Raw genomic sequence first — 115,343 nt, 5'->3', positions numbered from 1 at the left:
TAATTAAAAATGCAGGGAAACCTTCTGTTAAGTCCTGTAAATTGATGTTTTTGATATTTTGAATCATCAATGCTCCAATAACAATAAGAATAGGTGCAATAGCACTATCTGGAACCAGCTTGATAAATGGAATAAACAGAAGTGAACTTAAAAATAAAACTCCTGTAATCAGCGATGTTAAACCCGTTCGCCCTCCGGCTGCAATACCAGATGCTCCTTCTACAGAAGACACCGTTGGACTTGTTCCAAACACGCCGCTTAGCAAAGCTGAGGCAGCTGTTGCTTGAAAGGCCCGCGGAAATTTGCTATCTTGATTCATCATACCTAGCTGACCATGCAACAAACCGATATTTTCAAAAATCAATACCATTGTTAATGAAAAGACAGCTGCCCAAAACGCAACGTCTCCAATGGCTCCAAAAGACAAGGTGCCAAAGCTGCTAAAGAAGTCATTGACGCTCCCAGCGGACTGTCCTTTTTCTGCACTGCTTCTTACACCAAGCAAGAAGGCAAGGACTGATCCAGCAATCATGCTTAACAAAAAGTTACCTTTCACATTTCGGATAAACAGTACGATTGTGATAATTAACGTCAACAGCGTACTGATTACAAACGGATCTGACAAGTCTCCAAGTGCTACAAAAGTGTTCTCGCTTGGAACTACAAGCTTCCCTTTTTGCAAACCGATAAATGTTAAAAATAAGCCAACACCGACTGTTATCGCTTCTTTTAGCGAATGCGGAATCGAAGAGACAATTTTGGCAGACAGTCGTGAAAAAGCTAATGCTATAAAAAGAAAGCCGGATATCACTACTGCTAATAACCCTTCTTGCCAAGATAACCCCATTGATTGAACCATCGTATACGTAAACAACGCATTAATTCCCATACCTGGCACCAGAATAAGAGGCGCATTTGCCCAAAAAGCCATAATAACACAGCCTACAAAAGCCGAAGCTACTGTTGCGAATATTCCTGCTTCAAGCGGAATACCGGCATCAGACAAAATGGTGGAGTTAACAGCAATAATATACACGATGGAAAGAAATGAAATGACCCCAGCTAAGCTTTCTTTTCCAACAGTTGTTTGGTGGTCGTTTAAACGAAACAACTTTTCAAATAATGCGTTCAATCTAATTTCCTTCTTTTCATCTATCCCTCGCCCACCCAGTGACCAAAAATGCCACCGAAGTTATTATAGCAAAATCAACAATTGTTGCAAGGAAAACTTGTCTCCTTTAGCTTAAGCGTTCATTCCTTATTTAAAACTGTTATCATTTTCTAAACGTAACGTCTTGCATTCATTCTATATATACCTTGGATTGGACATAATAAAAGAGCGCTTTATCAGCGCTCACTGTTTTAATAATAATAAGGATAATATGGTGGGTACGGCGGATAATATGGGGCTGGATAACCGTAATAACCTGGACCTCCTAGTGCACTTCCAAGAACTAATCCTCCAAGAAATGGAGCTCCAAAGCCCCAACCCCAAGGGCGACCAAAGCCAAAGCCGAACCCCGGACGGCCAAAGCCAAAACCAGGACGACCGAAACCAAAACCTGGGCGACCGAAACCGAATCCTGGACGACCAAAGCCTCCAAATCCTCCAAAACCACCGAATGGTCTTCTTATGTCATTAATATCAAATTCTTGCATGATACATGCCTCCTCAAATTATATTTCATTCTCTTTATTACATATGTTATTCACCTACTTCTTGCATAGGCAATCGCCTCTTTTTTTGTTATTTCTTAAAAAATATTCCTTTTCTACCACCTCATTAGGATTAAACAAGCGTACAAACATATATTTTTTAAGGATTTGAAACATACTACATGTAGCTTATGTAAAATAAGAGAGATGAAACGAGGAATGCACCTTTATAATTTTCAGCAGCTGCTGCAATGAGAAATAAACATAATATGAAAGCATAAAAAGAACGCTCAACAAAAATGTTGACCGTTCTTCTTATGAAAATACATAGCGATTTTTTATTAATTTATCTGACCCTTTGCTTGACCGTATATGCCCTAAAGCTATATAATCCCCTTTTTATACAATGCGCTTTGAACATAAAATCATAGGAGCGTCTCCCCAAACGCTGCTATGTATGTATATCTGTAATCGCTTACAAACCTTTAATAAAAAACCGATATGATTTTCTATCTATTTACATTAAACAATATTTTAGGCTAAATTTCAACACATTTTTTGTTTTTCTTTGTACTCAGCAAAAAAACAGGTGATATAGCACAGTGATTTTCCTTTTTTCCTCTCCCTTTTACTTATAGCCATAATCGTTTATAGTTTATAACGAAAGGAAGTGACGCAATGTCTGATCAACTAGAAGAATACTTAGAACGAGGAATGTACGGAGCAAAGGAAACAAAAAGAGACGAAAGAAGATATTTCTTAACTGCTCTACGTGAGAATATTGAAATTGCGCTAAAAAAGGGGCAAGTCATGAAAAAGGATGCAGCAAAAATAAAGCCTCTTTTAAAAAAAGTGAAAGACGGTCATTTGTTTTTAAATGGCTCCTTGTCTTATTCATACCTCTCCCCCTATATTCAAGCGGCTAACCAACATAAAGTGCCTTTTACAATCGTTCAGAACTTAGAAGCTGATACCGATATTGGTCTAGTTTTAACGGGTTCTGAAGGCAGTTTGGAACGAGATATCTTTTTAGACTAAAAAAGAGCCCAGCCGGCTCTTTTTTATTTAGCAAATACATGATGATCAATTGTTTTAATTACAGCACGTGAACGAATCCAGTTATCGGTAGCTGTTTTTGGATTATAAAAGTAAATGGAATCATCTAAACGATCTTTTCTAGTCAATGCTTGCTCTACTGCTTTTTTCGAATCTTCTGAAGCAGGTTTGTTAATTGATCCGTTTTGGACCGGTGAAAAAGCGTATGCTTTTCCGACAACTTGTTTAATAACTCCTGTTACCGTATCTGGAAACTTCGGAGAATCTACACGGTTTAACACCACTGTTGCTACCCCTACTTTTCCTTCATACGATTCGCCTTTTGCTTCAGCTTCTACTAAGCGAGCTAATAAATCTTTTTCACTTGCAGAGATCGAAACTGCAGGTGTTTCCTGCTCTGCAGGTTGGACTTCTGGTTTTGGTTCTGGCTTAGCCGTATGAGCCGGTGCTGCCGTTGAAGGTTCCGTTGTTTCAGCAGCCAGCACTTTTGTCTTACTCGGAATAGCTAATGTTTCACCAATATAAATCATATCTCCTTGACGATTGTTTAATTTTTTAATATCGTCAATTGTTACACTATATCTTTTACCTAACTTCCAAAGACTATCGCCTTTGACTACTTTATAATTAGTTGCAGCCGTAGCTGTTGCATTAAAACCTATAAATGAAAGAGTAGCTAAACATGCTACTACCATTGATTTCATATAACTATGTTTCATAGGTAATACCTCCTGAAATTTCGTATGGTATTACTCTATCATAGCTATATAGGGGTTTCACCGAACGATTCAATTACATTTCTTTAAGTTTAATGAACAAAATTACGTTCGGAACACAAATATGACATTGTACCTTATTTTTTGTCATAATCACGGTAATTTTTCTAAAATACAGGTATATTTTCCCGCTTTATTTCAGTTTAATCAGAAATTTCTCCAATTGTATTTCCCTTTTTCTTCTCATAGTAAACATCTAAATTCATCTGCTTTTACATGAAAAGAGCTGAATGTTGTAATCAACATTCAGCTCTTTTTAATCTTCAATCTCAATTTCTACAACGTCATAGAAATCAATCACTAGCTTAGCACCCGTATCATCCATAAACGTAAAGACGTCTTGATCATCTGCTAAATGTATCACGTATCCGGTCAACTGCTGTTCACTGTTGTCGTAAACAGTAGTAATTAGAATTTTTTTATGATCTACATATGCTTCTTCTAATAACGAATGGAGGTCATAGTCCCCGTCATCTTCGGGCCGGTTCGTTAACAGCATCCCATAAGTCGTCATTCCATTTTTATCTTTCCATATATGATCTGCAAAATAAAAAGGTGCTGTACTTTTTCGAAACTCATCCATAATATCCCTCCTATAACTAAACACGTTTATTCGCTCTTACCGTACGCTACTAAATAAACGCACAAGCACTTGTAACAGTATATTCTCTACTGTACAGGCTCATACATCCATTATATAAGGCATAATCAAATAATGCCATCATTTCGTTTAGCTCCTAGGAATTTCTAGATACGTATAGGTGAAATCTCCACCGCGTCCGGCTATTCCACGAAAATGTTTGAAATCAGGGCGATTTACTAAAAAAGGACGAAAAGCAAGAAAGTCTTCTTTTTTAACTTTAATTTCGGTTACTTTTCCTTCACTTAACTCATTCAACATGTTTATTGCTGTTTGTTCATCCATTCAGTTTCACCTCGCTTTTAATTGTTCAGCCAATTTTGCAGAGATGCAAATTGAGCTTCAGCTTCTTTATATCCTTGGTTGTAAAGTGCGTCGAGACGCTCACGATTCTTCTCAATTCGCCCTACTACAAGAGGGGTTTGCGGACGAATCACAAAGATATTCCCCTGTCTTTCCTGTTCTTCAATATATGACAATGTTTCATTATACAATTTATAGCGGTTCTCAAGCGCACGAGTCAACCCATCATAATGACGATATTTGCGTTTCAATAACCAAAGCATATTTGATTTCTTTTTTCGATATCCTTCGTTTCGCGTTAGCACAACAATATTTTTTCGATATCCATCCTGCACTGCTTTTTTGATTGGAATCGGATCACTGATTCCTCCGTCTAACAGCTCTTTTCCTTTATATGTAACGACAGGTGCTAAAAATGGAAGGGAACTAGAAGCGCGAACCGCTGTCAAAATGTCCCGGTCATACTCATCAAAATAAACGGGTTCTCCCGTCACGCAGTCCGTTGCTCCTACTACAAGCTTCTCTGTACGCTCAGCAAATGCCTCAAAGTCAAATGGAAGAAGCTGATTAGGAATTTCATCAAAAACGAAATCCATTCCAAATATCTCTTTTGTTTTAAAATAATTTTTCCACGACAAGTAGCGAGGATCCTCTAAAAAATCTAAATTAGCTTTGCGGCTTCTTCCTATTTGTCTAGATAAATAAGAAGTGGCATGACAAGCGCCGGCTGAAACGCCAATTACATACGGAAGGTACAGATTTCTTTCCATAAAGTAATCTAAAACTCCAGTTGTATAAAGGCCTCTCATACCGCCTCCTTCGAGCACAAGTCCAGTATCTTTCAATTTCTACACCTTCTAATTCTTATAATTTATGACAAGATTATACCTCGTTTATTATAACGAAAGATGAACAAAGATGGAACTGTCCTGCTTCTCTCTTTCGTTAAAGCTACCAATTCCTTTTATTTCTCAGCACATTTTACTTATTTTTTCAATTTTATTTTATATTTTTTCAAAAAACCCTTTACTAATTCCCAGTTTTAAGGCAAAATTGTAAAAAAGAAAACGCTAACTAGTTTTACTATTTTTAAAATTAAAATTATTGCAAAAATTAATAATGAACTAATTTAAAACAAAGGAGCGATGAATCATGAAAATAGCAGAGGTAGGAAACTTGATAGAATTTAAAAATGGCCTACAGGGCATTGTCGAAAAAGTAAATGAAAACTCCGTGATTGTGGATTTGACTTACATGACGAACTACCGCGATTTAGACTTAGAACAGCGAACTGTTGTCAACCACAAAAACTACACCATTATTAATCCAGCTATGTAAAGGAAAAAAGCAGCCGGAAAGCAAAAGCGGTTGCTTTTTTATTGGTTTTGAAAGAATTGATTCTTTTGTTCTTCTGTAATAATCCCCAGTTTATACATGAGGTAAATATACTGTTGCACCTTAACATCCTTTGAACTTTTTTTCACTGTACTCCCTCTTTTCTAAAATGTTTCTTTATACAATAATATATGGCTGAGACAAAAAAAGTTTCCTTAAAGAAACAAAAACAGGCCCCATTTTTTCTTGAAAGGGGCTTATTTTCGTGTGACAATAAGAACAAGTTACTACTATCTTCTTACCGAAAGGAATTACTAGCATGTTTGATACTGTATTGTTTATCGTTGCTCTTATCGTCATTCTTTTTTTCATCGTGCAGTTCGTTTTTAAACGCAAACAAACTTCAAATAAAAAAACATCCGTTGAACCCATGAATTATGCCGAAGAAGATTCTAACTCTTACACAAGCTGGAGTGAATCTGCTTCTAGCCACAATCATGATGGCGATGGAGAGAGCGGTGGAGATGGAGATGCGGATGGTGACGGTAGATAGAAAAAAAGCCCCTTCTTATGAAGAGGCTTTTCTTTATTTTGATAATACTCGCTTGCCGTTGGTAAACGAATAATAGCATTCACCTGTATAAATGTCTTGGCTTTCATGTACATGAACGCCACATTTATCTTCAAGAGCAGCTTTCATCATCGATTTGGCTACGTTATACGCTTTAATTGGACGATACTTTCTCCACTTTCCTACAAGGCAAAATGAACACGACTTCAACGTGTATCCCCCAATTTTTTCAAATAGGCGAAACTCTTGGCGCTTGCCTAATAATAACGATGGGCGGAAAAAGTGAGTAGAACGGATATACAAGCTTGCGATATCTTCTTCTACTTGCCCCTTTACTTTACTGTAAAAGAATGGCGAACGAAGATCAGCACCAATTGCTGTAATCGTTAAAAAGTTTTTGCAGCGATATTTTTCTGCACATTTAGCCGCTTTTAAAGGAAATTCGTAGTCCACTTTAATGAATTTCGCTTTTGTTTTTGCTTTTTTCATTGTCGTGCCTAAACAGCAATATACATCATCAACTGCAAAGCATTCTTCGTGCTTATCAAGCTCTGAAAAATCAATTTCAAGCTGACGTAGCTTTGTGTGTTCGATTGGTAGCTTTTTTCGAACAAACACTGTCACATGGTTATATAAGCTGTTGCTTAATAACATTTTTAAAAGTTCTTGACCAACAAGTCCGCTTGCACCTAATACTAATGCTGATCTCTGTGACATTCTTTCACCTTCTCACCTGTTGTTTTTGCAATGGAAAACAGGTTGCATACACAACCTGTTTGTTCGAATTAACGATTATCAATTGTTTCTGGGTATAAATCATGATTCATTAGGCGATAATTAGCCATTTCTTCATACTTCGTACCGGGACGGCCATAGTTTGTATATGGATCAATTGAAATCCCGCCGCGTGGTGTGAATTTTCCCCATACTTCAATATATCTTGGATTCATCAGTTTAATTAAGTCATTCATAATAATGTTCATACAGTCTTCATGGAAATCTCCATGGTTACGGAAGCTGAACAAATAAAGCTTTAACGACTTGCTTTCCACCATTTTTTCATCTGGAATGTAACTAATATAAATGGTTGCGAAATCCGGCTGACCTGTTTTTGGACATAAGCTCGTAAATTCCGGACAGTTGAATTTCACAAAATAATCACGATTTGGATGTTTGTTATCAAATGCTTCTAGAATCTCTGGTGAATATTCAAACAAATAGTTTGTTCCTTGATTTCCAAGGAGTGATACACCTTCTAATTCTTCATCTTTTCGACCGCTCATTTGCATTTCCTCTCTTTCTACGATTGTCATTCTAACAGCGTTTTTTTATTTTGTATATATCTGTTTTTATTTTTCTTTGTAAATTTTTTGCTATGCGCTTACACGCCTCGTTTATTTCCCCAAACAAGGGCGTGAACCTGCGGCAGAACTCTTACATCGTTCATGTTTTTAGCTGCCACTGCCTTATCGATTAACCACTCATATTTTTTAAGCAATTCTTGTGTTAACGACGCATTATCGATTGTCGTTAAGTCCTCGTTTCCTACTTGAACAAAAAATGGAACCTTAGGATAACGTTCATGAACAGACGCTGCATACTCAAAGTCCTCATCATTAAATACAACGACTTTTATGCTTATATGCGCCATGCGTTTTTCCTTTATTAATGTCTCTATAATATCGTCTAATACGGAGAAATCTGTTTTCATCAATGAACTTGGAGGCTTAGGAGAAATCGTTAAATCGTCGATCTTTAGGAACCAATCCTGATAACGGCTTCCCTGTGTTTCAAGAGCTACTTTTACCCCATGACTGTGCAAAAGCTCTACAAGTGAACCAATCGCCTTGATAAGCGCAGGGTTTCCTCCAGAAATGGTGACGTGATCAAAGCACTCTCCTCCAATTTCTTTTAGCTCCGTCCAAATTTGTTCTGCTGTTAGCTGACGAATATCGTTTTTAGCTGATCCATCCCATGTAAAAGCTGAATCACACCAGCTGCAGGAATAATCACAGCCTGCGGTACGAACAAACATCGTCTTACGCCCTACAACCATCCCTTCTCCTTGAATCGTTGGTCCGAATATTTCAAGTACTGGAATTGTATTAGCCACGTTTTTTCACCTTCTTTGGGCGGTAAACTACGTAACTTGTCGGCGTTTCCCGCACGAATACTTGTACGCAAGAAGGCTTATTTGGTAGTGTGTCTAGATATTCTTGAACCAACTCATAAATTTTACGAGCAACAACTTCAGTTGTAGGAAAATCATTTGGATTTTCTTCGTTAAAGATAGAATGATCGTTCAATAATGTATGATCAAATTGACCAGAAACAATTTTTTTCAATAGCGCAAAGTTTACTAAAAAGCCCGCTTCGTCTAATGTATCTCCGGCAACAGTTAGATTTACAAAGTACGTATGTCCATGAACTTGACGGCATTTTCCTGCTTCTGTGTGAGGAACAAAATGTGCCGCAGCAAACTGCATATCTTTGTTCAGTTCATATTCATAGTCATGGAATACTTGAGGATACATTTGTTGCAGCATTATTTCTCTCCTCCTTCTTTTGTTTGCAGATATTGATCTAACCCACGCTTTCGTAATTGACATGCGGGACATTCACCGCATCCGTCAGCAACAATACCGTTGTAGCACGTTAATGTTTTTTTACGCACATATTCAAGCGCTCCTAGCTCATCCGCTAACGCCCACGTTTCTGCTTTATCAATCCACATAAGCGGCGTGTGAATCACAAACTCGAAGTCCATTGATAAATTAAGCGTGACGTTTAACGATTTCACAAATACATCTCGACAGTCTGGATATCCCGAAAAATCAGTTTCACAAACGCCTGTTACGATATGACGGCCTCCGCTGTTTTTAGCCAGTACGGCTGCAAATGATAAAAATAACAGATTGCGGCCATCCACAAACGTTGTAGGCAACTCTCCTTCTTTTTGCTCGATCTCAATATCATCTCGCGTTAAGGCATTTGGTGCTAATTGATTTAAAAGTGACATATCTAGGACGGTATGCTTCACACCTAAATCAGCTGCGATAGCTTTTGCTACCTCTATCTCTTGACTATGACGCTGACCGTATTGGAAAGTAACCGTTTCTACTTCTTTAAAGTTTTTCAAAGCCCAAAATAGACATGTTGTACTATCTTGACCTCCGCTAAATACAACAATCGCTTTTTCATTTTTCATCATTATTGTTCGTCTCCTTTTTGATTGAAATCAAAAGAAGAAGAAACTTTATTGAACCGTTCGTTCCCTTTGTGACTAATTTTATAACACAAAAAAGAGACTGCTCTTTTCCAGCAATCTCCCTAAAAAGCAACTAAGATACACGTCCTTACCAAACACGTCAAAAAGACGTGTTAATAGAAAAGCACGTGAAAGAAGACACGCTAAAACCGTGTCTTTTGTCATCAACGATGATCTTAGTTTTTTATAGAGGGAGTTTTCGAACCTCTCCCGTACATATACAAACGTGTACGGCGTTTCTTCTTGAATTGTCATCGTATACTATACCACATGCGTATAAATAATGCTATGTTTGTTGGCTTCTATCGCCTTTAGCTACCTTATTTTTCTTTATATAAGAAAGCGCAATAAATAACAACGGAAAACAGACGCTTAGTACAAGTAAATAAAACGGCCAGTAATATTTTTCAAAATAATTGAAGTATGCTGTATTTGGAATAATGTAATACGCCACGCCTGTAATGATTAGACCTAAAGGAAAGCTTAAAAAATTGCGCACCCGTAAATTACATAATTGGACGATACTTAACTGAATAGCATAGAACACAATGACAACTTTAAAAAAGATAGATAACATCCAAATAATAGCTACTAATACTTCAACGTGCTGAATCGTTGCACCTAACGAAATCATTTTTCCTAATAAATAAACTGGGTAGCTGTGCATTGATGCAATATTCGCGCCAAGAGCTAATATACAAGCCGCAACTGCAATCGTAATCGTCAAACCCGATGCCACAGTACCAATTACAATCATTCTTTTTACCTTTTTTCCATCTTTTATATGAGGCGTAATCATTAGCACAAAAATCAATTCCATAAACGGATTTCCTAAGAAATACGTGGTCCCTAACACTAAATCATCCATGCGGAATTCAAACAAAGGGTAAAGACGATCCAGTTTCATCTGAGGAATATTTAACGAAATTAACAATAAAAAAGGTACGACGATCCACGGTAAAAAGATTTCCGCGGTTCTCGCTATCACTTCAATACCTAGATACCCTCCGTATATAACAGCTAAAAGAACAAGAGCATGAATCCACGTAGGCAGCGTTTCAGGGACAATTTGCGTCGTCATAAATGTACTGATATCTCGAAGGGAAAACGTAGATTGAATGAACATAAAAAAAATGTAAATAAGAGAAATACACGCTCCGGCGTAAGGACCTAGCGCCTTTTTAGCTATTTCAATGAACGTTTGCTGAGGGTAACGGTGCATCAGCCATAACAACACCGCAACAATTAAAAGGGCTAAGCCAATAGCAAGTACGCTACATACCCAGGCATTTTGTCTATTCGTTTCTAATAACGTAGCTGGAACTGCCAAAATAGCGCTTCCGATACAAAAAAAATAAATGAGAAAAAGAAGTTGTTTCGGAGTAATAAATTCTTTTATCTGCATCATACACCCCTTCTCTCCTACATGCTCACGTGAATAACAGATGATGAACGGTTCTAGTAAGAGGCTTAATTAGTGCCTCTAAAAAGTACAGAGGCGTAGGAACTTCTTTACGGAGTGTAATCGCTCCCCAAAAGAATAGACCCAAACCTATGAGACAAAGGTAGACGACTATTTCACGGTAATACTTTTCCTTTCGGAAGTTGATCATGATTTTTTTAGTCAAATAAGCAAGCAGTACGAGTAAGGCGATAAATCCCTCCATTTTCTTTCTCCTTAATGCTTCATTTGCTTCATGTATGAGTTATTTAACGTGCCTAAGCGACGGATTTGAACTTTTGCATCTAAATCGACGGTTAAATCCTCTGCGTAAATTCTGTTCCAGTCTCTTTTCATTTTGTACCATCTCTTTACATCTTGTCTGTAAAACGCTTCGCCAAAACCGAAGATATCGCTTTTATAGTTTTTTTGAGCTTTTTCTACTGCATCATTCATTTTTTCTTTTACGTCGGCTGCTGTTTTTCTTTCGAGCATATTGATTACAGCTGGGTCCTGTAAATTCACTTGACACTCTACATCAGCCACGTTCGCTTCTCCTTTTAAATCAACGTGAATATGAGGTTTATGATTTTTCATAGAAGCGGTTACCTTCACATTCGTTCGAAGCATTTCTACTCCGATGATATCATGCTGTTTTTCTTTTTTTTCGCATGGAATAACAATTAACGTACTTTTTACATTTCCTGTAATATAGTTATATCCTTTACTTTCGTCTTCATTGAACCAGCCGATAAGCTTATCATTTTGAAAGACACCCAATCCTTTGAAATTGAGCAGAGTGGAAAGATTGGTGCGAGAAATGCTAGACATATCTCCTGCATTTTTCACATTGCCTTTTAACAATACTCCTGATAACACCGCCTGCTTTCCTTCGCTGGTTAAATTACTGATCAGTTCATTTAACTTTACTCCTCTAGTAGGTGCCCAAATACGCTGTGACACGTCTAATGAAGCAAACATATGGTTAGCTGGTATTTTTTCGATTGTTGTTAATACGTTCAGCACGCTCGATGCTTTCGTGTTTTTAGCAATAACAACAAAATAATCGGTACGCACTTCATGATCCCGAGCAAAGAAATCAAGCACTTCAGCAATACCGTCTTCCGCCATACTTTCGCTAATGACGAGCATTCGTAAATGAGAAAGATAAATTTTCCGCGGGGATTTTGTCGTTATTTTTCTTAACCCTTCCATTACAGACGAAGCCTTAATAGAAAATGTCGTAACAGAAGGCCCGTTTGTAGGGGTTTTGGCCTGAATATCACCAGGGTTAATCAGCTGAACTGTAACAATGATGCCATCTTCTGCTTTATCAATTCCGACAGCAACCGTAATGGCTAGTTCATTCAACTCTCGACTGCTCCAGCAGCCGCTTAATAGCAATGAACAGATACATAACATTAGAAATGCTTTCATAGTAAACGGCCACCTTTACACAGTTTAGTTTTTTTGCGTCTTTTGACGTGAAATATTCTTCTCGTTAATAAGCTTTGGCCTTGTTTTCATTTTTTTGATCGAACGTCTAATTAGAACATCCTTTTGATCACGCTTCACAAATGGAGCCATAGGTGTCATATAAGGGACTCCAAATGACCTTAAGCTGCATAAATGTAAAATCATTAAAATTAGACCAAGGATAATACCGAATAGGCCAAAAGTAGCTGCTAAAACCATTAAAATAAAGCGCAGCATCCTTACTGCAATAGCCATATCATACACAGGTGACACAAAGTTACTAATAGCTGTGATGGATACAACGATAACCATTGCAGGTGAAACTAATCCCGCTTGTACGGCGGCTTCTCCTAAAACGAGTGCTCCCACAATCGAAATAGCTGAACCTACTGCTCGAGGCAATCGGACTCCTGCTTCTCGTAAAATTTCAAACGTGATTTCCATAATAAACGCTTCAATAATAGCAGGAAAAGGAACACCTTCCCTTTGAGCTGCAATACTAATTAACAAAGCAAAAGGAAGCATCTCTTGATGAAAAGTAGTTAAAGCAATATAAGCAGAAGGTGTTAAAAGGGCTAAGAAAAATGCCATGTAGCGCATTAAGCGAATCAATGTACTAATATCTGCGCGCTGGTAATAATCTTCGGCCGCTTGAAAAAATTGAATAAATAGGGCAGGAACCATTAATACAAAAGGTGTACCGTCTACTAGAATCGCTATTCGCCCCTCTAAAAGACCTGCTGCCACGGAGTCTGGACGCTCCGTGTTATGCATAGTAGGAAAAGGTGTATAATCTTCATCTTGAATCAACTCTTCGATATATCCGCTCTCCAAAATACCGTCTATATCAATTTTAGAAAGACGCTCCTTTACCTCTTGAATAACCTGTTCATCCGCAATGCCGTCTATATAAACGAGCGCAATATCCGTTTTTGTAAACTCTCCTATTTGCTGAGATTCAATCCAAAGTTTTGGAGATTTTATTCGGCGCCGAATCAATGCGGTATTCGTTCGCAGTGTTTCTGTGAAGCTGTCTCGAGGCCCTCTTACAACGGTCTGAGATTGTGGTTCAGAAACAGCCCTGTCTCTCCACCCTCTTGTACTTGCCACAATACACGTTTGATACCCTTCTAAAAACAGCACGGTATCTCCTGATAACACATGAAGAAGAGCATCATCCAATGTCTTTGCTTCCATGATTTCCCCCGCTGCCAAACTATAGCTTTTAATCAATTCGTACATATTAACGATGCCATCATCATGTGTTAAATGTTCATCGTGATAGTGCATAATGGAGTCCAGCGCATAGTGTTCAACTTCGTCTTTATTTACTAATCCGTCGATGTAAGCAAGGCCTAAAGTGAATTTTTCTTCAATCGAAATTCGAAACTCTCGCACAACTAAGTCCGTGCTCTGTCCCAGTGCTTTTTTCATGCGGGATAAATTATCTCCCACCCTCTCCGATAATTTCTGCTCTTCCTGTGTAGAAGAAGCACTCGTTTTCTTAGAGTCCTTCGATTCATCAGCTTTTTCTTTCCGCTGTTTGGATTTATTCGTTAACTCAGATAGTTTTTTTATACGCATTGCTCATCCTCCACTACATTGAACGAAAAGAAACGGAATTTCTTCTTTTTAGTCTCTATAGTTTTTGTATGAAAAGGAAATTTATACTTGAAGCCATTTTAATAATCTTTATTTTTGACATCATTTGTGCATTTCTATAGGATAGTAATGAATAATTCTTTGTTATTATGAAGAATGTTTATGCGGAACATTGAAAGGAGTCTATACATGGCACAATCACTTAAAGGCAAAGTAGCTCTTATTACAGGAGCAGGAAAAGGCATCGGTCGTTCAACTGCGATTGAATTAGCAAAAGAAGGCGTAAATATCGGTTTAATTGCTCGTACAGAGGCAGATTTAAAGGCTGTTGCTTCTGAACTAGAAGCATTTGATGTACAAGTTGCTTATGCAACAGCAGATGTTTCTTCTATGGAAGAAGTAAACGCAGCAGTTGAGCATCTACATACAAAATTAGGGGCAACGGATATCTTAATCAACAATGCGGGAATCGGTAAATTCGGAAGCTTTTTAGAGCTAGACCCAGCTGAGTGGAAACAAATCATTGAGGTGAATTTAATGGGCGTTTACTACGTAACGCGCGCTGTTCTACCTCAATTAATCGAAAAAAATGGTGGAGACATCATCAATATTTCATCTACTGCTGGTCAAAAAGGCGCTCCCGTTACAAGTGCTTACAGCGCTTCAAAATTTGGCGTGCTCGGCTTAACCGAATCTCTAGCGCTAGAAGTGCGCAAACATAATATTCGTGTAACAGCGCTAACACCAAGTACAGTAGCAACGGAATTAGCATATAAAGAAAACTTAACGGATGGCAATCCTGATAAAGTGATGCAGCCTGAAGACCTAGCTGAAATTATGGTAGCACAATTAAAACTGCATCCGCGTATTTTTATCAAATCTGCGGGCATGTGGTCCACAAATCCATAAAAAACATAGAAAAAGGAGAGCTTCAGCTCTCCTTTTTTGTGTCTTCCTTTATATGATGGTTACCTTATTTACGTTTAGGCGTGATTTCTTCCGATAGCTCTTCAAAAGATTTTACTTTTCCATGCGATGGGTTTTGTGATTGTTTTCGTACGTTCCACTGACGCTCTTTTTGACTTTTAGACTGAGTCATTTTGCTTCATCCCCTTTTTATATGCTTACATGTAGTAGGATAAAACAAGCTGCTCTTTTCCATTCATCAAAACTGCTTCCAATTTCTTTACTGCTTAGCTAAATGTATTTTAAACCATTTATCAATTTCCGCGTTATATTGATCATAATAAGCAGTTAGCGGATGGTCTCCGTTTTTATACAGTACATATTTGTATTCTTTTCCCTGCTCATCTAGTTGTTTCACAAGCTTTTCAGCCTGAGTGTGATGAACTTTACGATCATGATCACCCTGTAAAATCAAAAGAGGTGAATTTACTTTATCGCTCCAATAGACAACAGAACGACTTTTATACCTCTCTGGATACTGCGCCGGATCTCCTACAATTGTCCGCAGCACTTGTTTCATTTCAGGCCCTCTTTGATCATAGAATTGAAACATGTCTGTAATACCTGATTGTACGACAACTGCATCAAATTTAACGCCGTTTTTCATCGTTAAATACGTCATCATACCGCCGCGTGAATATCCTAGCGCTACCTTTTGCTGGTGATTTACATAAGGAAGCTGTTCTCCCCATTTAATAAGGTTTAATACGTCGTCAATATCTTTACCGCCGTACGTCTCTGTTCCTTCACTTCCGCCATTTCCCCTGTATTGAGTCGCAACAACGACGTAGCCTTTACTTGCCCAGTATGACAAATACTGAAGTGTTTTTGCGCGAATCATGCCATGTTCGCGATTTCCTCCGCGATTATATACTAAAAGCGGATAGTGTTTGTCTGCAATGTCTTTAGGCTGTACTAAAAACCCTTTTATCTTTAAATTATCACTAGGATACGTAATGCTATATACATCTACTTTATTTGAATAAGGCGATAATAAATTCAATTTTTCTTTATTTACATCATCACTTTCAGCTCGGTTGAAAACCGCTGTCACACCGAGCACAGCTACAGTGATTAATGCAATGATGCCCCATTTTTTCAACAGAAACCCTCTCCTCGATAAATATCTTTTCTCTTTTATAATGAGTGTTTTTATGTGGCTTTACCCTTCTTAAATGTTTGCTAAAAAGGGCATTCATCCCATCGCCAACACAGCTTATTTATCATAACGCAAAACCAAAATTTCTTCATCTATAAAGAAATAAGAATTCATACAAACACATGAACAAGAAAGACGTATAGTAAATTGTATTATTAAATTATAGATTTGAAAAGTGGAATCATACTTTTTTTGTCGTTTTTTACCTGTCCTTTTTCAAAAAGAAAAAAGCCCAGTTAAGACTGAGCTTTTTTCTTGGCAATACCAATGCCCGTATATGCTAAAATAACCGAAAAGATCGGACATAAAATACTAAAGAATGTAAATGGAACGTAGTCAGCTGCTGGAATATTTAATGCTGTTGAAATAAAAGCGCCGCTGACACCCCACGGAATGATAGCATTAATAACCGTTCCGCCGTCTTCAAGCGTTCGTGATAAGTTTTTTGGGTCTAAGTTCCACTTTTCATACAGCGGCTTAAACGTTTGCCCAGGCAGAAGAATTGATAAATACTGTTCTCCTGTAATAACGTTCACTCCAATTGAAGATAGAAGCGTAGCAAAAATAACGTCTCCGCTGCGGCGGATTTGTTTTGCTAATCCTTCTAATAAAGCATCAATAATTCCAACTGCTCTCATCAATCCCCCTAGCGATAAGGCAATCATGATAAGAGAAATAGAAAACATCATGGACTGTAATCCGCCTTTGTTTACAATCGCATCGACTACTTTATTTCCTGACTCGATTGCCGGCCCGCTTTGAAGAACCCCTAACAATTGACTCAGCGTAAATTCATGCTGTGTAATCATTCCTGTAATAATGGCCGTTACAATCCCTAAAACTAACGTTGGCAATACATCGACTCTTCTCATCGAAAAAATAAGAACTAAGAGTGGAGAAAGCAACGTTAACACGTGTAAATTAAACGTATGCTTTAATGCTTCTTGAATTCCTTGAATTTCTCCGTAATTGACGCTTTCATGATTTCCGTTCATCCCAATGACCAATGCAATGATTGCGGTAATGACAATACTTGGAACCGTCGTCCACGTAATATGCTGAATATGTTTAGGGAGCGGCACTTCAACGATACCAGAGGCAAAATTTGTTGTATCAGACAATGGAGACATCTTATCTCCAAACACAGCTCCTGAAACAATCATTCCCGCTGCTAGACCTGGATGTACACCAATAGCAGTTCCTACGCCAAATAAAGCGACCCCTACCGTACTGACGGTTGTTAATGAACTTCCTGTAAATGTTGAAACTAATACGGTAATAACCAAAGCACTAATTAAAAAGTACTGCGGTGAAATCCAGTGGAAGCCGTAGGATAAAATCGTCGGTATCGTTCCTCCTACCATCCAAATCGCAATGAGCATCCCGATCAGCATTAAAATAAGGATAGGCTTAATGCCAAGTCTAACACCGTCCAAAATTCCTTTCTCCATTTCTGGCCACTTATATTTCAACAAAAAGCCAATCACACTAATAAATGCTACACCAAATATTAGCGGAATATGAGGCGGCAGCTTTAACATAAATAATGAAACAAAAATAATAGCTAATAGCACCAAAACCACCGCTATTGATTGTATAAATGAAATTTCTTTTTTCATGAGGTATTCCCTTTCTATCTTTCTTTTTCACTTAAACGCTTTTATGCTTTTACGCAGTTAAGTGCAAACCTTCTTGAGTATAATTTTTATCCTTCTTGCTGTCAATAACTTATTTTATCCAACGGTAAGCTCTGCACTCATGTTTCCACTTTTCTTCTTATTAATATTAATTCCCTCTCCAAGCAGATCATTGTACAAAATGCCTCTTATGTTTTTACATGTATAGAACGGGTACACATAAAACACATCTTTTTTTAATGTACTACCTCTTGTACATAAGCGAGGAACTTCCCTCAAAATTTTTTTAAGCAAAAGACTTGAAAGTCAAAAAAGGTCAAAGTATAATGAAATTACGAAAGGTCAAGAAAGGTCAAACACCTACTGATCTTCGATTAAAATCATTTAGGGAGGCTAATTAAATGATTTGTCAAAACTGTAATAAACGTGAAGCGTCTATTCAATTAAACGTACAAACAAATAATCAAAAATCTCAATATCGTTTATGTCATACATGTTACCAAGCGCTAATGAAAGAACATAAAATCCCATCAGGTTTTGGAGGTGGCGGCTTTATGAACATCGATGATTTATTCAAGCAAATGTCACAAGAACAAGCTGCACCGGAACAGCCGCAGCAAGGAAATGGCGGCAGCGGATTTTTAGACCAGTTCGGTCGAAACTTAACTCAAATTGCGAAAACGGGATTAATTGACCCTGTTATTGGCCGCGAAGAAGAAGTAGAGCGTGTCATTGAAATTTTAAATAGAAGAAACAAAAACAACCCGGTACTAATTGGAGAACCTGGCGTTGGTAAAACAGCTGTTGTTGAAGGGTTAGCTTTAAAAATCGCAGAAGGAAAAGTTCCTGCCAAGCTGTTAAATAAAGATGTATATCTGTTAGACGTAGCATCTCTCGTAGCTAATACGGGCGTTCGCGGTCAATTTGAAGAGCGCATGAAGCAGTTGATTTCTGAGCTTCAACAGCGAAAAAACGTGATTTTATTTATCGATGAAATTCACCTTCTTGTAGGAGCTGGTTCAGCGGAAGGTTCAATGGACGCAAGCAATATTTTAAAACCAGCTCTTGCACGAGGCGAACTTCAAGTAGTCGGAGCTACAACTTTAAAAGAGTATCGTTCCATTGAAAAAGATGCGGCTCTTGAACGACGCTTCCAGCCGGTTATGGTTCACGAACCGTCTGTAGAAGAAGCCGTTGAAATTCTAAAAGGAATTCAAAGTAAATATGAAGATTATCACGGCGTTAGCTATACAGATGAAGCGATCCGCGCTTGTGTAAATTTATCACACCGCTACATTCAAGATCGCTTCTTGCCTGATAAAGCAATTGACTTGCTAGATGAAGCAGGTTCAAAAATGAACTTACAGGCAGGCATTACAAATAAAGACGACGCGGCCGCTCGCTTAAAAGAAATTACAAAAGAAAAAGAGCAGGCGTTAAAGAATGAAAAATATGAAGTAGCGGCAAAACTGCGCGATGAAGAAGCTGCTCTTGAAAAACAATTGAACGAAGAACAGAAAAAAATGAATGTGGATATTGCTGACATTCAAGCAATTATTGAAAAGAAAACGGGTATCCCTGTTGGTAAACTTCAAGAAAATGAATCAGCAAAAATGAAACATTTAGCAGAGCACTTAGCTCAAAAAGTAATCGGACAGCAGGAAGCTGTAGAAAAAGTAGCAAAAGCGATTCGACGTTCTCGCGCTGGATTAAAAGCGAAGCATCGCCCAATTGGTTCATTCTTATTTGTCGGTCCAACAGGTGTCGGTAAAACAGAGTTAACCAAAACATTAGCTGAAGAACTATTCGGCTCAAAAGATGCTATGGTTCGTCTAGATATGAGTGAATATATGGAAAAACACGCGGTGTCTAAATTAATCGGTTCCCCTCCTGGCTACGTAGGTCACGAAGAGGCAGGACAATTAACAGAGAAAGTACGCCGCAACCCTTATTCCATCATCTTACTAGATGAAATTGAAAAAGCTCATCCAGACGTTCAGCATATGTTTCTGCAAATTCTAGAAGACGGACGTCTAACAGATAGTCAAGGTCGCACAGTAAGCTTTAAAGACACAGTTATCATTATGACAAGTAACGCTGGTGTAGGTGAAAAGAAAATTACGGTTGGGTTTGACGCAGAAAATGACGCTCTTAAACAGGCATCCGTTTTAGATTCACTTTCATCTTATTTCAAACCAGAGTTTTTAAATCGATTTGATACAATCATTGAGTTTAATCACCTTGAAAAAGATAACTTGATTAAAATCGTTGACCTTATGCTTGCTGAATTAAAAGAAACATTACAAGAACAAAACATCACGCTGAGCGTAGCGGATGAGGTAAAAGAAAAACTGGCTGAACTTGGCTATCACCCTGCATTCGGTGCTAGACCGCTCCGCCGAGCAATTCAAGAACAGCTTGAAGATCGAATTACAGATTTACTGTTAGATGACGGAGACGTATCTACAGTGAACGTAACGTTAAATGAAGCAAGCGAAATCACCGTACAAAACTAATAGAAAAAGCGACTCTACTTGAGTCGCTTTTTTTTATAGAAATACTTACGTTTATTTACTTTCGTCTGTTTTTCCGTCAGCACTATCCGTTGATTCTTCTTGATCATCAGCTGCTTCATCCCCAGATGAATCATCTGCTTCGTCTTGCTTCATTGTTTCCTGTGAATCATCTGTAGTTGTATCCTCCGCTTGAGTATCACCCGACTGTTCTGTTTGCGGTTCTGTGGCATCTTTTTCATCCGTTTGTGAGTTGCATGCTGTGATTAACATAATTGCTAGAAGTGATCCAAATAACTTGACTAATAAACTTTTGTTCATTTTACCGTCTCCTTTCGAATCATCTGAGCCTCTATGTAGTCACTATTCATATGGCTCTACTGGCAGTATAGCCTATCCGATTGGAAAAAAGTTCGCTTTTACAAGGTTATCACAAAAGCTTTACATCCCCTTCATTTCGTTCATATTCCCCTCATATTTCCTTAATAATTTATGAACAGCCACATTCTAGATCTATCTTCCTTGGTCTAAGTGCTCAATTCGGCTATTCACACAGTTGTAACTATGCTAATATGAGTGATATATTACTATATCGTGCGACTAGCTGACTATAAAGTTATTCTCCTATAAAATTATTCACCATTTAAGAAAGGGATTTTTTATGGAATCACACAACCTCATAAAAAAACGGAATTTTATTCTTTTACTTATTTTTTGGCTGCTGTATTTTGTCCACATCGTGTTATACCACTTTATTGCAGCTGATCCTCATCTGATTGTTTTTATAAGCGGAGGAATTTTATTACTGGCAGTGACAGTTATGTACTACTTTCGTTTTCATCCTGCTATCATTATGTATTCTTTTTTTATATGCTATTATGCCTATATTGCGTACATGACATCTATTGAACCTGCTGTTATTAATTATTTGTTTTTGTTTCTTGGAATAATTGTTAGCTTTATTTATTATAGCTATATCGCTATTGTAATTTCTACATTAATGTCCATAATAATTGTTTTGTACTTTTATGTAAGCAACACTCTTTTTACATCTGTGACTTTCGTGAAATTAGATATCGTTTATTTCATTTTGTTTACGCTGATCACAATGATTATTTTGTTATACTGTGCTCATTTCTCTAAAAAACTGATTGCTATTACGACGGTCAAAATGAACAAAACCGAAGATGAACTGTACTCAGCTCAAGAGTATTTACAATCTTTTTTTACATATAACCGCGACGCCATTGCCGTGTTCAGTCTAGACGGCAAAGTGATTAAAGTAAACGATGCTTTTGAGCAAATATACGGATGGAAAGCGGAAGAAATTGTCGGAAAAGCCATTCCATTTATTCCTGCTGGCTTAAAAGGCGACGCTGAAAGCCGATTAGAAAGGGTTAAAAAAGGAGAAAAGCTGGTTGCCTTTGAAACTCAAGACAAGCGAAAAGACGGAAAAATAATTGACGTAGAAATTACGGTTTCACCTATTTTTAATCGTCATCAACAGGTCGTTGCTCTTTTTGGTATTTCACGTGACCTTACCGAAGAGAAAGAAACTGAAAAATTTCTTCGCCAAAAGGATAAGCTATCTTTAGCTGGGGAAATGGCTGCGGGTATTGCTCATGAAATTCGAAATCCACTTACTTCTCTAAATGGATTTATTCAGCTGATTCATGAAGACAGCAGCCGCTATCATTCTTATACAACCATTATGCTGAGCGAACTGAATCGAATTAACTCAATTGTTGGAGAATTTTTATTGCTCGCTAAACCTCATGATACGATTATGCAAAAGCATGCTTTCTCTACTATTTTAAATGACGTTATTCTTTTGTTTGAATCAGAATGTGTATTAAAAAATGTTGTCGTTAAAACGCAGACGGAAGCCCGGCATACATACATCTGCTGTGATGCAAATCAAATTAAGCAAGTACTCATTAATTTATTAAAAAATGCGCTTGAAGCTATGCCTAGCGGTGGAGAAATTCATTTAAACGTTACTCAGCATACTAAAGACCTTACTATATTCATTCAAGATACAGGAGTCGGCATTCCCTCAAATTTACTTACGCATATTCAAAAGCCCTTCTTTACCACAAAGCCATCAGGTACTGGTCTTGGGCTTGTTGTGATTAAAAACATTTTGTATCAGCATAAAGGAACATTTGAAATTAAAAGCACTGTGGGCGAAGGAACTAGCGTTACCCTTACGATTCCTTTATGGGAACAAGGAATGAACCATTAAAAAAAGAGACTCGAACAAAAGTATGTTAGTTGAAGGAAGATCCGAACGAGTTTGTTTTTTGAATAAGAATCAAACTCATTCGGATTTTTTATTATGAGGGTGAGCGTAGGTTTAATCTAGGTGCTTCTAGCTGTTGATTGGAGGGCAAGGCGAAGACTCCTGCGGGAAAAGCGGAATAGGTGAGACCCCGCAGGAGCATAAGCGCCGAGGAGGCTCACCGGCCGCCCGCGGAAAGCGAAGCCTTGCACGGAAATCAACGGCGGTGTAACAAGCGATTCATATTAGATTGTTTATTCCATTTGTTCGTCTTTAGATTCGATTGATTTTGTTATGTCTCAATCTCTTTTTTTATAGCTTTTTATCATCAATACTATTTAAATAGTTTTCAATTTCATCTACTACAGACTGCACGCAGCCCTCTTCGAATGGAGAGATCAAATTCGCTTCCTCTACTAATTCTAAAAACGGCTTACTTCCGCCAAGCTTACACAAATGAACGTAATCTTGCCATGCTTGTTCATGATTTTCTCGATCCTTTTTCCAAAATTGAAATGCACAAATTTGAGCGAGCGTATAATCAATATAATAAAACGGAGACGTGTAAATATGAAGCTGGCGCTGCCAGAAACCCCCGCTTTCTAGATAATGATGGCCATCATAGTTTTTAGAAGGCATATATTTTTTTTCAATTTCTCGCCACGTTTGTTTTCGTTCCGAAGGCGTCATCTCAGGGCGTTCGTATACAGCATGCTGAAATTCATCTACTGCTACCCCGTAAGGCAAGAAAGTTAAGCCTGAGCTTAAATGAGAAAACTGGTATTTATCTTTGTCTTCTTTAAAGAACAACTCCATCCAAGGCCATGTAAAATACTCCATGCTCATCGAATGAATTTCAGCTCCTTCATGCGTAGGCCAGTGATACTCATTGGTTTCCATATCTCGGCTGGAATACACTTGAAAAGCATGCCCTGCTTCATGCGTTAACACATCGATATCGCCTGATGTTCCATTAAAATTTGAAAAAATAAACGGCGCTTTGTATTCTTCAATAAACGTACAGTAGCCTCCGCCTGCTTTGCCCTTTTTAGCTACTAAATCCATTAAATTATTTTCAAGCATAAATGAAAAGAATTCATCTGTCTCTTTAGAAAGCTCCTTATACATAACCCGTCCATTTTCAATAATCCACTTTTCATCACCTTTTGGCACTGCGTTTCCTGTTTCAAACTGAAACGGTTCATCATAATAAGTTAAGCTCTCTACTTGAATTCTTTCCTGCTGACGCTTTTTTAGTTTTTCAGTAAGGGGAACTATATACTCTTTTACTTGTTTGCGAAAAGCAGCAACCATTTCAGCATCATAGCCTATTCTAGACATACGAGCATAGCCCACTTCTACGAAATTTTTATAGCCTAATTTTTCAGCAAGCTTGGTCCTTACTTTTACAAGTTTGTCGTAAATATCATCAAATTCCTCTTCGTGATCGGTGAAAAATTGAAACTTCGCTTCTGCTGCTTTTTTTCTCATTTCTCGATCAGGTGACTCCATAAACGGATCGAGCTGAGCTAGCGTTCTTTCTTCTCCTTCAAATACAATTTTAGCTGATGCCACTAGTTTCGTATATTGAGATGATAGCTTATTTTCTTCCTGCAGCTCTTTTACTATTTCAGGAGAGAACGTTTTTAACTGCATTTCAGCAAGAGAAAACAGCTGCTTTCCCCACTTTTCTTCTAGTTGCTGTTTAAAAGGCGAAGAGATTAAGGCTTTGTAAAATTTCTCTACATATCCTTCTAAAAGCGGCTGTGTTTCATCAAAATAGTCTTGTTCTTCTTTATAAAATTCATTCGCTGTGTCGATAGAATGACGAATATAGCAGATGTTCCCCATTGTACTGTACTGAGAATACGCATCGTTTGCTAGACGAATTGCCTCATTTTGCTGACTGACTGACGCTGCTTCCGTAAAATGTGTAATGGCCTTTTCAAACTGCTTTTCAATTTCATTCATATCAGGTCGCGTATATGTATAATTCTCAAATTTCATCATTTGTTCCCCTTCCTCTATTGTCTGTATGTAACCTAATTCGTTTTTATCCAGCTGTATTCCTGTTAATTTCAATTTTTTGTCACTTTTTATTTTTGATGTCGATTGGCCATGAAAGAAGTCATAGAAAAAACTCGTTTGTTCAACAGAAACAAACGAGCTTTCCTTAATTAATTAGTCGATTCCGGCAAAAATTCATCTGCATAGCGCCCTAGTTTCTTAAGCATCGAAATGGCAACTTCCTTTTCTTCGCTAGATAAAACGGATAAAATATCATGAATTCTTTTTTCGTGACTCGGAAACATGCTTTCAATCATTTCCTTGCCTTGCTTGGTGATAGCTGCATAGGTTACGCGACGATCGCTCGGACAAGCAACGCGCTCCAAGAAGCCTTTTTTCTCAAGCTTGTCTACTACATACGTAATACTGCCGCTTGCCAACAGAATTTTTCCGCCAATTTGCTGAAGGGGCTGCTGGCCTTTGTGGTACAATAACTCTAGGACAGCAAATTCGGTTGGATTCATTCCATGCTGTTGAATAAATTTATGCACATGATCATTGATTGAACGATTGGCACGAGATAGTACAATAAATAATTTAAGAGATTGGTCTAACTCTTCTCTAGTTACATCATTCGTCATTTTAATCAGTTCCTTTAATATTATCTTGATATCAAGATAATACTAAAATTTCCCTTCAAAGTCAATCAAAGCAGGCTTATTTCATCGGTTATTCTCTCCGCTTGTACAATTTTTTTGATAAAAAATGTATATAAGTGGATTTATACATATGCTTTTAATACAATAAACATATGACCATTACATAAAAAGGTGAATGATTATGAAACCAACCCATTTATTATTTAATTCCGCGATTGGTTCGCAAAAGCCTGAAACAATCGTTAACCGGCAAAATCCTTGTCCATTTTGTGACGTTGAATCTCTCACAGGCATCATTGAAAAACAAGGACCTATCATTTGGCTAAAGAATAAATTTCCTGTTCTGCAAGATGCTTATCAGACGGTTATTATTGAGACCGATGAATGTTCTTCAGAACTGTCTATTTATCCAAAAGAACATTTGTACACCTTGCTGAGCTTCGCTACTGAACGATGGATATCTATGATGAACAGCGGTGAATATGCTTCTGTTCTTTTCTTCAAAAACCATGGACCTATGTCCGGAGGATCGTTACGACATCCTCATATGCAAATTATTGGTTTAAATGAGATGGATGTAAATGAAAACGTGAAGCTAGAGCAGTTTGAAGGAGTCACAATTGCTCAAAATGAACACGTCACATTTAATTTATCTGCAAAACCTAGAATGGGCTTTTTTGAATTTAACGTGATAACGGATCAGCTTGACAAAGAGCTGCACGCGTTTGCAGATTATCTTCAAACGGCTGCTCACTATTTATTAAATCATTTTCATCGTAGCTGCACGAGCTACAACTTATTTTTTTATAATCTTAAGAACGGCAAAATTGCAGCGAAAATCATTCCTCGCTTTGCCACATCTCCTTTGTATGTAGGATATGGCATTCCTCAAGTTTCCAATAAACTTGAGCACATTGCTAATCAGGTTCAGGAGCTGTACTTCACCTAAAAAGTTGAACCTTCACTGGTTCAACTTTTTTGTAAGGTTATTGCATAAAGCTATTCACTTTTAAAATAGTCATGCTCATATAAAACAAAAAAACATACACTAAAAGAACGATGTGAATTGAGGATAAAAAGAAGAATACGTAAAAGGAGACGGTTTATGACTGAGGTACTAATTGGAAGCATTCTTTCTGCGCTATCGACTGGAGTAGGTGCTTTGCCTATTCTGTTTTTGAATCAAGAACTCACTCATCGGTGGAAAGATGTTCTTCTTGCGCTCACTGCAGGTATTATGACAGCAGCTTCTACTATGAGCTTGATTCCAGAATCTCTTCAAAGCGGCGGTTTTTTTTCCTTAGCGATTGGCTTACTGCTTGGCGTGGTAACATTAACACTCTTGGAGCAGAATATTCCTCACATTGATCTTGAGCATTCTAAAACCGGCATACAATTTGATGAAAAAGCACTTTTAATTGTTTCCGCTATTACGTTGCACAACCTTCCTGAAGGCCTGTCTGTTGGTGTTAGCTACGCTTCAAATGTTGAAAATACAGGGAACTTAATTGCCCTTGCAATCGGTCTTCAAAATGCACCTGAAGGACTGTTGGTCGCGCTATTTTTAGCTCAGCAAAATATTAGTAAAATAAAAGCATTTTTAATTGCTACCCTTACAGGCTCCGTTGAGATTGTAACGTCTTTACTCGGTTTTTATTTAACTAATTTTGTTGATTCTCTCGTTTCATATGGATTAGCTTTTGCTGCTGGAGCCATGCTTTTTATTATTTATAAAGAGTTGATTCCGGAAAGTCACGGCGATGGAAACGAAAGGTTTGCTACTTATTCGTTTATTTTTGGTATGCTGTTTATGATTTTTTTAATTAACATTTTTTAAAGCTGAAGAGAGGCCACGGGCAGCGTAATTGTTTTACTGCCCGATTCCGAATGCTTGTCCTGCATTACAGCTTTGAAAAAGATAAAAAGCGGCTAATCAGTGTGGCAAACGATGTCTTTTCTTCCTCTTCTTTTAAACGCTGCTTTTGATAAACGAGTAAGAGCTGATCAAGCTCTTGACTACAGGTAACGGTTTCTTCATTAGTCAGACCTTTTTCTTCTCCGAGCTGCACCATTTTTTGTCTTTTTTGGACGATTTCCACTAATAATCTCTCTGATTTCGTTCTATTTCTCACTCCAAACACAAAATCCTCTCCTATGACAAAGAAATTAGCTTATAACGCATTATTACAAATTCTACTAAATATGTAAATAGAGTCGCAATAATAGACATTTTTTTCGCGAAAAAATTATTTTGTCGGAATTTACAAACGCTTACATTACTATAGGAATACCGTTTATCTTTTTTTGACAAGTTGTTTTTCGACAAAAGATGCTGCTTGTCGAATAAAAAAGTCACCGTCTTTTGTAAGACGGTGACTTTTTTATTCGGCTTTCTGAGCAGCAATTTGTACAGCATCCCATACCGTAGCAAAAGGAGGAGCATACGAAAGATCTAACATGGTTATTTCATCTGTTGTGAGGCGACAAGTAATAGCTGTCGCAAGTACATCGATTCGTTTTGCTACTCCTTCTTTACCAATCATTTGAACCCCCAAAATCTCTTTTGTTTCAGGATGATAAACAAGTTTTATTACAATCTTTTCAGCTCCTGGATAGTAAGACGCATGACTCGGAGCTTCGGCCGTGATGGCTTTGTATAAAAGAGAATTTTCTCTTGCTTCTCTTTCTGAAATGCCGGTTTTCCCAATTTCATAATCCATCACTTTGACAATACTTGTACCTACAACACCCGGAAATTCTCTATTTTCTCCCCCTAATCGGTAACCAAGAACCCTTCCCTGCTTATTGGCAATGGTTCCAAGAGCAATATGAACATCTTTTTTTAATACGCGGTGATAGCTTGTTGCACAATCTCCTGCTGCGTAGATATGAGGCACGTTGGTTTCCAACTTCTCGTTTACTAAAATAGCTCCATTTTCAAGCATCCTTAGTCCGTTTCTTTCTAAGAATTGCGTATTCGGACGAACTCCTACATTTACAATCACTAAATCTGTTTGATACGTTTGACGGTTTGTTTGAACGTGAGTGACGGAACCATCTGAATGCAGCAATGCTTCCACTTCTTCTTCGAAATGAAATAAAATATCGTCATCTAACTGCTTTTGTAAATGCTTTGCCATTTCTTGATCTAAAATAGATAGAATCTGCTTTCCCTGTTCAATAACCCGTACTTCTTTTCCCAAAGCCTTCATTGCTTCAGCTACTTCCATTCCGACATATCCTCCGCCGATAATGGTGACTTTCTCTACGGAGTGAGCCTGTAGATATGTATAGATTCTTTCGCTGTCTTCTAATGACTTTAATGTGCATACATTCGGCATATTATCACTCATAAAATTGGGTTTAACAGCCGCTGTTCCAGTTGCAATGATGAGTTCATCATATGTTATCTCTTTTTCCGCTTGCGTCTTTACATTTTGCACTACTATGTATTTTTTTGTATGATTTACTTCTTTAACTTCGTGAAAAAGATGGACAGAGATATTTCGCTCTTCAAACTCTTGTTTCGTACGAGCAATCAAATCGTCTTTTTCTTTTACAACACCTGACAGATAGTAAGGCATGCCACATGCGCTGTAAGAGATATCTCCACCTTTTTCAAGTACAAGGATTTCTACTTCTTCTTTTTCTTTCATCCGGCGAAGCTGTGAAGCTGCGCTCATTCCGGCGGCTACTCCTCCTATAATGACGACACGTTTCATTTATACTCCCTCTTTCTACATAAATAATAGATTATACTATTGTTTTTCCTTATTCTTCCCGATTTCAAACGAAAAAAAACGGCTGTTTACACAGCCGTAGATGTTTGTTTCGAGCGGTAATACGTTAAAGCCAAGGCTCCTGCTAATACAGCTCCTTTAATAATGTCTTGCATATAATACGGAACATTCAGCATCGTTAATCCATTTAACAGCACACCGATTAAAATAGAGCCAATCAGCGTCCCGAATACATTCGGTTTCCCTGCTCCAAATACGGAAAAACCAATGTATGTAGCAGCTACGGCATCCATTAAAAATGGTGAGCCCGCGTTCACTTCTCCTACTCCAATACGGGCAGCTAAAACGACTCCTCCAATTCCAGCAAGCAAACCTGAAAACATATAGGCATACATGCGGTAACGATTAACCGGTACACCCGAAAGTCTTGCTGCTTCTATGTTACCTCCTGTTACGTAGAAAAAACGCCCAAACTTCGTATAGGAAAAAACGATATGAACAAGCAGCACAGTCAGCAGCATAATGATCACAGGAACAGGAATACCTAGAAAGTGACCTTGCCCCAGCGCAAGGAAAGAAGGAATAAAAATTCCCGGAGCTCTGTCTCCGCTTGGTAAAGGCATATTGGTATAAATAGCTGAGCCTTTTGTATACGTTAATAAAATCCCCTGTACGATGAACATCATTGAAAGAGTAGCTAAAATATCAGGAATCTTTACTTTCACTACTAAAAAAGCATTTACTAACCCGATAAGAAGCGATGCAATAATCGGAACAATGATAGCGACTGCAATTTCTTGTCTGTGTAAAACAAGCATAGAGGCTGATAAAATAGTGGCTAATCCAGCCGTAGACCCTACAGATAAATCGAGTCCGTTGACGGTTAACGATATCGTTACACCAAGCGCGATTAAGGTAACAATGGAAATAGAGCGCAGGATATCACTAATGTTTTCTCCTGTTAAAAAGTTAGGTGTGGCAATGGAAAAAATAATCATAATAACAAAAATCATTAAGACTGTCCCATATTTATAAAAAAAGTCGAAAACGCTTATTTTTCTCTTTGGTTTCGCTACAGGTTCTGTTACATACTCCGCACTCATCCTTTTACTCCTCCTGCTGTATAATAAAATAATTTTTCACTAGTTGCTTCTTTTTTGGATAATTCTTTCACGATTTTTCCGTTGTACATAACATAAATTCGATCCGCTACCCCTAGCAGCTCCTCGAATTCACAGGTTGCATAAACAACTCCTTTTTGCTGTGACACAAGATTTGTAATTAAATCAAATATCTCTCGCTTGGAGCCTACATCGACCCCTTTAGTTGGCTCATCGAACAACAGTACGTCAGAGTCCGTAACAAGCCATTTTCCGATTGCTACTTTCTGCTGATTTCCACCGCTTAACGTTCCAACTGACTGCTCGATAGAATGAGACTTTACGCCAACTTGCCCAGTCGTTTTCTGCGCTTTTTCTTTGATCTTTCCTCGCTTTAGAAACGAATAATTTGTAAAGCGGGACAGACTTGGCAAAACTAAGTTATCCGCAATCGATTCTTGAACAAAAATCCCTTCTTTTCTTCGTTCTTCAGGAACAAGAGAAAGACCTTGTGCAATATAATAATACGGCTGCTTATTCAACTTTAATTTCTTGCCTTTTAACCGAACGCTGCCGCTCACATATTGCTCTAAACCAAATAGACTTCGGCAAAGCTCCGTTTTTCCTGCTCCCACAAGCCCTGCAATACCGACTACCTCTCCTTCTTTTACATGAAAAGAGATATTCGAAAGACGCCCTGGAAGAGATAATGCTTCTACGTGTAAAAGTTCGTTTCCAACTTCTATTGATTTTTTGACCCACTGCTTTACAGAAGACGTTCCTAGCATAAGCGTAATCACGTTTTCAATTGATGTATGTGAAGTTTCTTTTGTAGCTACATAGCGTCCGTCCTTTAAAACCGTTAAGCGGTCGCAAATATCAACCACTTCTTGAAGGCGATGTGAAATATAAATAATGCCTACTCCGCTTTTCTTCAGCTCTCTCATCACAGAAAACAATTGTTTCGTCTCTTCCACACTAAGAGGTGCGGTTGGTTCATCCAAAATTAAATAATCAACATTCTGTACAATTGCACGTGCAATAAGCACCTGCTGTTTTTCTGATAGAGTTAGATCAACGACATTTTTTTTAACGGATAAAGAAGAACCAAGTAAAGAAAGAGCTTCTTCCGCTTTCTTATAAATAGATTTCCAGTTTACAAATGCCTTACTTTTATTAGAAGCCTGTACGTCTAACACAATGTTTTCAGCTACTGACAGCGAAGGAATCAGCGCTACATCGACTTCTTGGTGTACAATGCCGATGCCGTGACTCTTCGCTTCTTTAGGAGAAGAAATAGAGATTTCTCCTCCGTCTTTGTAGATCTTTCCCTCGTACTCGTCGTAAGCTCCGCACAATATTTTCATCAACGTACTTTTACCGGCACCATTGGCTCCCAATAAAGCATGAATTTCCCCTTTTTGAACAGTAAAATCAACTTTGTTCAGCGCTTGAAAAGAACCAAAGTTTTTTGTAATGTTCTTCATTGAAAGCTCGTTCGTCATGTCTGTCCCTCCACTTCTACTCTTTTTTGCCCCATTCTTCTACGTACTGACTAAGCTGATCCATATTAATCGTTTGATTAGGCAAGTCAGTTTGTTTGACTAAAACCGGATCAAAGGAATAATAACGAGGAATCTCTTGACCGGAAATCTTTTTAAGAAGCAGATCAACTTGCTTTTCTCCTACTGAAGCTGGATTTACGGCAGCAGACGCTTTCCACGGGCTGTTTTTTGCCTGCATCATTTGCAGATCTTCATCAGATAAGTCTACTCCGTATACTTTAATCTCGTCTCGTCCTGCTTCTTTAATCGCTCTTGTGACTCCTTTTGCAAATTCGTCCCATGGCGCCCAAACGGCCGCAATGTCTCCTTTATTTGGATACTGCTTCAATACGGCTGCCATTTTATTTTGGGTGTCTAGAGAGGTGTTGTCCGTTGCGCTTCCGAACGTGGCAATTTGTTTTACATCTGGATAGCGATTCATCATAATTTTATAAATGCTGTCGCGCTTTTCCATCGGTGCAAAGCCTCCAACAAATGCATATACAATATTTCCTTTTCCATTAATGTCCTGCATCATTTGTTTCAGACCCTGCAGCGCAAGCATATAATCGTCTTGATCGATGGTTGTAACGCCTTCTACTTTTAATTCTACGTCTGTTGCAATAACGGGAATTCCTTTTGCAATCGCGCGCTTCACGCCAGGTTCAAGGGTTTCAGCCCGGCCGTGGTCAATCATAATGCCGTCAACATTTTGGTTAATAGCCGTGTCTAAATAAGCCGCCATTTTAGATTGATCATTGTTCGAATCAGAAACGGATAGCTGTACTCCTGCTTTTTTAGCCGCTTTTGTCACACCTGTTATGTACTGAGCAGCGTGAGTGCCTGATGTAAATTCAGAAATAAGCGCAATTTTTGTATCTTTCGTAACCTTTTTTCCTTCTTGCTGTACAGGCTTAGCAGAAGCCGCTTGCTGCTCTGGAGCTGCCTGTGCTTTCTCGTTTAGACTTGGCTGTTCTTTCGTGCAGGCAGCCAGCGCAAAAACTAGAAGCACGAGCAAAGTAAGTGGCCACAGCATTTTTTTACTCTTTTTCATGGTGTTCCTCCCATTAAACTTATTATTCATATAAAAATAGTTAGTTTTATAATAATCCAAAGAATACCCCGCTTTTAGATGTAAAAGCGGGGTGATCATGACCTATGCTTTACAAGTAGTTGTTATGCGTAAATAGGTACCCATCCTTCAGTTGTCACGAAAATTCGGACAGCGACTACTTTACGATCTTCCATTAATGTAAAGTAATGAAGAATGTTTTCTGGTACTGAAATTAAATCGCCCGGCTCTAATTCAACATCAAAAAATTCGCCGTCTTTTCCTTGAATCACAAAGATTCCATGACCGCTTACAATAAAGCGAACTTCGTCATCTGTATGAATATGCTTGCGCTGAAAGTTTTTTAACAATTCATCAATATTTGGTGTAGATTCCGATAGCGAGATAACATCTTGCGCTTTATAGCCGCGGCGTTCAGAAATATCTTTAATATCCTCACCAAAAGCGTTTAAAATTTCTGTTTTTTCTTCATCAGTTAAATCATATTTTTCACGAAGATTTTCTGGAAGTTTTGTAATGTCCCAATTTTCATAAATAACTTCATTGTTTGCCAGAAAAGCTGATACTTCCTCTTGAGTTTCAATTCTTTTATTGTTTACATGTAAGCGAATTTGCGCCATTGTTGTTTCCTCCTTTTATAAATGCACCTTTGGCTTAATGCCTTTAAGTGATAGTAATTTCACATGGTAGCTAAATAGAAATTCGTAGGCTTCTAGCGCTTTTTTTGTTTCAAACGCATTTTTCCCCCATACCGTAATCCCGTGGTTACGAATTAAAATCGCGCCTTGATCGCCTTTTATATGGTGAGAAAACTCTTCTGCTAGTGTCGGAATATCCGAGTAATTCGGAATAATCGGAACAGTAATTTCCGCATCTTCCTCCCAAATACCCAGTGCCTTAATAATTTCTTGGCCTTTGAATGAAATAAGCCCTTCATCTCCGTACAGTTCAGAGATCACGTTGTTGTCGATTGTATGTACATGAAGACTGCACCCAGCATTCGTTAACTCGTAAATCTTAACGTGTAAAAGCGTTTCAGCAGAAGGCTTTAAATGCGTTTCTTCTGCAGGTTTTCCATGTTGATCAACTAATAAAAAATCTTCATTTGTACGTTTTCTTTTGTCTTTTCCACTTGCTGATACAAAGAAAGTTGTCGGATTTTGGTCCACTTTAATTGCTAAGTTTCCGCTTGTACCGAAGAACCAATCGCGTTCTGCCAACTCATCTTTTATATCCGCAAGCTCATGCAACCTTTGCTGAGCCATGATACTCATGCTTTCACCTCTTCTGTTAATTCTTGTAAATGATGAATGACATCATAAAAAGTAGAAAAAGGACGATACGGTAGAGATAGCTCTTCGCATTTTTCAATTAAAAAGTCACGTGCAATGACAGTGTCAGCTAATTTGGCAGCCTGCAAATCCGTAATTGAATCGCCAATAACAACCGTATGATCTCTTTCATCTGCAAAATTGCGAATAATCGTTGGCTTACAGCAGCCGCAGTCATTTGTACACTGTTTATCACATGTATGAGGCCACGTAATGGAAATATGCTCACCAGAAAAATCAGATCCGTTGCAGTAGAGCATTTCCTCTGCAACTCGATTTCCCAAAAGCGGTTTTACAAAAAAGTCAATTCCTCCGCTTACAATATAAAGCGGAATATGATGCTCTTTTGTATAGGCAATAAAATCATCAAATCCATCTCGAATAGCAGACGTCTTTAAAATATAAGAAATAATATCTTCCTTTAATTCCACGGGGAGTAAGGCAAACATTTGCCCTACTCCTTCTTGAATAGAAACGCGCTGTGCTAGCACGTCATCTTTAATACTTTCCCACTCCGGAGGAGCAAATTGTTTCATAATAGCAATAATGTTATCGCTATTTGTGATTGTTCCATCAAAGTCACAAAAGATTTTTAACGATGTCATGCTTTCACCTCTACTGTTCCCCATAGTTGCAAAGCTTTTTGCAACTCTTTTGATTCTTCCGCTTTTTCGGCTAGTGTTTGATGAGAGAGTACTGCATCTATCGCCGCACGGAATGCTTTTCCTCCTCCGATAGCGCCGTCTGGATGACCGTGAACTCCGCCTCCTGCATTAATAATGCTGTCGATTCCAAAGTCCTTCACAAGCTGCGGTACCATTCCAGGATGAATTCCTGCTGAAGGAACCGGGAAAGTCTGCTTATATTTGTACACAGGACGCGTTAATTCGTAGGCAATGCCTGTCGTATCTTCAAGAGAAAGCGCTACGCTTCCGTATGGTGATGGAAACAGTGAGAAATCCGCTCCGGCTAAGCGCAATAGTTTTCCAAGCAGTAATGAATTTGAAAAACCGTAAAACTCTGATGGCGTAAGCGCTCCGCTAACAGCTGGGTGTGCCATAATCGGCAGGTTAATTTCATCATCTTCTCGAAGTGCCTGCAGTACGTCTAACCCGTAAGCAAATACGTTGAATAAAAGAGCATCGGCTCCTAGCTCAGCTGCTTTTCTCGCTTTTTCTTTTAATTCAAACGTTCGTCCCGTTAAATTAACAGCATACAGCGTGCGGTGTCCCGTTTTTTCGTATACTTCATTCAGTACTTTTTTCCCTTCTGTAACGCGAGCTTCAAAAGGTGTTCGTTCACTATCAAACAAAATCTCGTCGTCTTTAACCAAATCCACTCCGCCAAGCGCTTGCTCACGCAGCTGAGTTGTTAAGTACGTCATATCTCTTCCAATCACGCCTTTAAAAATACTCATCACAAGCGGACGGTCATAAACGCCTAGTTTCTCTCGGATACCTTCTATTCCAAAGCGCGGTCCTGGGAATTCAGCTAATAATTCATCAGGAAAATCCAAGTCTAATAATTTCACTTTTCCATCAAGTGATAGTTTTCCGAAAACCGTAACTAAAATAGCCGGTAAATCTCTTGAAAAATTGGCAGTTGGATAAGCAATTTTGACAATAGCCTGCTTAACCTCTCCGCCTAAATATCCGTTAACACGTTCGCAATCTTGAAGCTCAGTTACGGATACGACGCGCCCTTTATGCTTTTGAAGCTGCTGCTGATCTAAAAGCGGCAGATCTGTCCATGAGCCGACGGTTAGTCCTAAAGCGATACCTTCCGCTTTTTTATGAAAATTTCCTTTATTGTCATGTAGTAAGTAGCTTGCAACGATTTCACTCATTATGCTAAAAACTCCCTTGCTGTTTAATATCGTTAATAAAAAAAACCTCTTCTGTGATTAAGAAGAGGCTTTCGTTGCTCTTCTTATCTCTCAGCTGCTGCTGCAAGAATTAGCACCGTGCTTAACATGCGTTAAGTCGGTTGCCGGGCTTCATCGGGCTAGTCCCTCCACCTACTCTTAATAAGAAAGTTGCTATTTATTTAAATTTAATTCGTAGATTATATACTAAATAAAAAATACCGCTAGGATTTATCGGTTATTAATCTCGTTAACTTCTTACATATTAAGCCAACTCAAAAAGGATTGTCAATGCGTTTTTAAAATAAATTTAATTTTTTTATTCGAGATACAGCTTCTCTCATGCGCTCTTCATCCGTCAGCAGTCCTACGCGCACATAGCCTTCACCATATGTTCCGAATCCTACTCCAGGTGCCACTACAACGTGGGCTTTTTCAAGAAGTAAATCTGAAAATTGTTCAGAAGTATATCCTCCAGGAACTTTTAGCCATGCAAAAAAGGAGCCCGCTGGAGATGTAACGTTCCAACCAATTTCTTGAAGCCCTTGAATAAATGTATTGCGTCTAGATTCATAGCGCTTAACTAAATCATTCACACATTGTTGAGATTCTAACAGAGCTACGGCGGCTGCCTCTTGAATCGCCCCAAAGAGACTGACATACATATGATCTTGAAGAAGATTAATAGCTTCTACTACACTTTCATTTCCTACAGCAAATCCAACTCGCCATCCCGCCATGTTATACGTTTTAGAAAGAGTATAAATTTCAATTCCCGTCTCTTTTGCACCAGGAGTCTGTAAAAAGCTGATTGGCTTTTTACCATCAAATCCAATTGCTCCGTAGGCAAAGTCGTGTACCACACAAATATCGTGCTTGGCAGCAAACGCCACGGTGTTTTCAAAAAATTCTGCCGTTGCCACTGCACCAGTAGGATTATTCGGATAGTTTAAAAACATGAGCTTTGCCTGTTCTTTAGCACTTTCACTTATCTCTTCGTATACGGGTAGAAAATGATTTTCAGCCGTGAGCGGCATCACTTCCATCTTGGCTTTTGCAAGCTCTACTCCAGACCAGTAATCAGGATATCCAGGATCCGGAACCAGCACTGTATCTCCAGGGTTTAATAAGCACTGCGGGATTTCAACAAGTCCACCCTTCCCGCCAAACAAAATAGCTACTTCTTTTTCGGGATCCACATCAACCCCGTATTCTCGCTTATAAAAAGTCGCAACGGCCTCTTTCAAAAACTGATGCCCCCGAAATGGAGAATATTTATGATGCATAGGATTAGCACTTGCTTTTTGCAGTGTTTCTACAATATGTGAAGGAGTAGGCTGATCAGGATTTCCCTGCCCTAAGTTAATAACGTCGTGCCCTTGGGCCATTACTTTTCCTACCTTGCCTACAAGTGATGCAAAAAATTGTTTTGGTAAACTTTTCAATAGTTCCGATTGCTCAAATTGTTTCATCATCGCACACCTTCTCAAAAAATTCTTGAAATTCTAGTCACAAATAATATATTGTAATACTCAACTTGTAAAGTCATTTTTTTCAACTACTAAAAAAGGACGGATGATAAAGTGAGTGTAAAAATTACGTGTTTGCAACTTGATATTGCGTTTGGAAACCCAACTAAAAACCGAAAATATATTCAACAAAAAATGACAGAAGCGCTGCAAGAAAAACCTGATATCCTGGTGCTTCCTGAGCTATGGGATACAGCTTATGATTTGACGCGACTAGACGAAATTGCAGATGATGAAGGACAGCAGGCCAAGCAATTAATCTCTCAGTTTGCCAAAACGAACGAAGTAAATATTGTGGCAGGTTCGATCGCGAAAAAAACAGAGCAAGGCGTCACGAATACAATGTATATTTTTGACCGAAAAGGTCGTGAAGTATCACAATACAGTAAACTGCACTTGTTTAAATTAATGGATGAGCACCTCTATCTAGAAGCAGGAACGGCAAAAAATCTTTTTACACTTGAACAGTCTTTATGCGCAGGAGTTATTTGTTACGATATTCGTTTTCCAGAATGGATTCGGGTTCATACTAGCAGCGGAGCAGAAGTCTTGTTTGTTGTCGCTCAGTGGCCGGCTCCAAGACTTGCCCACTGGAAAGCACTGCTCATTAGCCGCGCAATCGAAAATCAATGCTATGTAGTCGCGTGTAATCGTGTAGGCCAAGATCCTAATAATACATTTGCCGGACATTCCTTAGTCATCGATCCTTGGGGAGAAATAATCGCTGAAGCTGGCGATAGCGAAGAACTTTTAAGTGCTGACGTTAACCTGGAACTTGTAAAAGAAATTCGCAAACAAATTCCTGTCTTTACAGATCGCCGCACAGAATTTTATTAATTATGTATTGACAGCCGTTTTTTTGCATGATACGATTTTCACCAGATATCATAAAATATTCAAACAAATCAAAATTGAATAAGTAATCGTACTCTTATCAAGAGTTGGCTGAGGGATTTGGCCCTGTGAAGCCCAGCAACCGACCGTCATTCCATCCTAAGGTGGATCACACCCGTAAAACATGTTTTACAAAGGCACGGTGCTAATTCCAACAGAAAGTAATTCTTTCTGGCAGATAAGAGGTTTGAACACTACAATCAAGCCTCTTTCCAACGAAAGAGGCTTTTATATTTTCTAAAATTATAAAAGCCTCCATATATTCTTAAACCTATTAACTTAGTAAACAAATCAGTTTAATAAACTATGGAGGGATTCCGATGTCAACAATAAAAACAGAGAAATATCAGCCATTAACAGAAATTTCAGCAATCAAACTTGTGAAAAAGCTAGGTCTTTTTGATGCCACAGAAGCACTGACTGCCCGTGAAATCGGTGACGGCAACTTAAATCTCGTCTTTCACATCATAAATGATCAAACGAATAAATCCATTATCGTCAAACAAGCACTTCCTTATGCAAAAGTTGTAGGCGAGAGCTGGCCTCTATCCTTGAACCGTGCCACAATTGAAAGCAATGCGCTCAAGCAATTCGGTGCATTTACGCCAGAACTTGTGCCCGCTGTTCATTACCACGATGAAACGCTTGCTGTTACGGTCATGGAAGATCTGTCTCATTTAACGATTTCTCGCGCCGGACTTATTCAAGGTGAAAGTTACCCTCTGCTCTCACAGCATATCGGTTCTTTTTTGGGACATATTGCGTTCAAAACGTCTGATTTTGCCTTAAAGCCTCAGGATAAAAAAGAAGAAGTTGTCAAGTATAGCAACCCAGACTTATGCAATATTACGGAAGATTTAGTTTTTACAGATCCTTTTTTTGATATTGATACAAATGAATTTGAAAAAGCGCTGCGTCCTGATGTAGAAGAATTGTGGAATGATAGTGATGTAAAATTACAAGCAGCGAAATTAAAATATAAATTTTTAACAAATGCCCAAACGCTCATTCACGGTGATTTACATACAGGCAGCATCTTTGCTAGCAGTCAAGAAACGAAAGTGATTGATCCAGAGTTTGCTTTTTACGGTCCGTTTGGATTCGATTTAGGGCAATTTGTTGCGAATTTATTTTTAAATGCTCTTTCTCGAGAAACAAATCGCGAACCGCTATTCGCACACATTACAAACACATGGAACGTATTCAAAGATACCTTTACTGCGCTTTGGCATTCTGAAAACACTGAACCTTTTGCTAAAGATGAGCGCTTATTACATGAAATTTTAACGCAAACGTGGCAGGATGCTGTTGGATATGCAGGATGTGAAATCATTCGACGTACGATTGGCTTAGCTCACGTGGCGGACTTAGACGAAATTTCTTCTGAAGAAAGAAAAATTAACGCTAAACGTACTGCGTTAAAAATTGGACGCTATTTGCTTCTGCACCAACAAGACGTTTCACCAAATGAATTCGAACATTTACTTCGATAACGAATAATGTACACAATGAAAGGATCGGTATCAGCATGACAAATACACTATCACTTCCGCGCTCAGTGGAATGGAATGAATCATATATTACTTTATTAGATCAGCAGCAGCTTCCTGGCAAAGTCGAGTATATTAAGCTGCAAACCATTAAAGACGTATGGGATGCTATCACTACCTTGAAAGTACGCGGAGCTCCTGCAATTGGCATTACGGCGGCTTTTGGTCTTGCTCTTTCTGCGCTTAGCTATGACACAGATTCAGTCAAGGAATTTAACAAAAAGCTAGCTCTTGATCAACAGTATTTAGCTAGTTCACGCCCCACTGCCGTCAATTTATTTTGGGCACTAGAACGCGTAGCGAAAAGCGCTGAATCCGCTTCGTCCGTTAATGAAGCTAAAACAAAAGTTGTTCATGAAGCTATTCAAATTCAAGTAGAAGATGAAGAAACGTGCTACCGAATTGGCGATCATGCTCTATCTTTATTCAAAAAGAAAGATAAAATCATGACCATATGTAATGCTGGTTCAATTGCTACCGCTTATTACGGAACAGCATTAGCACCTTTTCACTTGTCTAAACAGCGGGATATTCCGCTTGAAGTGTTTGCCTGTGAAACAAGACCCGTACTTCAAGGTTCCCGCTTAACCGCATGGGAACTTCAGCAGTCGGGAGTAGACGTTACGCTGATTACGGATAATATGGCCGCTCATACGATTAAAACAAAAGGAATCAATGGAATTATTGTAGGAGCTGATCGTATTGCAGCGAATGGCGATACGGCTAACAAAATTGGAACGTACGGACTTGCTCTTTTAGCGAAAGCATTCGGTATTCCATTTTACGTAGCAGCGCCGCAGTCCACATTTGATTTATCTATTCAAGACGGAAGCAGCATCCCTATTGAAGAACGTTCACCTAAAGAAGTAACGCACATTGGAGATACGCAAATTGCTCCAGACGGAATCTCTGTGTACAATCCAGCTTTTGATGTGACGCCAAGCGAACTGATTACGGCCATTATTACAGAGCATGGAATTATCCATTCCCCGTCTTTTGAATCCATTCAAAAAGTTTTGCTGCAATCCGCTCAATAACAAGAGGCTGAGACAAAAGTATTTTAGCCTCACTGCAAAACGAACCATTAATCAACACGTTTGATTAATGGTTCGTTTTTTTTTGTTATGGTGAATGTAGTTTCATCTGTTTCGTTCCTTCTAACAGTGGATTGGAGGGCAAGGCGAAGACTCCTGCGGGAAAAGCGGAACAGGTGAGACCCCACAGGAGCGTATGCGACGAGGAGGCTCAGCGGCCGCCCGCGGAAAGCGAAGTCTTGCACGGAAACCAACGGCGGTGTCACAAGCGATTCAGCTCATGTGTACGAGTTGTTCGTCTTTAGATGGCATTAATTTTGTTATGTCTCAACCTCTGTTATTAAACAGTGCTTTTCGGCTGCATTTGTAACACAATTGTAACAGTACTCTCTGCTTTTTCTACATATATTATAGGGGATTCTTTTTGAATAAGGGGGAGTAAATATGAGTGCAGAGCAAAAAACGGATAAAAACAAAGCGTTGAATCGCAAGCAGCAATATCAGCTATTCGATTTATCCAAAGATGAAGAACTAAATTCCCTCCCTTCTCCTCAGCAAATTGACGGTGTGTTTGTGCAAGGAGAAGGCTGGAAATTAGACGGTGAATAGCTATTAACTATAAGCGCCTTTTGCTACATTTCTTTCAAGCATTAATAGTTTTTCTTTTATATGAGTTTGGGAGCCTGCATAACCCGTTAAAGCTCCATTTTTTCCAATCACACGGTGACAAGGTAAAATAATAGGCAGTGGATTTCGACGATTCGCTTGTCCCACAGCCCTTACGGCTTTAGAGCGATTAACAGACTCCGCTACATCACTATAAGACCACGTTTGTCCATAAGGTATACCTTTAAGCGTTAACCACACTTCTTTTTGAAAGTCTGTTCCTTTTATATCCAAAGGCAAATCAAATGTTAGCGTGCGCCCTTCAGCATAATCCTGCAGCTGTCGCTTCGCTTCTTTCACATGGTGATAATTCTCGTCATGGACAAGTTTTTTAAGCTGCTCGTTATGATCATCGCTATCAAACCAAATATGTTGAACCCCTTTTTCCGAGGCTACAATATAAATTTTCAAATCAGAAAATAAATTCATTTCTCCATAGTACATACTCGCTTATCCTTTCTATTTAGGCTGGAAGAATAACATGAAAAGCTGTTCCTGCTCCTATTTTGCTTTCCACTTCAATTCGCCCTTTGTGTTCTTCGATAATTTTATACGAGACCATCAAACCGAGTCCCGTTCCTTTTTCTTTTGTCGTATAAAATGGTTCTCCTAAGCGCTTGATGCGCTCTTCGGGCATTCCGTCTCCTTGATCTCGAATGGAGACCGTCACGTAGTGCGGCTCTGTAGAGTAGACTTCAACAAAAATTCTTCCCCCGTTTGATGTGACTTCAATTGCATTTTTAATTACATTTATTAGTACTTGTTTAATTTGGTTCGGCTCGCAGTATACCATTGGCAGCTGAGGGGACACACTTAGTTCAAACTGAATATTTTCTAAAAGCGCTTGAGCATTTAATAAATCAATCGTTTCTTTAACAACCGCAGCTAGATTTTTCTTTTCAAACTTTACGGCCTGTGGCTTAGCGAGTACTAGAAACTCTGTAATAATGGTTTCAATTCTTTTTAATTCGGATTTAATAATATCAAAATAAAGAGAGTGATCTTCTTGAATACTGCTTTCTAACAGCTGAACAAACCCTTTTAAAGCTGTCATCGGGTTGCGGATTTCATGCGCAATCCCAGCTGCTAACTGTCCGACTACTTGAAGCGTATCTGACTTCCGAATCTGCTCCTGCATTTGATTTCGTTCCGTTACGTCTCTTAAAAGCGTCATATATAGACCTGGCAAGATATCTTTTTTCGTAGAAAATTCGATATTTTTAACTTTTCCGTTCCCCGTAACGTACGTAATCTCTCCTTCAGCTTCCCCTTTTTGCTCAATCGTTTCTTTATGCTCAATGACCGCATCTAAATTCGCTGAAGAAATAAAATCCTCCATGGAGTGCGCACAAATCTCCTCTTTGCTGAGTTCTAAAATATCACAAAGAGAAGAATTCACATCAATAATATTTCGCTTACCGTCCCATAAAACTAACCCATCAATCGAACCATTAAAAATCTGTCTGAATTTCTCTTCGTTATTCCGAAGCTCCTGTTCGATTTTTGTACGTTCACTGATGTTTCGAAAAATCGTTAAATGGTCTCCTTCTATAATGCCTTTTTTCCCTGTGAATTCCAACTGTTTGATTTCTCCATTTGGCATGTAAAAAGGAAGCTGATTGCGAATTTCTCCTTTTGTTTGAAACGTTTGGAGCACCTTTAACGCACTAAAGCTTTTTGTATCGATAAACGTATACAAATTGCTTCCAATTAATTTGTTTAACGGCAGCTCAAAGGTACGCGAAGAAGCAAGATTAGCGTTCAAGATTTCACCATCATCTCTCCAAATCAAGATCGCTTCAATCGCATTTTCAAAAATAGCTCTGAAATTTTTTTCGCTTCTCAACAGCTGCTGCTCCATCAGCCGTTTTTCCGTCACGTCTCTCATAATGGACATATAGTATTGACTGTATATATTAGCCGTTGTGGTAAATTCAAAAAAAGTAACGTCTCCATTTTCGAGCCTAATCGGCAGCTCACCGCTTGTCTTTCCTTCTTGATGAAGAGTTCTCCATAATTTTTTCACCTTATAATGATAAGTAGGTTCTACAAGTTCTTCTAATGTTTTGGTTAGAAGCTGTGCTCTTGTATAATTTAATCGTTCGCAAAATGAAGGGTTCGCGTCGATAAGCTGACCCGTTCGATCAAAAATGACAATTCCGTCTACCGCTTCATTAAATACATCCATAAACATATGATGACTAATAAACCGTTCATTTTCCATCATTTTGTGCTGCGTAATATCTCGAAATGTACACACAATAATGCCCGACATGTGGCTATGTTTGTGTGAAGTAAATTCAACATGTTTCATCATGCCGCTCCGAAGCGTCATCGCGCCTTCGTATTTGAAATAGCTTTCTTCTAAGAGTGCTGGATAATACGCTTCAATCATGTCATACGGAAAATACATTAGAAAATCTTTCATTTGATACGTTAATAGCTCATCCTTTGTTTTTTCAAACAGCCCGCAGGCTGATTCATTTGCATTTATAACTTGAAAATACTCATCGAATACGACAATGGCATCTAATACGTCATTAAAAATAGCTCGTAGCTGCTGTAATTCACCTTGCTGCTTTTGCGCAGCTTCAGATGTTAATTCTCTGTGTGGTGACATGCTCATTGCTCCTTTCTTTTGCACTTCCCATTTCCCCACCTTTTATCTATAGACTTAGTATTCTACAAGATTTGCTTTTTACCTTTTTAAAATTAGCCACGTTTATTCAAAATGCGACATTTCTTCGCATTCTCCCGCTATTTAGAAAGAAAGCGTGAATAAAAGAAATCTACGTTCACCCTACCAATAAAAAAATCCGAACGAATTTGATTCTTCATCAAGAATCTCGATTCATCGTTCGGATTTTCCTTCAACTAAACTACTTTTGCCCCAGCCTCATCGATCATTCACTACAATATAAGTTGCTTGAATAGGTCCATGCACGCCAACTACTAAATTCATTTCAATATCAGCTGAATTGCTCGGTCCCGTAATAAAGTTAATGCAAGAAGCAATCGTTTCTCCTCGCTCTACTTTTTCATGAATCATTTCAGCAGCTTGTGTCATTCGAGGGACAATGGAGCTTTGAGGAATGATCGCAATATAAGTGGCGGGCAGCAAACTGACCGATCGTCCTTTTTCAGCGCTGCTGAACAAAACAACTGTGCCGGATTCTGCTAGCGTCAAATCACTGAAGGTAATGCCAACATTTGCTTGTTCAGCTAGTTTAATATTCTCATCGCCTTTTGCAGAATTCCATACATGAAGGCTACTGCTTGTTTCCCATTTCTCCATCAGCAGATTCAGTCCATACTCGGAAAACCTAGGATCATTCCACGTGCTCACAAGACCATTTCCATAGTTGGCTACGGCTTCCTCAAGGACAGCTGGTAAGTGTTGTGATGATGTTTCTACATAGCGAGTATGAATACGTTCGCAATGGTTTTCAAGCTCTTTCTTTAATTGGTCTGGCGAATAGCTGCGGTAGACCTCATGCTGAGGAGCATGCTTCCATTGTGGCTTTACTACGCCGCTTGTTCGCCTGCTTCGCTTAAGATTAGCTGCAATATTGTCTAAAAAACTGTCTCTATTTTGAATGCTTCCGTTCATCATCATCACTCCTTTTATCAAACCAATCTCGTAAGCGCTCTTTTGTAGGCGCTGGAAACTCTCTGCTTTCTGTCCACGCTTTTAATGGACCAGGTCCTTTGGAAATACTGCTTCCTGACATAAAAGGAGTAAGAGCTGCCGGTGCTACTTTAGCGCCCACTGTATATAGAGAAGAAGAAGCTGCCCCCAGGCCAAATGCTTTCATCGCTAGCTTTTCCGAAATAGGTGCTTTTCCTTCTTTTTCGACAATTCGCTGACGATGCTTGTGTAATAGCTCATGCAGCGGAATTTTGACTGGACAGGCATCTGTACAGGCTGCGCATAGCGTTGAAGCATATGGAAGCTCTTTGTAGTCTTCATAGCCTCCAAGCAAAGGAGATAATACAGCTCCAATCGGACCTGAATAAATAGATCCATATGAATGCCCTCCAATGTGGCGATACACGGGACATACATTCACACATGCCGCGCAGCGAATACACTGTAAAACAGATTGAAACTCAGTTCCTAAAATCGCAGATCGTCCGTTGTCCACAATCACTAGGTGAAATTCTTCCGGTCCGTCTACTTCCCCTGGAAGTCTAGGTCCCGTAAGCGCCGTTACATAACTTGTAAGCCGCTGACCTACTGCACTTCTAGTTAACAGGCTTACCAACACTTCAAACTCTTCAAAAGTTGGCACAATTCTTTCCATTCCCATAACCGTAATTTGTGTTTTAGGAAGGGCAGTTGTTAACCTTGCATTTCCTTCATTGGTTACAAGTGAAATAGATCCAGATTCCGCAATCGCAAAATTACATCCCGTGATGCCAATATCTGCTGATAAAAATTCTTTTCTCAGCATTTCCCGGGCGTGAAGAGCTAGTTCTTCAGGTTTTTCTGTTTTTTTATAAGAAAGCTTTTGTTGAAATACATCTCTAATTTGTTCTTTATTTTTATGAAGTGCAGGAGCGACGATATGAGAAGGCGGATCGTGATCATCTACTTGCAGGATATATTCTCCTAAGTCCGTTTCAATAACTTCACAGCCCAGTTCTTCTAAAGCAGCGTTCATATGAATTTCTTCTGTAACCATTGACTTGGATTTAACGACTTTCTTTGCCTGCTTTTGCCTCGCTACATTTTTTATGTACTCATTCGCTTCTTCAGCTGTTTGAGCGAAAAAAACATGGCCTCCGCGTTTAGCTACATTATCAGTGAGCTGCTCTAAATAGTAATCTAAATTTTCAAGCGTATGCTGACGAATTTCTTCGCCAAGCGCTCGCCATTCTTCCCAATTCCCTAACTCTTCCGCCGCATCTAGTCTACGGCTTCTTAAGCGCTCTTGAGCACCTGAAACCGCAAAGCGCATAAACGCATTATTGACTCCGTCATCGACGCGTTTTTTAAACTGATCGTTCCCTATTTTCATGGACATTCGGTATTCTCCTTTCTTTACATTCTGCTATTTAACACTTCAGCGATATGCATCACTTTTACAGGCTGTCCTTTTCGTTCAATTCTGCCTCCAATATTCATAAGACAGCCGCAGTCGGCTCCAATTAAGTACTCTGCGTTTGTCTTAGCTATACAGCCCACTTTTTCATCGACCATTTGTTCAGAGATTTGCCCCATTTTAACCGAAAACGTCCCGCCGAATCCACAGCAGTTATGACTGTTTTCAAGGTTCTCCATTTCAAGACCCTTTACATTGTTTAATAGTGTAAAAGGTTCTTTTTTTACGTTTAGCAAACGCGTCATATGACAAGAAGAATGATAAGTGGCTTTCCCATTTAAGCTGGCGCCTACGTCTTCAACTTTTAAAACGTTTACAATAAAATCCGTTAGCTCATACGTTTTATTAGCAAGCTTCACGGCCGGTTCATACCATGCAGCATCACCTTTAAAAAGATGGGGATACTCTTTGAACATTGTCACACACGAGCCGGATGGAGATACAACGTACTCTGCATGCTCAAACGCTTTTATCATGTTTTTCATCGCTTCTTTTGATTCTTTTACGTAACCGCTGTTATATGCAGGTTGTCCGCAGCAAACTTGACTCTTTGGAAAATCCACTTCGCATCCTAGTCGTTCTAACAATTCTACCGTCGCTTTTCCTACATTTGTTTGAAACATATCAATCAAACATGTCGCAAATAAAGATACTTTCATCATTTGCTCCCTCCAAGCTGATCATTTTACTTCTTTTAGTTAACAGGTCATCAGATGACTTAATGCTATTATACTCCTATGTTTTTCTAATTTCACTAGTTTTTCAAAAATACCTTTCTTTGTTTGCTATCTTTTTTTCATAAAAAATAGGAAATTGAGACATAACTACATCATTTCAATCTAAAGATGAACAATTTGGATAAATGATTTAATGTGGATTACTTGTTAGACCGCGGTTGATTTCCGGGCAACTGCTAGAAGAAACGAAACACGTGAAACCTACGTTTGCCATATCATTAAAAAAATCCGAACGATGAAGATTCTCCATCAAGAATCTTCATCGTTCGGATCTTCCCTTCAACTAAACTACGTTTGTCTTAGCTTCTTACTTATTTATTTCCAAAAATCATCAAATACTGTGATTGGCAATTGGCGTTTATGCTGCGTTTTTAAGAAGTGACCTTCAATGACGTTACTTGCATGTTCACCTACATCTTTGCCTTCTAAATAATCATCGATTTGCTCGTACGTTACGCCAAGCGCTTCTTCATCCGGAAGCTGTGGACGATCTTCTTCCAAATCAGCCGTTGGTTTTTTCATATATAGATGCTCGGGACAGCCTAATTCTTTTAGCATTTGTTTTCCTTGTCGCTTGTTCAGACGGAAGATAGGAACTAAGTCAGCTCCTCCGTCGCCGAATTTTGTATAAAATCCTGTAACAGCTTCAGCAGAGTGATCCGTTCCAAGTACGACTCCACTGTACATGCCTGCTACCGTATATTGCGCAATCATTCGTTCACGTGCTTTTACATTTCCTTTGTTGAAGTCGGAAACTTTATCGTCTGCCGCTTCTTCAACAGCAGAAAGCATAGCATCTACTGCTGGTTTTACGTTAATAGAAATAGATTTTGTTGGTTGAATAAAAGCAAGTGCATCTTGACAGTCTGCTTCATCTGCCTGCACACCGTATGGAAGACGAACAGCAATAAACTGATAGCGCTCTTCTCCCGCTTCTTCATTCAACTCATTAACCGCTAGCTGCGCCAGCTTTCCAGTTAACGTAGAATCTTGGCCGCCAGAAATACCTAGTACAAACGAACGTAAAAAAGGATATTTGTTCATATAGGATTTCAGAAAATCAACGCTGCGGCGAATTTCTTCCGCGGGATTAATTTCTTTTTGTACGTTCATTTCTTCAATAATTTGCTTTTGTAGCTCTTTCATAAAAAAACTCTCCTCTCATTACTAGCTGATAGAATCTACACAAGCACTGTATCAGATAGTAACTTGCTTCTCGTCTCTTCGATATTTTGCATTTTGTTATCCCAGCAGTTTGTACTCAAGTCTACCGGGTACTCTGTAGGACGGAATACATCTTCGTTCGATTTTGTAATGACTTTATAGTCATCCCATAGATGCTTTAAGTTTTGTAAGCAGTAGGCTCTCATTTCTTCAATTGTAGGCTGCTCATACACAAGCTTTCCCTGTGCAAAAATTGGCTGGTGAATTTTACGTGCGTTAAAGTTCGTGACAAACTTGCTGACGTGCGTATGAATAGGATGAAACATTTTTAAATGCTCCTCTTCATTCGGCACTTCGTCTTGCATCGTAATATAATCGCCTTCCCATTTGTGATTCACTTGATTTACAATTCGATATACTTCTTTTAAGCCGGGAGTTGAAATTTTCTCCGGGTTTTCTGACAGCTTAATGGTATCCACCATGTTTCCATGATCATCTTCAATCGAAACCAGCTTGTACACCGCTCCTAGCGCCGGCTGATCAAAGGAAGTCATGAGTTTTGTTCCAACTCCCCATCCATCAATTTTGGCACCTTGCGCTTTCAAATCCAGAATGCTGTACTCATCAAGGTCATTCGAAGCGAAAATTTTCACATCATGATAGCCAGCTTCATCAAGCATTTTTCTTGCCTCTTGAGAAAGATATGGAAGTCTTCCGCTGTCTAATCGAATACCGATAAAATTAATCCGATCTCCCATTTCATTTGCTACTTTAATAGCATTTGGAATACCTGACTTTAACGTATTATATGTATCTACTAAAAAGATACAGTTGCGGTGTGATTCCGCATATTTTTTAAACGCGCTGTACTCGTCGCGATAGACTTGAACAAGCGCGTGGGCATGAGTACCGGACACAGGAATTCCAAACACTTTTCCCGCTCTGACATTACTGGTTGCATCAAAACCTCCAATATAAGCAGCTCTTGCCCCGTAAAAAGCAGCATCCAGCTCATGTGCTCTTCTTGAACCAAATTCCATAAGCTGATTCGTACCCGTATGCTCATATAAATTATCTTCTCCCGCCGCCAAGCGAATACGCGATGCTTTTGTTGCAATCAGCGGATGGAAATTTAAAATGTTTAAAAGCGGTGTTTCAATAAGCTGCGCTTCTGCTAAAGGAGCGTCAATTTGCAGCATCGGTTCATTAGCAAAAATCATTTCGCCTTCTACGACCGAACGAATATTACCGCTAAATCGAACCTGTTTTAGATAGTCGATAAACTCCGCTTCATAATGCAGTTCTTCATATAAATAATCTAAGTCCGTTTCGCTAAATCTGAAATTAGCAATAAAATCAATTACTCTTTCTAGCCCTGCAAACACCGCATAACCGCTTTCAAACGGCATCCGACGAAAGTAAGCTTCAAACACAGAACGACGTTTATGAATGTGGTCTTTAAAATACGTATGCGCCATATTCAGTTCGTATAAATCTGTATGCAAAGCTAAACTATCATCTCTATATTGCTTTTTCATACTTTGTAACCCTCCATTTGACAATCCTAGTTTCTATTATGTAAATCTTTTCACAATAGAGCAAGCATAAATTATCGGAAGGTGCTTGAATTTTAGTTTTTCTGTTGTTTAGGGCGCACTTTTCTACCTGAAATGGCGCTATTTTTCTTCCGGTATGTATTTCATTAATACGTGTTCAACATTGTCAAGATGACTCATCATAAAATACTGAGCATCTTCTGCATGCTGAGAGAAAATAGCCTCATAAATTTGCTGATGCTCTTTATAAATCCGTTCAGCCGTTTTTTCTTCTGCATAAAGCCAGATGCGTCTTGTCTCTTTCATCGTTTCAATCATCATTTCTGATACGTTATTCATAAGCTTCACTAAAAGAGGGTTTTGCGAGGCTTTGGCAATGGCTAAATGAAAAGCAAAATCTGCTTTCTCTCCCAGCTCTTCATTGCCAAACGCTCCTTTCATTTGTTCTAGACTATCGGACAGCTGGTTGAGGTCCGCATCCGTTCTCTTTTGAGCTGCAGCACGAACAGCTCCAATTTCTAATACTTTTCTCACTTCAAGCAAATGTTCAATATCATTTTTATTCATTAATACAGCGCTAGTTACAGGCAAAGACAGCATATCTGAGTTGAATTCCCGTACAAATGTACCTTCTCCCTGCTTCATCTCCAGCAGCCCCATTGCCCTCAAAGCACTAAGAGCTTCACGGATAGCTGAGCGCCCTACCTGAAAGTTTTCCGCCAGCTGCTGTACTGAATCCAAACGGTCTCCAGGCTTTAAACTGCCTTCTTTTATATTTTCAAGAAGCGTTTCGGCTACTTCTTCGTATATTTTTTTTGGCTTAATTCGCTTATATTCCACGTTTTCCACCTCATTTTTTTCGTTCACCAAGGTTCATATTAACCGAGACTCTTTCTTCTTTTACGTTTCTGTTACATTTTACCGAAATCTTTTCCCCTCCACAACAAAAGTGGCAAGGTATTTATACTTTATTTCTCAAATGTGCTAAAATAGTAAATTGATTTCATATTACGAGTTAAAAGGAGCTTTTTGAATGAACATTGTTGTCAGTACATTGAATGCGAAGTATATTCATACTTCTTTAGCCCTTCGATGTTTAAAAGCCTATGCCGAGCCTGACTATAAAGTGGATATGGCCGAATATACGATTAAAGATCCTGCTATGAACATTGTCACGGATTTATATAAACGCAACCCAGATATTATTGGTTTCAGCTGTTACATTTGGAATATTGAAGAAACGATTAAAGTCGCACAAATGCTTAAAAAGATCAATCCCGAGCTCATCATTATATTCGGTGGACCAGAAGTAACCTATGATGTAACTCACTGGCTAGAGCGTATTCCTGAAGCAGACTTTATCGCGATCGGTGAAGGAGAAGAAACATTCAAGCAGCTGTTAGACGAACTTCACGGCGCTCGTCAGTTTGAAAACGTAAGCGGCGTGGCTTTCCGAAAAGAGGGAAAACCAGTTGTTAACCCGCAGCGCAATAAAATTGATCTGCGCGAAATGCCTTCTCCTTTTCGTTTTGAAGAAGACCGCCAAGAACTTTCAAAACGCGTTGTGTATATTGAAACGAGCCGCGGCTGTCCGTTTAGCTGTCAGTTCTGTCTCTCTTCTATTGAAGTAGGCGTTCGTTATTTCGACCGAGAAAAAGTAAAAGAAGATATTCGCTATTTGATGGATAACGGAGCGCGCACGATTAAGTTCGTAGACCGCACGTTCAACATCAGCCGCAGCTACGCCATGGAAATGTTCCAATTTTTAATTGATGAACACCGCGAAGGTACGGTATTTCAATTTGAAATTACTGCCGATATTATGCGCCCAGAAGTTATTCAGTTCTTAAATGACAATGCGCCAAAAGGATTATTCCGCTTTGAAATTGGCGTTCAATCTACAAATGATGCTGTCAATGAACTGGTCAAACGCAAACAAAACTTTAAAAAATTAACACGTACCGTAACAATGGTAAAAGAAGGCGGAAAGATCGACCAGCATTTAGACTTAATCGCAGGACTGCCAGACGAAGATTATAACTCATTTAAGAATACGTTTAATGATGTATTTGCACTTCGCCCTGAAGAGCTTCAGCTAGGCTTTTTAAAAATGCTTCGCGGCACCGGCTTACGCTTAAGTGCGCCTCGCTATAATTATCAATACATGGATCAGTCGCCTTATGAAATTTTAAGCAATAACGTCCTGCCATTTTCAGATGTCGTACGTATTAAACATGTAGAAGATATTTTAGAAAAGTTTTGGAATGACCACCGAATGGATGAAACGATCGAGTTTTTAGTAGAGCACTGCTATGATACACCTTTTGATTTCTTCCAAAACTTCGGGACGTATTGGGATGAAATGGGCTGGGTTCGAATCGGTCATCAGCTTGAAGATTTATTCAGACGCCTTAGACAGTATATTGAAACAGAGAATTTTTCAAATGAAGAAGTAATTGAAGGGTTTATGAAAATTGATTATTTACAAAACCAAAAGCATAAGCCTCGTAAACCTTGGTGGGACGATAAAGTAGAAAAACAAGTCCGCTCTCATTACTATCAGCAAATGCTTACTAATCCTTCTATCATGGGACAGGCTTTTGAAGCTGAACAGCTTGCTGAAAAAGAATTATACAAGCACACTGTTTTAGAGATTCTTCCATTTGACTATATGTATTATAAACAAACGGGCCAAATCAATGAACAACCGTCTGTTCTTCTTGCTTATTATGATCAAAAAGCAAATGATACAAAACTTTATTCAGCACCTGTAGAAGCATTTGGTCTTCCAGTTGTAAGCTAAAACCTCGGATATCCGAGGTTTTTTTCTTTAACATTCTTTTTTCTTTTCATGCTCTTTATCAGACTTTGTCTTTCCTAGGGATTCATATATTTTAGCTGCGTTCGGATCGCCCATTTCCGTTCCAAACTCTTCTTGCAGTAATTGTTTTTGTTTTGCTTCAGTGCTCGCGATGTGCTTATTATTTTGTTTATGTTTGCTCATCGTTACTTACCTTGCTTTCCTTTTTTAGAATTACGATTCGCGCCTTTAGCCGGCTCCTCGCCGCCAGCATATTCAGCAGCGAATTCTGCATCTGAAAGGCTCTCTTTTGGTGTATTGTTGTTAGTTAGTCCTGATTTGTACCCTACTTTACGCTTTGCCATCATGTATCCCTCCTATACTTGGAAGTCCATTGAACTTCCTTTTCTTAGAATGCGCCTTTTGCTAAGCAATATAAGCAGAAAAAGCTGTAAAAAAGCGGTTGAAACATAACAAAATTACTTTAATCTAAAGACGAACAAATGGGATAAATGAGTTGGACCGCTTGTTACACCGCTGTTGATTTCCGTGTAAGGCTTCGCTTTCCGCGGGCGGGCGGTGAGCCTACTCGCCGATTACGCTCCTGCGGGGTCTCATCTGTTCCGCTTTCCCCGCAGGAGTCTTCGCCTTGCCCTCCAATCAACAGCTGGAAGCAGCTAAACACATGAGACTTATGTTCACCATCACAAAAAAATCCGAGCGAGTTTAATTCTTGACTAAGAATCAAACTCGCTCGGATTTTCCTTAAACTAACATACTTTGTCCAAGCCTTTTTTACCCAATAATAATACGTTCTTTCGGATAGTGATAATCCGGTCCAGACGTTGGACGGCGAAGCATTAAGATAAATGAAAACATGCCGATTCGGCCAATGAACATTAAAATCATAATAACGCATTTACCGATATCAGAAAGCCCTCCTGTAATTCCCATTGATAAACCTGTTGTCCCAAAAGCTGAACACACTTCAAAAATAAGCTCAATGAGAGAAAAATGTTCTGTAATACTTAAAATAAGAAGAGAAATCGAGCAAATGATTACGGCTAACATCGATACAGCTACTGATTTAATAATGTCATCTTCATGAATTTCGCGGCGAAAGATTTTAATCGTCTTATTTCCTCTTACGTAATAAAACAGGAAAAGAATATTTAATGCAAACGTCGTCGTACGAATTCCTCCCCCTACTGAGCTCGGTGAAGCCCCGATAAACATCATCGCGCTCATCATAATTAACGTAGGAAGCGAAAACTCATTAATATTCATGGTCGCCACTCCTCCGCTCCTTGTGGCAGCGGATTGGAAAAACGCATAAAAAAACGATTCATCCCAAGACTTATCTGCTAAAAATCCTGAATGCTCTAGCACAAGAATCAAGATTGTTCCTCCTGCTAACAGCAGAAAAAACATAATGGTCGTTAGCTTCGTAAATAGCGAAAATTGAAATTTACGCTTATCTTTAAATGTTAAAAAATAGTGCTTAATTTCAATTAATACAGGGAATCCAATCGCTCCAAGCGTAATTAAAATAACGGTTACCACTTGTACAAAATAATCATGGGCATACGGAATAAATGAAGATCCTGTAATATCGAAGCCAGCATTTGTTGTAGCGCTGACAGAAGCAAAGAAACCATGCAGAAACGCATCTGTCCAACTCGAATAATAACGGAGAAAATGTAATCCTAAAATAATGGCGCCAACTAGTTCAATGGCAAAAATAATAAATAAAATATTTCTCATCAAGTCAACTAATCCTGATAAGCGGGATTGGTTATGGTCTGTCATAATGAGCTGACGTTCCTTTAAACCGATTTTTTTACCCAAAATCATCCAAATAAATGTACTGAGTGTCATTACACCAATACCACCGATTTGAAAAATAAAAGCGAGCAAAAAATAGCCTGTCGTACTAAATGTATCCGGAGTAGAGACAGGTGTCAGCCCTGTTACACTTACCGCACTAACGGCAATGAATAAGCGATCAATAAATGCTAACTTCACTCCAGGCTTTAAAGCTTCTGGAATACTAAGTAATAGAAATCCAAGCGTAACAGCCACTATGTAAAATGTAACAATAATTTGAGCTGAAGACATCTGCCTTACTCGTCGTTTCCATGGTTGCGGCATAATCTGACATTCCTTTTTTGTTATAATACTAATAGTTTTCTTCTTTCTTCCCAAAGCATACTCATTGTTGCACGGATCTCAATATCTATGTAAAAAATCCCATGTTCAAGAAGGTGACTACATTAGTATAAAAGAAGTCACCTCACTTGTCATTAGATATCATACATCCCATCAGCCTAGATAAAGAACAGGCACTCAATATTGTCTATTTACACAAAAAAACGAACCACCGATATTCGTGGTTCGTTTTTCACTTCGGCTAAAATACTTTTGTCCCAGCCTCGTCTTTATTTTATTTAGAGCGTTTTTCTAGCCAATCGCCGATTGAAGGATATGTTTCCTTCACTGCTTTTGGACCAAATACAACAGATACGTGACCTGTTTGCAACAATTTATACTCTTTATCTTCACTTGAAACAGCGTCCATTAAAGCTGCCACTTGATGCGGCATCGCAATATGATCACGGCTAGCAGCAATGTTTAAAATATTAGCTTTAATATTTTTTAAATCTACTTTGCGTCCGCGAACTTCAAGTTCACCATTGATTAGTTTGTTTTGTTGATAGAAGTCACGAATCCACTGACGATAAGCTTCGCCAGCAAATGGGATTCCGTCAGCAACCCACTTTTGCATTAGCTTCCAGCTTTCGACAAAACGCTGATTTTCCGAACGGTCCACCAACGTTACATACGGGCCGTAAAAATTCGTGATTGGCTTTAACATCTTGTTTCCAAAGTCAATCATCTCTGGAGGGATGTTTCCGAATGTATCTACTGCTTTATCTAAATTAAAGTAGCGATCGTCTAAAAATGCTCCGTATAAACCTGTATCCGAAAAATCAAATGGACTTGTCATAAAAATTAAGTTTTTAATCGGCAAGTCTTCATTTAATGCAGCAAAAATAGATGTCATAGTTCCGCCCATGCAGTAACCAAGAACAGACAAATCAGGAGATTTAGAAGTGCGAAGCACCTTTTTCGCCGCTTTTGGAATATAATCTACAATATAATCATCTAGCTTCATATTGCTGTCTTCAAGCCCAGGAGTTCCCCAGTCAAGCAAATACACGTCAAAACCGCGGTTTAATAAGTATTCAACAAGGCTGTTTCCAGGTGTTAAATCCAAAATATACGGTTTATTGATCAGTGCATATACGAGTAAGATTGGTGTTTTATGCAGGTTATCTTTTACTGGCGTATAGCGATATAATTTTGCCTTATTCTTTTTCCAAATAACCTCTTTTGGTGTTAATCCAACTTCCGGTTCCGCTTCTGTTGTCATAATTTCATATGCACGCTTAAAACGTCTTGCAGAACTTTTATATTCACTTGGCATTGATTTGATTAATTTTTCCCACTCTTGCACGTAAGGAATTGCCACGAATATACACACCCTTTCATTTCATTAGTAGTTAGTTAACAAGCACAGCCCCGACAAAAGTCAGGGCCAGCATTTATTACATGTATAAGCCGCCGTTAATGTTTAACTGTTGTCCTGTAATGTACGCGCCGTCTTTTGCTAAGTAAACAACTCCACGTGCAATTTCTTCAGCGTGGCCTAAGCGACGAGTTGGGATTTTTGCTACAACTTTTGCACGTACTTCTTCCGGCATTGCCATTACCATTTCTGTTTCAATAAATCCTGGGCAAATTGCATTAACCGTTACGCCACTTTTAGCTAGCTCAAGAGCTAATGATTTAGTAAATCCTAGCATACCTGCTTTAGCAGCTGAGTAGTTTGTTTGACCAAATCCGCCCGCTTGACCAATAATTGATGAAATATTGATAACACGACCGCCTTCAGATTCTAAAAGGTGCGTTAGCGCAGCTGATGTTGTGTTGTATACGCTATGTAAGTTTACATCAATTACTTTTTTCCAATCTTCTTCACCTAACTTCTTGAATGAACGGTCGCGCGTAATTCCAGCATTGTTTACTAGAATGTCTAATTGACCAAACGCAGCTTTTGTTTCTTCGATTAGGTGTTTTGCTTGATCTACATAAGACACGTCAGCTTGAACCGCAATAGCTTCTCCGCCGTTGTCTTTAATTTCTTTTACAATTGCTTCTGCAGATTCTTTACTGCTGTTATAGTTTACTGCTACTTTTACTCCATTAGAAGCAAGCTCACGTGTAATTGCTGCCCCGATACCTTTAGATCCGCCTGTTACGATTGCTACTTTACCTTGTAATGTTGTCATGAAAAATTTCCCCCTTGCTTCTTCAGCGATGATTTTTACTGTAAATACAGCAGTTAATGTTGTTATAAAATCCCCTATACCTTACTTGCGAGCTGGCTGCTCAGTTTTTTGAGCGTTTGATGGTTTTGCTTCAGATTTAGCTTCTGCCTTTGGGTTTTCAGCTAATTTTTCTTGTTTTTCTAACAGCTGAGCCTGAAGCTGCTCACCTTGAGTTTTAATTTGTTTTTGGATAGTTTCTTTTAACTCGTCTTGTGTTTTTTGCTGCCCTTCAAGAAGAGACAAAACTTTGTCGAGTTTTTTGTCTAACGATTTGACATCAGATTTCAGCTTAGTTACATCTTTTTTCAAAGCGGATGCACTTTCTTGCTGCGCTTCTAATTCATCGAAACGATCGTCAAATTGCTCTTCTAATAATTCTACTTTTTCTTCCACATTGATGACTAATGACGCAACGTTTGCTACATCTTCTTTTGTTGGTACATTTACTTGGTGCAGATAGCGCCCCGTTACTTCATTTACTGCTTGTTGATATTGAAGGTTCATATTTAGCACATTTCCCATTAGCTGGGAAAATTCTTCACGATTCATATTGTCCCCAATAACTTTACCCCAGTAAGATTCGGTTTTGTCATATACGTCTTTCCATGCTTGAAACGGATCAAATACTTTTTGCTGTTCCAAAACTCCATCTCCTTTCTTGTGTACGTTAAAAGTGATGGCTTTCAATATGGACACTCAATGTGACAAGCGACATATTAGAAGCTCTAAGTAAACGCAACCAATTTTGCGTTTATTTATTGGATAATGTAAATCTTTTCACAATTCACTTACCAACAAATTATAAATGTTATAAAAATTACCTACATGTACTATTATAAATTCGTTTCCCAAAATAAACAATTCTAAATCTTTGTTTATTTTTGAATTTTTTTGACGCTTTTTGTCGAAATCCAAAAAATCGTTCTTTTTTCCTGTATTTGAAAGACATGTTTTAAAGTGTTGACAATTTTTTCATCTAGGTGTAAATTACACATATAGAAAACAAATTCTCTTTTTTCGAAGGGGTGATTACCTTGGGATCAAGTGAAAAAGATAACACCTCTAATTCAAACAACTTAGAAAAATCGATTAGCGGTGCACCAAAAAACTTGATGGTTCCTTTTCTTCTTTTAAGTTTAAGAGGTTGGAATCTACATGGTTACAAGCTCATTCAGCAACTAATGAGCTTTGGATTCACATCAGTTGATCAAGGAAACGTCTACCGCACGCTGAGACAGCTTGAAAAAGACAACTTGATTACATCGCAATGGGATACGTCAGCTGAAGGACCTGCACGCCGGATTTATTCATTAACAGATGCCGGTGAACAATATTTAAGCATGTGGGCTAATTCACTTGAACAGTATCAAAACATGTTAGATTCATTTTTTCACATGTATACCGACATGTTGTTCCCTTTTAGCTCTTCTTCTTCTAAAAAGTCAAAAGAATCAAAAGAGGAAGAAAACGATTAAAGGGATTCACGCAGTACATCTGCGTTTCCTAATATAATGTTAAATTTCACGGTCAACCAGCGAGCGCGGAATGTTAGGTTTATCACACAACTACGAATTTCTTCTTTAACGTTTTGTTCATTACAATAACTGTTCGCCAGACCAAATTATTCAAGGAGGAATTTGATTATGTCAACAGTAAAGTATGATACAGTAATTGATGCAATGTGGGAACAATGGACAAAGGGGTTACAAAACATTGCAGACGGAAACAAACAAATTGAGCAATGGACGTTAAAAGCACTTGAGCAACAGCAAGAATTTGTAACAAAAGCAGTAGAACAGCTTCAAGCAACAGACAAACAATGGAAAGCTGAATTAGAAGATCTTCAACAAAAAACAGTTGAAAACTTACGTAAAACAGCTGGAAACGCTGTTGCCGATTCTTATGAAGAATGGACAAACCGCACGCATGAAGCATTAAATAAATTACAAGAGCTTTCTCTTAACCAAAGCAAATCAAGCTATTCTTTAGTAAAGCAAGCTCAAGAACAATATCATCAAGTAGTAACACAATTAGTAGAAGAGCAAAAGAAAACGCGCCAAGAATTCCAACACGTATCTGATGCATACGTAGAACAAGTAAAATCTCTTCAAAAGTCATTTGCTCAGTCTCTTGAGCAATATGCGGTTGTAAAATAATATATAAAAAAGCCCAGCTTCTTTGAAAGCTGGGCTTTTTTATACTTTCTTGCAAACCATTACCAGTATGCAAAATAGTAAACAGCAAATAATACAGGTACAGCAGTGAACTGCTGTACAACTAAAAAAGGAGATGACTAATCATGGCTAGAACAAATAAACTATTAACACCAGGAGTAGAACAATTTTTAGATCAATATAAATACGAAATCGCTCAAGAATTTGGGGTAACTCTAGGTTCTGACACTGCTGCACGCAGCAACGGTTCAGTAGGCGGAGAAATCACAAAACGCTTGGTGCAACAAGCTCAAGCTCACTTAAACGGCAGCACACAAAAATAAAACATAACTTCATAACATGGCTAAAAAAAAGGCACCTGCGTGTGCCTTTTTCTTACATAATATAGTCTTTTAAATACACGTAGTCCCCCGCTAATATAATAACCATCGCGATAATATATTTACGGTTTCTTTCAATTGTTTTTCGGCTCACTTTAACATGTTTTTCAATCAAGCGAATAGGAAGCTGCCGCTTTAAAAACAGCTTATCTTTTAATTCTTTTTCATTGACGATAAAAGATGCAACTTCCACAGCATTTCCCCTTGCATCCTTATGTTTAGGAGACGTGTTAATAATGTCTTCAAGAGTTAATTTAAACAATTTTAGCGTCTGACAAAAATAAGTCATTTCCTCTTGAATATATGAAGTTTCACTTTGCCTTTTATAGTTAGAAAGCGATATATCCCTTTCTATCTTACCTTGAATAAAATCTTCATTTTCAATCCGGTTATAGAGCAGCGTTTGGTTTCGCTTCTCTTTTCGAATATAGTCGATGACTCTTCTTTTAATAATCAGTTCCGCAAACGCAAGAAGGGATCGTCCTTTTTGGATTGTGTAATTTTCGATGGCTTCATTAAACGCAATCAGACCAATGCTAAATTCATCGTCAGCTTCACTTATATAACGTTTACATACAGCTGAAACAACTTTAGCAATAAACGGTTTATATTGTTGAATCATTTCGTTATGTAATTGTTTATCCCCTTGCTGAATCGTCAGTACAAGCGTTTCAAGCGATGGAGGCGTTTGAACTTTTGTGAGCATTGGCTTCACCTCTTTTACTATACTCAGTTGCTTTATACCATGTTAATATCCATTCTTTTGATGACGAACAGGGTTGAGAAGCACTCTGCTCCTTTTAATTTCTCTTTATTATAACCCATAATAGCTCAATTTTACCAATTAACATACATTTGAAATATATGTTTATGAACTGAAATAAACTTCATTGAACTGAATTATCCAACGCTGCTTCTGTTCTTTACAGAATATGAGCGAAAAAGCAAAACATTCGGATATACAGTAATTAAACACCAGTTAGTTCTTTTACCCTTTCTCGAAACGATTTAAACTAGGTATTTTATCTTAATACAAAAAAAACGCGCATTAAAAGCGCGTTTTTTTGTATTATTGATTTTCAATTTTCTTTAATGAGTCTTTTTCTTTCTCTGAGCCTTCAAGATCAGTTTGTTCTTTGTTTTTAGATAGAAACCAGCCTGAAACTGCTATGCCAAGTAACACAACCCAAAACGTAATTTTCCATACTTTTGATTCAGGGAAGTGTTCATTAATAATACCTAACTCCGGATGAGCAAGAGTGTAAACTGCTAGCTTAACCCCTACCCAGCCTACGATAGCAAAAGCCGCCGTTTCTAGACCCGGGCGCGTATTTAATAGCTTGACGAACCAAGTTGCAGCAAAACGCATAATAATTAATCCCATAATTCCTCCGGCAAAGATCACCAAGAATTGTCCGCCATCGAGTCCGCCAATTTTAGGAAGAGTGGTTGTTGGCAACGTAACGGCAAGAGCCACAGCAGCCAAAATTGAATCAACCGCAAAAGCAATGTCCGCTACTTCTACTTTTAAAACCGTCATCCAGAAACCTGAGCCCTTTTTTCCGTCCGCTTCTTTTACTTTTTCATGATCGCCTTTTTTCACATATCGCTTCACAATATGATTAATGGAAATGAACAATAAGTAAATGGCTCCTATGGCTTGAAGCTGCCATACATCTACCAAAAATGAAATCAAAAACAATGAACCAAATCTAAAAATAAAGGCACCGGCTAATCCGTAAAATAATGCCTTCTTGCGTTGTTCTTCCGGTAAATGTTTGACCATAATAGCCATCACAAGAGCATTATCCGCTGCCAAAATTCCTTCTAATGCAACCAGCACTAGCAATACCCATCCATACTCTAACAAAAGTGATGCATCCATAAAAATCCCCTCTCGTTTCTTTGTATAAGTTTATTTATCCTCATTACCGGAATAAAACACAAAAAGACCTTTGCCAAATATGGCAAAGGTCTTGCTAAGCATAATCATTATGCCAACAAAGCCGATGGAATACTCCATGTAATGACGACTTTGTTTCAGGTTTCCCTGACGCTACTCCCCTTTACTCCGTAAGAAGTAAATGTATTAAGTTGTTTTAATTTTATAAAAGGTTCGCTAATAAGTCAATGAAAAGCCCTCTAAACTTTTGTTAAGCTTTTGTTAAGCTTTTGTTAAGCGTTTTAATACGTTCAAAAACGTTGAAATATGAATAGGCTTTGTTACGTATTCACTAAAACCGACTAAAAAAGCTTGATCGATATCGCTTTGCATCGCGCTTGCACTCAGGGCAATTCGAGGAATATGCCTCAATTCTTTTTCCAGCTGAAGCTGTTTGCATACCTCAAAACCATTCATATCCGGTAAATCAATATCAATTAAGATCATATCGGGTGAAATGGATCTGATCAGCTGGATGCCGTTTTCACCTGTTTTGGCAACTAAGAGCTTAACGTTTTTATATGGAGAAAGAATCGATTGCATAAGCTCAATATTTGTATCGTTATCCTCAATATATACAATCGATGTCGGCATGGAAAAACCTAAAAATAGCTCAGCTTCCCCTTCATTGGATAATTGTTTAGGAACAGGTGGGTGTACTAAAGGAAAACGAACCCAAAATGTACTGCCCTTTCCTTCTTCACTTCGCACTCCGCAAGTTCCATTCATTAATACAACAAGCTGTTTTACAAGCGCCAACCCAATTCCTGTTCCGTCTTTTTCTAGTCTATTTACACGGTAGAAAGGCTCAAAAATCCGATGCAATTCTGAATGGGGAATTCCAAAGCCCTTATCTTCAATTGATATGGTTACGTGATGCTGAGTGATGTCGGTATAGATCGTTATATCGCGATAAGCAGGCGAATATTTAATGGCATTGGTAAGCAGATTTAATAAAATCTGCTGAAACCGAAGTTCATCTACTTCAACAAAGACTTCTTGGTAGGCGTGAAAGCGAGTATAAAATATACTATGCTTATCTTTTGCTAATGGTTTCATAATTTTAAGTGCGTCTTCAATAGCCTCTTTTACTGACACTGGTTCAAGATTGATCGCTAAGTGACCGGATTCAATTTTTGATAAATCAAGCGTTTCATTGATCAAATAAAGAAGATGATTGCCTGCTTTTAAAATCTTCCGTATACGATTCAATTGTTTTTCTGTTAAATCTTTTTCCCCTTGCTCTTCCAATATCTGCGCGTAGCCTAAAATACTGTTTAAAGGCGTACGAAGTTCGTGGCTGACTTTTGATAAAAATTCAGACTTGGCTTGATTTGCTTTTTCGGCTTCTTCTTTTGCTATAATCATTTGCTGATTAGAATGAAGCAGGTCTTTTTCTTGTTCCTGCTGCTTCGTAATATCATAAAATGTGACAACTACGCCTTTATAATATTTACTCTCTTGAAGAGGTTCAGCATTCACCGAAAGCCACGTCAACTTTTTCTCATTTAAATAAATGCCCATGACTGTATTTCGCACAGGCTCTTTTGTATGAAGACAGCGGACTGATGGAATATCTTCGAGTGCAAAAGCTGTGCCGTCAGGATGAATAATTTCCCAGTCTAAACCAAACGGGTTAACCGATAACATTTGGTCATAAGGCACGTTTAGAATCTTAGCAGCGTACGCATTGGCAGCAATTAAGTTACCTTCAAGGTCATGAAACACCACGCCTTCTGACATTGTAGAAAGAACGGATCGATACATGCTTTCACTTTTAGCCAGCTTTTCTCTTGCTTCGTGAAGATCAGTAATATCTACTATAGAACCAATAACTTCTTGTACTTCTCCTTTGTAGATATGAGGCGTTAACTTCGTATAGTAAGCAAAGTCGTTCAAAAGCACTTCATACGACACTTTCTCTCCCGCCCATGCTTTATCATAGTAACTCCTATTATCTCTTGCGTAGGATTCAGGTAAAAATTCATCAGGTGTTTTTCCGACAACATCTATTTCCTCATATCCCATTTCACGAATCATTTTGCCTTCGCACATCGTATAGACATATCCTTTACTGTTCTTCACAAACTTAAAAATAGTACCATCTTGCTGTGAAAGCGTTCGTTTTAAATCTTTTTGTAAATTCAAAAGCTGCTGTTGAGCCTTTTTTCGGTCTGTTACATCTTTGGCGATGACGTAACTGCCTTTAATTTGACCATGAACAATAATAGGCATTTGCGTTACTTCAACATATACAGGCTGATTATCTTTGCGAATGAGCGTTGCCTCATAATAAACAGAGTCTCCACTCAGGGATTTCCACATATATTCTTCAGCTTTTTCAGCTTCTCTAAACATATAGGGAAACGGAATTTTCTCCATTTTATTTAACGTGTATCCTGTCAGCTCGATTCCTTTTGGATTAATCGTTTGAATATTGCCGTACAAATCAACTGCACACACAATATTGGGATTGTAGTTAAAAAGAGATTGATAATACTCTTCTTTTAATTGACTGTCCCTCACTTCTTCCTGACGCTTAAAAGCAGCAACAAGCAGGAAGACAATAAGTAGCGTAATCGTGATACTTGCAATCATATTGGAAAATGGCGCTTGATACGGCAGCCACTGCCCCCATCTTCTAACAACTGAGTGTTCAATATGGAGCTTCATTCCATACATACTGATAAAATGCATAGCTGAAATGCCAATACCCAGCAAAATAGAGCTAACAAGTTTAAGGAATGGATTAGCTTTTACATTTTTTGACCGAAAAAACAAGTGCATCGCATAAAATGCAACGACCAGAGCGATGATGATAGAAAGCAAAACAGATAGCACGGAATAATGAATGTGTGCTTCTGTTTCGATTGCTGCCATGGCAATATAATGTGTGCCCACAATACTGCTTCCCAAAATAAGCCCTGACCATACCGACGTGCGCCATTTCCAAAATGTCCAAAACGCACCTAGTGATCCGCTAATCGCTATTATCAAAGCAAGTGCAGAAAGTACAACATCAAAATGAAAGCTAACAGGAACATAATAACCAAGCATCGCAATATAGTGCATCGCTCCTACTCCAATCCCCATTGAAGTTGCTGACAGAGTAAGCCATAAATAATTGTTCCGCTGTTTTTTCATCATTTTGCTCATAATATCAAGTGCTGTATAAGAGGCAAGAATCCCTACAATGACAGCAAGAAATACGGTAAATTCATTATAGTGACCAGTAATTGAAATCATTTTCTTTCCTTTCAATTCAACGTTACTTCTTCTATCTAACTTTCCTCATAAAAACTATATTACTATCATTTATTCCAAAAGCAGACACATAAAATAGACGAAACTTACATAAGCTTCGTCCTTTTATCAACATGACTATTTTAGAAGCAGCAGCATCTCTTAATTTGTCATTAACTGATGCAGCTGTTTTTGAACGTCTTGGATTTTTAATTTTGAGATATGAGCATATTCATCAATTTCTAAAAAATAAACAAGATATGTCTCATTTTTCGGCGTTATGTGTGAAACTTTCTGTAAATTTACGATATAAGACCGATGTGTTTGACTAAATACCGAAGGATTCAAATACATATAGATATCACTGATATTTTCATATGTCTCATAGACACGTGATTGAGTATAAATTAAGCATTTCTTCCCTGATTTTTCGATAAAAATAATTTGATCAATTGGAATGTAATAAGTAGACCCATTAAATTTTACAGGCAGCCTCTTTAATTGATCACTTGGCTTTTTCAACTGATTTTTATCAATTCCAATGGAATTTTTAGCCCGCTCTAAAGCCATATAAAGCCTTGTTTTTTCAATCGGTTTTACAATGTAGTCGAGTGCCGACAGTTCAAATGCCTTCACAGCAAATTCATCATAACCTGTAATAAAAATGAACTTTAAATTCGGCTTAATGCGCAGACACTTTTTTATTGCATCTACACCGTTAATCGTAGGCATATTAATGTCTACAAGCAAAAGGTCTGGACTTTTAACCATCACTTCCTGTACGAGCTGCTCTCCGTCTTTACAGATTCCGATAACTTCAAATTCCGGAAGCTGTTCTATAAAGTAATCTAAAATTTCAACCGAATCTTCGTTATCATCGGCAATAATTAAGTTAATTTTGTTCATCCTGACTCCCCCTAGGATACAATGTTAAAGTATAGTACGAACTATTGCCCATTCTGTTTTATGCATGTCTACACATCTTTATAGTGTTTTTATGGTGAGATGAATGATCTACACGGACGCTAATCGTTAATGAACACATAACGATTGTTCATGGGGAATATTGCAATAATTGTAGGTTTTCTAGAAGAAGAAATAAAAACCGTTTATCTATTATCATTTATTTTCCTAACAATGATTTAATACCCTTTTTATAATCTGTAAACCAGCATGCCAGAATCTTTATTTAATATTTTTGATAAAGGCGACACGCTATTTTCAATCATTTTGTCTTCTCTTACTATTAAAACATGTTCTACGTTCTTCCACCCATACTTTTATTCATTTTTTTACTTTTTATTCAAGGTAATTACTTACACAAAACCCTTAATAACCCTGTATTTGTAATTTTACTTGAAAAAATTTATGTATTTTTTATTCATTTTATTATAAAAATTCTAGCATATAACGTTATGAACTTACATATGTATTCCGAACTAGTTCCTTTTAGAACTATGATTATTATACCATTTCATAGTATAAATCACATATATTTAAAGGTGAAGACTTTCCATTCCTTTAAGAGTTCAAAGCTATTTATTTGTAAAATAAATCAATTCATTCCTCTATAAAGGCTAACACACCTAATTATCCATCTATTATCTGTAAAAAAACAGGCCTAAAGTTATACTTCGGCCTGTTTTACATTTATTTCTTATTTTGCATTTTTTACAATTTGCTGTGCCTGTTTCGGTACAAAGAAGCGACCATTTTTATCCTGTACAATTACGCTGTCCATCTGCATTTCTTTCCCATTTACAATCGCAATATTTTTGTTTACTGGAAAACGTACCGTTCGCTTATTGTTTGTTACTACCAGCACAGGATTGTTTTTGTCTTTTGTGTCAATCGCTACATTTGAGCCTTTAAACGCTTTATTTGCTTCAATAAACAATTCGTTTGTTAATTCGTTTAAGTTAATGTTCATTGACTTAGCCATATGTTTGGCAATATCCGTATTATCAAAGTGCCCCATTGGTCGATTTACGCCGTACGAGTATAAAAATACATCCTCACCCGTATGACCGCCCGTTGTGAATCCAAGGTTTGCTCGGTTGGCTAATAGCTTCGGTAGTGTAGCACTGATTTCTTTTTTATCTCTTGCTTTAGTCAGCTGCGCTTTTTCCTCTGAAGTTAGATTTGATAAACCATACAAAGCAGCTACTTCTTCTTTATTTGATAAATCTTCTTTTAATTTAGACGTAGCGCCTTCTAACGTCATTTTTGCTTTTTTTAATGGGTCAATATAAGCAGAAACAGGTGTGGTATCGTATCCTTTTGTTGTATTTGCATTACCGATTGAAAGACCGCTGTTCCCATGATCGGCAATCGCAATAACCATCGTATTTCCATCTTTTTTAGCGAACTCTACTGCTTTGCCCACTGCTTCATCAAACGCTAATACATCGCTAATCATTCCTACTGGATCATTGGCATGAGCTGCCCAATCCGTTTTGCTCCCTTCAACAAATAAGAAAAAACCATCTTTATCTTTTGACAACGTCGTTATTGCTTTATTTGTCATCTCGGACAACTTTGGCTGTTCTGCTTTTGTCTGTGGGCGGTCCATATCATACGCCAAGTCTCGGTCAGCGAAGTTCCCCCAGATTTTTTTAGAGCGCGACTGCTCTAATTCTTTTTTGTTTTCTACAAAGTCATATCCTCTTTTATTCAATACATTGACTAAGTTTTCACCGTCTTTCCGGCTTTTTTCTTCTGCTCCTGGAAGAAGAGACTGCTTACCTCCTCCAAGCACTACATCCATGTTTTGATATACTTGCTGCTCAGCTAACGTTTGGAAGTCATCACGGTTATAGTTATGAGCTGAAAACCCAGCTGGTGTGGCATGCTGGATTTCAGAAGTAGCCACGATTCCTGTCGCGCGCCCTGAAAGCTTTGCTCCTTCTAGAACGTTTGCTACCGGACGAAACTGATCCTCTTTCTCTACAGATTTAACTCCAGGCGTATTTACTACCGAAGGCAACACGCCTACATAGCCTGAATTTGATTTATTTCCTGTTGCTAAAGCAGTAGCTGCCGGAGCGGAATCGGTAATAGCAGATTCTGCCGAATACGCCCGTACTCCCCCGGCCATTAGCTGATCCATGTGTAACGGTTTTCCTTTGTACCATCTTGCGAGTGTAGTAGCATTTGAACTCGTCCCGTCCATTACCATCATAATGACATTTTTAGGTTTCTTAGCTGACTTATGCTCCACTTTTGCTTCCGTTTGAATAAGTGAGTTTCCTACACCAAACGAGGCCAATGCTACCGCTCCTGCCAGTGTAATACCTGCTAATTTTTTCTTCATATAAATGTACCCGCTCCTTTATGTAATTATCTTTGACATTTCTAAAGTTATCATTTAAACGTAAACCCACTGTTTATCCATTGTAAAAGAGTGTAAAGTTTGTCTTTATATTCTTCCTTTCTTCTTGAGAAAAAATAGTCGAATAAAAAGGAAGTACATGAACAAACTACCAGTAATAGAAAGTCATGCGAGGGGCACGGTTATGTTTAAACATTTATTTAAAAAAAAGAATGCAGACGATCAGCCCAAAAAAACATTGGATGAACTGATTAAACAATTTAAAAAATCAAGTGATTTCACAACATTAGCTATTGGTTCGCAGCATCGAAAATACATCATTACTTATTTTAAGCAGCTCGTAAATATGCAAAGTGTTGAAGATAAAATACTTGAGCCTTTTCAAAAACTAGACTTCACGTTAAGCAGTGTATATGAAGTCGAAAATGTTCTGCCGATTGAAGATATTTCTGTTACAAAAGATACAAAAGAAATTTTAGAAAAGCTGCTGCGCGGCTATGTGATGTTTCAACTGCATAAAGACGATAAGCTAGTAGCTCTTATTAAAGTTCAAAGCTTTGATACGGGGTTTCGAAAAGAAAATGAAACGGAAAATGAGTTCAGCGTCGTTGGTCCTAAAATTGGTTTTGTGGAGGATTTAGATGTCAATCTCTATTTAATGAGAAAAACGGTCATTTCCGAAAACCTTATTTTTAAAGAACTCACCGTAGGAAATAAATCGAAAACGCGCGTGGTGCTTGTTTATTTAGAAGGCGTAACGAATCCTCAGCACGTAGAGACCATGACCCAGCGCCTTGAAGAAATAGATTTTGACGTCATTTTTGATAGTACAATGCTTGATCAATTGATTTCCGATAATTCTTCTACGGCGTTTCCGCTTTTTTTAACAACAGAGCGGATTGATCGAGTTCTGTTTAGTCTGTTAAACGGGCAAGCTGCCTTCTTTTCGAGTGGTTCACCCTACGCAGTTACCGGACCGTCAACATTGCTTGACTTCTTTATTTCACCCGAGGACTACTATTTACCGTGGGTTCTAGGGTCATTTTTCCGGGTTATTCGTATTTTGGGCGTCTTTTTCTCTATTTTTGCTACGCCTCTTTATGTAGCCATTGTTACGTATCATTATGAGATGCTTCCAAAAGATTTGCTGGGGCCTATTATCTTTTCAAGGACAAACGTTCCTTTTCCACCTGTTATCGAAGTGCTTTTTTTAGAAATAACCATTGAGCTGCTTCGGGAGGCAGGAGCCAGACTTCCAACAAAAGTAGGGCAAACACTGGGAATCGTAGGCGGGATTGTTATTGGGCAAGCAACGGTAGAAGCTGCGTTAACAAGCAATATTTTGCTTATTATTGTTTCACTGACAGCTTTAGCCTCTTTTACAACGCCTATTTTTAAAATGTCTAACACGATCCGGCTGCTACGTTTTCCGTTTATTTTGTTTGCCACTGCGTTCGGTTTAGTCGGCATCACATTTGGCTTTTGTTTCTTGCTGGTTCATTTGCTTCGTTTAAAATCTTTGGGCATGCCTTATCTTGTTCCGCTTTTTCCGTTTCGCCCCACAGAGTACAGGGATACATTTCTGCGATTGCCCTATAGTCATACAGCAAAGCGTCCAAGCTACTTACGTCCTTTAGAACGCTTCCGCTATAACCCTAAAAAAGCGAATAAGATGAAACGAAAAAGTAATTTAGATAATGAGTAAAGCGGGGAAACGTCATGAAAAGAATACTAATTTTATGCACTTGCCTTACTTTTTTAACGAGCTGTGCAGACCGTGAAACGATTGACGAAATTCAAGTAGTCAACTCCATCGGATATGATTATATTCCTCAAAGCAATAAAGTTAGAGGAACAATTTTATACCCTATCTATAAATACGGACCAACGGAAGAACCGAGTATTATTGCGGCTACTGCTAATTCATCATTTGATATTCCACTCCGTTTAAACAATAAATCATCTCTTCCCGTCGCGTTTGGGCAGCTGAGAAGCATCGTTATGGGAAAAGAATTTGCGACACATGGAGTAGATGAGTTAGTAAATACAATTGCTAGAAATCCAGACCTTGGACGTAATATTAAATTAAGCATTGTAGACGGCAACGCACATGAATTATTAAGCTCCGTTACAAAAAAGAAAATTAAGGACTATCAGTTTATTTCTAATTTAATCGAACAAAATATCCGCACAGAAAATTTGCCTAACACCAATTTACAAATTTTTTTATTCAGTTTTTTTAGCGACGACCGTGACCCGTATCTTCCTGTTTTAGCACAAGAAAAAGATGCTATTAAATTAAAGGGGCTGGCGCTTTTCAAAGAACAAAAAGTCGTTACAACCATTGGAATGAAAGAAACATTTTTGTTTAAGCTGCTAACAAGCGGAACAAAGCACGGACGCTACGCAGTAAAAATTAAAGAGAATGACCGTAAAGGCGAAATTATATTGCAAAACTTGCGCACCAAAACAAAGTATGAAATTAAAGGAAATCATCAACATCCAAGTATTGTTGCGCACTTAACTATCGATGGCCTTGTAAAAGAATTTCCTGGATGGGTGGACCTAACTGATCCGGCTCGTATTAAAATGGTTGAAAAAATGCTCCAAAAAGATATTGAAAAAGATGGGGATGCCTTTATTAAGAAACTTCAGCAACATAGGATCGACCCCATTTGTTTTACAGATTATGTTCGAAGTAAAACGAGAAGGTTTAACAGTGAAGAATTTAAAGCGCAATATCCGGATATGAATATTGAAGTAAAAGCTCGCGTTCACCTTATTCAAACCGGTATTAGCAACTAGGAGGAAGAAAAGATGCACAATACAATTAAAGAAGAAAATCAAGTTTCCCCTTCTTTTCTTTTTTTCTTAGTTCACTCTACTCAGATTGGCGTTGGAATACTAGGATTTCAGCGTTATATTATTAAAGGTGCCGGATATGAAGCATGGATATCCATCTTCCTTGCTGCAATCAGCGTTTGTATTTTATTAGCCATGATCTTTAATATCTTAACTCGTGAAAACAGCGATATTGTTGATATTCACCGGTTATATTTCGGTAAATACCTTGGAGGAGCTTTAACTCTTGCCGCTTCCATTTATTATTTTATCTTTGCGTTAACGATTTACCGAACCTACGTAGAGATTTTACAAATATGGATGTTTCCACAGTTAGAAACATGGATCGTATCACTTGTATACTTGCCTATTATTTACTACACGGTTTCCGGTGGGTTTCGTGTGATTACTGGAATTGCCTTTTTTGGGGTCATGCTTCCTTTGCCGCTCATATTTGCCTTAATTTACCCTTTGAAGTATGGGCACATTAATAATTTATTTCCTTTGTTTGATCACACGATATGGGAATTTTTAATTTCGACTAAGATGATGACCTTTGAGAATTTGGGGTTTGAATCCGTGCTTTTTTTCTATCCGTTTATAAAAAATGGCGCTACTAGTCAGAAGTGGGGGCAATATGGCGTTTTGTTCAGCACTTTTTTATATTTGTGCACGGCATTAGTGTCATTTGCTTACTTTAGTCAAGGACAGTTAGGCCATACCATCTGGCCAACTTTAACAATGGCTAAAATTATTGAAATTCCATTTTTACAGCGTTTTGAATATATTTTAATTTCTCTGTGGCTTTTAGTCGTTCTTCCTACTATTGCTGTCAGCGTATGGTGTACAATTCGTGGATTTAGTAAAACATTTAATAAGCCGCCTACGATTTTTCTCATATTAGTTCTTATTGCCCTTCTTGGTTTTTCTATTTTCTTTGACGATCGAGAAACTATCGATCATCTTAATACACGATTATCCATGACCGGCTTTTACTTTATTTATGGCTACATTCCTTTCCTTTTTCTCTATAGCCTCATTCGAGCCAAAATAAAACAAAAGAAAGCACAAAAAGAAGAGCGTGAGCCAACTTTAAGTTGAATCACGCTCTTTTTTTCATATTATTTTATTTGTTAAATAAAACAGCGTATTCCCCGTATCCTTCTTTTTCTAAATCTTCCTTCGGAACAAATCGAAGAGCTGCTGAGTTGATGCAGTAACGCAAGCCGCCTGCATCTTGCGGACCATCATCAAATAAATGACCTAAATGAGAGTTAGCCGTTTTGCTTCGTACTTCTGTACGAACCATATTATGACTAACGTCCATGTTTTCTTTTACTTCATCTTTATTAATCGCTTTTGTGAAAGACGGCCATCCGCATCCGGCATCATATTTATCAGTTGAACTAAACAACGGCTCTCCTGACACGATATCTACATAAATACCATCTTCTGTATGATCCCAAAATTCATTGCGAAACGGAGGTTCCGTTGCGTCATTTTGAGTAACTTCATATTGAATAGGCGTTAATGTCGTTTTCAGCTGCTCGTCGCGGCCAAAGTCTTTCCAGTTTTCTTTAATAAAACGATCACGTCCAGATCCTCGTCGATACATAGCATAGCGGAATTTATTTTTCTTATAATAACCTTGATGGTATTCTTCCGCTTCGTAAAACGGTTTTGCCGGTAGAATTTGTGTAGCAATCGGCTCAGAAAAACGACCGCTTGCTTCTAATTGCTGCTTCGATTCTTCGGCTAGTTCCTTTTGGTGTTCGTTGTGGTAAAAGATAGCTGTTCGATACGAGTCGCCTCGATCCGCAAATTGTCCGCCTGCATCCGTTGGATCAATTTGAGGCCAGTATAGTTCTAAAAGCTTTTCATATGGAAAAACTTCTGGGTCAAATGTAATTTGGACCGCTTCATAGTGGCCCGTTGTTTCTGAGCATACTTCTTTGTACGTCGGGTTCTCTTTGTGACCGCCTGTATAACCAGATACAACTTTTATAATGCCTGGCTGTTCATCAAAGGGCTTCACCATACACCAAAAACAGCCGCCGGCAAAAGTTGCTACTTCATATTGTTCTGTCAAAAAGATGACCTCCTTCATGTATTCTTTCTACTATTATACGCTGATTTTATATTCTCACCAACTAACTTGCCTTTCGTACTCTTTGCTTTTTAAGACAAAAAAATAATCAGTGAAGCCAATATTCACTGATTATTTTTCGACTTTAAAGCGCTTTATTTTTTACTTTCTTTAATTTTGTGGAACAGTTTATTCATCGTTTCAATTTCTTTATCTGTAAAATGCTCAAACCGTTCGATAAAATACGCTCGTTTCTTCTCTTGAATAGCATTAAAAATATCCTGTCCTTCCTTGGTCAGTTCAATATCAATAATACGCCGATCGTTTTCAGACCGTTTGCGCGCAATGTAGCCTTTTGACAAAAGCAAGTCGGTTACCGCCGTAATGTGACTTGCTGACACTTGAAGATACTTTGATAAATCAGTTGATCGCTGCCTGCCGGAATCAACCAGCATACGAAGCACCATAAATTCATTTGTTGATAGCTCTGAATTGTATACTTCATTAATTTCTTGGCGAAGCTGTCTGAACACAAAGCGAAACAGCGTCTCCATTTCTTGAACGAGCTCTTCTCTTTTTTTCACTTGTCACTCTCCTTAACGCTATCACATGATAACGAATATGTATTTACGAAAGTATTTCACTTTCTTAACTTAATTAGTTTTATCAAATTACTAAGCGTTTCGTCAACTATTATTGAGATTTTTTTCCACAAACCTGTACGAATTGATGTATTTTTCATAAAATTCCATAAAAAAAGCGATTTACCGTTATGGTAAATCGCTGCTAGTAGCTAAAAATACCGGTTAAAAAGCTTCTCCATCTTGGAACAGGCTTTTTACCTTTTAAGCTATCTTCATTTTTTAACTGACTTTCAAGTTCCACTACTCGATTTTCTAATTTCGTAATAACTTTATTTAATCGATCGATTTCTGAACGATGCTCTAAAATTTGAAAGGTAACTACTTCTCCCGCTTTTTCTTCTGTACGCTTTTCATTTTCAATCAGCCTTAAAAAAAGCTGATCCAGCTGCTTTTGCATGTCTTGCGCACGTTCATCAGATATAACGACTTCCTCTTTTTCTACTACTTTTTCGACCACTTTGACGACGGCTTGACGATTGCGGTTTTTTTGGAAGTTTCTAAGTGCTTCAACATTTTCTTCTGTAAACTCACAGTGTCCCGATTCATTTCTCTCTAGCTCGATATCCGCCATTTTAACCCACTTTAATACCGTACTTGGATGTATTCCCAGCGACTTTGCCACATCTACCGTTTTCATCGTCATATTCCATCCCTCCATTTTTTTCATTTACTAGCCATTTCGAGAGAAATCTTTAAATCCCTTCATACGTGACAAAACTAGTATGAATTCGTCAAAGAAAGTGGACGTTCAACAAATGAAGAAAATGATGTCATTATTGCTTAGAAAAACTCGTACAATCCTTCTGCAAAATAACAAAATTCGTGCTGTGAAATCCCCTTGCCGTATCCTTTAAAAAAACACGCGCGCTCTTTACCTGTAAAGATTACGTCTTCAAAGCGCACAGCAAGCGCCATATCATAACGAGCATCTCCACAGGTTCCTCCACTCCAGTCAATAACAGCTGTTATCCGACCGTCGTGCACAAGTACATTATCAATTGTGTAGTCTCCGTGAATAAGCACCTCTTGTTTGCATATCATGTGTTGATCCTGTAATTGTTTTAACAGCTGTTGATTTCCGTCTACCTTATAGTGGATTAAATTGTACTCTGCCTCTTGCAGCATTCGGTGGATCCACAGCTGCTTACTCACTAATTGTTCTGGACACTTCGCATCGTGAATACGAGCAAGAAGACGCCCCATTTCGTAGACAATGTGCTCGCGCTTTTTTTCATTATTTTCCTTCTCTAAATACTCTCTTACAGTTTTTCCTTCAAAAAATTCTAGCAGCAGCCAGCTTTGTTCTGCTGTTTGAACAAACTTGTAAGCTCTCGGGCTTTGAAAGTCTGTCAGTGCTTGTATATTCTTTAATACATAATATTCCTTATATAACCATTTTCTGTACTTTTCCCCTTTTGTCCGCTTTAAAACATACCTTCCTTTAGCGGTATGAAGGATACCAACATCCGACGTACATCCCTGCTTTGGAAACGTCACTTTTTCGATTTGTTTCACATACTTTTTTATAGAGTCAGGAATTTCTTCTACTATAATAGGAATAGGCTGCAACTGTCTCACTCTCCTTTCTTTCTACATTCTCTTTTGATTGCTCTTTCCCTACAAAAAGGATAAGACATAACGAAATCACTTTAATCTAGAAACAAACAAATGTGGTAAATGAGCTGTTATGAAGCGCTTATTACATACTTGAAACATACGTTCACCATTCCATTAAAAAAATCCGAACGATTACTCGTTCGGACCTTCCTTCAACTAAACTACTTTTGCCCAGTCTCTTAACCTTTACCAAGCACCCAGCGGCTTTTTGTAAACATCGTATAACCAACCGCAAATAAAACAACCGTACAAACCGATAAGCTTCCTATTGTATAGATGAGACTCTGCATGTCATAGACACCGTAGAGAAGCTGTTTCATAAGTGCAAATACGTTATAAATAGGAATTAAGAATCCGCTTGGCTGCAGTTCGTGTACGGATTTCCCCATCAGTAAAAAGTATGGAAGTACCGCTACCATCATAATCTGAGATGTATAGCTTTGCGCTTCTTTAACCGAACTTGCTAAAAGACTAAGAATACATAATACCATAGCTCCTAGCAGCGCTAGCAGGGTAAGGGTGACTAAAAAAGATAAAATAAAGGTTGTAAAATGACCGTTAAGCTGTAGTGCATCATTTAATACAGTTGTTAAATAACGTACAGAGAAAACAAATGCCAATGTAGACAAAAGGCCGCTTATTATACCGAATGTAGAGATAGTAAGCCATTTTCCAACCAGTAATTGCGTTCGTTTGACAGGAGCCATCAATAAAGCTTCCATTGTCTTTCGTTCTTTTTCACCTGCAAAAATATCATTGGCAGAAGGAAGAATGCCACCTAAAACGCCCATAATGATAATCATTGGCGCAAACATCGCAATCATTGTTAAAGAGCCGTCATCTTCCTTAGATACTCCTTTTTCAACCACATTAAACGGAGCCATCGTTTCACTATTCACATTTAGTTGATCTAAGCGTTCGCTAACTATAGCTTCTCGATGTTTATTCAGTATATTTTGTATATACTCCGCGGTAGCACCTGAGTTCATGCTCGCTGAATCCGTATAAACAGTAACTTCTGGCGATTTCATCTTACGCACTTCTGAAGAAAAATCGTCTGGCACCTTTAACGCCGCTAACGCTTTCCCTTGTTCTACAGCACTGAGTGGGTTTCTGCTTTCGATTACTTTAATATTGTCATCGTTTTTTAACCAGTCAATCACACTGGCATCAGAATCCTTTGTAACAGCTACAGACATGGAATCTGTTTGATTACTAGCCATCATTTTGTCGGCAAAAAAGATAATCCCTATATTTAACAAAATAGGAATCAACACGCTAAAAATAATCGTCTTTCGATCTCGCAAACAATCAATTAACTCTTTTTTATAAATATGCCAAATCATCTTAAGCCCCCCTCACGATACGCGACATAAAGATGTAGTTTAAGTCTGTGCTTTCTTCTTCTTTATACAGCTGTTCGTTTGTTCCTTGATAAATCATTTTTCCTTTATGAATCATGATGATAGACTGACACAGCATCTCCACTTCTTCCATAATGTGACTGGAAAAAATAATCGTTTTCCCTTCTCTTTGCAGACTTTTAATAAGCTCACGAAACATGTTTGCTGATGTAATGTCTAATCCTGTAGTCGGCTCATCAAATAGGATAACGTCCGGGTTATGAAGAATAGTGCGTGCAATGGCTACTTTTTGACGCATTCCTTTTGAAAAGCCTCCGACGCGGCGATCCAAGTAATCTTTCATTCCAAAACGTTTGGCCAGCTCCTCAATCCTTATCTTTGTTTCATGTTTGCTCATTCCATAAAACTTAGCAAAATAAGCTAAGTTTTCACGAGCTGTCAAACGGTCGTATAAACCTGTTTCACCGCCAAAAAGCACGCCAATTCTTTGTTTTATTTTATCGGGCTGTTTATGAATGTTAATTCCGTGAATGAACATATTACCTTCCGATGGTTCAAGTACAGTCGACAGCATACGTAAAAGAGTTGTTTTCCCCGCTCCATTTTCACCTAATAGTCCTACAATTTCTCCTTGTGCGATGGTTACATGAACATCTTGAACAGCTGCAATTGTTTTCTTTTTCTCTTTAAAATATTTCGTAACACCTTTGATTTCAATCATATCCGCTCTCCCCTTTTACTGTGATTGACTATATCTTAGCTTATTTTTCATACAGCATCTTCCATCTTGTCATAAAGAGGGTTTTTTATGTCACGAAACGTCCTTTCCATCTTGTAAATCATGGTAAAATAGTGTGGTAATATCCAATAGAATGAAACAAAGAGGGTTTTTATTTATGAAGGTAGGATTAGTGGATGATCATTCATATGATTTAGAGAAATTGAGGATTTCTTTAGAAAGAGAAGATGATATAGACATACTTTTTTCGACTAGCAGCGCGGAGGAAGCTTATAACGAAATTAAAAAAAATGAAATTGATTTATTAATTACAGATATTGAAATGCCAAAGCTATCAGGTTATGAGCTTGCAGACTTTATCAATGCTTACGCACTTGATATTCAAGTCATCTTTGTCACTGGGCACAGCGGCTTTGCCGTTCATGCATTTGAGCTCAACGTTTTAGACTACATTATGAAGCCTTATTCTAAAGAACGTCTGTTAAAAGGCATTCAGCGTTTTCATCAAAAAAACCAATCAAATAACACAAGAGATAAGCTTATTTTAAAACAAAAAACCGAAATGCAAGTGCTGAACAAACAAGATATTATATTTGCAGAACGAACGGGTCGCTCTACCACCATCATAACGACAAATGGAGAGTTTAGTACGTATCAATCGTTAAACGAAATTGAAAAAGAATTAACAGCGAGTCATTTTCTAAGGTCTCATCGAGCTTTTATTATCAATATTTCCTATATTCAAAATTTCTCCCTGTATACTAAGCACTCATACTCAGTGATGTTTCAAAGCACCGAAAAAACAGCTTTAATCACGAAAACAAATTTAGACATCTTGCAAAAAGAATACTTTTAAAGGAGGGACTATTTAAAATGAAACTATTTTACACACTAGTTTTACTAACTGTTTTCGTGCTCCTCTTTTTTCAAGACCTGCCTGTTAGTTTACATCTCCTACTTAGTTCATTTATAATTGGTTCATTTTTTATATGGAGAAAGAAATATCAAACGGCTCCTTCACTAACGATAAAAAAAGCAATCGTACTGACGTCTTTTTTCCTGCTTTTATTTAGCCTATCTTCACCTTTTAGCATTGGCCTAACCGTTATCGCAATGATTGGTTACATGACCGACATGTTTTCGTCTTATCAACAATACCTATTCGTAACCAACCGGGAAAGCAGTGCTTCACGTGAAATTCAAAAAAACAATGAGCTTTTTCAAGCATTAAGAGCTGAAAGACATGATTTTATTAAACATGTCAGCGCCGTATCCTATCTTCTAGAAACAAATCAAAGACAGCAGGCACAAGAGTATATTCAAGATTACGTTGAAGCTTTGAATGATACCCATTCATATATTCAAGGTGAACATTCGCACGTAGCTTCTGTTGTACATCAAAGTAAAAATCAAGCACATACGTGGGGAATAAATATGAATGTTCAATTAGATTCACCGTTATCACAGCTGCCTTTAAAGCACCTTGACCAAATGAATCTCATCATGAATTTACTGCATAACGCTTTAGAAGCCGCTCATTCTTCTGAAAGAAAAGAGATAACCGTTTCGACTATGATTCGAAGCGGCATTTACATTTTAGAAATCAGCAATTCTACCGCTCCTTTATCACGAGAGCGTCAAGATCACTTGTTTACTTCTTTTCATGTTACAGAAAAGAAAGAACGCCACGAAGGCCTTGGCACGTGGATCATTTCTGAACTTGTTTCCAACTATCACGGACGCTTGGAATACACGTATCACGATTTAACTCTTTCCATTAAAATAAAATTTCCGATAGTCGTTGTCTCAAAACAAGCAACATAGCCGCTACAGCCCAAGCGGCTTTTTTCGTATGAGCCTCTTCTATACGCACACACTATAAAAAGCACCGAAAAAAAGAAATATTTCACACTTGTTTTAGCTCTTTTATCGTCACTTTTTTAGTTTTTGATTTTTTATATGCAAATCTATTGCATTTCAAGTAAAAAACGAATATTATATATCATGTTGCTTTTAATGTTCGTTATTTTTGGAGGTTACTTATGTTTAAGTTAAAAGAATATAACACGGATGCTAAAACAGAGATTTTAGCTGGTATTACAACGTTTTTAACCATGATTTATATCGTCATTGTGAACCCAGTTATTTTGTCCAGCGCCGGCGTTCCTTTTGATCAAGTATTTACAGCTACTATTATTTCAGCAGTCGTAGCTACGCTATGGATGGCTCTTGCAGCTAATTATCCAATCGCTATTGCTCCCGGTATGGGAATGAACGCATACTTTGCTGCTTTAGTTGTTGGTTCAAATGGAAGTATCGACTATGCTACTGCTTTTTCAGCTGTATTTGTAGCGGGTATTATCTTTATCATCCTATCGTTAACATCGTTTCGTGAAAAGTTAATTGAAGCTATTCCAAGCAATTTAAAGCACGCAATCAGTGCTGGTATCGGTTTATTTATTGCTTTTATCGGACTTCGTTCAGCTGGTATTATCGTTGCAAATAAATCAAATTTAATTGGACTTGGTGATTTGCAGTCTGAAAAAGTAGTGTTAACACTAATCGGACTTGCGATTACAATCATTTTATATACGCTAAATGTAAACGGCGCTTTATTCTTCGGTATGATTATTACCGGATTAATTGCTTTCTTTAGAGGACAGCTTTCATTTGATAAAGGTTTGTTTGCTGCCCCTCACCTTCCAGACGGCTTAATGATTTCCAATCCTTTTGCTGCTTTTGGAGATGTTATTCATCATGATTTGTACACAGTTGTTTTTTCTTTCTTACTTGTTACGATTTTTGATACAACAGGTACAATGGTAGGAGTAGCTCAACAGGCCGGTCTTATGAAAGGTAATAAGATGCCTCGCGTGCGTCAAGCACTGCTTGCTGACTCATTTGGTACAACGATTGGCGCTTTATTTGGTACAAGCCCAACAACGGCTTACGTTGAATCTTCATCTGGTGTAGCAGCAGGCGGACGTACAGGTCTAACGGGTGTGACGGTAGCCATTTTATTTATTGTGGCAGCGTTCTTTAGCCCAGTTGTAAGCTCGGTTTCTGGCGTAGCAGCTATTACTTCACCTGCATTAATTATTGTCGGAAGCTTGATGATGGGTGCTGTAGCTAAAATTAATTGGAATGACTTTGATGAAGCGTTCCCTGCCTTTTTAGTTGTTCTAGCGATGCCTCTTACATCAAGTATTGCAACAGGAATTGCGCTTGGCTTCATTTCTTATCCGTTAATGAAGCTGGTAAAAGGAAAAGGCAAACAAGTTCATCCGCTTGTGTATGTCTTTGCTGTTTTATTTCTGTATCAGCTCATCTTTTTACCGCATTAAAAAAGCTTGGAGATTCGTCTCCAAGCTTTTTTTATTGAAAGTAATTGTTATTTTCTTTTGTTTGATAAAGATAATTTTCCACATAGATTTATTCTGCGTCAGAAGCATTCTTTATCCCTTCTTCTGGATCTAGCTGGATACTTCTCTTTTTAGCTATATAATCCACTAGCGCTCCAAACCCTAAAGGACCGCCTATGATCCCAGCAAATACAATCCATATTGGCAATTGCTTCACTTCCCTTTTTTTAAAATTGTATCATCATCAGCGTAACAGGTAAATATTAACATGTTTTCTTCACTAATAAATAAAACGCTTTTTACCAAATATACGTAAAAAATTCCGTTGTATTTGATATACTAAACTCATGACATGTTCTACAGAGAAAGGGGCTTAATTGCATATGAACAAACAGCTTGGAACGTTAATGTTTGTTATTTTTATGGTATTTGTCGGCTTCGGAGTGATTATCCCCATCGTACCTGAAGTTATTCGTGCCACGGGTGCAAGCACGGTCAATTTAGGGATACTAATGGCTAGCTATTCGATCGCATCTTTTATTACCGCACCTTTTTGGGGGAAGCTTTCCGATATAAAAGGCCGCCGTCCCATCTTACTTTGGGGCTTACTTGGCTTTAGCGCAAGCTTTTTTCTTTTTTCGATGGCAGAAAACTCTCTGACTTTAATGTATATGTCACGCATCATTGGAGGTTTGTTTGCTGGAGCTGTTATTCCTTGTGCTTTTGCATACGCTTCTGATAGTACAGATGAAGAAAACCGTACGAAAGCAATGGGACTGTTAGGAATGTCGATTGGCTTAGGATTTATTTTTGGACCGGCATTAGGCGGCATCCTTTCATCTTTCGGTTTGTTTGTTCCCTTCGTTATCTCTGGTATCTTGTCACTGATTATGACAGCGTTCTCATTCTTTACGTTAAAAGAATCTTTACAAAAAGAATCTGCTGCCAAAGTACAGACATCCAGATGGCATGACTTCACGTCAGATTTTCAAGGAGCTATGAAGTATTTATATGTTCTTTCATTTTTAGCGACTTTTACGCTCGCTGGATTAGAAGCTACTTTTCAATTTTTTCAAATAGCGAAAATTAATGCTACTCCTACGACAATCGGATGGATGTTTATGGCGAGCGGTTTAACTCAAGCGTTGATTCAAGGCGGTGTGCTGCAGCGATTTAAAAAAGGAAATGAAAAAAAGCTGATGGCCATTGGCTTATTGGTTTCAGCAATAGGATTCACGTCTATTTTGTTATCTTCTAGTGCCGCTAACGCTACCTTATTTCTGTGCATATTTACAGCAGGAAATGCCCTTATTCGCCCTTGTGTCCTCTCATTGATTACGATGAGAACCAAAGTAGGATATGGCTCTGCTTCGGGGCTAACTGCTTCAATGGATAGCTTAGGGCGTATTTTTGGCCCTCTGCTTGGTGCATTTGCTTTTAAACTCAATATGACGCTGCCTTTTATTATCGGAGCCGTTGTCACTTTAGCTGCTTTACTGCTGATTCAGCGCCATACAGCTCTAGATTATTCTGAGCAAACACTCTCATCGTAGAGGCTTGGACAAAAGTATTTTAGCTGAAGGAAGATCCGAACGATGAATCGAGATTCTTGATGAAGAATCCAACGCGTTCGGATTTTTTTATTGTTATGAGTATTCTAGCTGTGGTGATTGGAGAGCAAAGCGGAGACTCCTGCGGGATAAGCGGTAGAGATGAAATCCCTCAGGAGCGGAAGCGACGAGGAGGCTCATCCCCGCCTGCGGAAAGCGAAGTCTTGCACGGAAATCAACAGCCGATTCCTACTAGCTCATGTAGCTAATTTGTTAGTCTTTGGATTAATTTAGCTATGTCTCAATCTCTTTTCATCGTTACTAACACAAGATTATCAGCAGCTGCAGTACGTTTTATAATGGAAAACTGATGAGCTTCGTATAACTTAATGGCAGGTGTATTTCGCTCGGCTGTAGACACCATACACTCACATTCTGAATATCTTTGAAGTACATACGCCAAAAGACGGCTGCCCACCCCTTTTCGAAAGTACTGAGGACGCACAACAAGGCGGCAAATCGTTAATCGCTCATTTTCTTTTTCAAACGACAGCACGCCAGCTAGCTTACGTTCAATCATTTCTCCGATAAACACTTCCTTGCTTTTTATAATATCTTCTTTGCTTTCTGTAAGCTGAGGAATGTCTGAAAAACCAATGAGCCTTGCTTCTTCTTGATAAGCTTCTATTTGCAAAGCTACTATTTGAAGAGCGATATCCACTCTTTGATGTTCGAGGATTTGAAGCATGAAAACCACTCCATTTCTTTCACAAATTTAGACAAATTCCATGTTTTCACTATATCCAAACGCCTTCCTTGTACATATTGTATTATGTACCGAATTAGCCAGGAGGTGTTTATATGCATATCACTGCTGAAAGAATTAGAGAAGCAACAGAAGCGATTGCTTCTACTGAGCTTGAAACATTTATGTACCAAGAGCCAACTGCACGCCACAGACGCTCACGCCGCCGTTCTACTCGCCGCACTACTCGCCGCACTACTCGCCGCACTACTCGCCGTTCTACTCGTCGTTCTACTCGCCGTTCTACTCGTCGTTCTACTCGCCGTTCTACTCGCCGTTCTACTCGCCGTTCTACTCGCCGTTCTACTCGCCGTTCTACTCGTCGTTCTAGCCGTCGCCGCTGTCGCTGCGGTTCACCTTGCTGCTCATATCCATGGTTTAATAAATCATTTGGCTGCTGCTTTAAAGGGCATGGCTGTCGCCGCTAAATAAATCTAAAGCAAGTCGAGTTTAAACTATACGCGGCTTGCTTTTTTATAGATTTTATTTTACATAATCATTCGTTTTACTCTTCTTAAAAAAGAAAACAAAGTATAATAATGGGAAAGAATCTCTCTTAAGAGGAGGCCTATCCATGCACTTATCTTTTGATCACCTTGTTCATTTTTCACCTGATCCTATTAGAGCTCAGAAAGAACTAAACGAATACGGAATAAACGTCGTTAGAGGGGGCATCCATGAAAGATGGGGCACTTTTAACACGTTGGCTTATTTTAACCTCAGCTATATTGAATGGCTTGGGCTTAGAGATATCGCGTTAGCTCAAAATGTTACAGGTAATGACCTTATTCAGCAGCTTGTTAACGAACATACACCGATTGGTCATTTTGGTCGATTTGCATTCCGTACAGATGATATGGAATTGCTGATAAAAGAGCTGGAAAGCAAGAACGTCACTGTAAAAGGTCCTGTAGCGGGTTCTCGTCAAACCAATGATGGAGAAAGACTTCGATGGAAAATGTGTTTTATTGAAGCTGACCACGATTCCCTGCCTCTTCCCTTTTTTATTGAATGGGGTGAAGCAGAAGAAAAACGCAAGCCAAAGCTAGCGGCTCTTTCTTCCCATCAAGCCGGTCAGCTGCAGCTAAAAAATATTTACTGTGCTGTACATAACCTCGAAGAATCCATCAGCAAGTGGATGAAACTGCTGGACGTTCAGTCTGGCGAAAGCTACAAAGACTCTTTACTTGATGCACATTGTCAAAAACTATATATCAATGGAGGAAACCTTATTTTTTGCAGCGGGACACAAGGTGTTGTCCATGATACATTAAAAAAAGTTGGAGAGCGTCCATTTTTGGTTGAATTGGATCACGCTCTAACACCGCAACAATTTACCGTACAAGGAGCTTCTTTTAAATTCAACAAATAAACATCCGCGGGCGGATGTTTATTTCTGTGCTTCTTTTATAGCTTGATAAATGAAATGAGGCAAAATTTCAAAGGAATACTGAACGTCTAATCTTTCGGTCCATTGATGCGCATCTCTTCCCAGCGGTCCAATGTTCAGCACCGGCATCTTCAGCTCCTCTAGCTCTTCTAGCGGGATATGATACCCTTTATTCCATAGCGGCATATTGGCTACTAACGTGTTAAATGTATGAAGCGGATGCTGCAGGCTGGCATAGCTTAAATCCGAAATTCCGCCAAAATAACTTTGTTCAACTAGCTCCACTTGGAATTTCTCTTTAGCAGTTGCCTGTACGTTTGACAAAATCCCTTGTACAAAGGGATCATCATGTGAACAAACGGCCGGGTAAAAAGGCGGCGTAAAAAATAAGACCATCATCGGAGCTGCTTCTTTACATAAACCAGCTAAAGAGTTTACTAATTTAATGGTTTTATTTCTGTCATCATCCTCTTGTGCCAAAAGTGCTGCTTCCATTTCTTGCACATATTTTTCACCGTGCTGTTTGACTGCATGAGTATAAAGTTCTTCATACGTCCATACGTTCACGTCAAGAGATGAACCCTCCATTCCCGCAGCGTACTGCCTAGCGGCTTTATTATAATGTTTGTTCACATTCAAAGCCGCTTTGTCAGCCGATTTCAACAGCAGATCTGTTACTTCTTTAAGAGAGCGGTTTAACATAAATAAATTAAATAATACAACGGCAGAGTGAGGAACTTGAACGGAATACTCTTCTTTTAAATCTTTTTGTACCAGCACCGTAGGAGGTGGACTCGTTTCATCTCTTACTTTTTCGCAAAAATCAACGTTTAATTCTATTTCTTTTGCTAAATAAGAAGCTAGTAAATTAGCATTTAAACCAGCTAGCGGTTCCCCTACATGAGTTTCTTTTCCATAACACAAAAAGCTTGGCATGATCTTCCCAATCGATCCTGAGTACACATAGTTCGTTTGATCACCAGGATAGCGGCTGAACACTGGTTCTGCATTTAGCATGAGAGAAAAATCCAGCTGATGTTTGCGGGCAAGTTCTAAAAGAACAGGGACTGCTTTTCTCATCCCAAGCGAATTTACTTCTTCATCCGGTACCGACAGCAGCAGGATGTTTCCGTCAAACTCTCCGTTGCATGCTCGTTCAACCATACTGATGTGAAGGGCAATGCCTGCTTTCATGTCCATCGTTCCTCGGCCAAAAAGCCAGTCTCCTTTTATCATATCTTTTTGTACGTGCGCGGGAACTTGTTCCATGTGGCTATAAAAAGTACTCGTTAATGTATCAGCGTGAAAAGCATCCTTTTTCCACTGTCCATAATCTTGTACATCCACTACATCGTAATGACTTACTAGTACAACTGTTTTGTTCGTATTTTTCCCTTGAACAAAAGCTGTGACAATCGACCGCCCGTCTCCTGTTGAATGAAGCTCGACTTGCTCGTTTTTTTGAAAGTAAGGCAGCTTCAATAAATACGACGCTATCGATTCAGCCATTTCCACTTCTGCCATCGTTCCTGTCACGCTAGGTATAGAAACCAATTCGCTTACAAGTTTTTTTAACTGTTCTTTTGTTTGATACAAAGATGTTTTGTTCGACATACCCTTCATCTCTTTCCTTTTTCTAAATTTTCTATCAAACAAAACCATTCGTCAATCCCTTTGACAGAGACCCTTTCAATCTCTCCCTATGTATCATAGTATGGCGCTGCCTTTACGCACATGATAAAAAAAAGAGTGCGCGGCTAGGGATAGCACCGCACACTCTTTTTTTTACTTTGCGTCATCTTCTAAAAAGTCTAGGATACGATCAATAAGCTGTTCACTTCCTGCATCGTTTCCGTGTTCAAGAGACATTTCCATTTCAATGCTCCTTTCATAAAATATTCTTGTTTTATAACATACCACAATTCATTTCGAATGTAACCTTCAATTTGTGTAAAAATTTCGACAATTTATGATTAATTTTAAAAGCTAGTGAGTATTGATTATACCCACCAGATTCTTTGCTTGTCAAAAACCATGCTTTCTATTTAAAAACACTAAAAAAATAGAGGCGCGAGCAAACTTCTTCTATAAAAGACAGCCTACTCGCTCAAGCTTGGAACAGCATGATGAATAAATTTCTAGTTCATTTGCTTTTTGTACATCTTTAATATCTATGCCTACAGCATATGTACGAACATGGTTTTCGACCACAATTTCATAAAATGTTTCTAATTCACGATAAGCTACTTGATAATGCTTTCCTAATAATTTCACTGCTTCCTTTAATGCTTTCTCTCCTGTATATGCTGCAACTGCTGTATGACTCATAAAACCCTCTCCTTTTAGAAAAATAAAAAAACTCATTTTGCTTTGATGCAAAATGAGTTTTTCACCCGTTTTATCACCCAAAGCACATGCTTTGCTGGTAGGAGCACCTTACATTCGTAGGTTGCTGTGGAGTCAAAGAGCCAGATCTCTCGTCCACTCGTGATAACTTTTTTAATTTAAAATTTATTTTATCAAACAATTCCATCCGCGTAAATAGAAAAATGAAAATATTTTAATTTTTTGGGTAATGGAATGAATTCAAAAAATGAAAGCTTAGATTAGCAAAATAAGAAGCTGCTACAAGTAATGCCTCTTCATTTAATGAAAAAGAAGGATGATGCCATTCATATTCTCCAGCTGTACCCATCCATACAAAAAATCCTGGTACATGCTGCTGATATACGGCAAAATCTTCTCCTCCAGGCGATTGTTCAGCTGCTACGACTTGATAACTAATATCCTCTGCGGCTTTAATAGCCAGTTTTTCCAGCCTATCATCATTGTTTACTACAGGAAGATACGGATACCATTTAACGTCTACTGAAGCCCCGAAAGCTGCGCCAATCCCTTCAGCAGTTCGTTTCATAAGAGCCGGTATTTTTTCTCTCGCTTCTTCTTGAAAGGTACGCACCGTTCCTTCAAGCGTTACTTTGTCAGGAATGACGTTCCACGAGCTCCCTCCATGGATTTGAGTTATGCTGACAACAACATTTTGAAATGGGCTGAGATTACGGCTGACAATGGTTTGTAAACTAGTAACAATTTGACCAGCAGCAGCAATCGGATCTATTGTTTTTTCAGGAATACCCGCGTGACCTCCTACTCCTTTGACGTCAATTTCAAAACGATCAACACTTGCCATTAAAGGTCCTGGTTTGATACCAATGGTTCCTACAGGAAGATCCGGTTTGTTATGCATCCCAAAGATTGCTTCCACTCCTTCGAGCACACCTTTTTCAACTAGCATTTTTGCCCCAGAAGCCGTTTCTTCGGCAGGCTGAAAGATAAATCGAACCGTACCGCAAAGCTCCTGCTGACGCTCTTTAAGAAGGATGGCTGCTCCGATTATAGAAGCCGTATGAAAATCATGTCCGCATGCGTGCATAACACCGTTCACTTCAGATGCAAATGGCAGATTGGTTTTTTCTTTAATTGGCAACGCATCAATATCAGCTCGAATAGCGATAGTAGGTCCCGGCTTTCCTCCCACAATTTCTGCTACTGCTCCTACGTCTAAATGGAACGCATCCGCTATAGAAATATCAAAGTGCTTTAACCACTTTTTAATACGTTTAGTTGTTTCATATTCTTTCATTGAAAGCTCTGGAAACCGGTGCAGCTCACGGCGTATGTCTATTAGCTTATTTAGTAGTAATTGATCTGTCATATTTATCACTCTTTCACATGTCTTAATTTGGAGCACTTCTCTATCTTTTACGACAAAGAGTGTATCTCATTAAGTTTTTTATAAAGAAATATGGTCGTATAACCTTCTGCAAGGTGCTTTTCTTTAGCTTGAACATATCCTTTTCGTTCATACATCTCAACTAACCAAGGATGTTCTTTTGCTGTTCCTAAAGACACACCTGGTGATTTAAACGTATTTTTTATTACCTCTTCCTCTACTAGATGCAGCAGCTTAGACCCAACTCCTTTCCTGGCAAACGACGGGTCTACTGCAAACCACCAAAGATGCGGAACAGCAAACGGACCTGGATGTTCTCCCCAAGGCATTCGTATAGATACAGTAGCAGCGATTCTTTTCTCTTCTTCGTACACATAGCAAAGGTTTTGAGAAATATTTTTCTTAACGAGGGCAAGATCAGCAGTAGCTGCTAAGAAAGGAATGCCTAGCTCTCGAATAGGTTTGTATGCTTGTAGAGTTAAGTTCAATAAGTTATCTGCATCGTCATTTGTTGCCAAACGGAATTCATTTTTCATCTCTTCGTCTCCTTATGCAGTGCTTAAATATTTTATTTAACTTATAAGTTTACTAAGAATTAAAAAAGACAGACTGCCGCCTTGCGTACTCACTATACAACTGCTTTTATAACGTGTCAATTCTATTTATTGTTTTCTATAAAAAGTATAAATAAAACAAATACGCGCAGTTTTCTGCGCGTATTTGTTACATATGAAGACAAATGTTAGGACTCGCTCACCGTAGCTTTTAAGTTAGCTGCCAACAGCACAAGTTCTTCTATAGATGCTAATTCCTCTTGTGAAGCCGCAGCTACTTCTTCAGCATAAGCAGCTGCTTGTTTAGCTACCTCCGAAAGGGCCATGACAGACTCCATTACTTTGAATGAATACCCATCAATCTCTCCTGTTGCCTTTGTCATTTTGTTCATTTGTTCTTGAGCAGCAAAGACATCTTCCATGATTATGGAAAACTGTTCAGTTACATCTTCGACAGTGGAAATACCGAGCGTAACTTCTTCCGTATTCACTTCCATGTTTTGATAAGCCTGCTTTGCCTGCGCTTCAATTTCTTTTAACAGATGACTGATTTGTATAGCGGACGTTTTAGATTCTTCCGCTAGCTTACGTACTTCCCCTGCTACTACAGCAAAACCTTTTCCATGTTCTCCAGCCCTTGCAGCTTCAATAGCAGCATTAAGTGCAAGAAGATTTGTTTGTTCAGCAATTCTTGTAATCGTGTCAATAATTCGTCCAATCTCTGTAGAACGATCTTCGAGCCCCTTTACTTCACTGGTCGATATCTTAACAGATTCATAGATTTTATTCATTTGATTCGTCACCTCTTTCACCGCAACATTTCCGGTAGAAGCATGTTCAGAGGCTCTGTTCATCGATTTTTGTACCTTTGAAGAATGATTAGTCATTTTCTGAAGCAGCTTTGCCATATCCACCATAGCTTGCTCGGTTTCAACCACACTTAGCAACTGCTTATCAGAACCCGCAGCAATTTCTTGAATAGACATCGTAACTTCTGTCACAGCTGTTTTTGTTTCCTCCATGCTTGCAAGCAATTGCTCTGAAGAATGACTGACCGTGCTCTTTGTTTTACTTATTTTCTGACGCAACATTCTCATGTGAGTCATCATTTCATTAAATGAAGATATGAGTGTACTAATCTCATTTTTCCCTTTCAAAGGAACAACATCTACAGATAAATCACCGTTTGAAATCCCTTTCATTGTTTTTGACAAATTTTCAACCGCAATTATGTAGCGACGTATGATAAAATAGAACACGGTAGTTGTAAAAGAAACAAACAGAAATGTAATCACTAGCGTAATCGAAGCTGCTTGCTCTTGTTTCACAATAAGATAATAATTTGTTACTTCAATTACAGTAGATGTTATGGCCACCATGGCTGCAATCATACATAGCATTTTCATGCGTAAACTTTGAAAAGCTTTTTTCATTTTTTCATCCCCTATACAATCTAAAGACATAGAATGTCTAATCTATATTAGTAGTATCGGCATATTTTTATATTTTTTTGTAAAAACTAAAGAAGAATTGAAACAATTATTATTGGCGCTTTTCCACTAAATATTGGAATTCATATCATTCTGCAAAGCGCTGCAACAGCAGTTGATAACTGTCTGATTATTCTTTCATTTGACCAAACTCTACCTTTGCTTATAAAATGAAGATTTGTAGAAAGGAGTACGAAAAATTTTATGTATACGTATCAAACAGGCAATCAAACAATTGACTACAAAATTGAAGTCGTTCCAAATAGAACCGATATCACGGTGCAAATTTGTGACAAAGAAGGGGTAAAAGTTATTATCCCGAGAGGTCTTAATGAAAACAATGTGCGTTCAATCATCGCACGCAAAGCAACATGGATTTTAAAACAACTAAACGGTTCACAACCAGCTGAGGAAAAGCCATCTGCTCCAAAAAAAGAAGCAGTAAAAAAAGAAACAGCTAAAAAAGAGGCTCCTAAAGCAGCAGCTTCTGCAGCTAAAACTGGTTCTTTTGAAGAAGGAGACAAATTCCCTTACCTAGGACGTCAATACCGCTTAAACATCGTTCGTGGAGATGTAGCAAAGGCTGAAATGACATTCCGTGCAAAATTCATTGCTACAGTACCTGAAAGCTGGAACGAGCAGCAAACAAATGAAGGTATTGGACAACTATTAACAGAATGGTACCAAGGCCGCGCAGGTGAAAAATTCCAAGAAGCTTTGAAATCTGTTAAAAAAGCAGCAGACAATGCTCCTGAATCTGTTAAGTGGGACGAGTTAGGTGAAGAATACGCTACGACTCAAGATAATACAATTGTATTAAACTGGCGTTTGCTAACAGCTCCTCTTGCAACAATTGAATATGTCATTGCTTCTCAATTTACAAATGCAGATGAGTTATTTGAAGATGCAGCTGAACGCAAACAGTGGTTAAGCGATAACACCCTAAACGCATTTTAAGTTTATACATAAAAAAAGCACGCGGCGAACGCGTGCTTTTTTTATGACAATGAAGTATTATATCCACTCCCTCCCCTCAGAAATTCCACTCTACCAGGTCTTTGGACATGTCAAAGTTTCTACACCAATCGATATATTGTCTTTTAAAAGAAAGATATATATAATCAAGAAAATGTTTGATTTTGTTTAAATGTGGATACGTATACCTATAAGCAAGATGGCAAACACTTAAGGTAAGCAGTTTTGCTATAAAAGTTGTAAAAGAAAGGAAGTGCAGCTTATGAAAGGACAGAGCTTTTTTATTTTAGGACTTATATTTGCTCTTATCATTGCTGTTTTAGCTGTAATTAACAACGATCCGGTACAATTTAACTATGTATTTGGTTCACAAAAATGGCCTCTTATTTTAATTATCTTAACAACGGCTGTGTTTGGAGGAGTAGTTGCTGCTTCATTGAGCTTTGTAAAAATTGTTCAACTAAGAGGACAAGTGAAACAGAAAAACAAGCGAATTGCTGAGCTGGAAGAAGAGATCAAGCAGCATAAGCCTGTTGAACCTGTTGTTGAAGAAGAGCCAAATCAACCAGCTACTCGAACTGAGCGCGCTCAGTTATAATAAAGAAAAGCCGTTATTCTCCAGAATAATGGCTTTTTTCATTTTTTGTTCCACCACGCATATTTTTGGAATACACGCATAAACAGATAGATATGGAAAACTTTAGTTCTGAATGGTACAATCAACACTGTTATATCTCTATGAAAAACTTAAATTGACAGTCTTACCGTTAAGAAGGTGTTCATCCATTATGGTCAATAAAAAAATAAAGCGTGAAATTCTTACATACACAAGCGTCATCCTCGGCACCGTTTTGCTTTCTGTTGTCGTTCAGCACTATTGGTTTCAGCCCTATACTGTAAAAGGCGATTCTATGAAGCCTATTTTGCACGAAGGCAATCGAATTATTATTAACAAACACAGCAAGCTAGAGCGCTTTGACATCGTCGTTTTGCAAGCTCCCTACAGCAGTGATTTTCTAGTAAAGCGTATAGTGGGCTTACCAGGAGAAACGGTCGAATACAAAGATGATGTTCTCTATATAAATAACAAAGTCAAAAAAGAGCCGCATCTTCATAAATATTTATCCAAAGTTCCCGCTTACGAGCGATTCACTGAAAATTTTTCCACGTATGAACTGTCTCCAGACGGCACGATACCGGATGGCTACGTATTAGTGCTAGGTGACAACAGACGCATTAGCCGAGATGGCAGGCATTTTGGCCTCACTCCGATTTCTTCGATCATGGGAGAAGTCAATATGAAGTACTGGCCTTTAAAGGAAATGACTTTTATGCATTAACACATAAAAAGAGGTTGAGACATAACGAAATGAATCCAATCTAAAGCCGAACAAATGGGATACATGAGCTGAACCGCTTGTGACACCGCAGTCGATTTCCGTGCAAGACTTCGCTTTCCGCGGGCGGCCGCTGAGCCTCCTCGTCGCTTGCGCTCCTGCGGGGTCTCACCTGTTCCGCTTTTCCCGCAGGAGTCTTCGCCTTGCCCTCCAATCAACTGCTAGAAAGAACGAAACAAATGAAACCTATGTTCACCATAACAAAAAAAACGAACCACTAATCAAACATTTTGATTAGTGGTTCGTTTTTCACTTCAGCTAAAATACTTTTGTTCCAGCCTCTTTTTATTTTGGATTTTCCTTATTTTCTACATTCTGTTCTTCTGCAAATTCTGTGTCATACGCTAGTTTTCGCTTAAAAGCCGGACGTGCCTTCACTGTGTGTTTAGTTTCAATATGGTTGAATAAGTACCGGTGAACAAAAACCTCCGCAAATGTAATAATAGCTGCAGAAATGATGCTTCCCCAAGCAATTTGAACGTAGCTGTCTAATAACAATGTACCAAAAATCCATACGCTCATATAGGTTAGAACAAATTCAACAATAATGGCATCACGATTGCCCACTCGAGGCAGTACAATTCGATCCACTACTAGATATGTCACAACTGTTGTTAGCAAGCTAAAAGAAATAATGTCTCCGATGGTTGCATCAAAAAACAAATCAAGGCCTATACCAAACGCAATAAGTGCCGCTGCAAATTTAATGAGCAATAATGTTGCATGATTCATATTTGAACCCTCCTTTTTCTATATTAATTTGAACAAAAATAGGGAAATTAATACCTTTTTTGCCAAGAAGGGTATAATATAGGCAAAGCCAGTACGTTTGAGGCTGCTCGAGCGTACAAGAATGAGTTGGGAGATGTTGTAATGATTGTACTAGAAAACAGCGAAATGAAAGTCAGCATTCAAGAAAAAGGAGCGGAAGTTGTAGAAGTATTTCATAAAGAAAAAGACCTGCAGTTTATGTGGAGCGGAGACCCCGCTTATTGGGGACGAGTATCGCCCGTATTGTTTCCGATTGTAGGCCGATTAAAAAATGATCAGTATACCGTTGATCAGCGCGAATACTCTTTGCCACAGCACGGTTTTTTACGTGATTCCGCTTTTAGCGTGATTCAGCAAACAAACGAAACAGCACGGCTGAAATTTGCTACAAATGGCCGCTTTAAAGACGTATATCCGTTTGAATGTTCAGTTGAAATCAGCTATCGTCTGGAAAACAACCGATTAACGTTTCAGTGGAAAGTAGTGAATGAAGATAAAGGCGATATGTATTTTTCGATTGGAGCCCACCCTGCTTTTCGTATTCCGCTACGTGAAAACGAGCAGATTTCTGATTACTTTTTAGAAATAGAGCCTTCTGAAACTACGCCGAAGGAATTTGTGTTAAAAGACGCTCTTATTCATGAAAAAGGGGCTGCAGAAAATTTACACCAGCTGCCGCTAAGCGCAGATTTATTTGCAAATGATGCGTTAATTTTTAGCCATATTGACGAAATTACGATTAAATCAACGGTTAATGAAAATCAAATTAACGTTCAGTTTAATGATTTCCCGTATGTCGGTATTTGGTCGAAGTATGATACAGAAAATCATACAATCGCTCCATTTCTTTGCATCGAACCTTGGTTTGGAATTGCGGATACGCATGATCACAACGGAAATTTCAAAGAAAAATTAGGCATCAACCGTTTATCAAAAGACGGTGTATTTCAAACAGAGTTCTCTGTTTCCTTTAGCTAATGCAACAGAGAACATAACAAAATCAATCCAACCTTGAGACGAACAAATGGGATCAATGATCTGGACTGCGTTCACCATAACAATGAAAAGCTCCGAACGATTACTTGTTCGGAGCTTTCTTCAACTAAACTACTTTTGTCCTTGCGTCTTTTTATATTAGTTATTTACTACATCACTATTTTTTAGCGCATGGACTTGCTCTATTAGCTTCTGAACGTATTCTTCGCTAAGTACACCTGTTGCTCCTCGAATAATTTCAGTAGAATAGTGATCCGGAGGTGCGACTTCTTTTTCTTTATTTAACACAAAAAAAGTAAGAACATGATCCACCATCTTACCTTCATGCTCGACAGAGATAATAGCAGGACGATAGCCGTTATTATCTACCCCTTCTCTGCCATACAAATACGTAATTGCTTCGGGCGGCACGCGGTACAGTTTGCCTTCAACAACTCCGCCTTCTTCAACCATGTCTGCACGTCCTCCGTCATGAATAACGTGGTTATACCGAAGCGTATAGCCTTTAAAAACAGCTCTGCCAAGACAGTCTTGGAAATGCTGATCAACGCCGTGCTTAATAAAACGATCGTTATCCATACATGAACCGTAAGCAAAATACAGCATGCCTTCTAATAAATCTTCTTTCCATACGCGCCAGTTTCCGCCTGGGATAAATTCTTGCAGCAGAGAACGGTCTCTTGCTACATATACAACGGCTTCAAATTCACCTTGGTCCGTTTCAACCGTTTGCACAACTTTATCATATTCATTGTCTTTATGACCTTCTTGAATGTATCCTTCTAATTCATCAAGCGCCTTCCACATAAGCTGATCGGTCACTTCATACACTTCTCCGTATACAACATGTTCACTATCGATATCGAGCATAGGGTAGCCTTGCTTAGTGTCATATAATTTCCCTTTCGTTTTTGCCTGCTTGGCAATAGGGCGCGCATGATGCAGCAATCCGTGATTACCTTCTCCTTCAAGAAGCGTTCCGTATACAAATAAATAATTGCACATACTTCTTATTCCCCCTCTTTCTCTTCATAAAGCTCTAGCGGTAACCCGTCCGGATCAGCAAAAAATGTGAATTTTTTTCCCGTTAGCTCATCTACCCTAATAGGTTCCACATCAATCCCTTGCTGCTCTAGTTCACGCTTGGAATTCTCGACGCTTTCAACCGCAAAAGCTAAATGGCGTAATCCACATGCTTCAGGCCTTGAAGGACGCTGTGGCGGATTTGGAAACGAGAACAACTCAATTTGATAGCCAGGAGCTACTTCTAAATCTAGCTTATATGAGTCTCTTTCTTTTCTATATGTTTCTTCTATAATCTTGCATCCTAACACATTTACATAAAAAGCTTTTGAACGTTCATAATTACTTCCTATAATGGCTACGTGGTGCATTCGTTTTAAATTCATTTCATTCTCCCATAAAAACCCTTTTCTAATCATCCTACACAAAATGCCGGCAAACATCAAATAATTACGTTATCACCTTCAACTAGAGTGATAAAAATCACGGACATAGCTCCTTATAACAAGTAACATAACAACGAGGTGAATAACATGATTTCGTTAACATTTAAAGCAAGAATTGACCGAACTCAAAATTTAGATTCGTTAAAAGAAGAAGCTTCTATTATGCACCGTATTGCTGATCAGCTATCTCCAATGAGCCCTGAGTTCATAGAATATACTGAACGTATTCAATATGTGTATGAACGCATGCACATTATCGTACGTCATCCTACTAAAAAACTCGCTTAATATAAGCGAGTTTTTTTATAAAATCTTTGTCAAACTACCTTATTTTGAGATATACTGAATGCTAATAAAAAAATGAAACTTTTTGATCTTACGCGCGTATACTTAATTACGATAGGATAAAAGATAAATAGTTGCGTAGATAAAAACCATCACGTGATGGTTGACATAGTTAAAGGAGGTGGTATTCTGATGGGGTTGCGACATACAAAATTGGCGAACTTGCAGAGATGGCACATGTAACGAAACGCACGGTTGACTATTATACCAACATTGGGTTGTTAAAAGCAGAACGCTCTGCTTCTAACTATCGCTTTTATAACGAAGAAGCGCTGAAACGTCTTTACTTAATTGAAAAATTAAAAAGCGAAGGCCGTTCTCTTGAAGAGATTTCCTCTCTATTTTCTATAGAGCAATCCGAGAATAGCCACTCCAAAGACGAATTAGCATCCAAATTTTACGTACTAAACGACAGTTTAAAAGAAGTTGCACCGCTTATGGAAAAGCTGAATGAAGAAGATCGAAAAGTAATGATGACTCGGCTTTCACCAGAAAGCGTCACTCTTTTGCACTCTTTACTGCTGCTGCTGTCGTAAATTTATTATTTACAGGAGGTGTTTACTTACTTTATAGCACTATAAAGTAAGTATATTCATTGATAACCATTAACTTAATTATTTTTGCGATTTTAATTGTACTCACTGCTTTTTTCGTTGCTTCAGAGTTTGCAATTGTGAAGCTTCGTAGTTCACGGGTAGATCAACTTGTTGCTGAAGGAAAAAAAGGAGCGAATGCGGTTAAAACCGTAACGACACACTTAGATGAGTATTTATCTGCGTGTCAGCTTGGTATTACGATTACTGCTTTAGGTTTAGGTTGGTTAGGAGAACCGACTGTTGCGAAGATTTTAGAACCGCTGTTTGAAGAACTGGGTGTTGCTGCATCTTTAACACACATCCTTTCATTCATTATCGCATTTGCGCTTGTAACGTTTGTTCACGTAGTTGTTGGTGAATTAGCGCCAAAAACATTTGCGATTCAAAAAGCTGAAACAGTTACGTTATTGTTTGCTCGTCCATTAATTTTATTCTATAAAATTATGTTCCCCTTCATTTGGTTACTAAATGGTTCTGCCCGTTTATTAACTGGAATGTTTGGATTAAAGCCAGCTTCAGAGCATGAGCTTGCGCACAGTGAAGAAGAGCTGCGCATTATTTTATCAGAAAGTTTTAAAGGCGGGGAAATTAACCAGTCTGAATATAAGTACGTGAACAACATTTTCGAATTCGATAACCGTGTTGCTCGCGAAATCATGGTACCAAGAACAGAAATTTCAGCTGTTTCTGAAGACGACAGCATTGAAGATTTCTTAAAGCTTGCTGTAGAGGATCGCTACACTCGTTACCCTGTTACCGTTGACGGAGACAAAGATAACATTATCGGCTTAGTCAACGTCAAAGAGATTCTAAACGATGTCGTAATTAACGATGCGTTAAAAAAGCAAAGCGTGAAGCTTTATATGAATCCTATTATTCAAGTCATTGAAACTGTAGCGATTCAAGACCTATTGCGCTCGATGCAAAAGAAACGTACGCATATGGCTGTGTTGATTGACGAGTACGGCGGTACGGCTGGTATCGTTACCGTTGAAGATATTTTAGAAGAAATCGTTGGAGAAATTCGAGATGAGTTTGATACAGATGAAAAGCCGCTTGTTCAAAAAATCAGCGATCAGCACTTTGTCTTTAACTCAAAAGTACTGCTTGAAGAAGTTAACGAAGTGCTTCATATCGAAATTGAAAACGACGATATCGATACAATTGGCGGCTGGATGCTGATGCAAAATATCGATATCCAAGAAAGCGAATCGTTCAAACTTTTTGGATACGAGTTTATTGCAAAAGAAATGGACGGTCACCAAATGAAAGAAGTAGAAGTACGTGCTCTTCCTGAAGAAGAACGCGTGCAGCCTGAAAGCCATTCACCAGAACAAGAAGTTACACAAGCATAATAGAAAGAGCCGCTTCTTCATGAAGCGGCTCTTTTTTTTATTATTACTTTAATCATGCAGCAGCTTATACACAACGTTCTCTTCTGCCTCTTCCCCAGTCTTTTCCTTCGCTTGTTCCATTGTGCCGACAAATTCCAGCTTTCCTTCCTTTAAGACCGCAAACCGATGACACACGTCTAAGATTTCATTCAAATCATGGGTGATATAGATAATCGTCTTTCCTTTTGCCGCCAGCTGTTTAATATAACGAATGATCTCGAGCTTGGACTGCAAATCAATTCCGACTGTCGGCTCGTCCATTAACAATACGGACGGTTCATGAATAAGTGAAACGGCTATATTCAGCTTTCGCTTCATGCCTCCTGATAAATTTTTCACTTTTTCCTTCCATCTTCCTTCGAGCTGTACAGCTGAGCAAAGAGACTGAAGCTGTTCATTCGATAGAGAGCGTGAAGTCATTTTGCTCCACATCTTCATGTTTTCTTTTACGGTAAGCTCTTCCCACAGCGCTATGTCTTGTGGAACGTAGCCAATGACTTCTCGTATCGCTTTTTGATTTTTCTTAAGCGACAAGCCTCCAATCGTGACATTCCCGCTTGAAGGAGCCGTAATGGTAGACAAAATAGACAGAAGCGTCGACTTACCAGCGCCGTTTGGTCCTAAAAGACCAATGACTTCTCCACTTTCTACGGTCAGCGTAACATTTGCTAACGACCGTTTTTTTCCGTATGTTTTGCTAACATTGTTAATTTCAATCATTTGATGCTCCTCACATTCCACACTATTTTAAACGCGCACAAACATATACATGCAATGGAAACAGCTATCTCTTTCCAAATGAACGTGAGCGGCAGTGCATGCTGATACAGAAGCAGATGCTGCGGAAGCCACTGACTTATTCTTTCAATCGTTGCAGAAAGCTCTCCTACTGGGAAAAAGCTCCCTCCTATTATACTGAGTGCTGTGACCATGACAACGCTGATCATATAATAAGATCCAACTCGCTGACTTTCACTTGCAAGCCACGTGCTAAAAGCAACGCACACAATCACATAGATACACATATACAGCAGCACGCCGTAAGACTCCATTCCATACAGCCATTTAAATAGAGCAAAGCTTATGAGAGCTTGAAGCACGTATAGCACGGCATAAGCGGCGCTGACGCTTCGAACATAACCGTAAAGTCCTTTTTGCATCGTTTTCATTCGTTTGAAAAGGTGCCTCCGCTCTTTAATCATCCAATCTGATGTAATGCAGCAAAGTAAAAGCGTAAAGAATCCCCATAACGGTACGTATCCGGTTATTTGAACGCTCTCTTGCTTCGTATGCTTCTTCGTTCCTTGCCCCTCGTAATCAATTGTCATCAGCGGCTTTGGCTTCCACTGGTTATCGGTATAGTGATACGCTTCTTTCCATAAATCCGGTCCTGCATGAATGTTATAGACTTTATATAAAAAACGCACTTCATTTGCCGCTTTAACATTTGTCGTTAACCGTGTCACTTCACTCGCCACGACTTCTCGAACCGCTTCTGTCGCAACGGAAGAAGGCAGCGTGAGCAAATCAATGACTCCTTGATAATTCCCCGCTTCTACTTCTTGTTGAAATCCGTTAGGAAAAATAAAAATGCTGTCAATTTTATTTTTTGCCAGCTGCTTTCTCGCTTGTTCTTCGTTCAGAGAAAGAAACTGTATTTCTGTTGTTTTCTGTAGTCGATCCATCACTTGTTTAGACATTTTGCTGTGATCTTGATCAACAAGAGCAACGGGTATTTTTGAATCACTTTGTACTTTTGCTAAAAACGAGCTGCTAATAACCGTTCCTATTAAAGGCAAAAAGAAAATCATGATAACAAGCATAGGGCGCTTCAGCAGCTGCTTTATTTTTTCATTGATCATTTTCTCCACCGCCTTTGCAAAGTCATCACGTAGCCAACAGCAAGAACAAAACTTCCTGCTGCCGTAATGAGAATAGGCTTAAGGTAAAGAAAAGCTTCGTTTGTGTTATATCCATCAAATTCATAAAATAACAGCTCCAAGACGCGGGTGTTGAGTGACCATTTCTGAAAAACACTCGCCCAGTCCGGTAAATAGACGACTGGCACAACATGTCCACTTAAAATTGCACTCAGCAAAATAAACAGCAAACCGGTTAGTTGATAAGCTTTTTGTGATAAAAAAAGAACCCGCAGCAGTAAAAACAAACATAAAAAGGCAAACAAAATTCCGCTTACCCCTAAAAAAAGCTCTCCGTACGTATCGGTTACAGGAAGTTTCAATCCTTTAATGAGGCTTCCAAACAAAACGGCAGATACTGGTAGCAAAAAAACAAATAGAGCCGTCAGCTGCGCTAAATAAATGTGGAGAAACGATACACCTCTTGTTTTCATTCGATCCAGCACGGGAGAAGTCTGCGTTTCACTAGCAAGCAGCCATCCGCCGTAGCTCCAAATCATAAGCAGCAAAGCAGCAAAAGACAGGACATAATATTGCTTTATATCCTGCTGAAAGAAACTCGTTTCTATTTGTTCATCAAATAAACTTCCTCGATCTAACACGTGAAGCCCAAACGTCACCAAGCTCTTCTTAAATTCTGCGCGTCTATTTTCATCGGAAACATTTTCTTTTTCTAAAAAGGCATCAACCGTATTAATACCGCTTTGAGCAGCTGACGTGTAGTCGGCTGCACTTTCCATCACGTAGCGAAACAGCTGTGACTGAAGCGGCTTATTGCTATTCCCAATGACGTGTAAAGGCTGATTTTTCCCATGAGCAATATCGTGACTAAAACCTTTTGGCAGCGTTACAATGGCTGCCACTTTATTTTGCTGCAGCAGCTGTTTAGCTTTCTGTTCATTCGTGTAAAGCGGCTTCATGATTTTGCGAAGCTTACCTTCAGTCAGCTGTTCAATGACGTACTTCGTTTGTGCAGTATCATCTTTATCCACAATGGCCACGGGGAACCGATTTACTCTCTCCTCACCTTGCATGGTCTGACTAATAATGATCCCTGCTCCAAGTAAAAACAGAGCAGGGATCATTATTAGCAGTATGAGAGATTTTATATTTTTCGATAGAGCTTTACATGTAAAAAGAGTCAAAGAGAAATATATCTTCATCTGCTTTGCACCTTTTAGTAACCAGCGGTTCCCATATTCATCATGAGACCTTGAACATTTTTAGCGAAATTTTCTTGAATCGACAGCATATCTTCAGGCGTTACATCTTTTACATTTGTTGCATTAGACGCGTCAAGCTCTGGAATAGCTGCTGATTTTTTTAATTGAGAAGCGGAATCAATTTTTAACGTAACGTTTGCCGGATCTGCTTTTGGTCCTATTTTTGTACGAATATCAAACGAATAATCTGCTTTTCCTTTTGAAGCACTTATTGCTTGATTCTGCTTTACTTCTCCGTTTACTACTAGATCTTCTTGATCACCTAAGTCTAAAGAGAAAGTACGGTCAGCCGTCTGTTTTGCATCGGTTTTACCGTTGATTACTGAATTCATTTTAAACGTCATATTTGTATCTTCATCTTTTGAATCTTTTGTTAACAAATGAATAGACATGTTTTCTTTTCTCTTTTCACTTTCCGTTGTTACCTCATTTTTCATATCAAACGTAAATGCATCATCGGTAGTGCTATCGGTTAGGACTGCTTTGAACTGCTTAGCCGTTTTGTTATCTTCATACGGAATATTTTTAGTTACGACGTTAAGTTTTCCTTTATCGTTAGAAGCATTTTTTACGCCCATGTTCATATCGCGAGCTACAACAACATCATCTTGAACGTACACAGTTGATTTAACACCGCCAGGGTACGTGATATCTTTTGCATCTTTTTGGAAGTCTTGAAGACTTTCTTTTACTGATTTTTTCAATTCTTTTGGATCTGCCATATCTTTCAATTCTGGATTCGTTGCTGCCGAAGATTTAAACAGCTTAGATACGTGATTTGCATAGATGGTATGAAGCTTGTCATCTTTTGCTACCTTCGCAATAAGCTTATCCATAAATTGTTTTGTTTCTTTGTCAGACATGTTAAGCGTCACGCTTGTTAACTGAAGCGTTTTGCCATTTGTTTTATAATCTACATTTTTTTCTTTTGTAAAATAATCGCTGTCTAGCTGATCATAAATGAACGTTCCGTACTCTTTTGCAATGTAGGTCTTTTCTTTTTCCGTTAACTTTAAGTCTTCTAAACTCACGTTGCTTGTGTTAATATCAAGCGTTTCAGGACCTGAATAAGAAGGATCGAACTTACGCGCTACCTGTCCATATTCGTCTAAGTTTAAATAGAAATATTCATTTGCTAGAATCGGGGCTTTAAAGCCTATTCTTTCTTTCGTTTGAAAACCTTCTAGGTCAAGCGCTTTTGAACCGCCGATATTAAGAGCCAGTGAACCGTATGCTTCACTTTTTTTCGGATCTTGTTCCGCTTTAATTTTAATTTCAGCTTTACTGATAAGATCTTGAATCATTTTAAAGCTTGGATCATACGAAAGTGAATCCATGTTAAAGCCGCCTTTGATAGTAGCATTTGTGGTAGAAGGCTGCTTCATCGCTTTTTCCTGATAAGCCATCGTTTCACTGTACTTCGTTTCTAATTCATCTGCTGCTTTTTGATACGTATTTACTTCAGAAATTAAGTATAATTGCTTAGGAGATTTTTTAAATACCGTAGCAAATGTAATTACTCCTCCAATAATCACAATTAAAGCTGCCAAAATGATAATCCATTTAGCCGGCGCTTTTTTGGGAGCGGGCGCTGTTTCTAGCGAAGCCGCTGTTTCGTCTGTTGTTCTGTTTTGATCTTTCTCACTCATCTACACCAGAACCTCCTATGTATTTTGTTAGTCACTTTGTACATGATAAGGAATGGTTTCCATAAATTCTACTACTTCGACAAAATAAGACAATAATTAGTCCGATAAACCGATGTCTTTCGGTGCAATATCGTGTGCAAAGTACTCTACTTAAGTACCCAATATATTGAAAATAAAACCAATTATTCAAAACTATCTCAATAACTATTAAAATAGGTAAATGACTTATCTTCTTATATTTTTACAATATATTCCTATCATTAAGCATTTACACCTAAGAATTACAAAGCACAGTTTTTCTATAGCTGACCTCTTTTTTTTATAATCACATACAGGTGATATCTATGTATGTCTTTATGAAAACATGATAAAAACATCAGCGTTTTGTTCCGTTTAGAAAGGGAAATAATAATAGTAAGAAAGCTTTTTTCTTGCCCGTGACATAAAAATCGAATAAAGTATTCCTAAATACATTTTACACAATTTAATTTGAGGATAGAAAAAGGAGGATACAATCATGAATATACGCGTCACTCCTTCTGCAAAAGAAGCGTTGCAGAATGTGGAACAAAATCAAATGATTCAGCTTTCTTTTGATCGAGGAAGCTGCGATATTGTTAATACAATTTATGAAATGAAGATCATCTCAAAGCGCAGCCTTCAACCCTATGAAAAAGTTGTAACGGTTGAAGACTTAGAATTTATTGTTGACGATGACATGGAAGAAGTGTACGACAATGAGCTGGTGATCGATCATGCAGCAGGTGCTTTTGTCTTCAAAAATCACAACCAAATTTTTAATAATCGCGTAGGACTACGCTATATCAATTCATAGAAAAAAGCAGGGAGCTCCCTGCTTTTTTTCTTGCATATGTCTTTTATCGATTGACCTTCAATCGTTCTTGGATAAATAACAAAACGTTCACAAGGCTATTTTCTTCATACACATTCACTTGCTGACGCTTAAATTCCCCTTGTTCGTGGTAGTAAATAATATCTCCCGTTCCTTTGTCTTCATTCATATGTAAATGAAAACTAAGCGGCGTTGCCAAAATAGATCCGTCTTCATCTCGCTGAAGAATTTGACAAAGCGTTTGATTCCCTTGTTTTTCAGATAAAAAGTCATAGCCAAATTGACGTGCTAACTTCTCCACTTGTGCAGCAATAAGAGCTGTAATCTGTTGATTGTCTTTCATAAGCAGTATTTCTCCTTACTTCATCTCGTTAGGGTTTTCTTATTAGTATACTATACCTTAAACTTCTGGCGCTAACGACTTAATCTGTACAAATCATGACCACATGTCCATCCGGATCTTTTATAGTAAAAAACGAAAAATCCTCAAAAGAAGTAATCGGAGAATCAATCGTATAGTGCAGCTCTTTAACAAATTCATACGCTTCTTTAATATCTTCCGTATGGAAATTAAAAATTGGATGGAGACTAGCCACTATTTGTTTTTCTGTTCCTTCAGGACCCGCGTCTAGTGTTAACCCTGTTTCTCCATCAATTTTAAGATTATAAACGGGGTTCCTCACCTCGCTCATCTTGTATTCTTGATTCAATAACTCGCTATACCATTTTACTGAAGACTTTAAATTGGATACGTGGATAAATACCGTATTCATTTTGTTGAAAACAGGACTCGGCATTTTTACCCTCCTTTTTGTTTTTCTGTTCATTCTATACCATTATCCACGTATCACTTTATACCTGCTACTCCCTTAACTTTTGCTCATATAGATACAAAAAAGCTTGCGAATACTATCCACAAGCTTTTTCTTCATAAAAAATATGTATGCTGTACAACTACAATCACAACCGCAATTAAAATCGAAGGCAGTAAATTCGCAACTTTAATTTTAATAATTTCTAATAAATTAATTCCAATTGCTAAAATTAACACGCCGCCTACTCCTGTGACTTCGGCAATGATACTATTCATTAAATCTTGCGGCACAACCGCATTAATTTGCGTGGCAAATAGCGCAATGATGCCTTCGTACAGAAACACCGGCACCGCTGAGAAAATGACGCCTATTCCAAGCGTAGTCGTTAATAATAATGAGATAAATCCATCCATCACCGCTTTTGTAAACAATACGCTGTGATCACCGCGTATTCCGCTGTCTAATGCCCCGACGATCGCCATCGCTCCAATAACAAAGATCAACGTTCCTGTCACAAAGCCCTGTGACATACTAAATGTTTGCTTGTCGTTTTGCTGAGATTGAAATTTTCGTTCAATCATATTGCCTAAAAGGTTTAGCTTTTCATCTAAATCAATGAACTCACCAATAACCGCTCCAATGGCTAAGCTCAAAATTACAATTAAAAACTGATGACTTTTAAAGCCCATTTGCAAACCAAGGGTGATAACGGATAACCCCATCACTTGCATCACCGTCACGCTTACTTTTTCAGGAATGCGGTGAGCAAGCTTGCCCATTAATGTTCCGACAACAATTGCTAATCCATTTACCAAGGCTCCTATAATAAACATGCTGTCACCTTTACTCTGAATAATGCCGTTTCTTTTTTCATTTGTTCTACTTCCTCTCCGCTCCACACTAGCTGTATCAAACACACTAAATTTTAACACAAAATTCTCTCAATTATGAAGAAAAGAAAAAAGAGATTGAAACGTAACTAAATAGATTAAATCTACGTTCACCATCACAATAAAAAGATCCGAACGCTTCATCGTTCGGATCTTCTTTTAACTAGAACAGGTTTGTTCCAGCCTTTTTATTAAAATGTAATAACGTCTTTTGTACCTTGCTTTTGGTAGCCTGTTTTTAACAGCTTCACTTCTTTATCCGCTGGCAAGTTGGTAAATACAACCGGTGTCACAATAGACGGTGCATGCTTTTTAACATACTCTAAATCCACCTGTAAAAGCGGTGTTCCTTGTTGAACGCTGTCACCTTCTTGAACAAGCGCTTCGAATCCTTCTCCTTTTAAATTCACGGTATCTAATCCAACGTGAATCAGGATTTCAATTCCTTCTACTGTTTTTAAGCCAATCGCATGTTTTGTTGGGAACACGGTCATGACTTCACCGTTAATCGGTGATACGAGCGTTCCTTCAATCGGTTCAATCGCAAAGCCGTCGCCCATCATCTTTTGTGAAAACACTTGATCTTCCACTTCACTAAGCGGCTTTACAACGCCTTCAAACGGTAACACAAACTCTGTGTGTGCATCTGTTTGAACAGCCTGTTGTTCAACAGGTGCAGCGGTTGACGCTGTACCGTATTTAACTAATTGATTCATTGCGTCTGCAACAAACTCTACTTCTGTTCCGACAATGACTTGAACATTTGTTTTGCTGAGCTTCATGATTCCTCTCGCTCCGTGACGCTTTAAGGCAGATTCGTTAATGTTGCCGGCATCAGCTACTTGTAAGCGAAGACGAGTCGCACAGTTATCAATTACGGTTAAGTTTTCTTTTCCGCCTAAATCTTCAATAAAATAAGACGCCATATCCACATATTTATCGCCTGTTGCCACAACCGTTTCGTTTGATGTGTCTACTTCTTCATCATCTTCACGTCCCGGTGTTTTTAAATTTAATGCTTTGATCAGCGTGTAGAAAATGACAAAATAAATGATCGCATATACAATTCCAATTCCCGCTAACAGCAGCGGTTTTTGTGAAATTCCATAGTTTAAGAAGAAATCAATGGCCCCTGCTGAAAATCCAAATCCAGCGTGAATGCCAAGAGCAACGGCTAAAGCCATCGAAATTCCTGTTAAAACGGCATGAATAACGTATAATAGCGGTGCTACGAACATAAATAGAAATTCAATTGGTTCCGTAATTCCCGTTAAAAAAGAAGTAACAGCAAGTCCAATTAACATACCGCTGACTTGTTTGCGCTTTTCTTTTTTAGCTGCTGCAATCATCGCAAGCGCAGCTGCCGGTAAACCAAACATCATAACCGGGAAGAATCCAGACATGAATGTTCCTGCCGTTGGATCTCCTTTAAAGAAGCGATTCAAATCTCCCGTTACGCCGTGATAGTCTCCGAACACAAACCATACTAAGCTGTTTAACACGTGATGCAGTCCAATTGGAATTAGTAGACGGTTTAAAAATCCGTATATACCTGCACCAAGCGCTCCTGCTCCTGTAATCCACGTTCCTAAGTTGTTAATTTGATCTTGAATCGGCGGCCAAATAACACCAAAGATTCCTGCGAGCGCAAGCATAACAACTGAAGTAATAATCGGTACAAACCGCTTTCCTGCAAAGAAGCCGAGCCACTCTGGGAGCTTAATCGCTGAGAAACGATTGTATAGTAAACCAGCCGTTACCCCTGAGACAATCCCTCCGAGTACACCCATGTTAATATCTTTATCAATAGCTACAGTCCCTTTTGTTAACACAAAATAACCAACTACTCCGGCAAGTGCTGCTGCGCCGCTTCCATCTTTTGAAAGCCCTACAGCAATTCCGAGTGCAAACAGTAGTGCTAAATTCGCAAAAATCGCATCTCCGGCTTGAGCCATAAATGGAATATCTAATAAGTCCTTTTGACCCAAACGAAGAAGCAATGCCGCAGCAGGTAATACTGCGATTGGCAGCATAAGCGATTTACCAATACGTTGTAAAAAATTCAGCATGTTTCTATCCCCTTTGTATAACGTATTTAATCCGATGTTACGAGCAAGGATTTTCGTAACAATATTTATCGGATGACAAGTTACCGCATTCACCCCGGCCTATGATTACATCATCAGCTGAAATAAAGGCGGTTTTACTGCATGGACTCATACTAGCACACAAAATATATAGTTGTCTATACCAATTTTCTTTTTAAAAACCTTTCTATATCAACGTTAAAAGCCCTTACAAAACTTTCTAATTCACAAAAAAGAGTTAACTGGTCTAGACAACTATTCCAAAAAGCGTTACACTTAAATCAATACAACGAGCAAAGGAGTGTATGTATGGATACACATTCATCCATCATTATTTATAATGTAACCGTTTATAGTGAAAATCAGACATTAAAAAACGGGTATATTAAACTAACGAACAAGAAAATTACTGAAATCGGAGAGATCCATCAATACGTACGTCAAACGAAAGACCATGTAATTGAACTTTCTCCTTCCTATAAAGTTATTCCTGGTGCCATTGACGTGCATATTCATGGCGTTAACAATGCGGACGCTATGGACGGTACGGCAGAAGCATTAAAAACAATGGCGCGCACGCTTCCAAAAGAAGGTACAACAAGCTTTTTAGCAACTACTATGACGCAGTCGAATGAAGCGGTTGAAAAAGCACTTCGCAACGCGGGCGCCTATATCGAAGAGCAAACAAGCACCGATGCTGAAGTAGTTGGTATTCACTTAGAAGGTCCGTTTATTTCACCGAAACGTGCGGGCGCGCAGCCTCCTACTCACATTCAAGATCCGAATGTGGCACTATTTCAAGAGTGGCAAAAAGCAGCCGGAGGACATATTAAACTTGTTACATTAGCTCCGGAGCAGCCAAACGGCTTAGCGCTTACTTCTTATTTAAAAGAAACAAACGTCGTCGCTTCTATCGGCCACTCCGACAGCACATATGATCAAGTCGGTGAAGCTATTGAAGCAGGAGCTTCTCATATTACGCACTTATATAACGGCATGCGCGGTCTTCACCATAGAGAGCCCGGCGTATTGGGCGCCGCTTATTTGAGAGATGAATTATTTGTAGAGCTGATTACAGACGGCATCCACTGCCGACCTGAAATGGTCAAGCTTGCGTACGATCAAATCACAAGTGAACGCATGATTCTTATCACGGATTCTCTTCGTGCCAAATGGCTAAAAAACGGTACTTATGATTTAGGAGGACAGCCTGTTCACGTAAACGACACAACGGCTACCCTTGCAGATGGAACATTAGCAGGAAGCATCTTAAAGATGAACGATGCAATAAAAAACACGATGAGCTTTACGAACTGCTCATTAGAAGACATCGTAAAAATGACTGCTGAAAACCCAGCAAAACAGCTTAATCTGTTTGATACAAAAGGAAGTCTCAAAATTGGAAAAGATGCGGATATCGTGGTGTTAAATGAAAACCTAGATGTTGAAATGACATTTTGCCGAGGCACATTGAGCTTTCAAAAGGAGGACTAACAATGAATATCATCCAAGTGAAAAACTACAGTGAAATGAGTGCAAAAGCAGCTGATATGCTGATTAGCAAACTTCATGAAAAGCCAAATATGAATCTGGGACTTGCAACGGGAGGCACGCCGAAAGGATTATATGATCGTTTAATTCAAGATCATAAAGAGCACGGTACGTCTTACAAACACGTTACTTCCTTTAACTTAGATGAATATGTCGGAATGAAGCCGCAAGATCCAAACAGCTACCACTACTATATGGCAGATGCGTTATTTAATCACATTGATATTGACGTAAGCAACACGCACGTTCCTAACGGCCTAGCTGATACGCCTGAAGAAGAATGCCGCCGCTACGATGAGATGATTCAAAATCACGGAGGCATTGACCTTCAGATTCTTGGAATCGGCCAAAACGGACATATTGGCTTTAACGAACCTGGTACGTCATTCAACTCTCCTACTCATATTGTGACATTAGAAGAGTCAACGCGAAAAGCGAATGCGCGCTACTTTAATTCTCTTGACGAAGTGCCTACTCAAGCTATTACAATGGGAATTGAGTCGATTATGAAAAGCAAAGAAATTTTACTGCTTATCTCCGGTGAAGCCAAAGCAGAAGCGATGTATCAGCTGCTTAACGGAGAAATCACAGAAGAATTTCCTGCTTCTATTTTAAAGAAGCATCACAGTGTTACAATTATTGCGGACCAAGAAGCTTTAAGTAAAGTATCGACTACGGTTTAATTTATAGCCTCCTCGTCTCTTTTAGATGAGGGGGTTTACATAAAGGAGAGAAATCACGTGATTGATAAAAGCTCACCTCTTCCGATTTATTATCAAATTGAAGAAAAGTTAAAAAAACAAATTGAAAACGGAGAGTTAAAACCAAATGATTCGCTTCCTTCTGAACGAGAGTTTGCAGAACGATTTGAAATCAGCAGAATGACCGTTCGCCAAGCAATTAACAATTTAGTAAACGACGGTTATTTATATCGTCAAAAAGGCCGCGGTACCTTTGTATCTGAAAAAAAACTTGAGCAGCAGCTCGTTGGATTAACGAGTTTTACAGAAGATATGAAAGCGCGCGGAATGGTGCCAAGCAGTAAATTGCTAAGTTTTGAAATCATTGCGGCTTCAGAAAAAATTGCCGAGCAGCTGCAAATTTCTCTTCATGCGCCTGTTTATGAAATCAAGCGCATTCGTTTAGCTGACGACGTGCCAATGGCGCTCGAAAGCGTGTATGTATCGGCTAACTTAGTCAAAGGATTAACAGAATCCATTGTTAATGACTCTCTCTACCGCTATATTGAAGAAGAGCTCGGGCTGAAAATTGGCGAAGCCAATCAAACGTTAGAATCCATTTTAGCTTCTGAAACCGAAGTGAAGCATCTTAGAATCAGCTCATATTCACCCGTTCTATTAATTCAAAGAAATACGTATTTGCAAGACGGCACGCCGCTTGAAGTGGTGAAATCTTCGTACCGAGCAGACCGCTATAAGTTTACGATTAACATGACACGATCTTAACTAAGGAGTTTTTTTATGTCTAGTTTATATCTACAGGAACTAACAAAACTGCTTGCTAAAGTGGAGGCGCATGAACAGCAGGCAATAGAATCCGCAGCCGAGAAAATCTCACAGCAATTAGCTTCTCATCACCTCATTCATTTATTTGGATGCGGTCATTCTCATATTTTAACGGAAGAAGTGTTTTACCGTTCTGGAGGGCTTGCGCCGATTCATCCTATTTTTGTGGAAGAACTGATGCTTCATAAAGGAGCTTCGCGCTCTTCACAGCTAGAGCGTAAAAACGACTATGCCTCCACCTTTATGGAAAAAGAAGATATCGTACCAGGCGATATCATGATTGTCATTTCTACATCGGGCGTAAATCCCGTTCCGATTGATGTAGCTTTAATTGCAAAAGAAAAAGGCGCCTTTGTTATCGGGCTTACCTCTCCTTCTTATGCCACGAGCCGGGCTTCGCGACATAAAACCGGAAAATACCTTCATGATGTCGTGGATCTTGTTATTAATAATCATATTCCAAAAGGAGACGTTCTTCTTCATCAGCAAGACATTTCCTTCGCTTCTGGTTCTACTGTAATTGGAGGCGCTATCTTAAACGATATTTTATCTATAACCATTCAAAAACTGCTCAGCCGCGGCATCACGCCTCCTGTCTTTTTAAGCGGAAACATGGAAGGTTCAGATGAACATAACCAGCGGTTGATTGATGCTTACAAAGGAAGAATTACTGCCCTATAACAGCCCCTGCGGCTGTTTTTTTTGCATAAAAAAAAAGATGCTTAAAAGCATCTCATCAAAGTCGGACCGTACGATTTGGACTAGATCTCCTCTTTATCAGTAGAAGTCTTGTTCACAGCACCATAACCTACTTATCCGACATAATTACTATGTTTAACACAAGTATACTCTTTTATACCTTAGGTGTCAAATAAGTTATAAGAAATTTCGTAGTGCATTCATTTAAAGATTTTTTTTCGGTAATGTTCCAGCTGGCTTTTAGCTTCTTTCATAATTGCTGTATGTATGATTTCATCCGTGATGTTAGAATAATTGTCTCCGTACTGATAGTCATCTATCATATCACTAATTTCAAGCCAACCTACTAACTCCCTCGGACAGTCGAGTTCAATGAACATGGTGTATAAGTGATCGGCTTCTGTTAGCGCCCTCTCTTCATGCTGCACAATTGTTTGAAGCCTAGTATAGATCAGGTAATCTGTACATTCCTGTTCACTCGGTTCCGATAAGGAAAGCTCTTTTAAAGTACGCTGAAAATAATCTTCTATTTCAAAGAGATTATAAGGTGGACGAAGAGAAACTAAAATAGAAAGAGATACAGAATCCTGTTCATGTTCCAGCATAGAAAGTGCCCATGGTAAATAATGTTTTTCCGCTGTGACACTCTTTTGATAAATGTAATAAAAGAGCTCGCGTGTATCCATAGAACTCCTCCTCCCTTTTTCATGCCGACACAATTTCAAATAGTTTACCATATCTATAAATTTTATCTACAGCTTTCTGCCAAAGTTTTGTATAAGATTTTTTGCCGCATCTCACAAAAAAGAACCTGCATCAAAACTGATGCAGGTTCTTCCCTTCATATCATGCTAATTATTTCATGTTCATTTGCCCTTGTGGGGCCCTTTCGCTACGTATATCGGTTCATAACGAGAGTGCCAATTGTCAGATCAGAATATCTGCTTTTCATGTGAGGTAATACGTTTGCTGAAGTTGCTGTTAAGTATTCCAAAACTAAACCAGTCCCTTCATGAAGCTAAGTATTTACCTTTCACAGTAGCTTTGTCTTATAGTATTTGTGTAGCAAACTTTGATTAAATAAGCGAAAATAGACCGATATGACAAAACACTACAAATGTAGCTTTTTCGTGAGAACGGGTAAATTCCTTTATTATAAAAATACAAAGCATGATATACTTTTTACGTATTAATAGCAATAAAAAGATACCTAGCAATTTCTTAGATATTATTCTGTCAAATATGTGTTCAGCAGTCAATGTTTATTGAGTGCTGAACACATATTTGTTTACCCGTAAAAACTGTCTTGCTATATAAATTCCCACCCATACATAAACTTTAAGACATTACCAAATTTTGAAAGAGCTTTAAATATATAAGCATTTTGAATATGACGTAGTATGGTAGAGAAATGAGAAAAGGTGGAGGAAAATATTACACCGAAAAAGAAGTTAATAAAAGTTTATTAAAATAAAACGCCTCTTATTATTGCTACAAAATTACACTCATATTTTCATCTTTATAATCTATTATTATATCAAGCCGTAATTACCCATTTACAATCATCCTCCTGCTAGAGGCAAGCTTATAATTCACTAGAAACATCTATCTTATAGTTTAAAATGCCTGGACAATTGGATTCCTTACATAAATTGCTTCACCATCATTTAAATTTTTTACATCTACCTCAATTATATAAGACTTTAACCTAGGCAATTTGTTGATATATCCATTAGCAACTGTTTGAAAATAAGAGGTCCATTCCAATGGAACATTCGACAAAGGAACGATATCAGTTACATATTCTGTATTAGATGTTATATTTTCGTAATACTTTTTAATTAAGGAACCATCTAAAACAAGATGTTCTTTCAATTGCCCGCCTCGTAATTTAATAGTAATCTTTCCAGACACACTCCCCGAAGCTTTAATATCTAGTGTAATAGGCATGACCCCACTAGCAATTGTTACATTATAAGAAAACGTAACAGTAGGGATAAAATTATTATTGAGCTTTGTTATTTTAAAAGCTTTCTCAGTATTATCCCATTCTACTTTTACTGTGCTATTTGTCCACTGATCAGTTAGATTAGTTAGTGGAGCTGAAACTGGATACGGGCAAGAAACGGATGGAAGTCCTTTAATATTTTGAATATCTTCATATCGCCTATTAAACAATAAATTATCATTTTTTTCCGATAAATTCATAAAGAAAGGTAGGGAATCCGTAAACCCACAAGCCTTTAGAGTATATTTTGCTCGTCCTTGTATCAATTCGCTCCTAGTAAACTTCAAATTAACGAATGTAACTTTACTAAAGTTTACCTGACAAGATCCAGAGGTGCTTTTAATCAAACTCTCTAAATCCGTTGTATCTCGATCTACCACATTCCCAGCATAAAATACTACTTTTGAAAAATTTAGCATATGAGATCCTTCCATGCTTATCCACCATTTAATATCTGGATTACTTTTATTATACTCATTATTTAAAGATGCTTTGTTATGAGCAGCTTCAATATGAGTTGTTTCAAAATTAGTAACTCCATTATGTCCAACTGTCAGAAAGGTTCCACCATACCAATAATCAATAGAGATATCCTTAAAGTTTAGAGAGCCCGCTTGTAATTTATTATAAATACAAGTTTCCCACGCCCCTCCAATCATACCTCCAATAAAAGTAATATTTTCACCATAATCATAGTTAATACGTCCAGAGCTATCTGGCTCAGTATTTAATACCCCAGCATCGTTAGGATGTAATACTTTTATGACAGTCTTACATAATCTGTGAGATAAATTTTCAATTCTTATTAAAAAAGCCGAGGAGCCAAATAAATAGAAATAAGGAATTAACCTGCCTGTAATATTTCTAAGTAAAACATTAGCTGAGTTGTGAGTATTATTTCCTTCAGAACTTAATTCTTTTGGTGTTTCGAATAAAAATAGCACTGTATTTTTAGATTTAACTGCTTCTTCAGATAGAGTTGTTTCAAAGTTAAAACCATCGAATACAGGGTGATTCCAGTTCATTTCATTAGAATTTACTTTGGTATTTTGAAAGTTAAAAATATAAGGAGTATTAATGGAAACGCTTTCTGTAACATCGAAGGTTACCGAACCATTAGCAACGAAGTAGACTTTAGTAGCATCAATAATTTTAGAACCACTATATCTATATTTTCCAGTAGGGAATTCGAACTTTACTTTATGTGTTTGAGCTTGAGCATAATCAATAGCTGCATTAATAGCGTCTGTCCAATCCCATTGCTCCCTAGGTAAAGTTTGATAACCTGGAACTAAGAAGGTATACGAATAAATATTAATCCCTTGATTTTCAAACTCATTCTTTAGTTTGTTTGTAATATCTATATTTTCAGGTTTAATAATATATGAATTACTAGGTGTGTTATTGCTTATTTTATGGTTGCTTAAAAATTCCTCTCCTGCACTGGGACACACTATACCATCATCATTTAGTCCCATATCTACAACTTCACTAGGTTGAGGAGTAGATTCA

Annotated in this window: 118 protein-coding genes and 5 riboswitches (2 of these 123 only partly in view); of the genes, 40 read left to right on the top strand and 78 right to left on the bottom strand. The window is 38.4% G+C overall.

What is annotated here, in order from left to right; genetic code table 11:
- Positions 1-1,132 carry the 5' portion of an NCS2 family permease gene (locus tag U9R83_RS06505; RefSeq protein WP_014461044.1) on the bottom strand. It extends 167 nt beyond the left edge of the window, so 1,132 of the gene's 1,299 nt are visible here — the first part of the coding sequence; its start codon is at positions 1,130-1,132; the stop codon falls past the left edge of the window.
- 230 nt (positions 1,133-1,362) lie between these two features.
- Positions 1,363-1,659, bottom strand: coding sequence for a hypothetical protein (locus U9R83_RS06500; RefSeq protein WP_029325095.1), 297 nt, complete (start codon positions 1,657-1,659; stop codon positions 1,363-1,365).
- A 675-nt stretch (positions 1,660-2,334) separates the two neighbouring features.
- On the opposite strand from U9R83_RS06500, the gene U9R83_RS06495 reads away from it, so the two are divergent.
- Positions 2,335-2,694 carry a YueI family protein gene (locus U9R83_RS06495; protein WP_014461047.1) on the top strand — a complete coding sequence of 120 codons (360 nt, stop codon included), beginning with the start codon at positions 2,335-2,337 and terminating at the stop codon, positions 2,692-2,694.
- Positions 2,695-2,717: 23 nt separating this feature from the next.
- On the opposite strand, the gene U9R83_RS06490 is transcribed toward U9R83_RS06495, so the two are convergent.
- The 4 genes from U9R83_RS06490 to U9R83_RS06475 all read right to left on the bottom strand — a co-directional run bounded on the left by U9R83_RS06490 (position 2,718) and on the right by U9R83_RS06475 (position 5,276).
- Positions 2,718-3,431, bottom strand: a complete 714-nt coding sequence (locus U9R83_RS06490; protein WP_115653351.1) for a cell wall hydrolase — start codon at positions 3,429-3,431, stop codon at positions 2,718-2,720.
- 313 nt (positions 3,432-3,744) lie between these two features.
- The gene (locus tag U9R83_RS06485) at positions 3,745-4,071 is read right to left on the bottom strand and encodes a hypothetical protein (RefSeq protein WP_014461050.1); all 327 of its coding nucleotides are present in this window, start codon (positions 4,069-4,071) and stop codon (positions 3,745-3,747) included.
- A gap of 147 nt (positions 4,072-4,218) precedes the next feature.
- The gene (locus U9R83_RS06480; protein ID WP_013055990.1) at positions 4,219-4,413 is read right to left on the bottom strand and encodes a hypothetical protein; all 195 of its coding nucleotides are present in this window, start codon (positions 4,411-4,413) and stop codon (positions 4,219-4,221) included.
- Positions 4,414-4,430: 17 nt separating this feature from the next.
- Positions 4,431-5,276 carry a patatin-like phospholipase family protein gene (locus tag U9R83_RS06475; protein ID WP_182420751.1) on the bottom strand — a complete coding sequence of 282 codons (846 nt, stop codon included), beginning with the start codon at positions 5,274-5,276 and terminating at the stop codon, positions 4,431-4,433.
- Between the two features lie 307 nt (positions 5,277-5,583).
- Here U9R83_RS06475 and U9R83_RS06470 point away from each other — a divergent pair, with 307 nt between their 5' ends.
- The gene (locus U9R83_RS06470; protein WP_013055988.1) at positions 5,584-5,769 is read left to right on the top strand and encodes a YkvS family protein; all 186 of its coding nucleotides are present in this window, start codon (positions 5,584-5,586) and stop codon (positions 5,767-5,769) included.
- Positions 5,770-6,085: 316 nt separating this feature from the next.
- Positions 6,086-6,319, top strand: coding sequence for a hypothetical protein (locus U9R83_RS06465; RefSeq protein WP_014461053.1), 234 nt, complete (start codon positions 6,086-6,088; stop codon positions 6,317-6,319).
- A gap of 33 nt (positions 6,320-6,352) precedes the next feature.
- Here the strand turns inward: U9R83_RS06465 and U9R83_RS06460 are convergent, their stop codons facing one another.
- The 9 genes from U9R83_RS06460 to U9R83_RS06420 all read right to left on the bottom strand — a co-directional run bounded on the left by U9R83_RS06460 (position 6,353) and on the right by U9R83_RS06420 (position 14,106).
- Positions 6,353-7,054 carry an NAD(P)H-binding protein gene (locus tag U9R83_RS06460; protein WP_013055986.1) on the bottom strand — a complete coding sequence of 234 codons (702 nt, stop codon included), beginning with the start codon at positions 7,052-7,054 and terminating at the stop codon, positions 6,353-6,355.
- A 68-nt stretch (positions 7,055-7,122) separates the two neighbouring features.
- Complete coding sequence (queF, locus tag U9R83_RS06455; protein ID WP_013055985.1) at positions 7,123-7,620, bottom strand: preQ(1) synthase; 498 nt, start codon at positions 7,618-7,620, stop codon at positions 7,123-7,125.
- A 98-nt stretch (positions 7,621-7,718) separates the two neighbouring features.
- Positions 7,719-8,450, bottom strand: coding sequence for a 7-carboxy-7-deazaguanine synthase QueE (gene queE, locus U9R83_RS06450; RefSeq protein ID WP_226555835.1), 732 nt, complete (start codon positions 8,448-8,450; stop codon positions 7,719-7,721).
- Positions 8,443-8,883 carry a 6-carboxytetrahydropterin synthase QueD gene (queD, locus tag U9R83_RS06445; RefSeq protein ID WP_013055983.1) on the bottom strand — a complete coding sequence of 147 codons (441 nt, stop codon included), beginning with the start codon at positions 8,881-8,883 and terminating at the stop codon, positions 8,443-8,445. Before queD ends, queE begins: the two co-directional genes overlap by 8 nt.
- On the bottom strand, positions 8,883-9,548 hold the full coding sequence (gene queC / locus U9R83_RS06440; protein ID WP_209368571.1) for a 7-cyano-7-deazaguanine synthase QueC: 666 nt from the start codon (positions 9,546-9,548) through the stop codon (positions 8,883-8,885). Before queC ends, queD begins: the two co-directional genes overlap by 1 nt.
- A gap of 227 nt (positions 9,549-9,775) precedes the next feature.
- Positions 9,776-9,819, bottom strand: a riboswitch (PreQ1 riboswitch).
- A 72-nt stretch (positions 9,820-9,891) separates the two neighbouring features.
- Positions 9,892-11,013, bottom strand: coding sequence for a GerAB/ArcD/ProY family transporter (locus tag U9R83_RS06435; RefSeq protein ID WP_115653349.1), 1,122 nt, complete (start codon positions 11,011-11,013; stop codon positions 9,892-9,894).
- Positions 11,014-11,035: 22 nt separating this feature from the next.
- A complete protein-coding gene (locus tag U9R83_RS06430) occupies positions 11,036-11,272 on the bottom strand; it encodes a hypothetical protein (RefSeq protein WP_013055980.1) in 237 nt (78 codons plus the stop codon).
- A gap of 11 nt (positions 11,273-11,283) precedes the next feature.
- Complete coding sequence (locus U9R83_RS06425) at positions 11,284-12,483, bottom strand: Ger(x)C family spore germination protein (protein WP_014461060.1); 1,200 nt, start codon at positions 12,481-12,483, stop codon at positions 11,284-11,286.
- 24 nt (positions 12,484-12,507) lie between these two features.
- Positions 12,508-14,106, bottom strand: a complete 1,599-nt coding sequence (locus tag U9R83_RS06420) for a spore germination protein (protein ID WP_328575173.1) — start codon at positions 14,104-14,106, stop codon at positions 12,508-12,510.
- A 207-nt stretch (positions 14,107-14,313) separates the two neighbouring features.
- Between U9R83_RS06420 and U9R83_RS06415 the strand changes: the two genes are divergently transcribed.
- The gene (locus U9R83_RS06415; RefSeq protein WP_226555836.1) at positions 14,314-15,033 is read left to right on the top strand and encodes a 3-ketoacyl-ACP reductase; all 720 of its coding nucleotides are present in this window, start codon (positions 14,314-14,316) and stop codon (positions 15,031-15,033) included.
- Positions 15,034-15,097: 64 nt separating this feature from the next.
- On the opposite strand, the gene U9R83_RS06410 is transcribed toward U9R83_RS06415, so the two are convergent.
- The 3 genes from U9R83_RS06410 to nhaC all read right to left on the bottom strand — a co-directional run bounded on the left by U9R83_RS06410 (position 15,098) and on the right by nhaC (position 17,868).
- On the bottom strand, positions 15,098-15,223 hold the full coding sequence (locus U9R83_RS06410; RefSeq protein WP_013082238.1) for a DUF6254 family protein: 126 nt from the start codon (positions 15,221-15,223) through the stop codon (positions 15,098-15,100).
- A gap of 87 nt (positions 15,224-15,310) precedes the next feature.
- The gene (locus tag U9R83_RS06405) at positions 15,311-16,192 is read right to left on the bottom strand and encodes an alpha/beta hydrolase family protein (protein WP_014461062.1); all 882 of its coding nucleotides are present in this window, start codon (positions 16,190-16,192) and stop codon (positions 15,311-15,313) included.
- 293 nt (positions 16,193-16,485) lie between these two features.
- Entirely contained in the window at positions 16,486-17,868 is a 1,383-nt protein-coding gene (nhaC, locus tag U9R83_RS06400) for a Na+/H+ antiporter NhaC (RefSeq protein WP_014461063.1), read from the bottom strand.
- Positions 17,869-18,287: 419 nt separating this feature from the next.
- Here nhaC and U9R83_RS06395 point away from each other — a divergent pair, with 419 nt between their 5' ends.
- A complete protein-coding gene (locus U9R83_RS06395; protein WP_014461065.1) occupies positions 18,288-20,402 on the top strand; it encodes an ATP-dependent Clp protease ATP-binding subunit in 2,115 nt (704 codons plus the stop codon).
- A gap of 51 nt (positions 20,403-20,453) precedes the next feature.
- Here the strand turns inward: U9R83_RS06395 and U9R83_RS06390 are convergent, their stop codons facing one another.
- On the bottom strand, positions 20,454-20,720 hold the full coding sequence (locus U9R83_RS06390; protein WP_014461066.1) for a hypothetical protein: 267 nt from the start codon (positions 20,718-20,720) through the stop codon (positions 20,454-20,456).
- Between the two features lie 340 nt (positions 20,721-21,060).
- On the opposite strand from U9R83_RS06390, the gene U9R83_RS06385 reads away from it, so the two are divergent.
- Positions 21,061-22,644, top strand: coding sequence for a PAS domain S-box protein (locus tag U9R83_RS06385; RefSeq protein WP_226555837.1), 1,584 nt, complete (start codon positions 21,061-21,063; stop codon positions 22,642-22,644).
- Positions 22,645-22,777: 133 nt separating this feature from the next.
- A complete protein-coding gene (locus U9R83_RS06380) occupies positions 22,778-22,912 on the top strand; it encodes a hypothetical protein (protein ID WP_014461068.1) in 135 nt (44 codons plus the stop codon).
- A gap of 80 nt (positions 22,913-22,992) precedes the next feature.
- Here U9R83_RS06380 and U9R83_RS06375 read toward each other — a convergent pair whose 3' ends face one another.
- Together U9R83_RS06375 and U9R83_RS06370 are read right to left on the bottom strand one after the other, a co-directional pair.
- Complete coding sequence (locus U9R83_RS06375; protein WP_042992250.1) at positions 22,993-24,687, bottom strand: M3 family oligoendopeptidase; 1,695 nt, start codon at positions 24,685-24,687, stop codon at positions 22,993-22,995.
- A 170-nt stretch (positions 24,688-24,857) separates the two neighbouring features.
- Positions 24,858-25,328, bottom strand: coding sequence for a MarR family winged helix-turn-helix transcriptional regulator (locus U9R83_RS06370; protein WP_243557216.1), 471 nt, complete (start codon positions 25,326-25,328; stop codon positions 24,858-24,860).
- A gap of 199 nt (positions 25,329-25,527) precedes the next feature.
- On the opposite strand from U9R83_RS06370, the gene U9R83_RS06365 reads away from it, so the two are divergent.
- Together U9R83_RS06365 and U9R83_RS06360 are read left to right on the top strand one after the other, a co-directional pair.
- Positions 25,528-26,295, top strand: coding sequence for a DUF4931 domain-containing protein (locus tag U9R83_RS06365; protein WP_014461071.1), 768 nt, complete (start codon positions 25,528-25,530; stop codon positions 26,293-26,295).
- A 156-nt stretch (positions 26,296-26,451) separates the two neighbouring features.
- Positions 26,452-27,183, top strand: coding sequence for a ZIP family metal transporter (locus U9R83_RS06360; RefSeq protein ID WP_014461072.1), 732 nt, complete (start codon positions 26,452-26,454; stop codon positions 27,181-27,183).
- Positions 27,184-27,247: 64 nt separating this feature from the next.
- Here U9R83_RS06360 and U9R83_RS06355 read toward each other — a convergent pair whose 3' ends face one another.
- From U9R83_RS06355 to U9R83_RS06310, 10 genes are all read right to left on the bottom strand, one after another.
- Positions 27,248-27,487: an aspartyl-phosphate phosphatase Spo0E family protein gene (locus U9R83_RS06355; RefSeq protein ID WP_013082228.1), complete on the bottom strand. Its 240-nt coding sequence runs from the start codon at positions 27,485-27,487 to the stop codon at positions 27,248-27,250.
- A gap of 240 nt (positions 27,488-27,727) precedes the next feature.
- Positions 27,728-29,068, bottom strand: coding sequence for a CoA-disulfide reductase (locus U9R83_RS06350; protein WP_328575172.1), 1,341 nt, complete (start codon positions 29,066-29,068; stop codon positions 27,728-27,730).
- Between the two features lie 86 nt (positions 29,069-29,154).
- Positions 29,155-30,189 carry an ABC transporter permease gene (locus tag U9R83_RS06345; RefSeq protein ID WP_042992251.1) on the bottom strand — a complete coding sequence of 345 codons (1,035 nt, stop codon included), beginning with the start codon at positions 30,187-30,189 and terminating at the stop codon, positions 29,155-29,157.
- A complete protein-coding gene (locus tag U9R83_RS06340) occupies positions 30,186-31,691 on the bottom strand; it encodes a sugar ABC transporter ATP-binding protein (protein WP_328575171.1) in 1,506 nt (501 codons plus the stop codon). Before U9R83_RS06340 ends, U9R83_RS06345 begins: the two co-directional genes overlap by 4 nt.
- A gap of 16 nt (positions 31,692-31,707) precedes the next feature.
- Positions 31,708-32,784: a sugar ABC transporter substrate-binding protein gene (locus U9R83_RS06335; RefSeq protein WP_014461074.1), complete on the bottom strand. Its 1,077-nt coding sequence runs from the start codon at positions 32,782-32,784 to the stop codon at positions 31,708-31,710.
- A gap of 122 nt (positions 32,785-32,906) precedes the next feature.
- Positions 32,907-33,422, bottom strand: a complete 516-nt coding sequence (locus U9R83_RS06330; RefSeq protein WP_013055961.1) for a 1,2-dihydroxy-3-keto-5-methylthiopentene dioxygenase — start codon at positions 33,420-33,422, stop codon at positions 32,907-32,909.
- Between the two features lie 15 nt (positions 33,423-33,437).
- Entirely contained in the window at positions 33,438-34,076 is a 639-nt protein-coding gene (locus U9R83_RS06325) for a methylthioribulose 1-phosphate dehydratase (RefSeq protein ID WP_042992255.1), read from the bottom strand.
- Entirely contained in the window at positions 34,073-34,738 is a 666-nt protein-coding gene (locus U9R83_RS06320) for a 2-hydroxy-3-keto-5-methylthiopentenyl-1-phosphate phosphatase (protein WP_208732584.1), read from the bottom strand. Before U9R83_RS06320 ends, U9R83_RS06325 begins: the two co-directional genes overlap by 4 nt.
- On the bottom strand, positions 34,735-35,979 hold the full coding sequence (gene mtnW, locus U9R83_RS06315) for a 2,3-diketo-5-methylthiopentyl-1-phosphate enolase (protein ID WP_071277130.1): 1,245 nt from the start codon (positions 35,977-35,979) through the stop codon (positions 34,735-34,737). Before mtnW ends, U9R83_RS06320 begins: the two co-directional genes overlap by 4 nt.
- Positions 35,980-36,059: 80 nt before the next feature.
- A riboswitch (SAM riboswitch) is annotated at positions 36,060-36,166 on the bottom strand.
- Between the two features lie 130 nt (positions 36,167-36,296).
- Entirely contained in the window at positions 36,297-37,469 is a 1,173-nt protein-coding gene (locus tag U9R83_RS06310) for a pyridoxal phosphate-dependent aminotransferase (RefSeq protein ID WP_328575451.1), read from the bottom strand.
- A gap of 111 nt (positions 37,470-37,580) precedes the next feature.
- Between U9R83_RS06310 and U9R83_RS06305 the strand changes: the two genes are divergently transcribed.
- The 5 genes from U9R83_RS06305 to U9R83_RS06285 all read left to right on the top strand — a co-directional run bounded on the left by U9R83_RS06305 (position 37,581) and on the right by U9R83_RS06285 (position 41,613).
- Positions 37,581-38,363, top strand: coding sequence for a carbon-nitrogen family hydrolase (locus U9R83_RS06305; RefSeq protein WP_014461078.1), 783 nt, complete (start codon positions 37,581-37,583; stop codon positions 38,361-38,363).
- Positions 38,364-38,454: 91 nt separating this feature from the next.
- Positions 38,455-38,605: riboswitch (SAM riboswitch) on the top strand.
- Between the two features lie 135 nt (positions 38,606-38,740).
- On the top strand, positions 38,741-39,913 hold the full coding sequence (mtnK, locus tag U9R83_RS06300; RefSeq protein ID WP_014461079.1) for an S-methyl-5-thioribose kinase: 1,173 nt from the start codon (positions 38,741-38,743) through the stop codon (positions 39,911-39,913).
- 35 nt (positions 39,914-39,948) lie between these two features.
- Positions 39,949-41,007, top strand: coding sequence for an S-methyl-5-thioribose-1-phosphate isomerase (mtnA, locus tag U9R83_RS06295; RefSeq protein ID WP_013055954.1), 1,059 nt, complete (start codon positions 39,949-39,951; stop codon positions 41,005-41,007).
- A 193-nt stretch (positions 41,008-41,200) separates the two neighbouring features.
- Positions 41,201-41,374: a hypothetical protein gene (locus tag U9R83_RS06290; protein WP_243557223.1), complete on the top strand. Its 174-nt coding sequence runs from the start codon at positions 41,201-41,203 to the stop codon at positions 41,372-41,374.
- A gap of 74 nt (positions 41,375-41,448) precedes the next feature.
- Positions 41,449-41,613 (top strand): hypothetical protein, encoded by a 165-nt coding sequence (locus U9R83_RS06285; protein WP_014461081.1) that lies wholly within the window; start codon positions 41,449-41,451, stop codon positions 41,611-41,613.
- A 3-nt stretch (positions 41,614-41,616) separates the two neighbouring features.
- On the opposite strand, the gene U9R83_RS06280 is transcribed toward U9R83_RS06285, so the two are convergent.
- The 8 genes from U9R83_RS06280 to U9R83_RS06245 form a co-directional block, all read right to left on the bottom strand.
- A complete protein-coding gene (locus U9R83_RS06280) occupies positions 41,617-42,114 on the bottom strand; it encodes a methylated-DNA--[protein]-cysteine S-methyltransferase (protein WP_014461082.1) in 498 nt (165 codons plus the stop codon).
- 19 nt (positions 42,115-42,133) lie between these two features.
- Positions 42,134-44,290, bottom strand: a complete 2,157-nt coding sequence (locus U9R83_RS06275; RefSeq protein ID WP_226555846.1) for a PAS domain S-box protein — start codon at positions 44,288-44,290, stop codon at positions 42,134-42,136.
- A 276-nt stretch (positions 44,291-44,566) separates the two neighbouring features.
- Positions 44,567-45,280, bottom strand: a complete 714-nt coding sequence (locus tag U9R83_RS06270; protein ID WP_042992258.1) for a LutC/YkgG family protein — start codon at positions 45,278-45,280, stop codon at positions 44,567-44,569.
- Complete coding sequence (locus U9R83_RS06265; RefSeq protein WP_014461085.1) at positions 45,258-46,697, bottom strand: LutB/LldF family L-lactate oxidation iron-sulfur protein; 1,440 nt, start codon at positions 46,695-46,697, stop codon at positions 45,258-45,260. The genes U9R83_RS06270 and U9R83_RS06265 overlap by 23 nt, the downstream gene beginning before the upstream one ends.
- Positions 46,698-46,714: 17 nt before the next feature.
- The gene (locus tag U9R83_RS06260) at positions 46,715-47,434 is read right to left on the bottom strand and encodes a (Fe-S)-binding protein (protein ID WP_042992570.1); all 720 of its coding nucleotides are present in this window, start codon (positions 47,432-47,434) and stop codon (positions 46,715-46,717) included.
- Positions 47,435-47,827: 393 nt separating this feature from the next.
- Positions 47,828-48,658: an ammonia-dependent NAD(+) synthetase gene (gene nadE / locus U9R83_RS06255; protein ID WP_045292833.1), complete on the bottom strand. Its 831-nt coding sequence runs from the start codon at positions 48,656-48,658 to the stop codon at positions 47,828-47,830.
- Positions 48,659-48,693: 35 nt separating this feature from the next.
- The gene (locus tag U9R83_RS06250) at positions 48,694-50,214 is read right to left on the bottom strand and encodes a nicotinate phosphoribosyltransferase (RefSeq protein ID WP_209368539.1); all 1,521 of its coding nucleotides are present in this window, start codon (positions 50,212-50,214) and stop codon (positions 48,694-48,696) included.
- Between the two features lie 138 nt (positions 50,215-50,352).
- Positions 50,353-51,072, bottom strand: coding sequence for a FadR/GntR family transcriptional regulator (locus tag U9R83_RS06245; protein WP_115653332.1), 720 nt, complete (start codon positions 51,070-51,072; stop codon positions 50,353-50,355).
- Positions 51,073-51,265: 193 nt separating this feature from the next.
- Between U9R83_RS06245 and U9R83_RS06240 the strand changes: the two genes are divergently transcribed.
- Positions 51,266-53,035 carry a B12-binding domain-containing radical SAM protein gene (locus U9R83_RS06240; RefSeq protein ID WP_328575170.1) on the top strand — a complete coding sequence of 590 codons (1,770 nt, stop codon included), beginning with the start codon at positions 51,266-51,268 and terminating at the stop codon, positions 53,033-53,035.
- A 27-nt stretch (positions 53,036-53,062) separates the two neighbouring features.
- On the opposite strand, the gene U9R83_RS06235 is transcribed toward U9R83_RS06240, so the two are convergent.
- From U9R83_RS06235 to phaR, 7 genes are all read right to left on the bottom strand, one after another.
- Positions 53,063-53,236 (bottom strand): hypothetical protein, encoded by a 174-nt coding sequence (locus U9R83_RS06235; RefSeq protein WP_014461091.1) that lies wholly within the window; start codon positions 53,234-53,236, stop codon positions 53,063-53,065.
- A gap of 2 nt (positions 53,237-53,238) precedes the next feature.
- Positions 53,239-53,400, bottom strand: coding sequence for a hypothetical protein (locus tag U9R83_RS06230; RefSeq protein ID WP_328575169.1), 162 nt, complete (start codon positions 53,398-53,400; stop codon positions 53,239-53,241).
- A gap of 161 nt (positions 53,401-53,561) precedes the next feature.
- Positions 53,562-53,780, bottom strand: coding sequence for a hypothetical protein (locus U9R83_RS06225; RefSeq protein ID WP_226701073.1), 219 nt, complete (start codon positions 53,778-53,780; stop codon positions 53,562-53,564).
- 47 nt (positions 53,781-53,827) lie between these two features.
- Entirely contained in the window at positions 53,828-55,207 is a 1,380-nt protein-coding gene (locus U9R83_RS06220) for a TrkH family potassium uptake protein (protein WP_255256020.1), read from the bottom strand.
- Positions 55,208-55,475: 268 nt separating this feature from the next.
- Positions 55,476-56,564 carry a class III poly(R)-hydroxyalkanoic acid synthase subunit PhaC gene (locus tag U9R83_RS06215; protein ID WP_013055939.1) on the bottom strand — a complete coding sequence of 363 codons (1,089 nt, stop codon included), beginning with the start codon at positions 56,562-56,564 and terminating at the stop codon, positions 55,476-55,478.
- 76 nt (positions 56,565-56,640) lie between these two features.
- Positions 56,641-57,384, bottom strand: a complete 744-nt coding sequence (gene phbB / locus U9R83_RS06210; RefSeq protein WP_014461095.1) for an acetoacetyl-CoA reductase — start codon at positions 57,382-57,384, stop codon at positions 56,641-56,643.
- An 81-nt stretch (positions 57,385-57,465) separates the two neighbouring features.
- On the bottom strand, positions 57,466-58,065 hold the full coding sequence (gene phaR, locus U9R83_RS06205) for a polyhydroxyalkanoic acid synthase subunit PhaR (protein ID WP_226701072.1): 600 nt from the start codon (positions 58,063-58,065) through the stop codon (positions 57,466-57,468).
- A 392-nt stretch (positions 58,066-58,457) separates the two neighbouring features.
- Between phaR and phaQ the strand changes: the two genes are divergently transcribed.
- The 3 genes from phaQ to U9R83_RS06190 all read left to right on the top strand — a co-directional run bounded on the left by phaQ (position 58,458) and on the right by U9R83_RS06190 (position 59,920).
- Positions 58,458-58,898, top strand: coding sequence for a poly-beta-hydroxybutyrate-responsive repressor (phaQ, locus tag U9R83_RS06200; RefSeq protein ID WP_013055935.1), 441 nt, complete (start codon positions 58,458-58,460; stop codon positions 58,896-58,898).
- 168 nt (positions 58,899-59,066) lie between these two features.
- Complete coding sequence (gene phaP, locus U9R83_RS06195; RefSeq protein ID WP_014461097.1) at positions 59,067-59,579, top strand: polyhydroxyalkanoic acid inclusion protein PhaP; 513 nt, start codon at positions 59,067-59,069, stop codon at positions 59,577-59,579.
- A 143-nt stretch (positions 59,580-59,722) separates the two neighbouring features.
- On the top strand, positions 59,723-59,920 hold the full coding sequence (locus tag U9R83_RS06190) for an alpha/beta-type small acid-soluble spore protein (protein ID WP_014461098.1): 198 nt from the start codon (positions 59,723-59,725) through the stop codon (positions 59,918-59,920).
- A gap of 52 nt (positions 59,921-59,972) precedes the next feature.
- On the opposite strand, the gene sigI is transcribed toward U9R83_RS06190, so the two are convergent.
- The 5 genes from sigI to U9R83_RS06165 form a co-directional block, all read right to left on the bottom strand.
- On the bottom strand, positions 59,973-60,683 hold the full coding sequence (sigI, locus tag U9R83_RS06185) for an RNA polymerase sigma factor SigI (protein WP_042992260.1): 711 nt from the start codon (positions 60,681-60,683) through the stop codon (positions 59,973-59,975).
- Between the two features lie 363 nt (positions 60,684-61,046).
- Complete coding sequence (locus U9R83_RS06180) at positions 61,047-61,862, bottom strand: TerC family protein (protein ID WP_014461100.1); 816 nt, start codon at positions 61,860-61,862, stop codon at positions 61,047-61,049.
- Positions 61,863-61,958: 96 nt separating this feature from the next.
- Positions 61,959-62,054, bottom strand: a riboswitch (yybP-ykoY riboswitch).
- Between the two features lie 87 nt (positions 62,055-62,141).
- Positions 62,142-65,165, bottom strand: a complete 3,024-nt coding sequence (locus U9R83_RS06175) for a PAS domain S-box protein (protein ID WP_014461101.1) — start codon at positions 65,163-65,165, stop codon at positions 62,142-62,144.
- A 159-nt stretch (positions 65,166-65,324) separates the two neighbouring features.
- Complete coding sequence (locus tag U9R83_RS06170; protein WP_014461102.1) at positions 65,325-66,068, bottom strand: LytR/AlgR family response regulator transcription factor; 744 nt, start codon at positions 66,066-66,068, stop codon at positions 65,325-65,327.
- A 751-nt stretch (positions 66,069-66,819) separates the two neighbouring features.
- On the bottom strand, positions 66,820-68,475 hold the full coding sequence (locus tag U9R83_RS06165; RefSeq protein ID WP_014461103.1) for an alkaline phosphatase: 1,656 nt from the start codon (positions 68,473-68,475) through the stop codon (positions 66,820-66,822).
- A gap of 202 nt (positions 68,476-68,677) precedes the next feature.
- Between U9R83_RS06165 and U9R83_RS06160 the strand changes: the two genes are divergently transcribed.
- The 3 genes from U9R83_RS06160 to U9R83_RS06150 are packed head-to-tail and all read left to right on the top strand — an operon-like array spanning position 68,678 to position 72,435.
- Complete coding sequence (locus U9R83_RS06160) at positions 68,678-70,198, top strand: spore germination protein (RefSeq protein ID WP_328575168.1); 1,521 nt, start codon at positions 68,678-68,680, stop codon at positions 70,196-70,198.
- A gap of 14 nt (positions 70,199-70,212) precedes the next feature.
- Positions 70,213-71,298 (top strand): Ger(x)C family spore germination protein, encoded by a 1,086-nt coding sequence (locus U9R83_RS06155; protein WP_014461105.1) that lies wholly within the window; start codon positions 70,213-70,215, stop codon positions 71,296-71,298.
- Positions 71,299-71,310: 12 nt separating this feature from the next.
- Positions 71,311-72,435: a GerAB/ArcD/ProY family transporter gene (locus U9R83_RS06150; protein ID WP_014461106.1), complete on the top strand. Its 1,125-nt coding sequence runs from the start codon at positions 71,311-71,313 to the stop codon at positions 72,433-72,435.
- Between the two features lie 25 nt (positions 72,436-72,460).
- Here U9R83_RS06150 and msrA read toward each other — a convergent pair whose 3' ends face one another.
- The 6 genes from msrA to U9R83_RS06120 all read right to left on the bottom strand — a co-directional run bounded on the left by msrA (position 72,461) and on the right by U9R83_RS06120 (position 77,766).
- A complete protein-coding gene (gene msrA, locus U9R83_RS06145) occupies positions 72,461-73,423 on the bottom strand; it encodes a peptide-methionine (S)-S-oxide reductase MsrA (protein WP_028414192.1) in 963 nt (320 codons plus the stop codon).
- A gap of 152 nt (positions 73,424-73,575) precedes the next feature.
- Entirely contained in the window at positions 73,576-74,004 is a 429-nt protein-coding gene (locus tag U9R83_RS06140; RefSeq protein ID WP_182420763.1) for a MarR family winged helix-turn-helix transcriptional regulator, read from the bottom strand.
- A 202-nt stretch (positions 74,005-74,206) separates the two neighbouring features.
- Positions 74,207-74,707 (bottom strand): MerR family transcriptional regulator, encoded by a 501-nt coding sequence (locus tag U9R83_RS06135; RefSeq protein WP_042992263.1) that lies wholly within the window; start codon positions 74,705-74,707, stop codon positions 74,207-74,209.
- Between the two features lie 137 nt (positions 74,708-74,844).
- Positions 74,845-75,642 (bottom strand): phosphotransferase family protein, encoded by a 798-nt coding sequence (locus U9R83_RS06130; protein WP_308125272.1) that lies wholly within the window; start codon positions 75,640-75,642, stop codon positions 74,845-74,847.
- 218 nt (positions 75,643-75,860) lie between these two features.
- The gene (locus U9R83_RS06125) at positions 75,861-77,027 is read right to left on the bottom strand and encodes an ABC transporter permease (RefSeq protein ID WP_014461111.1); all 1,167 of its coding nucleotides are present in this window, start codon (positions 77,025-77,027) and stop codon (positions 75,861-75,863) included.
- A gap of 1 nt (position 77,028) precedes the next feature.
- Positions 77,029-77,766 carry an ABC transporter ATP-binding protein gene (locus U9R83_RS06120; protein WP_108674509.1) on the bottom strand — a complete coding sequence of 246 codons (738 nt, stop codon included), beginning with the start codon at positions 77,764-77,766 and terminating at the stop codon, positions 77,029-77,031.
- A 175-nt stretch (positions 77,767-77,941) separates the two neighbouring features.
- Here U9R83_RS06120 and U9R83_RS06115 point away from each other — a divergent pair, with 175 nt between their 5' ends.
- The 3 genes from U9R83_RS06115 (at position 77,942) to U9R83_RS06105 (ending at position 81,128) form a co-directional block, all read left to right on the top strand.
- Complete coding sequence (locus U9R83_RS06115; RefSeq protein ID WP_108674508.1) at positions 77,942-78,640, top strand: LytR/AlgR family response regulator transcription factor; 699 nt, start codon at positions 77,942-77,944, stop codon at positions 78,638-78,640.
- Positions 78,641-78,657: 17 nt separating this feature from the next.
- Positions 78,658-79,608 carry a sensor histidine kinase gene (locus U9R83_RS06110; protein WP_226701068.1) on the top strand — a complete coding sequence of 317 codons (951 nt, stop codon included), beginning with the start codon at positions 78,658-78,660 and terminating at the stop codon, positions 79,606-79,608.
- A gap of 218 nt (positions 79,609-79,826) precedes the next feature.
- Entirely contained in the window at positions 79,827-81,128 is a 1,302-nt protein-coding gene (locus U9R83_RS06105; protein ID WP_140450296.1) for an NCS2 family permease, read from the top strand.
- Between the two features lie 88 nt (positions 81,129-81,216).
- On the opposite strand, the gene U9R83_RS06100 is transcribed toward U9R83_RS06105, so the two are convergent.
- On the bottom strand, positions 81,217-81,354 hold the full coding sequence (locus U9R83_RS06100) for a hypothetical protein (protein ID WP_328575461.1): 138 nt from the start codon (positions 81,352-81,354) through the stop codon (positions 81,217-81,219).
- A gap of 175 nt (positions 81,355-81,529) precedes the next feature.
- Between U9R83_RS06100 and U9R83_RS06095 the strand changes: the two genes are divergently transcribed.
- Together U9R83_RS06095 and U9R83_RS06090 are read left to right on the top strand one after the other, a co-directional pair.
- Positions 81,530-82,699 carry an MFS transporter gene (locus tag U9R83_RS06095; RefSeq protein WP_328575167.1) on the top strand — a complete coding sequence of 390 codons (1,170 nt, stop codon included), beginning with the start codon at positions 81,530-81,532 and terminating at the stop codon, positions 82,697-82,699.
- 59 nt (positions 82,700-82,758) lie between these two features.
- On the top strand, positions 82,759-82,965 hold the full coding sequence (locus U9R83_RS06090; RefSeq protein ID WP_226701066.1) for a hypothetical protein: 207 nt from the start codon (positions 82,759-82,761) through the stop codon (positions 82,963-82,965).
- A 32-nt stretch (positions 82,966-82,997) separates the two neighbouring features.
- On the opposite strand, the gene U9R83_RS06085 is transcribed toward U9R83_RS06090, so the two are convergent.
- On the bottom strand, positions 82,998-83,444 hold the full coding sequence (locus U9R83_RS06085; protein ID WP_182420767.1) for a GNAT family N-acetyltransferase: 447 nt from the start codon (positions 83,442-83,444) through the stop codon (positions 82,998-83,000).
- Between the two features lie 113 nt (positions 83,445-83,557).
- Between U9R83_RS06085 and U9R83_RS06080 the strand changes: the two genes are divergently transcribed.
- Both U9R83_RS06080 and U9R83_RS06075 read left to right on the top strand, forming a co-directional pair.
- A complete protein-coding gene (locus tag U9R83_RS06080) occupies positions 83,558-83,929 on the top strand; it encodes a CotG/ExsB N-terminal domain-containing protein (protein ID WP_328575166.1) in 372 nt (123 codons plus the stop codon).
- Positions 83,930-84,075: 146 nt separating this feature from the next.
- A complete protein-coding gene (locus tag U9R83_RS06075) occupies positions 84,076-84,873 on the top strand; it encodes a VOC family protein (protein WP_328575165.1) in 798 nt (265 codons plus the stop codon).
- A gap of 18 nt (positions 84,874-84,891) precedes the next feature.
- Here the strand turns inward: U9R83_RS06075 and U9R83_RS06070 are convergent, their stop codons facing one another.
- The 5 genes from U9R83_RS06070 to U9R83_RS06050 form a co-directional block, all read right to left on the bottom strand.
- Positions 84,892-86,505, bottom strand: coding sequence for a M20/M25/M40 family metallo-hydrolase (locus U9R83_RS06070; RefSeq protein ID WP_328575164.1), 1,614 nt, complete (start codon positions 86,503-86,505; stop codon positions 84,892-84,894).
- A gap of 471 nt (positions 86,506-86,976) precedes the next feature.
- Complete coding sequence (locus U9R83_RS06065) at positions 86,977-87,219, bottom strand: hypothetical protein (RefSeq protein WP_014461124.1); 243 nt, start codon at positions 87,217-87,219, stop codon at positions 86,977-86,979.
- A 67-nt stretch (positions 87,220-87,286) separates the two neighbouring features.
- Positions 87,287-87,388, bottom strand: a riboswitch (SAM riboswitch).
- A gap of 63 nt (positions 87,389-87,451) precedes the next feature.
- Entirely contained in the window at positions 87,452-88,606 is a 1,155-nt protein-coding gene (locus tag U9R83_RS06060; protein ID WP_328575163.1) for an amidohydrolase, read from the bottom strand.
- Positions 88,607-88,653: 47 nt separating this feature from the next.
- Positions 88,654-89,160 carry a GNAT family N-acetyltransferase gene (locus U9R83_RS06055; protein ID WP_014461126.1) on the bottom strand — a complete coding sequence of 169 codons (507 nt, stop codon included), beginning with the start codon at positions 89,158-89,160 and terminating at the stop codon, positions 88,654-88,656.
- Between the two features lie 206 nt (positions 89,161-89,366).
- A complete protein-coding gene (locus U9R83_RS06050) occupies positions 89,367-90,611 on the bottom strand; it encodes a methyl-accepting chemotaxis protein (RefSeq protein WP_014461127.1) in 1,245 nt (414 codons plus the stop codon).
- A gap of 261 nt (positions 90,612-90,872) precedes the next feature.
- On the opposite strand from U9R83_RS06050, the gene U9R83_RS06045 reads away from it, so the two are divergent.
- The 3 genes from U9R83_RS06045 to lepB all read left to right on the top strand — a co-directional run bounded on the left by U9R83_RS06045 (position 90,873) and on the right by lepB (position 92,983).
- On the top strand, positions 90,873-91,625 hold the full coding sequence (locus U9R83_RS06045) for a M48 family metallopeptidase (protein ID WP_014461128.1): 753 nt from the start codon (positions 90,873-90,875) through the stop codon (positions 91,623-91,625).
- 280 nt (positions 91,626-91,905) lie between these two features.
- On the top strand, positions 91,906-92,241 hold the full coding sequence (locus tag U9R83_RS06040) for a LapA family protein (protein WP_014461129.1): 336 nt from the start codon (positions 91,906-91,908) through the stop codon (positions 92,239-92,241).
- Between the two features lie 190 nt (positions 92,242-92,431).
- Complete coding sequence (lepB, locus tag U9R83_RS06035) at positions 92,432-92,983, top strand: signal peptidase I (protein WP_013055900.1); 552 nt, start codon at positions 92,432-92,434, stop codon at positions 92,981-92,983.
- Here lepB and U9R83_RS06030 read toward each other — a convergent pair.
- Positions 92,980-93,198, bottom strand: a complete 219-nt coding sequence (locus U9R83_RS06030; RefSeq protein ID WP_014461130.1) for a hypothetical protein — start codon at positions 93,196-93,198, stop codon at positions 92,980-92,982. The genes lepB and U9R83_RS06030 overlap by 4 nt on opposite strands.
- Positions 93,199-93,325: 127 nt before the next feature.
- On the bottom strand, positions 93,326-93,772 hold the full coding sequence (locus U9R83_RS06025; protein ID WP_014461131.1) for a YndM family protein: 447 nt from the start codon (positions 93,770-93,772) through the stop codon (positions 93,326-93,328).
- Between the two features lie 141 nt (positions 93,773-93,913).
- Here U9R83_RS06025 and U9R83_RS06020 point away from each other — a divergent pair, with 141 nt between their 5' ends.
- Positions 93,914-94,789, top strand: a complete 876-nt coding sequence (locus U9R83_RS06020) for an aldose 1-epimerase family protein (RefSeq protein WP_328575162.1) — start codon at positions 93,914-93,916, stop codon at positions 94,787-94,789.
- Positions 94,790-94,945: 156 nt separating this feature from the next.
- Here the strand turns inward: U9R83_RS06020 and U9R83_RS06015 are convergent, their stop codons facing one another.
- Positions 94,946-95,812 (bottom strand): gamma-glutamylcyclotransferase, encoded by an 867-nt coding sequence (locus U9R83_RS06015; protein WP_328575161.1) that lies wholly within the window; start codon positions 95,810-95,812, stop codon positions 94,946-94,948.
- 5 nt (positions 95,813-95,817) lie between these two features.
- A complete protein-coding gene (gloA2, locus tag U9R83_RS06010; RefSeq protein WP_013055896.1) occupies positions 95,818-96,216 on the bottom strand; it encodes an SMU1112c/YaeR family gloxylase I-like metalloprotein in 399 nt (132 codons plus the stop codon).
- Positions 96,217-96,363: 147 nt separating this feature from the next.
- Between gloA2 and U9R83_RS06005 the strand changes: the two genes are divergently transcribed.
- From U9R83_RS06005 to U9R83_RS05995, 3 genes are all read left to right on the top strand, one after another.
- Positions 96,364-96,564: a hypothetical protein gene (locus U9R83_RS06005; protein ID WP_014461135.1), complete on the top strand. Its 201-nt coding sequence runs from the start codon at positions 96,364-96,366 to the stop codon at positions 96,562-96,564.
- 227 nt (positions 96,565-96,791) lie between these two features.
- A complete protein-coding gene (locus tag U9R83_RS06000; RefSeq protein ID WP_014461136.1) occupies positions 96,792-97,157 on the top strand; it encodes a MerR family transcriptional regulator in 366 nt (121 codons plus the stop codon).
- Between the two features lie 59 nt (positions 97,158-97,216).
- On the top strand, positions 97,217-98,572 hold the full coding sequence (locus tag U9R83_RS05995) for a hemolysin family protein (protein ID WP_116737495.1): 1,356 nt from the start codon (positions 97,217-97,219) through the stop codon (positions 98,570-98,572).
- 48 nt (positions 98,573-98,620) lie between these two features.
- Here the strand turns inward: U9R83_RS05995 and U9R83_RS05990 are convergent, their stop codons facing one another.
- Genes U9R83_RS05990 through U9R83_RS05975 form a run of 4 tightly spaced genes read right to left on the bottom strand, consistent with a single transcriptional unit; the run spans position 98,621 to position 103,402 of the window.
- A complete protein-coding gene (locus tag U9R83_RS05990; RefSeq protein ID WP_140450288.1) occupies positions 98,621-99,331 on the bottom strand; it encodes an ABC transporter ATP-binding protein in 711 nt (236 codons plus the stop codon).
- Positions 99,328-100,473, bottom strand: coding sequence for an ABC transporter permease (locus tag U9R83_RS05985; protein ID WP_328575160.1), 1,146 nt, complete (start codon positions 100,471-100,473; stop codon positions 99,328-99,330). The genes U9R83_RS05990 and U9R83_RS05985 overlap by 4 nt, the downstream gene beginning before the upstream one ends.
- Positions 100,470-101,693: an ABC transporter permease gene (locus tag U9R83_RS05980; RefSeq protein WP_328575159.1), complete on the bottom strand. Its 1,224-nt coding sequence runs from the start codon at positions 101,691-101,693 to the stop codon at positions 100,470-100,472. The genes U9R83_RS05985 and U9R83_RS05980 overlap by 4 nt, the downstream gene beginning before the upstream one ends.
- Before the next feature lie 14 nt (positions 101,694-101,707).
- Positions 101,708-103,402, bottom strand: coding sequence for a DUF6583 family protein (locus U9R83_RS05975; RefSeq protein ID WP_328575158.1), 1,695 nt, complete (start codon positions 103,400-103,402; stop codon positions 101,708-101,710).
- 517 nt (positions 103,403-103,919) lie between these two features.
- Between U9R83_RS05975 and U9R83_RS05970 the strand changes: the two genes are divergently transcribed.
- Positions 103,920-104,237, top strand: coding sequence for an iron-sulfur cluster biosynthesis family protein (locus U9R83_RS05970; protein ID WP_013055888.1), 318 nt, complete (start codon positions 103,920-103,922; stop codon positions 104,235-104,237).
- Positions 104,238-104,280: 43 nt separating this feature from the next.
- Here U9R83_RS05970 and U9R83_RS05965 read toward each other — a convergent pair whose 3' ends face one another.
- From U9R83_RS05965 to nagE, 4 genes are all read right to left on the bottom strand, one after another.
- Entirely contained in the window at positions 104,281-104,598 is a 318-nt protein-coding gene (locus U9R83_RS05965) for a hypothetical protein (protein WP_013082157.1), read from the bottom strand.
- Positions 104,599-104,677: 79 nt separating this feature from the next.
- On the bottom strand, positions 104,678-105,052 hold the full coding sequence (locus U9R83_RS05960) for a VOC family protein (RefSeq protein ID WP_328575157.1): 375 nt from the start codon (positions 105,050-105,052) through the stop codon (positions 104,678-104,680).
- 131 nt (positions 105,053-105,183) lie between these two features.
- Positions 105,184-105,903 (bottom strand): DUF554 domain-containing protein, encoded by a 720-nt coding sequence (locus tag U9R83_RS05955; protein ID WP_033579488.1) that lies wholly within the window; start codon positions 105,901-105,903, stop codon positions 105,184-105,186.
- A 248-nt stretch (positions 105,904-106,151) separates the two neighbouring features.
- Positions 106,152-108,029, bottom strand: coding sequence for an N-acetylglucosamine-specific PTS transporter subunit IIBC (nagE, locus tag U9R83_RS05950; RefSeq protein ID WP_328575156.1), 1,878 nt, complete (start codon positions 108,027-108,029; stop codon positions 106,152-106,154).
- A gap of 327 nt (positions 108,030-108,356) precedes the next feature.
- Between nagE and nagA the strand changes: the two genes are divergently transcribed.
- From nagA to U9R83_RS05930, 4 genes are read left to right on the top strand one after another with little or no spacing between them, the layout of a single operon-like run.
- Entirely contained in the window at positions 108,357-109,541 is a 1,185-nt protein-coding gene (gene nagA, locus U9R83_RS05945) for an N-acetylglucosamine-6-phosphate deacetylase (protein ID WP_014461148.1), read from the top strand.
- 2 nt (positions 109,542-109,543) lie between these two features.
- A complete protein-coding gene (gene nagB / locus U9R83_RS05940) occupies positions 109,544-110,281 on the top strand; it encodes a glucosamine-6-phosphate deaminase (protein ID WP_116737511.1) in 738 nt (245 codons plus the stop codon).
- Between the two features lie 57 nt (positions 110,282-110,338).
- Positions 110,339-111,064, top strand: coding sequence for a GntR family transcriptional regulator (locus U9R83_RS05935; protein WP_328575155.1), 726 nt, complete (start codon positions 110,339-110,341; stop codon positions 111,062-111,064).
- 15 nt (positions 111,065-111,079) lie between these two features.
- The gene (locus U9R83_RS05930; RefSeq protein ID WP_028414226.1) at positions 111,080-111,805 is read left to right on the top strand and encodes an SIS domain-containing protein; all 726 of its coding nucleotides are present in this window, start codon (positions 111,080-111,082) and stop codon (positions 111,803-111,805) included.
- A 218-nt stretch (positions 111,806-112,023) separates the two neighbouring features.
- On the opposite strand, the gene U9R83_RS05925 is transcribed toward U9R83_RS05930, so the two are convergent.
- Together U9R83_RS05925 and U9R83_RS05920 are read right to left on the bottom strand one after the other, a co-directional pair.
- Positions 112,024-112,509, bottom strand: coding sequence for a hypothetical protein (locus tag U9R83_RS05925; protein WP_328575154.1), 486 nt, complete (start codon positions 112,507-112,509; stop codon positions 112,024-112,026).
- A 931-nt stretch (positions 112,510-113,440) separates the two neighbouring features.
- Positions 113,441-115,343, bottom strand: partial view of a hypothetical protein gene (locus tag U9R83_RS05920; protein WP_328575153.1) — the 3' portion only. 476 nt of this gene lie beyond the right edge of the window; only the last 1,903 of its 2,379 coding nucleotides appear in the window; the start codon falls outside the window, past its right edge — the gene reads right to left on this strand; the stop codon is at positions 113,441-113,443.

The organism is Priestia sp. LL-8, assembly GCF_036227845.1.
GTDB classification, from domain to species: Bacteria; Bacillota; Bacilli; order Bacillales; family Bacillaceae_H; genus Priestia; species Priestia zanthoxyli.
Note: the sequence above shows the minus strand (reverse complement) of the source record. Positions and strands in the feature narration are given on the sequence as shown.

Excerpts from the sequence above, each read along its gene's own strand:
- lepB (WP_013055900.1), top strand. The coding sequence starts at position 92,432 with ATGGTCAATAAAAAAATAAAGCGTGAAATTCTTACATACACAAGCGTC.
- mtnA (WP_013055954.1), top strand. The coding sequence starts at position 39,949 with ATGACAAATACACTATCACTTCCGCGCTCAGTGGAATGGAATGAATCA.
- U9R83_RS05955 (WP_033579488.1), bottom strand. The coding sequence starts at position 105,903 with ATGTTTATTATAGGAGCCTTGGTAAATGGATTAGCAATTGTTGTCGGA.
- U9R83_RS06000 (WP_014461136.1), top strand. The coding sequence starts at position 96,792 with ATGGCACATGTAACGAAACGCACGGTTGACTATTATACCAACATTGGG.
- U9R83_RS06135 (WP_042992263.1), bottom strand. The coding sequence starts at position 74,707 with ATGACGATGAAAACGGTAGATGTGGCAAAGTCGCTGGGAATACATCCA.
- nadE (WP_045292833.1), bottom strand. The coding sequence starts at position 48,658 with ATGAAAGAGCTACAAAAGCAAATTATTGAAGAAATGAACGTACAAAAA.
- U9R83_RS06020 (WP_328575162.1), top strand. The coding sequence starts at position 93,914 with ATGATTGTACTAGAAAACAGCGAAATGAAAGTCAGCATTCAAGAAAAA.
- U9R83_RS06070 (WP_328575164.1), bottom strand. The coding sequence starts at position 86,505 with ATGTCGAACAAAACATCTTTGTATCAAACAAAAGAACAGTTAAAAAAA.
- U9R83_RS06155 (WP_014461105.1), top strand. The coding sequence starts at position 70,213 with ATGAAAAGAATACTAATTTTATGCACTTGCCTTACTTTTTTAACGAGC.
- U9R83_RS06025 (WP_014461131.1), bottom strand. The coding sequence starts at position 93,772 with ATGAATCATGCAACATTATTGCTCATTAAATTTGCAGCGGCACTTATT.
- U9R83_RS06105 (WP_140450296.1), top strand. The coding sequence starts at position 79,827 with ATGTTTAAGTTAAAAGAATATAACACGGATGCTAAAACAGAGATTTTA.
- U9R83_RS05930 (WP_028414226.1), top strand. The coding sequence starts at position 111,080 with ATGTCTAGTTTATATCTACAGGAACTAACAAAACTGCTTGCTAAAGTG.
- U9R83_RS06485 (WP_014461050.1), bottom strand. The coding sequence starts at position 4,071 with ATGGATGAGTTTCGAAAAAGTACAGCACCTTTTTATTTTGCAGATCAT.
- U9R83_RS06340 (WP_328575171.1), bottom strand. The coding sequence starts at position 31,691 with ATGACGAACGAGCTTTCAATGAAGAACATTACAAAAAACTTTGGTTCT.
- nhaC (WP_014461063.1), bottom strand. The coding sequence starts at position 17,868 with ATGAAAAAAGAAATTTCATTTATACAATCAATAGCGGTGGTTTTGGTG.
- U9R83_RS06180 (WP_014461100.1), bottom strand. The coding sequence starts at position 61,862 with ATGGATGCATCACTTTTGTTAGAGTATGGATGGGTATTGCTAGTGCTG.
- U9R83_RS06360 (WP_014461072.1), top strand. The coding sequence starts at position 26,452 with ATGACTGAGGTACTAATTGGAAGCATTCTTTCTGCGCTATCGACTGGA.
- U9R83_RS06230 (WP_328575169.1), bottom strand. The coding sequence starts at position 53,400 with ATGATGGCAAAGCGTAAAGTAGGGTACAAATCAGGACTAACTAACAAC.
- U9R83_RS05990 (WP_140450288.1), bottom strand. The coding sequence starts at position 99,331 with ATGATTGAAATTAACAATGTTAGCAAAACATACGGAAAAAAACGGTCG.
- U9R83_RS05985 (WP_328575160.1), bottom strand. The coding sequence starts at position 100,473 with ATGATCAATGAAAAAATAAAGCAGCTGCTGAAGCGCCCTATGCTTGTT.
- U9R83_RS06005 (WP_014461135.1), top strand. The coding sequence starts at position 96,364 with ATGATTTCGTTAACATTTAAAGCAAGAATTGACCGAACTCAAAATTTA.
- U9R83_RS06090 (WP_226701066.1), top strand. The coding sequence starts at position 82,759 with ATGAAGAATCCAACGCGTTCGGATTTTTTTATTGTTATGAGTATTCTA.
- U9R83_RS06415 (WP_226555836.1), top strand. The coding sequence starts at position 14,314 with ATGGCACAATCACTTAAAGGCAAAGTAGCTCTTATTACAGGAGCAGGA.
- U9R83_RS06420 (WP_328575173.1), bottom strand. The coding sequence starts at position 14,106 with ATGCGTATAAAAAAACTATCTGAGTTAACGAATAAATCCAAACAGCGG.
- nagA (WP_014461148.1), top strand. The coding sequence starts at position 108,357 with ATGGATACACATTCATCCATCATTATTTATAATGTAACCGTTTATAGT.
- U9R83_RS06385 (WP_226555837.1), top strand. The coding sequence starts at position 21,061 with ATGGAATCACACAACCTCATAAAAAAACGGAATTTTATTCTTTTACTT.
- U9R83_RS06395 (WP_014461065.1), top strand. The coding sequence starts at position 18,288 with ATGATTTGTCAAAACTGTAATAAACGTGAAGCGTCTATTCAATTAAAC.
- nagB (WP_116737511.1), top strand. The coding sequence starts at position 109,544 with ATGAATATCATCCAAGTGAAAAACTACAGTGAAATGAGTGCAAAAGCA.
- U9R83_RS06040 (WP_014461129.1), top strand. The coding sequence starts at position 91,906 with ATGAAAGGACAGAGCTTTTTTATTTTAGGACTTATATTTGCTCTTATC.
- U9R83_RS06125 (WP_014461111.1), bottom strand. The coding sequence starts at position 77,027 with ATGATTTGGCATATTTATAAAAAAGAGTTAATTGATTGTTTGCGAGAT.
- U9R83_RS06320 (WP_208732584.1), bottom strand. The coding sequence starts at position 34,738 with ATGACATCGTTAAAAATCTTTTGTGACTTTGATGGAACAATCACAAAT.
- sigI (WP_042992260.1), bottom strand. The coding sequence starts at position 60,683 with ATGCTCACAAAAGTTCAAACGCCTCCATCGCTTGAAACGCTTGTACTG.
- U9R83_RS06480 (WP_013055990.1), bottom strand. The coding sequence starts at position 4,413 with ATGGATGAACAAACAGCAATAAACATGTTGAATGAGTTAAGTGAAGGA.
- U9R83_RS06280 (WP_014461082.1), bottom strand. The coding sequence starts at position 42,114 with ATGTACTATGGAGAAATGAATTTATTTTCTGATTTGAAAATTTATATT.
- U9R83_RS05965 (WP_013082157.1), bottom strand. The coding sequence starts at position 104,598 with ATGAAAGACAATCAACAGATTACAGCTCTTATTGCTGCACAAGTGGAG.
- U9R83_RS06325 (WP_042992255.1), bottom strand. The coding sequence starts at position 34,076 with ATGAGTATCATGGCTCAGCAAAGGTTGCATGAGCTTGCGGATATAAAA.
- U9R83_RS06495 (WP_014461047.1), top strand. The coding sequence starts at position 2,335 with ATGTCTGATCAACTAGAAGAATACTTAGAACGAGGAATGTACGGAGCA.
- U9R83_RS06260 (WP_042992570.1), bottom strand. The coding sequence starts at position 47,434 with ATGAAAGTATCTTTATTTGCGACATGTTTGATTGATATGTTTCAAACA.
- U9R83_RS06375 (WP_042992250.1), bottom strand. The coding sequence starts at position 24,687 with ATGAAATTTGAGAATTATACATATACGCGACCTGATATGAATGAAATT.
- U9R83_RS06240 (WP_328575170.1), top strand. The coding sequence starts at position 51,266 with ATGAACATTGTTGTCAGTACATTGAATGCGAAGTATATTCATACTTCT.
- U9R83_RS06095 (WP_328575167.1), top strand. The coding sequence starts at position 81,530 with ATGAACAAACAGCTTGGAACGTTAATGTTTGTTATTTTTATGGTATTT.
- U9R83_RS06270 (WP_042992258.1), bottom strand. The coding sequence starts at position 45,280 with ATGAACGGAAGCATTCAAAATAGAGACAGTTTTTTAGACAATATTGCA.
- phbB (WP_014461095.1), bottom strand. The coding sequence starts at position 57,384 with ATGACAACATTACAAGGTAAAGTAGCAATCGTAACAGGCGGATCTAAA.
- U9R83_RS06390 (WP_014461066.1), bottom strand. The coding sequence starts at position 20,720 with ATGAACAAAAGTTTATTAGTCAAGTTATTTGGATCACTTCTAGCAATT.
- U9R83_RS05960 (WP_328575157.1), bottom strand. The coding sequence starts at position 105,052 with ATGCCGAGTCCTGTTTTCAACAAAATGAATACGGTATTTATCCACGTA.
- U9R83_RS06085 (WP_182420767.1), bottom strand. The coding sequence starts at position 83,444 with ATGCTTCAAATCCTCGAACATCAAAGAGTGGATATCGCTCTTCAAATA.
- U9R83_RS06075 (WP_328575165.1), top strand. The coding sequence starts at position 84,076 with ATGCACTTATCTTTTGATCACCTTGTTCATTTTTCACCTGATCCTATT.
- U9R83_RS05925 (WP_328575154.1), bottom strand. The coding sequence starts at position 112,509 with ATGGATACACGCGAGCTCTTTTATTACATTTATCAAAAGAGTGTCACA.
- U9R83_RS06365 (WP_014461071.1), top strand. The coding sequence starts at position 25,528 with ATGAAACCAACCCATTTATTATTTAATTCCGCGATTGGTTCGCAAAAG.
- phaP (WP_014461097.1), top strand. The coding sequence starts at position 59,067 with ATGTCAACAGTAAAGTATGATACAGTAATTGATGCAATGTGGGAACAA.
- U9R83_RS06350 (WP_328575172.1), bottom strand. The coding sequence starts at position 29,068 with ATGAAACGTGTCGTCATTATAGGAGGAGTAGCCGCCGGAATGAGCGCA.
- U9R83_RS06285 (WP_014461081.1), top strand. The coding sequence starts at position 41,449 with ATGAGTGCAGAGCAAAAAACGGATAAAAACAAAGCGTTGAATCGCAAG.
- U9R83_RS05980 (WP_328575159.1), bottom strand. The coding sequence starts at position 101,693 with ATGAAGATATATTTCTCTTTGACTCTTTTTACATGTAAAGCTCTATCG.
- U9R83_RS06460 (WP_013055986.1), bottom strand. The coding sequence starts at position 7,054 with ATGTCACAGAGATCAGCATTAGTATTAGGTGCAAGCGGACTTGTTGGT.
- U9R83_RS06465 (WP_014461053.1), top strand. The coding sequence starts at position 6,086 with ATGTTTGATACTGTATTGTTTATCGTTGCTCTTATCGTCATTCTTTTT.
- U9R83_RS06470 (WP_013055988.1), top strand. The coding sequence starts at position 5,584 with ATGAAAATAGCAGAGGTAGGAAACTTGATAGAATTTAAAAATGGCCTA.
- U9R83_RS06490 (WP_115653351.1), bottom strand. The coding sequence starts at position 3,431 with ATGAAACATAGTTATATGAAATCAATGGTAGTAGCATGTTTAGCTACT.
- queF (WP_013055985.1), bottom strand. The coding sequence starts at position 7,620 with ATGAGCGGTCGAAAAGATGAAGAATTAGAAGGTGTATCACTCCTTGGA.
- U9R83_RS06160 (WP_328575168.1), top strand. The coding sequence starts at position 68,678 with ATGTTTAAACATTTATTTAAAAAAAAGAATGCAGACGATCAGCCCAAA.
- U9R83_RS06045 (WP_014461128.1), top strand. The coding sequence starts at position 90,873 with ATGTATACGTATCAAACAGGCAATCAAACAATTGACTACAAAATTGAA.
- U9R83_RS06235 (WP_014461091.1), bottom strand. The coding sequence starts at position 53,236 with ATGAGCAAACATAAACAAAATAATAAGCACATCGCGAGCACTGAAGCA.
- U9R83_RS06015 (WP_328575161.1), bottom strand. The coding sequence starts at position 95,812 with ATGTGCAATTATTTATTTGTATACGGAACGCTTCTTGAAGGAGAAGGT.
- U9R83_RS06435 (WP_115653349.1), bottom strand. The coding sequence starts at position 11,013 with ATGATGCAGATAAAAGAATTTATTACTCCGAAACAACTTCTTTTTCTC.
- U9R83_RS06055 (WP_014461126.1), bottom strand. The coding sequence starts at position 89,160 with ATGAAAAATGAATTCCGTTTGGCAACAAATGACGATGCAGATAACTTA.
- U9R83_RS06175 (WP_014461101.1), bottom strand. The coding sequence starts at position 65,165 with ATGATTTCAATTACTGGTCACTATAATGAATTTACCGTATTTCTTGCT.
- U9R83_RS06065 (WP_014461124.1), bottom strand. The coding sequence starts at position 87,219 with ATGAGTCATACAGCAGTTGCAGCATATACAGGAGAGAAAGCATTAAAG.
- U9R83_RS06060 (WP_328575163.1), bottom strand. The coding sequence starts at position 88,606 with ATGACAGATCAATTACTACTAAATAAGCTAATAGACATACGCCGTGAG.
- nagE (WP_328575156.1), bottom strand. The coding sequence starts at position 108,029 with ATGCTGAATTTTTTACAACGTATTGGTAAATCGCTTATGCTGCCAATC.
- mtnW (WP_071277130.1), bottom strand. The coding sequence starts at position 35,979 with ATGAGTGAAATCGTTGCAAGCTACTTACTACATGACAATAAAGGAAAT.
- U9R83_RS06120 (WP_108674509.1), bottom strand. The coding sequence starts at position 77,766 with ATGATTGAAATCAAAGGTGTTACGAAATATTTTAAAGAGAAAAAGAAA.
- mtnK (WP_014461079.1), top strand. The coding sequence starts at position 38,741 with ATGTCAACAATAAAAACAGAGAAATATCAGCCATTAACAGAAATTTCA.
- U9R83_RS06335 (WP_014461074.1), bottom strand. The coding sequence starts at position 32,784 with ATGAAAAAGAGTAAAAAAATGCTGTGGCCACTTACTTTGCTCGTGCTT.
- U9R83_RS06170 (WP_014461102.1), bottom strand. The coding sequence starts at position 66,068 with ATGAACAAAATTAACTTAATTATTGCCGATGATAACGAAGATTCGGTT.
- U9R83_RS06275 (WP_226555846.1), bottom strand. The coding sequence starts at position 44,290 with ATGTCACCACACAGAGAATTAACATCTGAAGCTGCGCAAAAGCAGCAA.
- U9R83_RS06150 (WP_014461106.1), top strand. The coding sequence starts at position 71,311 with ATGCACAATACAATTAAAGAAGAAAATCAAGTTTCCCCTTCTTTTCTT.
- U9R83_RS06310 (WP_328575451.1), bottom strand. The coding sequence starts at position 37,469 with ATGAAACAATTTGAGCAATCGGAACTATTGAAAAGTTTACCAAAACAA.
- U9R83_RS05975 (WP_328575158.1), bottom strand. The coding sequence starts at position 103,402 with ATGAGTGAGAAAGATCAAAACAGAACAACAGACGAAACAGCGGCTTCG.
- U9R83_RS06425 (WP_014461060.1), bottom strand. The coding sequence starts at position 12,483 with ATGAAAGCATTTCTAATGTTATGTATCTGTTCATTGCTATTAAGCGGC.
- U9R83_RS06250 (WP_209368539.1), bottom strand. The coding sequence starts at position 50,214 with ATGAAAAAGCAATATAGAGATGATAGTTTAGCTTTGCATACAGATTTA.
- U9R83_RS06265 (WP_014461085.1), bottom strand. The coding sequence starts at position 46,697 with ATGTCCATGAAAATAGGGAACGATCAGTTTAAAAAACGCGTCGATGAC.
- U9R83_RS06190 (WP_014461098.1), top strand. The coding sequence starts at position 59,723 with ATGGCTAGAACAAATAAACTATTAACACCAGGAGTAGAACAATTTTTA.
- U9R83_RS06345 (WP_042992251.1), bottom strand. The coding sequence starts at position 30,189 with ATGAGTGCGGAGTATGTAACAGAACCTGTAGCGAAACCAAAGAGAAAA.
- U9R83_RS06110 (WP_226701068.1), top strand. The coding sequence starts at position 78,658 with ATGAAACTATTTTACACACTAGTTTTACTAACTGTTTTCGTGCTCCTC.
- U9R83_RS06370 (WP_243557216.1), bottom strand. The coding sequence starts at position 25,328 with ATGACGAATGATGTAACTAGAGAAGAGTTAGACCAATCTCTTAAATTA.
- U9R83_RS06115 (WP_108674508.1), top strand. The coding sequence starts at position 77,942 with ATGAAGGTAGGATTAGTGGATGATCATTCATATGATTTAGAGAAATTG.
- queC (WP_209368571.1), bottom strand. The coding sequence starts at position 9,548 with ATGATGAAAAATGAAAAAGCGATTGTTGTATTTAGCGGAGGTCAAGAT.
- U9R83_RS06430 (WP_013055980.1), bottom strand. The coding sequence starts at position 11,272 with ATGGAGGGATTTATCGCCTTACTCGTACTGCTTGCTTATTTGACTAAA.
- U9R83_RS06080 (WP_328575166.1), top strand. The coding sequence starts at position 83,558 with ATGCATATCACTGCTGAAAGAATTAGAGAAGCAACAGAAGCGATTGCT.
- U9R83_RS06500 (WP_029325095.1), bottom strand. The coding sequence starts at position 1,659 with ATGCAAGAATTTGATATTAATGACATAAGAAGACCATTCGGTGGTTTT.
- U9R83_RS06410 (WP_013082238.1), bottom strand. The coding sequence starts at position 15,223 with ATGACTCAGTCTAAAAGTCAAAAAGAGCGTCAGTGGAACGTACGAAAA.
- U9R83_RS06330 (WP_013055961.1), bottom strand. The coding sequence starts at position 33,422 with ATGGCGCAAATTCGCTTACATGTAAACAATAAAAGAATTGAAACTCAA.
- queD (WP_013055983.1), bottom strand. The coding sequence starts at position 8,883 with ATGCTGCAACAAATGTATCCTCAAGTATTCCATGACTATGAATATGAA.
- U9R83_RS06290 (WP_243557223.1), top strand. The coding sequence starts at position 41,201 with ATGCGACGAGGAGGCTCAGCGGCCGCCCGCGGAAAGCGAAGTCTTGCA.
- U9R83_RS06050 (WP_014461127.1), bottom strand. The coding sequence starts at position 90,611 with ATGAAAAAAGCTTTTCAAAGTTTACGCATGAAAATGCTATGTATGATT.
- U9R83_RS05970 (WP_013055888.1), top strand. The coding sequence starts at position 103,920 with ATGAATATACGCGTCACTCCTTCTGCAAAAGAAGCGTTGCAGAATGTG.
- gloA2 (WP_013055896.1), bottom strand. The coding sequence starts at position 96,216 with ATGAATTTAAAACGAATGCACCACGTAGCCATTATAGGAAGTAATTAT.
- U9R83_RS06165 (WP_014461103.1), bottom strand. The coding sequence starts at position 68,475 with ATGAAGAAAAAATTAGCAGGTATTACACTGGCAGGAGCGGTAGCATTG.